The organism is Nocardiopsis baichengensis YIM 90130, assembly GCF_000341205.1.
GTDB classification, from domain to species: domain Bacteria; phylum Actinomycetota; class Actinomycetes; order Streptosporangiales; family Streptosporangiaceae; genus Nocardiopsis_A; species Nocardiopsis_A halophila.
The window spans coordinates 56,249-161,953 of record NZ_ANAS01000007.1 but is presented as its reverse complement, the minus strand read 5'-3'; the positions used below and the strand labels follow the sequence as shown (position 1 = coordinate 161,953).

The window sequence follows — 105,705 nt, the reverse complement described above, 5'->3', positions numbered from 1 at the left end:
GCCGGCCCCGCCCCGCCTCGAAGGAAACGGGCTGCTAGTCGCCGCCCTCGGCGGGCGACTCCTCCGGGGAGGCGTCCTCGCCCCCGGAACCGCCGCCGGACTCCGACAGCGCCTTCTTCTGCTTCTCCAGCTCGCCGGCGATCTCCTCGGCGGCCTTGGAGCTCAGGCCCCGGGTCGAGAGGCGGGCGCTGCCGCTGATCTCGTAGTCCTTGGGCTCGGTGCTGGGCTCGAGGGCGAAGTCCACACCGCAGGAGACGCCGACGGTGCCGCCGATCTCCAGCGTCTCGGTGGTGTCGCACTTCTTCTCGCCCAGCTCGTCGTTGGAGAAGGTCGCGTCCATCCGGACGATGACCTTGCCCTCGTCCTCGCCGTCCGAGCCGTCCTCGGCGGTGCCGGAGATCGTGCAGGCGCCGCCCTCCTGGCAGGACAGGTCCAGCTCGCTCTCCCAGCCGACCTCGGCGCGGGCGTCGCGCGAGGAGGACAGGTCGTCCTCGGCCGCCGCGATCGCGGTGTCGTAGACGCCCTCGACGTCGGCGGCCTCGGGCTCGGTGAGGTTGAACTGGACGCGCGCACCGGAGGCGCCGTCCTCGGCCGAGGCGTCCGCGGAGGCCTCGCCGTCCTCTTCACCGCCGGAGTCCCCGCCGCCGGAGTCCTCGCCGGAGCCGCCCTGGCCGGCGGCCAGGTCCTCGATCTCCATGCGCAGGAGGGTGTACGGCTCCTCCTCGCTGATCCAGACCCGGTTCTGGTCCCCGCCGCCCAGGTCGACCCGGTAGGCCGGGGTGCCGTCGAGGTCTTCCAGGCGCGCCTCGTCCGAGGCGGTGCCCAGGCCCTCCAGCGCGGCGGACAGCTCGGCAGGGGCCAGCTGCGCGCCCGGGTCCAGGCCCAGCTGGCCGTTGGAGACCCGCACCCACGACCCGCCGTACTGGTCGGAGTCGGGGTTGGCGATGGTCTGGTCGAGCCAGAACTCGTCGGGGGCGTTGAGGAACAGGCGGCCCTCGGCCTCCAGGACCTCGGCCTCGTTCTCGCCCTCCTTGTACGTTCCCTGGACCGCCCCGGACGAGGTGACCGTCAGGGCGGCGTCGTTGACCCCCTCGCCCTCGCCTCCTGAGGCGAGCTTGCCCTGGACCGCGACGGCGTCGGAGGACGCGAGCCGTTCGAGGGCGCCCTCGAGGACCGGCGCCGCCTCGACGGGTTCGGCCTGGTCCTGCGTCTCCTCGCCCCCACCGGGGCGCAGGTCGCTCAGATCCAGGTTGCAGCCGGCCGCGACGACCGCGACCGCCGCCGCCGTCGCGGCGTAGGCGAGCGGTCGCCCCGACCGCCGTCTGCTGGACTTCACCGGCGCCATCTTGCCTCCAGGCCCCTTGCGCTCGGCCCGTCCCGCGGCAGGTGCCGACGGGCGCACGCAGAGATTTCGGGCTGTCGTTCACTCGGTCACGGGAGCGCGCGGGAGCCTGTCCCGGCTCCGGGCGCACAACGGCGGGCCGCTCCACGAGATCGCAGCGCCGGCGATCGCACCGGCGGCCGGTCGTCGGACCCGTCCGTGGGTGTCAGAGTACCGAACCGCGCCGCTTCTCCTTGCAAACCGCGGCCCAGGTTTCGCCCAGAGTCACCCGCGCAGGCCGGACGCGGCCGCCGCCGCGTCCGGTTCCGGCTCCCGACACACCGCTGGGCCGGCGATGGGGCGGTCCCCGTCGTCGGCCCAGCCTTACGCGCCTCCCGGCCCCGTGCCCCCGTCCGCCCCCTCGACGCTGAGGGGGCGGGGGCGGGGGCTACCGGGAGGCGACCTCCTCGCCCGGAGGCGTCGGCGAGGAGAGCTCGGTCACCTCTTCGTCGTCCAGCTCGTCGAAGGCGTAGGCGGTCTCGGAGTGCAGCTCGTGGTCGAGCCCGTTGGTCTCCACGTGGACCGGGATCCTGAAGCCCATCACCAGGTCGATGACCTTGGCGACCACCCAGGTGACGGCGAAGGAGTAGAGCGCCACGCCGACCACGGCCACCGCCTGCACCGCCAGCAGCGCCGGGGAGCCGCCGTAGAGCAGCCCGTTCTCCCCTCCGGTCGCGGCCGAGGCGAGCAGGCCGATGGCCAGGGAGCCGATGATGCCGCCGACCATGTGCACGCCGACCACGTCGAGGGCGTCGTCGTACTTGAACTTGAACTTCCAGCTGATGGCGTAGGCGCACACGGCACCGGAGAGCACACCGACGCCGATCGCGCCGACCGGGGTGACGTCGGCGGCCGCCGGGGTGATGGCGACCAGGCCGGCGATGGCGCCGGAGGCGAAGCCCAGCGCGGTGATCTTGCCGTAGCGGATCCGCTCCACCAGCATCCAGGCGCCGGTCGCGGCGGCGGTGGCCACCTGGGTGTTGACCAGGGCCAGGGCGGCGGTGGCGTCGGCGGCGTAGGCCGAGCCCGCGTTGAACCCGAACCAGCCGAACCACAGCAGGGCCGCGCCGAGCAGGACGAAGGGCAGGTTGTGCGGCCTCATGGACTCCGAGCCGAAGCCCTTGCGGCGGCCGAGCACCATGGTCAGGGCCAGCGCGGCGGCGCCGGCGTTGATGTGCACCGCGGTACCGCCGGCGAAGTCGACCACCTCGGCGCCGCCGATGGTGATCTGGCCGACCCAGCCGCCGCCCCACACCCAGTGCGCGACCGGGAAGTAGACCAGCAGCGACCACACCGGGACGAACAGCAGCCAGGCGCCGAACTTGGCGCGGTCGGCGATGGCGCCGCTGATCAGGGCGACGGTGATGACGGCGAACATCATCTGGAAGCCGGCGTCGACCAGCAGCGGGTAGCCGCCCTCGGGGTCGACCTCCCCGATCATGGTCGACAGGCCGGCGTCGCTGAGTCCGCCGATGAACGGGGAGAGCGGGCCCGAGCCCTCTCCGTAGGCCAGGCTGTGGCCGACCAGGACCCACAGGACGCTGACGATCGCGATGCTCGCGAAGCTCATCAGCATCATGTTCAGCACGCTCTTGGCCCGGGACATGCCTCCGTAGAAGAAGGCCAGTCCGGGGGTCATGAGCATGACCAGTGCAGCGCTCACCAGCAGCCAGGCGGTCGTGCCCGTGTCGAGCCCTTCCATGGTCGCCTCCAAGCAGGGATGGGGGATGTGTACGTACTCCTCGGTGATGCGAGCACGTCGTCGGGCCCGGCGCGTTCACCTCGACGGACACGATCGTCCCGGCCTGTTTCCCGGTGGAGCCGTGTCTGTTGCGCACGCGTAAAGCATCTGGTCGGGCGGTTACATCCGCGTGTCGCGGACGGGCGGAACCGGAGCGGGGCGCGGAGGGCGCGGGGCGCTCCCCCGGTGCGGACGGCCCGTGGGCAGGGCCGTGAGGGGCCCAGACCGTGTTAAGGCCCGGTCAACGCTTCCGGCGGGGGTTTGCCGGGCCGTCTTCCGGTGCATGGGAGGGGGAGGATGCGAAAACCCTCGACCTCCGCACGCCGCGCGGCCCGCGGCGCGCGGCACGGGAAGGCGGGTCGCCATGGCCGCAGAGCAGGCGCGGGGCGGGGCCCCGCCCGCGATCGACATCAGCGGGCTGGCCAAGAGCTACGGGCGCCGCACCGCCCTCAACGGCGTCGACCTGCGGGTCCGTGAGGGCGAGGTGTTCGGGTTCCTCGGCCCCAACGGCTCGGGCAAGACCACCACGATCCGGGTGCTGCTCGACCACATCCGGCGCGACGCCGGGAGCGTGTCGGTCCTGGGGCGCGACCCGCGCACCGACGGGGTCGCCCTGCGCCGGGAGGTGGGCTACCTTCCCGGTGAGCTGACCATGGCCGGGCGGAGGTCGGCCGGGGACCTGCTGGGGTTCTACGCCCGGCTGCGCGGCGGGGTGCCCCGGGCGCGCATCGAGGAGCTGGCCGGGCGGCTCGGTCTGGACCTGCGGCGCCCGGTCCGCGGGCTCTCCAAGGGCAACAAGCAGAAGGTGGGGCTGGTGCAGGCGTTCATGCACCGGCCGCGGCTGCTCATCCTGGACGAGCCCACCAGCGGCCTCGACCCGCTGCTCCAGCAGGAGTTCCTGGCGATGGTGCGGCAGGCCCGCGAGGCGGGGGCCACCGTCTTCATGTCGTCGCACGTGCTGAGCGAGGTCCACGACGCGGCCGACCGCGCGGCGATCATCCGCGACGGCCGGATCGTGGCGACCGAGGACATGGACGCCCTGCGCGCACGGGCGGTGCACGAGTTCTCCATCCGGTTCGCCGAACCGTTGGGCGAGGCGCAGGCGCAGGAGTTCGCGGCGCTGGAGAACGTCCGCGGTGTCCGGACCGAGGGCGACCGGCTCACCTGCACGGTCGACGGCAGCCCGGACGCGCTGGTCAAGCTCGCCGCCCGCAGGACGGTGCTGCTGATGTCGGCCGTCGAGCCGGACCTGGAGGAGCTCTTCTTCACCCACTACGCCGACGGGGCCGACGGGGCCGACGGGGCCGACGGCGGGGCGGCCCGCGAGGGAGGGGGCTGACCCATGGGCGTCCAGGTGTTCGGCCGCTTCCTGCGCGAGCGCGCGCGGGGCCTGGCCGGCTGGTCCCTCGCGGTGGCGGCGGTCACGGCGATGTACGCCGCGTTCTGGCCCACGATGGCCGACACCGCCGACCTGATGCAGCAGTACGTGGAGGCCATGCCCGCGATGGGCGAGGCCATGGGGTGGAACGACATGACCTCCCCGGAGGGCTACATCGAGGCCACGGTGCTGCTGCTGGTGCCGGTCCTGATGGTGGTCGCGGCCATCGGCGTCGGGGCGCGGGCCGTCGCCGGCGACGAGGAGGAGGGCGCCCTCGAACTGGTCATGGCCTACCCGGTGGGCCGCACCTCCCTGCTGGTGCAGCGCTTCGCCGCGTCGGCGGTCCACACCGCCGTGCTCGGTGCGGTGATGTTCCTCGTCCTGCTGGGGCTCTCCCCCGTGCTGGACCTGGGCATCGGCGCCGGGCACCTGGCGGCCGCCTGCCTGTCCACCGCCCTGGTCGCGCTCTGCTATGGAACCGCGGCCTTCGCCATCGGCGCCGTGACAGGGCGGCGCTCCTTCGCCATCGCGGGCGGGGCGTTCCTGGCCGTGGTCGGCTACCTGGGCGACACCTTCGCGCTGACCGTGGACGACCTGGAGTGGATGCGGTTCACCTCGGCGTTCTACTACGGGTTCGACCCCGAGCCCCTGGTGAACGGGGTGGACCCCGGGTACACGCTCGTCATCGCCGCGGTCCCCCTCGTGCTGGCGGCGGTGGCGGCCGCCGTCTTCGCCCGGCGCGACGTGCTGGTCTGAACGGCGCCGGCACCGGCGCCGACACCGGTGTCGGCGCCCCCCGGCCGCACGACGACGGCCGCCCCTGCCCGGAGGGGATCCGGGCGGGGGCGGCCGTGTGCGCCGGCGGTTCCGCCCAGGCCTACTCCTCCAGGAGGGCGTCGACGAACTCCTCGGGGTCGAACGGCGCCAGGTCGTCGGGCCCCTCGCCCAGGCCCACCAGCTTGACCGGGACGCCGAGCTCGCGCTGGACCTGGATGATGATTCCGCCCTTGGCCGTCCCGTCCAGCTTGGTCAGCACGATCCCGGACACGTCCACGACCTCGGCGAACACCCGCGCCTGGCGCAGGCCGTTCTGCCCGGTGGTGGCGTCCAGCACCAGCAGCACGTCGTCCACCTGGGACTTCTTCTCCACCACGCGCTTGACCTTGCCGAGCTCGTCCATCAGCCCGGTCTTGGTGTGCAGGCGGCCGGCGGTGTCGACGATCACCGAGTCGGCGCCCTCCTCGACGCCGCGCGCGACGGCGTCGAAGGCGACGCTGGCCGGGTCGGCCCCCTCGTCCTTGCGGACCACCGGCGCGCCGACCCGCGAGCCCCAGGTCTCCAGCTGGTCGGCGGCGGCGGCGCGGAAGGTGTCGGCCGCCCCCAGCACCACCTTCTTGCCGTCGCCCACCAGGACGCGGGCGAGCTTGCCGGTGGTGGTGGTCTTGCCGGTCCCGTTCACGCCCACGACCATGACCACGCCGGGGCGGCCCTGGTGCGGACCGGTGTGCACGGTGCGGTCCATGTCCGCGCCGATCTGGCCGAGCAGCTCCTCGCGGAGCATCGCCCGCACCTCGTCGGGGCTTCGGGTGCCCAGCACCTTGACCTTGGTGCGCAGCCCTTCGACGATCTGCGACGCCGAGGTGACGCCGACGTCGGCGGTGATGAGGGTGTCCTCGATCTCCTCCCACGCGTCGTCGTCCAGGGTGTCGGAGGAGAGGATGTTGAGCAGGCCCTTGCCCAGGGTCGACTGCGAGCGGGCCAGGCGCGCCCGCAGCCGCACCAGGCGGCCCGCGGACGGCGGCGGGGTCTCGATGCTCGGCGCCGCGGGGGCCTCGGCGGCCTGCTCGGGGAGCACCTCGGGCTCGGCGGTGGCGGCGCCCGACCGCTCCCCCTCGTCCTCGGCCGCTTCAGGGGCGGCCGTGGTGGTGCCGCCCTCCTCGACGGGCGGGGCCTCCTCCTTGCCCGCCCCGGGACGGCGCGGCCGGATGAGCACGACGCCGCCGAAGACGAGCAGGGCGACGACGAATACGGCAACAGCGAAGATCGTGTAGTCCATCAGTCTCCTAGCGAGGTCCCCCGACCCGCGGGCGAGAGGCGGTCTCCAGGCTCGGACGACCGCCGCTCCGGCGCCGGCCGCACGGTGGTGGTCGTGATCGGCGGGGGCGCGGTCCAGTCTCCCAGATGCGGGGGCGCGATCCGATCACGTCCGCGCCCCGTTCCGGTCGCGCAGCGCACGGGGGCCCGGGTCAGGGTGCGTGTGCGGTGGGTGGCGCCCGGCCCGGCCGCGCACCGGGAAGGGCCCCGAGGGGGCGCCTCAGGTGCCCTGCGCCCGCGTCGCGCGCAGGATCATGACGAAGAACGGCGCGCCGAGGAAGGCGGTCACCACCCCCAGCGGCAGCTCGGCGGGGGCGATCAGGGTGCGCGCGACGACGTCGACGAGCACCAGGAAGGCGGCGCCGCACAGCAGCGACATGGGCAGCACCAGCCGGTACCCGGTGCCCACCAGCCGGCGCACCATGTGCGGGACGACGATGCCCACGAACCCGATCAGGCCGCTGACCGAGACCGCGGCCGCCGTGCCCAGGGAGGCCGCGGCGATCACCGCCAGCCGTACGGCCGCGGTGTTCAGGCCCAGGCTCACCGCCTTCTCCTCGCCCAGGGCCAGCAGGTCCAGCATCGGGGCGCAGGCCAGCATGCACACCACCGACAGCACCGCATAGGGCAGCACCGTGGTCACCTCGTCCCAGCCGCTGCGGACCAGGCCGCCCAGCACCCAGGAGAAGATGCGCTGCAGCTCGTCCGTGCGCAGCTGCTGGACCAGGGTCTGGGCCGCCGACAGGAACGAGGAGACCGCGACCCCGGCCAGCACCAGGGAGGCGGTGCCGCCCCGGCCGGCCGAGTGGCCCAGCGCGTAGGCGGCGGCGACGCCGAGCAGCGCGCCGGCGAAGGCGGCCACCGGGACCATCGAGCGGGGCGCGTCGAACCACTCGGCGCCGAAGGCGATGACCACGGTCGCGCCGAGCCCGGCCCCGCCGGCCGCCCCCAGCAGGTAGGGGTCGGCCAGCGGGTTGCGGAACACGCCCTGGTAGGCGGCGCCCGCCGCGGCGAGCAGCGCGCCCACCAGGGCGCCCAGCACCACGCGCGGCAGGCGCAGTTGGACGAGCACGGCCATCTGGCGGTCGTCGAGCGGGGACTCCGCCCCGGGCAGCACCCGCGCCGCGAGGGCGTGGACGATCTGCCAGGGGGTGATGGAGGCCGCGCCCGCGGCGACGCCGACCAGCGCCGCGGCGGCCAGCACCGCCGCGGCGCCGGCCAGCCAGGGCCAGGCCGTGCGACCGCGTCCCACCCGCTCAGTCCTCCTGGGCGGCGATCACCGCGTCGGAGACGCTCTGGACCAGGTCGACCACGCGCGGGCCCCAGCGGGAGGAGATGTCCTGGTCGAGCTGGACGATGTCGCCGTTCTCCACGGCGGTGACGGTGTCGAAGGCCGGGCGCGTCTCCAGGTCGTCCACCGCGTCCCCGCCGGGGTAGCCCAGGAAGACCAGGTCGGGGTCCTCCTCGACGACGAACTCGGGGGACAGCTGCGGGTAGCCGCCGGACTCGGCGGCGCCGTCGGTCCCGTCGGCGATGTTCTCCAGGCCCAGCTCGGAGTAGACCTGGCCGATGAAGGTGTCGGAGGTGGCCGAGTACAGCGAGTCGTCCACCTCGTGGTAGACGCTCAACTCGGTGTCGCCGAGCGCCTCGCGGGTCTCGGTGGTGATCTTCTCGATCTCGTCCCGGATGCGCTCGGCCTCGGCGTCGGCCTCCTCCGCGTGGCCGGTGGCCCCGCCCAGCGTCTCCAGCTGCTCGTAGGTGTCGTCGAAGGCGGTGGCGGCCTCCAGCACCAGGACGGGCACCCCGACCGACTCCAGCTGGTCCGCGGCGCCCTCGGCGTCCTGGGACATGACCACCAGGTCGGGGTCCTCCTCGGTGATGGCCTCGACGTTGGGGGTGAACCCGGACAGGCCGGTGGTGGGGGCCTCCTCCGGGTAGTCGGAGTGCTCGTCCACGGCGGCGACCTGGTCGCCGGCGCCGATGGCGAAGAGCATCTCGGTGCTCGACGGCGAGAGCGAGACGATGCGCTCGGGCTCGGCGTCGACGGTGACCTCGCCCCTGGCGTCGTTCACGGTGACCGGGTAGGCGCCCCCGGCGTCGGCGGAGCCCTCGCTCCCGCCGGAGTCGGAACCGCCGCAGGCGGACAGGACGAGCACGGCGGGCAGGGCGGCCGCCGTGGTGAAGCGTGCGATGCGCACGGCACTCCTTCTTGCTTGTGGCGTGGGGAAGCACCGAGCCCGCCGAGGCGGACTGTCCCTCCCACGAGGACAGTGGACGCCGGCACCGCAGAGGCGACCTGGCTCGTCCCGCCCCGGAGGGCGGGCGTCACAGTTGCGGGGCAGCGCCGGATCCGGGCGGCCGCAGGCCGCCCTCCCGGACTTCGCTCACGCGGTGCCGTTGACCAGCCGCTTCGCCGGAGGCGAAGGAGCAGGTCAACGTGTCCACTTTAGTCGCTCCCGTCCGATCCCCGGCGGCCCGCTCCCCTGACAGGCCCATACACGGTGGCCACCGCCCCGCCGAAGCCCCTGCCGGCGGACGCCGACGGGACCCGCTTCCACACTCCCGACGGGCCGACCGCCGGACGGCGGAGCCCCGCACCTTTCGGTAGCGCTGCCACCCGACAGGCGGGCGGCCGGTCACCAGAGAGGGCGCTGGCGGCGCAGCCGGTGCCCCGCCCACGCCTGCTTGCCGGGCGGCGGGTCGTCGGGGTGCCAGGGGGAGGGCGGCGACGACGTGGCGGGGCGGTTCCCCGGTGCCGCCGGTCGGCCGCCGGGCCCCTCGCGGTCCGGGAAGAGCGGCGACGAGGGCACAGCGGATACCCCGCTCGGTGTTGCTTGCCGGGTGGCGGGTCGTCGGGGTGCCAGGGGGAGGGGCGGCGACGAGGAGGCGGGGCGGTTCCCCGGTGTCGGCGGTCGGCCGCCGGGCCTCTGGCGGTCCGGGAAGAGCAGCGACGACGGGACGGCTGGTGCTCCGCTCACGGGCTCCGGCCGGGTGGCGGGTCGTCGGGGTGCCAGGGGAGGGCGGCGAAGAGGAGGCGGGCCCGTTCCTCAGGGGCGGCGGTCGGCTTCCGGGTCTCTCGCGGTCCCGGCAGGGGTGTGGCGGGGCCGACCGCCTCCCGCCCGCGCCCGCGGCGCCGAACCTGGCCCGCGCCGGGCCTCCCTTAACCGACGACTCCCTCCTGACCTGGGTGAACACGCACCGTCACAGGGGCGGGGAGGGCGGGGGCGCGCTGATCGACGCCTCCTGGCGGCTCCCGGGTGCGATCGCGGCCAGACCAGAACGCGGTTCGGTGCCACGGTGTCCTCATTGCCCCTGTTCGTCCGCTCGCCGAGGAGGGCGGGGGCGCCAGGAGGGGGGCGGGGCACCCGCCCGTGCCGGGCCTCGCACCGACCTCGACCCCTTTCCGCTTACTCGGGGTGACGAAGAGTGCCGCAATCGGGTCTGGTGTGCCGGTAGAAGGGGCGCAGGACACCGAATCCCGTTCTGGTCTGGCCGCCACCGCACGCCCGCCCCGCCCGCGGGGCCGCTCCGGGCGCGCGCGAGGCCCGCACCCCCTCCCGATCCGGACAAACGGGACGACCGGCGGGCCGCCCCGGCCGGACGTCGGCCCGCAAGGGCCGGTTCCCCATCGATAGTGGCGGTATCGCCACGCAAATGCGCATTCCGTGGCGATACCACCACTATCGATGCACTGCCGCCGCCTGGCGCGCCCGGTGTGCCCGGAACGCGAAGACGGGGGAGCAATCTGGGCGGCGGGCCACCCGGCCAGCCCCGGCAGGCGGGCCGAGCGCGCCCCCTGCCGTCCCCCCGCCCCTGACCATGGGAGGCCCGGCGCCCGACCGCCAGGACCGGGGAACCGCCCCGCTTTGTCGTCGCCGCCCCTCCCCCTGGCACCCCGGCGGCCCGCCACCCGGCCGGAGCCCACGAGTGGGGGACCAGCCGTCCCGTCGTCGCCGCTGTTCCTGGAGCGCAAGAAGCCCGGCGGCCGACCGCCGACACCGGGGAAGCACCCCGCTTTGTCGTCGCCGCCGTCTCCCGGCACCCCGGCGGCCCGCCACCCGGCCAGCAGGCGCGAGCGGGGCACCGCCTATCCCGTCGTCGCCGCTGTTCCTGGAGCGCAAGAAGCCCGGCAGCCGACCGGCATCACCGGCGAAGCGCCCCGCTTTGTCCTCGCCGTCCCTCCCCCCCGGCACCCCGGCGGCCCGCCACCCGGCCGGAGCCCACGAGTGGGGGACCAGCCGTCCCGTCGTCGCCGCTGTTCCTGGACCGCGAGGGGCCGGCGGCCGACCGCCGACACCGGGGAAGCGCCCCGCTTTGTCGTCGCCGTCTCCCTGGCGCCGAAGGGCCCTGTCGCCCGGCAGGCAGGCGTGAGCGGGGCACCGGCTGTCCCGTTGTTGCTGCTCATCGCTGGTACCGCCGGGACGCCTGCGCCCGGCGGCGGCGAGTGAGCGGGGGACCAGCCGTCCCGTCGTTGCTGCTCATCACCGGGACCGCGAGAGGCCGGGCGGCCGACCGGCGGCCCCGGGGAACCGCCCCGCTCCGCCGTCGCCGCCTTCCCGCTTGCACCCCGGGAACCCGGCGGCCGGCAAGCAGGCCGGAGCGGGGCACCGGCTGCGCCGTCGCCGCCCTGTCCCTTCGTCCCCTCAGGCGACGTAGGGGTTGATCTCCTCGGCGGCCTTGCGGTCGAGCTTCTGGCTGATCACCTGGGAGATGCCGTCGCCCTGCATGGTCACGCCGTAGAGGGCGTCGGCCGCCTCCATGGTGCGCTTCTGGTGAGTGATCACGATCAGCTGGGACGACTCCCGCAGCTCCTCGAAGATCACCAGGAGGCGCTGGAGGTTGGTGTCGTCCAGGGCGGCCTCGACCTCGTCCATCACGTAGAAGGGGGACGGCCGCGCCTTGAAGATCGCGGCCAGGAAGGCGACCGCGGTCAGCGACCGCTCCCCGCCCGACAGGAGGGACAGCCGCTTCACCTTCTTGCCCGGCGGGCGGGCCTCCACCTCCACCCCCGTGGAGAGCATGTCCTCCGGAGAGGTGAGGACCAGCTTGCCCTCCCCGCCCGGGAACAGGCGGCCGAAGATCTTCGCGAACTCCCGCTCGACGTCGCCGAAGGCCGCCGAGAACACCTCCTGCACCCGGTCGTCCACCTCCTTGACGACGTGGAGCAGGTCGCGCTTGGTCTTCTTCAGGTCCTCCAGCTGGGCGTTGAGGAAGGCGTGCCGCTCCTCCAGGGCCGCGTACTCCTCCAGCGCCAGCGGGTTGATCTTGCCGAGCCGGTTCAGGTTCCGCTCCGCCTCCTTGGCCCGCTTCTCCTGCACCGACCGCACATAGGGCACCGGAACCGCCGCATCGCCCTCGGCGTCGGCCGACGGCGGGACCGGCACGTCCGGCCCGTACTCGGCGAGCAGCACCGGCACCTCGACGCCCAGCTCCTCCACCGCCCGGGTGTGCATCTGCTCCAGGCGCATCCGGCGCTCCGCGCGCGCCACCTCGCTGCCGTGCACGGTGCTGACCAGCTTCTCCAGCTCCACCGACAGCTCCCGCACCCGCGCGCGCACCGTCTTGAGCTCGCCCTCCTGCTCCTGGCGGCGCCGCTCGGCCTCGGACCGGACCCGCTCGGCCTCGGCCAGCGAGTGCTCGATGCGCTCCAGGGCCAGGCGCGCCGCCTCGGCCACCGCCTCGGCCACCCGCGCCTGCTCGGCGCGGAGCCGGCGGCGGCGCTCGGCCCGCTCCCGGGCCTCCCGCTCGGCCTGGGCCTGGCGCAGCAGCCCCGCGGCCCGCCCCTCGATGGAGCGCACCCGCTCCTCGGAGGTGCGCACCGCCAGCCGCGCCTCCATCTCCGCCTGGCGGGCCTCGGAGGACTCCCGGGCCAGCGCGTCCCGGCGCTCGGTGTCGGGCTCGTCGTCCTCTGCGGGCTCCGCGTCCGCGGCGGCGAGCCGCTGCTCCAGCTCGGCCAGAGTGTCCAGCTCGGTCTGGCGCCCGGTGGCCGCCTTGGCGGCCGCGGCCGCGTACCGCTCCACCTCCGCCTCGGCCGAACGGGCCTGCCCGCCCAGCTTTCCGAGCCGCTGCGCCAGCTCGTTGCGGCGCTTGTCGCCCTCGCGGCGGCGCGCGCCCAGCTCCTCGACCCGGGCGGCGGCCCCGTCCCGGCGCTCCTGCGCCCCGGCCAGGGCCTCGCCCGCCTCCCGGCAGGAGGCGTCGGCCGCGGCGATGCGCTCGGCGGCCTCGTCGACGGCGGCCTGCACCTGCAGCAGGCTCGGCGCGCCCGCCGACCCGCCGTGCACCAGCGCCCCCGCGAACACGTCCCCGTCAGGGGTGACGCAGGTCAGCTCCGGGAGGGCGGCCAGCACCCGGCGCGCCTGCGCCGCGTCACCGACCAGCACCGCCCGCTCCAGCAGCGCGGTCACCGCGCCGGCCAGGCGCTCGGGCGCGGTCACCGCGTCCCGGGCGTACCTGCAGCCCTCGGGCGGCTCCGGCCAGTCCTCGCGCGCGAGCGCGGGGCCGGCCTGGGCCACCACCACACCGGCGCGCCCGGCCTCGTCCTGCTTGAGCAGGGCCAGCGCCGCCTCGGCGCCGTCGAGGCCCTCGACCGCCACGCCCTCGGATGCGGCGCCCATGGCGGCGGCCACCGCGTCCTCGTGTCCGGGCTCGACGTCCACCAGCTCGGCCATGGCGCCGATCGCGCCGGGCAGCGCCTCGCCCGCGGCGAGCAGGGCGGCCGCGCCGTCCTTGCGCTCCAGGCCCATCTCCAGGGCCTCCTTGCGCGCCACCAGTGCGGCGCGCTCCCGCTCGGCGGTGCGCTCGGCGTCGCGCAGCCGCGCCAGTTCGGCGTCGGCCCCCTCCAGGTCGGCGCGGGCCTGCTCCAGGGCGCCGTCCAGTTCGGCGTCGCCCTCCTCCAAGCCCTCAGAGGCCTCGGCCGCCTCCTCGTACTCCAGGCGGGCGGCCTCGGCGCGCTCGCGGGCCTCGGCGGCGGCCTCGTCGAGCCGCTGGACCTCGGCCTCGCCCGCGGCCAGCCGGCCCCGCACGGCGTCGACCTTGCCGCGCAGGCGGACCAGGCCCTCCCTGCGGTCGGCGGCTGCGCGTGCGGCGGCCGCGATCCGCTTCTCCTCGGCCTCCAGCGCCGACTCGGCCTCGGTCCGCACGCGGACCGCCTCGTCCAGCCCCTCCCGGGCCTCCTCGAGGCGGAAGCGGAGCGCCTCCTCCTGGGCGGCGGCCTCCTCGGCCTCCTGCTCCAGCTCCTCGGGGTCGGGGCCGCCGCGCTCCTCCGCGGGGGCGGCGGCGAGGTTGCGGTGGCGCTCGGCGGCCAGCCCGGCCACCGCGCCGAGGCGCTCCCGGAGCCGGGAGAGCCCGTGGTAGGCGTCCTGGGCGCGGGCCAGGGCGGGCGCGGAGCGGGCGGCGTCCTCCTCCAGAACGCTCTCCCGTTCCTGGGCCTCGCTCAGGGACCGCTCGGCGGCCTCGCGGCGGCGGCGGACCTCGGCCTCGTCGGCCTCCTCCTTCTCCAGCTCGCCGGTGAGCGTGGCGATGTCGTCGGCCAGCAGCCGGAGCCGCGCGTCGCGCAGGTCGGCCTGGATGACCTGGGCCTTGCGCGCCAGTTCCGCCTGGCGCCCCAGCGGCTTGAGGCGGCGGCGCAGCTCGGCGGTCAGATCGGTGACGCGGTCCAGGTTGCCCTGCATCGCGTCCAGCTTCCGCAGCGCCTTCTCCTTGCGCTTGCGGTGCTTGAGGATGCCGGCGGCCTCCTCGATGAGAGACCGCCGCTCCTCAGGGCCGGCGTGCAGGACCGTGTCCAGCTGTCCCTGGCCGACGATGACGTGCATCTCCCGGCCGATGCCCGAGTCGCTGAGCAGGTCCTGGATGTCCAGCAGACGGCAGGTGTCGCCGTTGATGGCGTACTCCGAGCCGCCGTTGCGGAACATCGTCCGCCGGATGGTGACCTCGGTGTAGTCGATCGGCAGGGCGCCGTCGGAGTTGTCGATCGTCAGGGAGACCTCGGCACGCCCGAGCGCCGGGCGGGAGGAGGTCCCCGCGAAGATGACGTCCTCCATCTTGCCGCCGCGCAGGCTCTTGGCCCCCTGCTCGCCCATCACCCACGCCAGGGCGTCGACCACGTTGGACTTGCCCGACCCGTTGGGCCCCACCACGCAGGTGATCCCGGGTTCGAAGCGCAGGTTGGTGGCGGAGGCGAAGGACTTGAAGCCGCGCAGCGTCAGGTTCTTCAGGTACACCCCGCGTCCCCTCCGGCCTCGGCGTCACCGGTGCTCCCGGTTCCGGTCCGGATTTCGGACCGACGGGTCCAAGGGTGCCATGAGCGGCCGCGGAAAGAGGCCGCAATCGGCCCGAGAGTCGCCCGCCACGGTGAGGATTGTGGGAAATCCCCGGGGGTACATCCCCGAATGACGATGGCGGAACTGCGGAGAGGACGGGAAGTATCCCGAGAAGTGCACCCAAGGGACGCCGGTCCTGCGGCCGCGCGAGCAGCGGCCGGGGCGTCCCTTTATGCCGAGTGCGTGATAGTGCTGCGGATATTACGCGAGCGCGGGCTCGCGGTCGGTCGCGCCGACGGCGACATCGGCGACGGACGCGGACAGCTGGTCATTGCGCGCCTGGAGTCGACCGATCTCGTCTTCGAGGTCGCGTACCCGCTTCTGCAGTCGTCGCATCTCCTGAACCATTCGAGGGTCAGGACCGCCGACGTGGCCGAGTAGAGCCTTCGCCATGATGTGGGTCCTCCACACTGAGTGACCAGATGAGGTTCACACGCATATGAGCCACGAGAAGGATCGCGCCACCCGCCTCGTGGGTGGATTCGGAGCGCGGTCTGCCTTCCAGAGTCTCACCGCGGACGTCACTGGTCAAGGTTGCACGGAACTGTCGGTAATCACGCTGTGACCTGGGCAGGACACAGCGCACGATCCGCACGGAGGCACCCCGGTCCCGCTGTTCCCGCCGTGCGGGAAACGCTGCGGGGGGCGCCCGCGAATCGCGTCACCCCACCAGGATACTCAACGCTCGACGAACCCGGTGGAGGAACCCCGGTACTGTGCCCAGCTCTCCACGACAGCGTCGACGCGCCCCGGCGTCGCACCACCCCTGAGCTGGGAGAGCAGCTCCTCACAACGGTCGCGCGGCCCCTCGGCGACGACCTCGACGCGCCCGTCGGACAGGTTGGTCGCCGCGCCGGTGAGCCCCAGCTCCAGCGCCCGCGCGCGGGTCCACCACCGGAAGCCGACGCCCTGCACCCGTCCGCGCACCCAGGCCGTCAGCCGGACGCGCCCGTCCCCGGATGCGGCGCCGTCGCCGGTCTCCCCCATGGCCGGTCCTCCCCGTTCCCTCTCGTGTCGCTCGGTCCGCACCGCGCCGCCCCGCACCGCAGCCCGGCACAGCGTCGCCCCGATCCGCCCCGCACCGCCCCGCGCGGGCCCCACCGTCATCCCGCGGGGCGGGCGCCGCGGGGCCGCGGCTGGCAGCGCGGGCAGGTGTAGGAGGAGCGGTTCATGAACGCGTCCCGGCGGATGGCCGTGCCGCACCGCTCGCAGGGCTCGCCGCCGCGCCCGTAGGCCTTCAGCCCGCGCTCGAAGTAGCCGCTCTCCCCGTTGACGTTGACGTACAGCCCGTCGAAGGAGGTCCCGCCCTCCTTCAGGGCCTCCCGGAGCACGTCCCGCACCTGCGCCACCAGCAGCGAGACCTGCGCCTTGCGCAGGCCCGAGGTGGGCCGCTCCCCGTGCAGGCGCGCCCGCCACAGCGCCTCGTCGGCGTAGATGTTGCCGATACCGCTGACCAGCGACTGGTCGAGCAGTGCACGCTTGATCCCGGTCCGCTTGCGGCGCAGCGCGGCGGCGAACGCCTCCTCGTCGAACAGCGGGTCCAGCGGGTCGGGGGCGATGTGCGCGACCACGTCGGGGACCACGCCCCCGTCGGGCGCCTCGACCAGCGGGGCGACCATCAGGTGCCCGAAGGTGCGCTGGTCCACGAAGCGCAGCTCACGGCCGTCGGCGGGCATCGGCAGCCGCACCCGCAGGTGCCGCTCGGCCGGCGCCTCCCCCGGCTGCACCAGCAGCTGGCCGCTCATCCCCAGGTGCGCCAGGAGCGCGTCCCCGGAGTCCAGCACCAGCCACAGGTACTTGCCGCGCCGGGCGGTCCCGGTGGCGGTGCGGCCGGCCAGGCGGTCGGCGAAGTCGCGGGGGCCGGCCGCGTGGCGGCGCACCGAGCGGGGGTTGAGGACCTCGACGCCCTCGAAGGCGCGGCCCACCGCCCAGCGCTCGACGCCGCCGCGGACGACCTCGACCTCGGGAAGCTCGGGCACGGTGCTACCCCTGCGCCTCGGTGGAGGCCCCCGAGCGGGCGCGGATGGCCTTCCAGGCCGACTCGGCGGCCTGCTGCTCGGCCTCCTTCTTGCTGCGGCCCTCGCCGGCGCCGTAGTCGGTGCCGGCGACGCGCACGGTGGCGCGGAAGGTCTTCTGGTGGTCGGGGCCGCTCTCGTCGACGTGGTACTCGGGCACCCCGAGCATCTCCGAGGCGGTCAGCTCCTGCAGCGAGGTCTTCCAGTCCAGCCCGGCGCCCAGGCCGGAGGCCGTGGAGATGAGCGGGTCGAAGAGCCGGTGCACCAGTTCGGAGGCGGTGTCCAGGCCGCGGTCCAGGTAGACCGCGCCGATGATGGCCTCCAGGGTGTCGGCGAGGATGGAGGACTTGTCGCGCCCGCCGGTGCCCTCCTCGCCGCGGCCCAGCCGGATGTAGCCGCCGATGCCCAGGCCGCGCGCGACGTCGGCCAGGGCCCGCATGTTCACCACCGCGGCGCGGAGCTTGGCCAGCTGCCCCTCGGGCAGGTCGGGGTGCTCGCGGAACAGGGTGTCGGTGACGATGAGCCCCAGGACCGAGTCGCCGAGGAACTCCAGGCGCTCGTTGGTGGGCAGGCCGCCCTTCTCGTAGGCGTAGGAGCGGTGCGTCAGCGCCCGCGCCAGGACCTCGCCGTCGATTTCCACGCCGATGGCCTTGTGGAACTCCTTGGCCTCGGCCGCACTGATCTGAAAGGACACCGGACGCTCACTCCCTAGATCCACGGCGGCCCGCCGCCCCGCCGGCCGGGGCACACGGCCGCTTCCGAGCCGTCCAGGGTCGCTCGAAGCCGTGGTGGCCGCCGCTGCGCGGCGGGCGCGGGGCGCCGCACCGCCATCGGCGGCCACCACGACCTCGGGATGGGCCCGAATCGGCGCGAAGTCAAGCTTATTCGAGGTTGTCGGTCTGGGGGCGGCCCAGCCCAAAAGGCGGGCCCGCTCCCGGTTCCCCAGGGACGGGCCCGCCCTGTGCGCGCGCTAGGCCGGGTTGACGGCCTGGCGGTTGTTGTAGGTGCCGCACGTCGGGCAGGCGACGTGCGGGAGCTTCGGGTCGCGGCAGCGGGGGCAGTTCACCAGCGACGGGCGCTTCGCCTTCCACTGGGAACGGCGCATACGGGTGTTGGCCCGCGACATCTTCCGCTTCGGGACGGCCACTTCAATCCTCCTGGGTCACCCCCGCGGCGCGGGAGCTCACTTACCGGTACACCCCCGCCGATCGCGGGGAAGAACTCAGCTGTCGCCCGAATCCAGGCCCAGCTTGCGCAGCGCCTCCCACCGGGGATCGACGCGCTCGCCGTGGCCGTGGTCGGCGCCGGCCTCGGCGAGTTTGACACCGCACTCGGCGCACAGTCCGGGGCAGTCGTCCCGGCAGAGCGGCGAGAGCGGCAACGCGAGCACGGTCGCGTCGCGGACGACCTGCTCGAGATCGAGCAGGTCTCCTTCAAGATAGTAGTCCTCTTCGTCGGCGTCCGCGTCCGCGCCCTCCTCGGGGCGGCCGTAGGCGTCCTCCTCCGGGTAGTGGAAGAGCTCCTGGAAGCCGGACTCGAAAGAGGCCGACACGGCGTCCAGGCAGCGCCCGCACTCGCCCTGGTACCGGGCCCGGACCGTGCCCGTGGCCAGCACCCCCTCCAGCACCGCTTCGAGCCGGAAGTCCAGCTCGACGTCGGAGCCCTCGGGAACGGAGGCCATTCCGGTCGCCAGCGACGCCGGTGCGGGCACCATGCGCGTCATGGTGCGCATGCTGCCGGGCTGCCGCCCCAGCGGCCGGGTGTCGACCGCGAACGGGGACCGGGGATCGATACGAGTCAGTGTGATCGCGCTTTCGGTACGGTCGGCCGGGGCCGACACGGGTTGTCGCCGGACGTGGCCGCGGCCCCTTCCCCGCGCGCGGCACGCGCGAACAAGGGACCGCGGTCAAACCGTCAGTCTAGCGACCGGGCAGGTCGGGCCCAAATCGCCAGCGGGCGCCGGGCCGCCGGCCGGCTCATCCGCCGCCCGTGCGGTGGGCCCCGCAGGCGCCGCTCAGCCGCTCTCGGCGAACTTGCGGCGCAGGCGCTCCTCCACATAGGGGGTGACCAGTCCCTCGACGTCGCCGCCGTACTGGGCGACCTCCTTGACCAGGCTGGAGCTGAGGAAGGAGTACTGCGGGTTGGCCGTCATGAACACCGTCTCCGCCTGCGCCAGGCGGTAGTTCATCTGCGCGATCTGCAGCTCGTAGTCGAAGTCGCTGACCGAGCGCAGGCTGCGCACGATCACCTCGATGCCGTTGTCGCGGCAGTAGTCGACGAGCAGCCCGTCGAAAGTGTCGACCGTGACGTTGTCGAAGGGCTTGACGCTCTCCTGGAGCATGTCGAGCTTCTCGTCGACACCGAACAGCCCGCGCTTGTTGACGTTGGTCAGCACGGCGGCCACGACCTCGTCGAACTGCCGGGCGGCCCGGCCGATGATGTCGATGTGTCCGTTGGTCACCGGGTCGAAGGACCCGGAGCACACGACGCGTCGGCGCACGGTGGGGTGCTCCTTCCTGCCGGGCGGGGCGGCAGGCGCCGCCTTACCCGGGATTGTGCCCCGCGGCAGGGGAATGGTCGGGACGACTCGCGGCGCGACCGTACCAAAGCGCCGCTTCGCCGTACCGGCGCACCCTGGCCCCCGCATAGCCGCGCGGCCAGTCGGGGTCGGGGCCGCGCGCGGAGCGCTCCAGCACCACCAGCGCGTCCGGGGCCAGCCACCCGTGGTCGCGCAGCGCGGCGAGCACCGCGCCGACCTCGTCCTCGCCGACCGCGTACGGCGGGTCGGCCACCACCAGGTCGTAGGGGTCGCCGCCGGGGCCGCGCTCCAGCACCCGGGCGACCCGGTCGGCGGCCAGGTGCGCCCCGGGCAGGCCGAGGGAGGAGATGTTGCGCCGGACCACCGCGGCGGCCCTGCGGTCGGCCTCGACCATGAGGGCGTGCGCGGCGCCCCGGGAGAGCGCCTCCAGCCCGATCGCCCCCGACCCGGCGTACAGGTCGAGCACCCGCAGCCCGTCCAGCGGCCCCAGGTCGGACTGCGCGGAGGCGAAGAGCGCCTCACGGGCGCGGTCACTGGTGGGGCGGGTGGTACGGCCGTCGGGGACGGCGATGCGGCGCCCTCCGGCCGAACCGGCGATGATGCGGGTCATGGGCCAAACCGTACCGGGACGGCACGGCGGGCGGGCCTCCGGAGCGCGCCGCCCCCGCCGACCAGGGCGCACGGGCCCGCCGACGGCCTCAGGCCTTCTCCAGGCGCTCAGGCCTTCTCCAGGAACTCGGCGCGGTCCTCGCCCAGGAGGTCGTCCAGCGCCCGGGCCAGCGGGGGGTGGGAGGCCAGCTCGGGGTCGCGCTCGACCAGGGCGGCGGCCTCCTCCCGGGCCTCGCCGATGAGGTCCTCGTCACGGAGCAGGGTGAGCATCTTCAGCGACGAGCGCTTGCCGGACTGGGCGCCGCCGAGCACGTCCCCCTCGCGGCGCTGCTCCAGGTCGACCCTGGACAGCTCGAACCCGTCGGTGGTGGCGGCCACCGCGTCCAGCCGCTGCCGGGAGGGCCCGCCCTCCTCGGCCTCGGTGACCAGCAGGCACAGCCCCGGCAGGCTCCCGCGCCCGACGCGGCCGCGCAGCTGGTGCAGCTGGGAGACGCCGAACCGGTCGGCGTCCATGATCGCCATGACGGTGGCGTTGGGCACGTCCACGCCCACCTCGATGACGGTGGTGGCGACCAGGACGTCGGTCTCCCCCGCGGCGAAGCGGCCCATCACGGCCTCCTTCTCGTCCGGGGAGAGCCGCCCGTGCAGCGCCTCCACCCGGAGACCGGACAGCGGCCCCTGGCTCAGCGTGCGGGCCACCTCCAGGACGGCCAGCGGAGGGCGGCGGGCCTCCTCGCCCTCCTCGGGGGCGGGCCCGGCGGCCCCCTCCTCGTCCCCGTCGTCGCCGCCGATGCGCGGACAGACGACGTAGGCCTGGCGCCCCTGGGCGGCCTCCTCGCGGATCCGCTCCCAGGCCCGGTCCAGGAAGTGCGGCTTGTCCCGGGCGGGGACCACGTGCGTGGCGATGGGCGAGCGCCCGGCGGGCAGCTGGTCCAGCGCGACCACGTCCAGGTCGCCGTAAACGGTCATGGCCACGGTGCGCGGGATCGGCGTGGCCGTCATCACCAGCACGTGCGGGCGCCCGTCGGCCGCCTTCTCGCGCAGCGCGTCGCGCTGCTCCACGCCGAAGCGGTGCTGCTCGTCGACGACGACCAGCCCCAGGTCGGCGAAGGAGACGTGCTCCTGCAGCAGGGCGTGGGTGCCCACGACGATCCCGGCCTGCCCGGAGGCCGCCTCCAGCAGCGCCTCGCGCCGCGCGGAGGCGGCCTGGGACCCGGTGAGCAGCGCCACCCGGGTGGCCCGGTCGGCGCCGCCGAGCAGCCCGGCCTCGGCCAGCGGCCCCAGCATCCGGGTGATGGAGCGGTGGTGCTGCTGGGCCAGGACCTCGGTGGGGGCGAGCAGCGCGGCCTGGCCGCCGGCGTCGACCACCTGGAGCATGGCGCGCAGCGCCACCAGCGTCTTGCCGGCGCCCACGTCGCCCTGGAGCAGCCGGTGCATGGGGTGCGCGGAGTCCAGCCCGTCGGCGACGACCCCGCCGACCTTCCGCTGGCCCTCGGTCAGTTCGAAGGGCAGCGCGGCGTCGAAGGCGTCGAGCAGGCCGTCCCGAACGCGCGGCCGGGGCTTGGCGGGGACCTGCCCGGCGGCCTTGCGCCGCTGCGCCAGGGCCAGCTGCAGCACGAAGGCCTCGTCCCACTTCAGGCGCTTGCGGGCGCGTCCGATGTCGTCGGTGTCGGCGGGCCGGTGGATCTTCTCCAGGGCCTCGTCGATGCCGACCAGGCGGTGCCGCTCGCGCAGGTCCGGCGGGAGCGGGTCGGCGAACCCGCCGCCGCCCTCGGCCTGGTCGAGCAGGGTGGCCGCGCAGCGGGCGATGGTCATCGATGCCAGGCCCTTGGTGGCGGGGTAGACCGGGATGGGCCGGTCGGCGAACTCGCGGGCGCGCTCGTCGCCGGTGCCGTCGTCGGGCAGCATCTCGTAGACCGGATGGGCCAGCTGCTTCTTGCCGCGGTAGGTGGAGACCTTCCCGGCGAACATGCCGCGCCGCCCGGGGCGCAGCTCCTTGAGGTGGTACCCGGCGTTGTGGAAGAAGGCCAGGGTGAGCCGCCCGGTGCCGTCGGTGATCACCACCTCCAGCAGGCTGCGGGGGCGCCCGCGGCCGCCGCCGCGCAGGTCGCGCTTGGTGGCGCTGAGCACCTCGGCCACCACCGTGGCCTGCTCGCCCTCGGCCAGGGCCGCCAGGTCGGTGAGCTCGCCGCGGTAGGCGTACCGGCGCGGGTAGTGCCGCAGCAGGTCGCCCGCGGTGTGCAGGTCGAGTTCGGCCGCGAACTTCTTGGCCGCGGCCGCCCCCTGCGTGGTGCGCAGCGGCTCGTCCCAACTGATCACCGGCTCTCCTCACGTCGCGCAGGTCCGCCGGACACCTACCGTAGGACCTCCCTGCGACGGGTGGGGGCGAGCGACCCGGCCGGGGCGGCCCCGGCACCGGAGCGGCCGCGCGGAACGAGGGACGGAGAGAGCGGGGCCGATAGCTCAGAGGGAGCAGGACTCACCGTTGAAGACGCAGGTGCTGGGGGCCTGCGCGGTGCCCTCGGCGGTGAAGTTGACCTCGACCGACTCCCCCGGGGCCAGTCCGTCGCCCCAGTCGGGGGCGCGGGCCACCACGCCGTCGCCGGTGGCCTCCCATTCGACGTCCCAGGCCGAGGTCACCGTGGCCCCGTCGAAGCCGAGCACCAGCTCCCAGCCGTCCAGCGTGTCCGCGCCGGTGTTGGTCAGGGTGACCCGACCGGTGAAGTTCGAGGACGAGGCGTCCACGGTGGTGTAGGACATCGCCGCCGGCTCTCCGGCGGCGCTCTCGCGCCCGGCCTCCCCGGGGCCGCCGTCGCCGGAACCGTCAGCGCCGTCGGCGCCCTCCGTGACCCCGGTGCCCTGCTCCTGCTCGGCGCGGGCCTCGCCGCCCCCGGTGCCGTCCCCGGGCGCGGCGGAGGGGCCTCCGGCCGGTCCTCCGGACGGGGAGGTCCCGTGCTCCACCGGGGGCTCGCTGAACCTGAGGTAGATCTGGGTGGTGCTGTAGCCGAAGAGCACGAGCCCCAGGGTGACGCCGGAGAGGAGCAGGACGCTCAGCAGGCGGGGCGGGCGAACCTTCTTGGGCACGGTGCTGCCGAGCACGATGCCGACGGTCTGCAGGGGGCCGGACTGCTCGGGCTCTGAGCGGTGCGCACCGCGCCGGGCTTTGCCGGACCCGTCATTGCGCCCCATAACGCCAAGCCTTCCGATCCGCTCCCCGTCCGTCGCCCCGCACATGCGGCTCGGGGCGCCAGCTTAGCGTGATTTACCCCCCAAACCCGACTCTCTCACCTTCCGCACATCCACCCCCTGCGCGACCGGGCAGCGCAGGCCCCGCGCCTTACCGGCCGAAATGGTCCCAACCGCCGCGCGCGGGCGCGCGCCCGTCCAGGGTCACCCGCGCCTCCTCGGGGCCGGACGCCTCGTGGACCGAACCGATGACCGTCCACCCCTCGGGCGGGGGGGCGCCGGGCGGGAACGCGGCGGCGAGCGCGTGGTCCTCGCCGCCGACCGCCATCAGGTCCACGGCCGCCTCCCGGGGCGACCGCCCCGCGCCGCCCGAGGGGTGGCCCGATGCGGCGAGCAGCTCCACGGCGGCGATCAGCTCCGGGGCGGGGACCAGGGCGTCGCGCCGCAGGTCGATCCGCACCCCGGAGGCCTCGGCGATGTGCCCGAGGTCCTGGGTGAGGCCGTCGCTCACGTCGAGCATGGCGGTGGCTCCGGCGAGGGCCGCATGCGGCCCCTGGGCGTAGGGGGGAGACGGGGAGCGGTGCTCGGCCACCGCCGCGCGCGCGGCGTCGGCGTCGGAGCGGCCGGACTCGAAGAGGGACAGCCCGGCGGCCGAGAGCCCCAGCGGCCCGGTGACCGCGATCCGGTCGCCCGGCCTCGCCCCGCTCCTGAGCACGGGGCGGGAGCCGTCCAAGGATCCCAGGGCGGTGACCGAGACGGTGAGGGTGGGCGAGCTGACGGTGTCGCCGCCGACGACGGTGCACCCGACCTCGGCGCACTCCTCGCGCACGCCCTCGGCGAACTCCTCCGCCCAGCGGACGGGGAGGTCGGTGGGGGCGGCCAGGCCGATCAGCAGCGCGGTGGTCCGCGCGCCCATGGCGGCGATGTCGGCGGCGTTCTGCGCCACGGCCTTGTGGCCGATGTCGCGCGCGCGGGACCAGTCGAGCCGGAAATGCCTCCCCTCGACCAGCACGTCGGTGCTGGCCACCACGCGCCGGTCCGCGGCCGAGACGATCGCGCCGTCGTCTCCGGGCCCGAGGATTACATCGTCCGTCTCGGGGAATCTGGCGGTCACGCGCGCGATCAGGCCGAATTCGCCCAGGTCCCCAATGGTGCTCGACACAGCCCTCAGGGTACGGTGACCAATCCGGCGCAGTGGTCGAGGGCGTGTTGACCCGCGCGTACCCCGTCGAAATCGGCGCGCGGCCCCATCCGGACGCCGTCGCCGTATCCGCATGTTCTCCGGATGACCTGGGAGGGTTCCACCATGGTGCAGGCCTATGTTCTCGTGCAGACCGAGGTCGGCCGGGCCGGTGATCTGGCGGAGCTCATCCGCGGGATCGACGGAGTCAGCGAGGCCGAGGACGTGACGGGCCCCTACGATGTCATCGTGCGCGCGCACGCCGACGACATCGACGCCCTCGGGCGGCTCGTGGTCGCCCGCATCCAGCGGCTCGACGGCATCGCGCGGACGCTGACCTGCCCCATCGTGCAGATCTGAGCGACCCGGGAGGGCCGATGCGCAAGGGAGCGGCGGGCGCCGCGGCCACAGGGCTGGTCCTGCTGGCCGGGTGCACCGGCGGCGGGGTGGACATGCCGGTCCCCGAGCCGGACGCCGAGACCGCGGAGCTGTGCGAGGGGCTGGCCGAGCGGCTGCCCGAGACCCTCTTCGGCCAGGAGCGCACCCAGGCCCAGGCGGACTCCCCCCTGGTGGCGGCCTGGGGCGACCCGGTGATCGCGCTGCGCTGCGGGGTTCCGCGGCCCGACGCCTACCGCCCGGACTCCGAGCTGATGGTCGTGGACGAGGTCGCCTGGCTCCCCGAGCCCCAGGACGAACCCACGATGTACACCGCGATGGCGCGCGAGGCCTACGTCGAACTGTCGGTCCCGGCCTCCTACGGGGCCCCCGCCCAGGGGCTGGTGGCGATCAGCGAGGCGATCTCGGCCGAGATCCCGGCGCTGCCCCCCGGCGAGTACTGACCCGCCCCCTCTCCTCCGCCCCGGCACCGGCGACCGGCCCGCAGTCGACGGAGGCGGACGCTGAGGCGTCCGTCACCCCCAGCGGCCCGCCCAGGGCGCCCCCCGATTCACCACGGCCGCGGGCCCGGCGCGCAACGGCACCGGAAAAGTCCGCATCGCCCCTGGTAAAGAGCGGCCCGCCGGTGCGGCGCCCGCGGCCGGGCCCGCCTATCGTCGTCCTCGGACCCACCCTGCGCCCGCAGGCGGGGGCGGCCCCTCGGTGGATCTACTACATCCCGTAGCACTACGCTGTGTCGTACTACGACTTGTCGGTCCATTGCTGGCTGGAGAGGCGCATGGAAGCACTCGACCTGGCTCGGTGGCAGTTCGGTATCACCACCGTCTACCACTTCCTGTTCGTACCGCTGACGATCGGCCTGTCGGTCATCGTGGCCTCCCTCCAGACCGCCTGGTACCGGACGGGCAGGCACGAGTACCTGCGCGCCACCAAGTTCTTCGGCAAGCTCTTCCTGATCAACTTCGCCATGGGCGTGGTCACCGGGATCGTGCAGGAGTTCCAGTTCGGCATGAACTGGAGCGAGTACTCCCGCTTCGTCGGCGACGTCTTCGGCGCACCGCTGGCCATGGAGGCGCTGCTCGCCTTCTTCCTGGAGTCCACCTTCATCGGGCTGTGGATCTTCGGGTGGGACCGGCTCCCCCGCGGCGTGCACCTCGCCTGCATCTGGCTGGCCGCGATCGGCACCAACCTGTCGGCCTACTTCATCCTGGCCGCCAACGCCTGGATGCGGCACCCGGTCGGGTTCACGGTCAACCCCGAGAACGGCCGCACCGAGCTGACCAGCATCGGGGCCGTCCTGGCCAACCCCCAGGCCTGGTCCACGTTCCTGCACGTGGTCTCGGCCGCCTTCATCACCGCCGGGCTGTTCGTCGCCGCCGTCAGCGCCTTCAAGCTCTGGCGCGCCCGCCGGCACGGCGACACCGGGGAGAAGGGCGTCGAGCCGCCCGCCGGCGACCACGAGCTGTTCCGCAAGACGCTGCGCGCCGGCATGGTCGTCACCCTGCTCGCCGGGATCGTCGTCGTCTACTCCGGTGACCACCAGGCCAAGCTCGCCGCCGAGTACGAGCCGATGAAGCTGGCCGCCGCCGAGGCCCACTGGGAGACCGAGGAGGGCGCGCCCTTCTCCACCTTCGCCGTGGGCGACACCGACAGCGGCGTGAACACCATCGACATCACCATCCCCCGCGTGCTCAGCTTCCTGGCCACCGGCACCATCGACGGCACCGTCGAGGGCATGAACGACCTCCAGGAGCAGTACGAACAGGAGTACGCCGAGTACGGGGACGTGGACTACATCCCCAACGTGTTCATCATGTACTGGTCGTTCCGCCTGATGATCGGGTTCGGCCTGTTCGGGGTGGCCGTCTCCGCGCTCGGGCTGTGGCTGACCCGCAAGCGCCGCCTGCCCCGGACCCGCTGGTTCTACTACGCGGCCGTGGCCGCGCTGCCCGCCGCGCTCGCGGCCAACATCCTCGGCTGGGTCCTCACCGAGATGGGCCGCCAGCCCTGGACGGTGCACGGGCAGCTGCTGACCGCGCACAGCGTCTCCCCCGGCGTCAGCCTGGGCCAGGTGGCCCTGTCGCTGACCGTCTTCACCCTCATCTACGGCGTGCTCGCCGTCGTCGAGGCCGGGCTGCTGTGGCGCTACGTCAAGGGCGGCCCCTCGCACGTGGTGCCCGAGCCCGAGGAGGGCGAGGACACCGGCGACGTCCCCGCCTTCGTCTACTGACCCCCCGCCCGCGCCCGCGCTAGGAGACCTCAGACATGGATCTGGCAACCGTCTGGTTCATCGCCATCGCGGTCCTGTGGACCGGCTACTTCATCCTGGAAGGGTTCGACTTCGGTGTGGGGATCCTGCTCCCCGTCCTGGGCAGGCGCGACGTCGACCGGCGGGTGATGATCAACGCGATCGGCCCGATCTGGGACGGCAACGAGGTGTGGGTGATCACCGCCGGCGGCGCCATGTTCGCCGCCTTCCCCGCCTGGTACGCCACCGCCTTCAGCGGCTTCTACCTGCCGCTGCTGCTGATCCTGCTGGCGCTGATCGTGCGCGGTGTGGCCTTCGAGTACCGCGGCAAGGGCGACACCGACCGCTGGCGCGCCTGGTGGGACCGGGCCATCTTCTGGGGCAGCGCCCTGCCCGCGTTCCTGTGGGGCCTGGTCTTCGCCAACATCGTGCGGGGGATGCCGGTCGACGGCGACGAGATCCTGCGCGCCGGGGTGATCGACCTGCTCAACCCCTACGCGCTGCTGGGCGGGCTGACCACGCTGTCGCTGTTCATCCTGCACGGGGCGCTGTTCCTGACCCTCAAGACCGGCCAGCCGGTGCGCTCCCGCGCGCGCACCGCGGCGCTGCGCACCGCCTGCGTCGCCGTGCCGGCCGGGGCGGTGTTCCTGGTCTGGACGCAGCTGGCCCACGGGAAGACCTGGACGTGGCCGATCGTGGCCGTCGCCGCGGCCGCCCTGGTCGCCGGCGTCGTCCTGGCGCTGCGCGGCTCGGAGGGGCGCTCCTTCGCCTGCACCGCGGCGACCATCGGCCTGGCCTCGGTGACGCTGTTCGGCTCGCTCTTCCCCGCCGTGCTGCCCTCCACCCTCGACCCGGCCTTCGACCTGACCGTGGCCAACGCGTCCTCGGCGCCCTACACCCTGACCGTGATGAGCTGGGTCGCGGCGGTGTTCCTCCCGGTGGTGATGGGCTACCAGGCCTGGAGCTACTGGGTCTTCCGCAAACGGGTGACCCGCGAGCACATCGAGCCGGTGCCCGCCTATGGTGGCGGAGACGGGCAGGACCAGGCTCCCGCCCCCGCCGAGTAGCACCGGCGCACCACCGAAGGGAACGGACCTGCAATGCGCCCCCTCGACCCGCGTCTGGTCCGGACGGCCTCGGCCGTCCGCGTGCACCTCGCCGTCGCCGTGGCGAGCGGACTGCTCACCACCGCCATGGTGCTCGCCCAGGCCTGGCTGCTGGCCTACACGATCGCCGGCGCCACCCGCGGGCTCGGGCTGGACGCCCTCTCCTGGGCGATCGCCGCCGTGGCCGCGGTCGCGATCGCCCGGGCGGCGCTGTCCTACGGCGCCGAGACCGCCGCCCTGCGCTCCGCCGCGCGCGCGAAGTCCCAGCTTCGCCGCCGCCTGGTCGCCCACGTGACCGGGACCGGGGCCGACCCGGGCGGTGAACCGGGGGACTCGCCTCCCCCGGACGGCGGGACGGTCCGATCGTCAGGGGGGACCGCCACCGCCGGGACGGGCACGGCCGACGCCGGAGAGGTCGCCACGCTCGCCACGCGGGGCCTCGATGCGTTGGACGACTACTTCGCCCGGTATCTCCCGCAGCTGGTGCTGGCCGTGCTCGTCCCCCTGGCCGTGCTCGCCGTGGTGGCGGGCGCGGACTGGATCTCGGCGGTGGTCATCGCCGTCACCCTGCCCCTGATCCCGGTCTTCATGGCGCTGGTGGGCTGGCACACCCAGGCGCGCACGCAGCGCCGCTGGCGCCGGCTCCACCGGCTCGGCGGCCACTTCCTGGACGTGGTCGAGGGCCTGCCCACCCTGGCGGTGTTCCGCCGGACCCGGGCCCAGGCCCGCATCATCCGGCGGATGACCGACGAGCAGCGCGAGAGCACCATGTCCACGCTGCGCATCGCGTTCCTGTCGGCGTTCGTGCTGGAGCTGCTGAGCACCCTGGCGGTGGCGCTGGTCGCGGTGGAGATCGGCATCCGGCTGATGTACGGCATGCTCGACTACCAGACGGCGCTGCTGGTGCTGATCCTGGCCCCCGAGGCCTACCTGCCGCTGCGCGAGGTCGGCTCGCGGTTCCACGCGAGCATGGAGGGCGTCGCCGCCGCCGAGCAGGTCTTCGCCGAGCTCGACAAGCGGGCCGAGGGCGCGCCCCGTCGGCCCGGCCCCGGCCGGGACCGCACCGCCGAGCTGCCCGGGCACGGCGTCGGGCTGCGCCTGGAGGGGGTGGGCCTGACCTACCCGGGGCGGGACGCACCCGCGCTCACCGGGGTCGACCTGGAGGTGCCGGCCGGGCGCCGGATCCTGCTGGCCGGCCCCAGCGGCTCGGGCAAGAGCTCCCTGCTCTCGCTGCTGCTGCGCTTCATCGAACCCACCGAGGGCCGCATCCTGGCGGTGTCCGCCGACGCCCCCGGGGGCGTGCCCCTGGACGAGGCCGACCCCGCCGCCTGGCGGAGGCGCCTGGCCTGGGTGCCGCAGCACCCCTACCTGTTCGACGACACCGTGGCCGGCAACATCCGGCTGGGCGCTCCGGAGGCCGGCGAGGAGGAGGTGCGCCGGGCCGCCGAACTGGCCGAGGCCGACGCCTTCATCCGGGAGCTGCCCGAGGGCTACGCCACCCGGCTCGGCGAGCGCGGGGCCCGGCTGTCGGCCGGGCAGCGCCAGCGGATCGCCCTGGCCCGGGCGTTCCTGCGGGACGCCCCGGTGGTGCTGCTCGACGAGCCCACCGCCCACCTGGACCCCGAGAACGCGGCGGCGGTGCGCACGGCGGTCGCCCGGCTGCTCCAGGGACGCACCGGCGTGGTGGTCGCCCACGACGCCGGGTGGGCCGCACACGTGGACGAGACGGTGCCCGTGCACGCGGGCCGCCTGGAGCAGGAGGCCCTGCGATGACCGCCGAGACCGCCGCCCGCACCGCCCCCGGGGCCGACCCGGACCCGGCCGCCGCCCCGGGGCGCGGCCGCGACCCGCTGGTGCGGATGGTCCTGCTGGCGTGGCCGCGCGGGAGCCGGTTCGCGCTGGGGGTGCTGCTGGGGTCGGTGGCCACCGGCTCGGCGGTGGCGCTGCTGGGCATCGCCGCCTGGCTGCTGGCCAAGGCCGCCGAGCACCCGCCGATCACCGCGCTGAGCGTGGCGATCGTGGCCACCCGCGCCCTGGGCGTCACCCGCGGGGTGGCCCGCTACCTGGAGCGGCTGGTCACCCACGACGCCGCCTTCCGCACCCTGGCCGACGTGCGGGTCAAGGTCTACCAGCGGCTGGCCCATTCAGAGGCCCGCCCGTCGCCCACCCCCACCCTCAATCGGGGCGCTTCGCACCACAGCGTCGGTTCCCTCCGCTCCGGCGACCTGGTCTCCCGCCTGGTCAGCGACACCGAGGCCACCCAGGACCTGCTGCTGCGCGGGCTCACCCCGCCGCTGGTGGCCGTGCTGGCCGGGGGCGTGACCACCGCGGTGTGCACGGCGCTGCTGGCGCCCGGCGGGCTGGTGCTGGCGGCCGGGCTGCTCCTGACCGGCCTGGGCGTGCCGCTGGTCGCCGCCCGGCTGGGCCGGGCACCGGGCGAACGCCAGGCGCGGGCCCGCGGGGAGCTGTCCACCTCCCTGGTCGACACCCTGCACGGCGCCCCCGACCTGGTCGCCTACGGCGCCATGGGCCGGGCGGTGCGCCGGGTGGAGGACGCTGACACCGAGCTGACCCGCCTGGCCCGCCGGGACGCCGGACTACTGGGGTTCGGCGCCGGGGCGAGTGCACTGGTCACCGGAGTGACGGTGTGGGCGTCGCTGCTGCTGGGGGTGGCCGCGGTGGACGACGGGTCGCTGCACCCGATCCCGCTGGCGGTGCTGGTGCTGACCACCCTGGCCGCGTTCGAGATCGTGCAGCCGCTGCCCGCGGTGGCCGCCCGGCTGGGGGCGCTGCGGGCCCAGGGCGCGCGGCTGTTCGACGTGCTGGACACCCCGCCCATGGTCGCGCCCCCGGACCACCCGGCCGAGCTGCCCGAGCCGCCCCCGGCCGACCTGCGGGTGCGGGGGCTGAAGGTGCGGTACGGCCCGGACGAGCCGTGGGCGCTGCGCGGCGTGGACCTGGAGGTCCCGGCCGGGGCCAAAGTCGCGGTTCTGGGGCCCAGCGGCGCGGGCAAGAGCACCCTGGCCGAAGTGCTGCTGCGCTTCCGCGACCCCGACGCGGGCACCGTCGAGCTGGGCGGCGGGGACCTGACCGGGTACGACCGCGACGACGCCCGGCGGGCGATCGGCGGCGTGCCGCAGGATCCGCACGTGTTCGCCTCCACCCTGCGCGAGAACCTGCGCCTGGCGCGCCCCGACGCCGAGGACGGGGAGCTGTGGGAGGCGCTGGCGCGGGCGCGGCTGGACGGCGAGGCGCGGGCGATGCCGCACGGCCTCGACACCGAGGTGGGGGTGCACGGCACCCGGCTCAGCGGCGGGATGCGCAGCCGACTGGCGATGACCCGCGCGGTCCTGGCGTCCCCGAGGATCCTGGTCCTGGACGAGCCGACGGCGCACCTGGACCCCGACACCCGCGACGCGGTGATGGCCGACGTGCTGGACGCGGCGGAGAGCGAGGGGTTCTCGACCCTGCTGATCACCCACGACCTGGCCGGACTGGAGCGCATGGACCGCATCTACGTCCTGAGCGAGGGGCGCGTCCTCCAGGAGGGCACCCCGCGCGAGCTGGCCGAGCAGGAGGGCTGGTACCGCGACGCGCTGCGCCTGGGCCCCTGAGCAGAGGCTCCGCGCCGTACGGCCACCGGCCCGGCGGCTCAGCCGTACATCCCGAACATCTCCTCGAAGCGGTTCTTGTAGCGGATCTTCAGGTTGCCGCCCTTGACCTCACCGGTCACCACGAAGTGCGGGTTCGGGCGCGCCGGGGCCGGCGGGACGCGGCTGTCGACACTTCCCCACCAGGAGGCGTCGACCCGGACGTCGGCGGTGGCGCCGTCCGGGAGCACCAGGCGCGCCTCGCCCCACGAGGAGGTCAGCGCGATCTCGGTGGTGCCGCTGAGCAGCGTCGCCGACCGGAAGTCCAGCACCGTGCTGCCCATCGGGTTGGTCACCTCGATGCGCCGGGGAGCGGTCCACTCGCCGCGGCGGACGATGGTGCCCGCCGAGGACTTGAGCACCAGGGGACGGGACGCCTCGGACGGCTCGGCGCCGCCGCTCGGGGCGAGCGGCTCGGTCCGCTCCTCGTCGGCGGGCAGGTCGGCGGTGAGGGGTTCGAGGTCGCCGTAGGTGCGGGCGGCGAAGGCGGCGTCGAGGCGCTCGTCGAGCTCCTCCAGGGTGATGCGCCCGGCGGCCGCGGCTTCGCGCAGGACCCCGGCGACGCGCTCCCGGTCGGCGTCGGCGCAGCGCATGTTCCCGTTCGGCTTCTGCTGGCTCACGGCTTCCGCTCCCCGTCCGATCCCGGTGTGCTCGGCCTCACGATAGCCGGAGCGGCGCCGCGGGCGGCGGGCCGGGGCGGGGAGCACAAACGGGCGGCGCGACGGGACCGGTCCGTGCGATGATCGGGCACCCGGGCGCCCGTGGGGCGGTCGGGGCCCCTGTCGGGGAAGGACGGGCCCCGGCAGGGGCACCGAGTGCCCCTCCAGCGCTCGTGGACCCGCCCCCGGAGCCGCCACACGGTTCCGGGGGCGCACATCGCCCATGGAGGCGGAGCGGGGTCCGCGGCACTGCTCACGATCAGCGTGCGAGGCGAGCCCGGCGAGAGCCCGCCGCCCCGATCGCTCAGCGGGCGCTCCGGCCGCGCCGACCGGCTCGACCGCTCCGGTCGCCCCACTCCCCTGCGGGACGCGGGGCCGCCCCACGCGAATCTCACCGGGGCGACCGGCAGTCGGACACGGCGCAGGCGGCGACGGAGCCGAAGGCCGCTCAATCGGCACTCAGGCCACCCCGGCCAGCCCGCACCTCTACAGCGCAGGGGCCAGGCAGGCGGGGCCCGCCAGGACCTCCGGCCCCGGGGCACGACGCGAACGACGGCCGCGAACGCCGACCGCCGCGCTCCGGGCCCTCAGTCGGAACCCGGGCCGCTCCGGGTGGCCCGCTTCTCTGCGGGGTCGAGGAGGCCGCGGGCGGAGGCGATGCGCTCGAAGACCACGGTGCCCAGCGGGGGGATGCTCGCCGCGAGGCCGAAGAGGCCGGTCCACAGCCCCCAGCGCAGGCGGTACCAGGCCGCCGCGGCCACGACGACGTAGATGATGAAGGCGACGCCGTGGATCGGGCCGAACACGCGCACCCCGATGTCGTCCCCGACGACGACGTACTTGAAGAACATCCCGATGAGCAGGCCGACCCAGGTGAGGGCCTCGATGGCGGCGATCCAGCGGAAGGCGGCCGGCAGCGGGCCGCCGGTTCGGCTCGGTGCGGGGGCGGTCGGGGCGGTCGGCACGGCGGGGCTCCAGATCGGGTCGGTGGACGGCGGGATCGTGGGGGCGGGTGCGGCTCGTGCGCACCGTCCCCCAGTGTCGCCGAGCCCCGGGAGTGCTCCGATCCGGCCCCGCCCCGAGGGCGCAGGGCGGAGACCGGGCATCGGCGCCGCCCTCGTCCCGACCGGTCCTCCGGAACCGCGGACCCGGCCCGCACCCGTGGGACCGAAACCCGGCGAGCGCGCCACCGCTCCTATGAGGTCCTGGCTGGGCTTCCCTTCCCTACTTCCCCAGTTTCGGTCTGTCGACAAATCGGTTTTCAGTCCCACGGGACCGCCACAGAACCGCAGGTCAGCGACGACGGCGAAGAAATTTCCCGCGACACTCGAAAACACCCTCGAAAACCCCAGTCCGACCTGCACGAACACCCGCCCGGACAGGTGTCCCCAACGGGGTTCGGCGCGTCGTTTGCCCAAATTCCGGCGGGAGCATGTTCATAAGCGAAAGGCGCCGCGCGGGACCCGGCCGGCCCGCCCTGGCACCCACCGCTCCCTCTCAGGCGACCGGAGGCAAGAAGGACGTGCCCAAGCTCGCGATCACCCCGACGTTCCTCTCCGACTTCTCCCGGCTCGATCCCGGCGTCCGCAGCGCCGCGCTGACCGTCGTGCAGGCGTTCATGGGCGGCGACGAGAGCCGTCTGGAGGCCGTCGCCGACGCCGCCGACCCCCGGACGCGCCTGCTGCGCATCGGCCCCGAGTGGGCCGGCGTGCTGGCCCCCGGCTCCGGGGGCGGCCTGTGCCTGGTGGGACTGCGCCGGCAGGACGACGCGCTGGCGATGGCCCGCGACCGCACCGCCCCCGAGGACGGCGCCGAGCTCGCACCGGCGCCGCTGTCCGCCCCGGCCGGTGCGCCCCGCGTCACCGGCCCCGACGAGCTCGCCGCCGACCTGGGCAAGTCGTTCGACGAGTGGCAGGTCACCCTGCACCCCAACCAGCACCGCATCGTCGACGCCCGCTACGCCGGGTCGGCGCAGATCAGCGGCGGTCCGGGCACCGGCAAGACGGTGCTGGCCCTGCACCGCGCCGCCCACCTGGCCTCCCGTGAGACCTCCGAGGCCACCGAGCACCGCCGCACGGTGCTGCTGACCACCTACAACCGGCTGCTTGCCCAGACCCTGTCCGGGCAGCTCGACCGCCTGCTGCCCGACCCGCGGGTGCGCGCCCGGGTGGAGGTCGTCACCATCGACAGCCTGGCCCGCAGCATCGTCCACGAGCACACCGGGCTCATCCCCGACGCGCTCGGCCGCGACGAGCTGGCCGAGCGCTGGCGGGAGGCGGCCGCCGCCGACGGGCTGCCCTACTCGGGCCGCTTCCTGGCCGACGAGTGGGAGCAGGTGGTGCTGGCGCAGAACCTGACCCGCCTGTCGGACTACGTGCGCTGCGAGCGCAGCGGCCGCATGCTGCACCTGGCCCCCGAGCACCGGCCGCAGGTGTGGGACGCCCTGCGGCGCTACACCGCGGCGATGCGGGTGGCCGGCGAGTGGTCCTACCCGCAGATCGCCCTGACCGCCGCCGAGCACCTGGGCCGGGTGGGGCCGCGCTACCGGCACGTCGTGGTGGACGAGGCCCAGGACCTGCACCCGGCCCAGTGGCGGCTGTTGCGCGCCGCCGTCCCCGAGGGCCCCGACGACCTGTTCATCGTCGGCGACCCGCACCAGCGCATCTCCGACAACCGCGTCTCCCTGGCCTCCCTGGGGATCAACGTGCGGGGGCGCGGCCACCGGCTGCGCATGAGCTACCGCGTCACCCAGGAGATCCTCGACTGGGCGGTGCCGATCCTGGGCCGCCGCACCGAGGTCGGGCTGGACGACGACGCCGACACCCTGACCGGGTACCGCTCGCTGCTGCACGGCCCCGAGCCGGTGCTGCGGGGCTGCCGCGACCGGGCCGACGAGCGGGCCGCGCTCGCCGAGTGGGTGCGGGTGTGGCTGGAGGCCGGCGTCGCTCCGGCGTCGGTGGCGGTGGCCGGGCGCAACCAGTGGGTGGTCCGGCACATGACCAAGGAGCTGCAGGCCCGCGGCATCCCCACCGCTCCGCTGGACGCGGTGGACGCCACCCCCGCGGTGCGGGTGGGCACCATGCACAAGCTCAAGGGGCAGGAGTTCCGCTGCGTGGCGGTGGTGGGGGTGAGCGAGCCGCTGCTGCCGCCCAAGGCCGCCCTGGACGCGGCCGAGGGCGACCCGGTCGCCCTGGAGCAGGTGCACCAGCAGGAGCGGAACCTGCTCTTCCTGGCCTGCACCCGCGCGCGGGACGCACTGTACGTGTCCTACGTCGGCGCACCGAGCCGCCTGGTGCCGCACGGCGTCCGCGCCGCCGACGAGGAAGAGGCCGCGGCGGTCTGACAGGGGTCTCCGGGGCCGCCTGCCCGTCCGGAAGGGCCCCGGAAGACGGAACGGCCCGGCCGGGACACCGGCCGGGCCGCCCCGCGTGGGGATAGGGGGCGCGACCGACAGGCGTCGGACGGGCAGGGCCCAGGGTCAGATCTCCTCGCGGTCGGCCATCAGGTCGAGGCCGTCGACCGACAGGTGCGCGGCGTCGGCGACCGGGCGGGAGACGTCGACGTCGGTCACCACCATGTACGGCAGCAGCAGCGGCGGCGGGAAGTCCGGGGTGAAGGTCAGCTTGATGCCGAGGATCCGCACGGTCATGCGCTGGACGTGCAGCACCACCGACGAGCCGTCCCCGCCGGCCAGGTTCATCTCCGGCAGCGACAGCGACGCCCGGTTCGAGCCGTGCATCCACCACAGCTCACCGCCGTCGACGTCGCCCTCGCGCATCACGATGCGCAGGTAGCGCTCGGGGCCGTCGGTGGCCGGGTACTCCACGACCCCGCCGAACCAGGCGCCGCGCATGGTCAGGGTGTCGGCGGTCAGGCCGGACTCGGTGTTGGAGGCGGTGAAGCGCCCATCGCCCTCCTCGACGTGCACCTCGGGGGCGCTGTCCTGCTCCTCGGCGGCCTCGCAGGCCTCGACCGCGTCCAGGAACTCCTGCTCGTCGGCGGCCACGGCGTCCTGGCCGGAGCGCAGCTCGCAGTCGGCGGGGTCGGCCCCGGAACCACCGGAGCCCTCGTCCTCCTCGGCCGCGTCCTCGTCGGCGCCGTCCTCCTCGTCCCCGGGGTCCGCTCCCCCGGGGTCCTCGGAGCCGCCGCCGTCCCCGGCACCGCCGCCGTCCGACCCGTCGGAGCCCTCGGAGCCGTCCTGGCCTCCGTCCTCCGGACCCGTGGACGGCGACGGCGAGGGCGTCTCCCCCGGCTCGGCCGGGGCGCCCTCCTCCTCGTCGTCGCCGAACCAGTCGTCCCAGGGCCAGCCCCAGCCGTCCGCCGGGGCCGCCGCGGGCAGCGCCAGCACCAGTGCGAGGGGAAGGGCCACGGCGGCGTGGGCGGCGGGGCCGCCGTCCTCATCGGACCCGCCGCCCCGGCCGCGGCCCGTGTCGCCGCCCCTGCGGCGGCCGGCCCGGCGGCGGGGCGCCCGCACGGGCGACCAGGAGAAGATCATCGCCCCGCCGGCGATGCCCAGCAGCATGCCGATCACGAACCCGCCGAAGTTGGCGGTGACGAACGAGGCCACCGACAGCAGGCTGGAGACCACGCCGTAGAAGAGCCGCTGCTGCGGCTGCACCCAGGCGAGCACGCCCAGCGCCACCAGCAGGAGCCCGATGAGGTAGACCGAGATCCCGGCGATGCCGGCGTAGATCACCAGGTTCAGCGGCATCACCAGGGTCTGCGCCGCCGGGGCGACCATCATCTCCACTCCGGCGACGATCACCAGCAGCCCGCCCCAGAAGGGGCGGGTGCGGCGCCAGTCGCGGAAGGCGTGGAGGGCGCGGACCGCTCCGCGCCCGTTACCGGTGGTCGGGGGCATGGCCTAGTAGCACTCGTGTTCGCCGGGCTTGAGGGACAGCTTCAGGCCGGAGAGCTTCAGGCTACCGGCGTTGACCGCCCAGGACGTGATCTTCGGGTCCTGCACCGAGATCGTGTCGGACTGCAGGCCGAAGCCGCCCGCGGGTCCGGCGCCGCCCTCGGCCTTGTCCAGCGTGCTGGCGTCCCGCCCGATCTCGATGTTGGAGAAGGTCGCGTTGCCCTGCAGCTGCTCGACGTCCATGACCAGGTTGCTGCCCTCCACCGGGGTCTCCGCGCCGGCGCCGATCAGCAGGGTCGCGGTGCCGATCGGCAGGTCGATCAGGGAGGACATGCACAGGTCCTTGAGTTCGGCCGTGTCGACGGTGCTCAGCCCGACGGGCCGGGCGCTGTCGTCGACCGAGGTGGCGACGTCGCCGTACTGGGTGAAGCCCTCGCCCTCCAGCGAGGCGGCGGACATCTTGAAGCTGTCGCCGGAGACCGCGAAGGAGGCGGCGAGCAGCCCCTGGGTCGTCATCATCCCCAGGATCGCGGCGGCGCCGAGGCCGGGCACGAGCGCCAGGGCGAAGCGGCGCCAGCGGGTGCCGCCGGAGGGGGCGTGCGCCGCGTCGCCGGCGGCGCCGTCGGCGGGGGTGGGCTCCTGGAGGGTGTCGTCGGTCGGGTGATCGGCCATGGGGTGACTCCTGCGTGCCGGGTCCGCAGCTCGGCGGACGGGCGGGGGGTGGGGGATCTTGCGCCGGCCACCGCCTCGCGTGTTACATGGACCACGCCTTACTCGGGGGTAGTGACGAACATTACAATAGTGAATGTCACATTTCCAAGTGCTCGATTCGCCGCACGGACGCAACGAATCCGTCACGACAGCGGTGGGTCCCCCCGACGAAGGAAAGGTGCCCCGTGGCTTCCGAAAGCGCCGACAGCACCGCGACCGCCCCTGCGCCCGCCGCCTCCGAACGCCGCTACGACGTGCTCGTCATCGGATCGGGCTTCGGCGGCGCGGTCAGCGCCCTGCGCCTCACCGAGAAGGGCTACCGCGTGGGGGTCCTGGAGGCCGGCCGCCGCTACACCTCCGAGACCCTGCCCACCGGCTCCTGGGACCTGAAGAACTTCCTCTGGGCGCCCTGGCTGGGAATGTACGGAATCCAGCGCATCCACGTGCTGCGCGACGTGATGATCCTGGCCGGCGCCGGTGTCGGCGGCGGATCGCTCAACTACGCCAACACCCTCTACGAGCCGCTCGACGACTTCTACGACGACCCGCAGTGGCGCGGCATCACCGACTGGCGCAGCGAGCTGGCCCCCTACTACGACCAGGCCAAGCGGATGCTGGGCGTGCGCACCAACCCCACCATGACCCCCTCGGACGTGCACCTGAAGGAGGTCGCCGAGGACATGGGGGTGGGCGGGAGCTTCCACCTGGCCCCCGTGGGCGTCTTCTTCGGCGACGGCCGCGACGCCGACGGCGCCGCCTGCGGCGCCCCCGGCGAGCGGGTGAAGGACCCCTACTTCGGCGGGGCGGGCCCCGAGCGCCGCGCCTGCACCGAGTGCGGCGAGTGCATGACCGGCTGCCGCCACGGCGCCAAGAACATGCTCACCGAGAACTACCTGTACTTCGCCGAGAAGGGCGGCGCCGCCATCCACCCGATGACCACCGTGGAGCGGGTGCGCGAGCTGCCCGGCGGCGGCTACGCCGTGGACACCCTCACCACCGGGGCCGGACGCAGACGCGCCAACGCCCGCACCTTCACCGCCGACCAGGTCGTGGTCGCCGCCGGCACCTGGGGCACGCAGAACCTGCTGCACCGCATGCGCGACTCCGGCCTGCTCCCCCGCCTCTCCTCCCGCCTGGGCACGCTGACCCGCACCAATTCCGAGTCCCTCGGCGGCGCCATGACCGCCGACATGGACCACCCCGAGGACTTCTCCCGGGGCGTGGCCATCACCTCCTCCATGCACCCCGACCCCCGCACCCACGTGGAGCCGGTCCGCTACGGCAAGGGCTCCAACGCCATGGGGATGCTCGCGACCATCCAGGTCCCCGGAGGGGGCCGGGTGCCCCGCTGGCTGCGGTTCCTGGGCCTGGCCGCGCGCCACCCCTACGTCTTCGCCCGCAGCCTGTCGGTGCGCCGCTTCAGCGAGCGCGCCATCATCGGCCTGGTCATGCAGTCCCTGGACAACTCCCTGACCACCTACACCCGGCGCGGCGCCTCCGGACGCACGGTGCTCAGCTCCCGCCAGGGCCACGGCGAGCCCAACCCGACCTGGATCCCGCAGGGGCAGGAGGTGCTCTCCCGGCTCGCCGAGAAGATCGACGGCTTCCCCGGCGGCACCGTCGGCGAGGTGTTCAACATCCCGCTCACCGCGCACTTCCTGGGCGGCTGCCCGATCGGCGACTCCCCCGACAGCGGCGTGGTCGACCCCTACCACCGCCTCTACGGCCACCCCGGCGTGCACGTGGTCGACGGCTCGGCGGTCTCGGCCAACCTCGGCGTGAACCCTTCCCTGACCATCACGGCCCAGGCCGAGCGGGCCATGTCCTTCTGGCCGAACAAGGGCGAGGAGGACCCCCGCCCCGCCCCCGGCCAGGGCTACCGCACCGTGGCCCCGGTGCACCCGCACTCCCCCGCCGTACCGCCGGGCGCCTTCGCCGAGCTGCGCTTCTCCCGCCCGCTTCCGATCACCCCGGTCCCTTCGGGGAAGGCCGCCGCATCCGGGGAATGATCCCCCACGCCCCGCTCCTGCCCACCGGTAGGAGGACGCGAGGAGCGGCACGTCCCCGTCCCCGGCCCTGCCCGTGCCCCGACCGCGGAAGCGGCCCGCACCCCCGAGGACCCGCATGACCCCACTGCGCCACGCGGCCGACCTGACCCGGACCCTGACCACCCCCGACGGGGCCGAGCTGCGGATGCGCATCCGCGGCCCGACCCGGGCCGCGTGCACCGTGGTGCTCACCCACGGCCTGGGCCTGACCTGCGACACCTGGGCCCCGCACGCCACCCGGCTGGCCTCGGGGAGCGGCGGGCGGCTGCGCGTGGTCCGCTGGGACCTGCGCGGCCACGGCGGCTCCGGCCGCGGCACGGCGCGGTGGGACCTGCGGCTGCTCGCCGACGACCTGGCCCGGGTGGTCGGCGCCTGCGCCGCGGACGGCCCGGTGGTGCTCGGCGGGCACTCGCTGGGCGCGATGGCCGCGGTCCGGCTGGCCGCCGACCGGCCCGAGCTGTTCGACGGGACGGACGGCGCGGACGGGGCGACCGGGGTGACCGGGACGGCAGGGACGGCAGGGCCAGAGGGGGCGGAGGGGGCGGACGGAAGGGACGGGACGGTCGCCGGCGTGCTGCTGGCCGCCGGTTCCGCGGCGGGACCGGGCACGGCGGCGCCCCGGTCCCGGCCCCGCGACCGCCTGGCCGGCGCCGCCCAGGCGGCGGGGGTGCGCCTGGCTCGGTCGGCCCCCCGGGCGGCCGACGGGCTGCGCCGCCTGCTCCCGCCCGGGCTGCCCGCCTTCCGGGCCGCCGTGCGCCGGGCGGGGTTCGGCCGCAGGGGCGGCACACCGGAGCTGGCGCCGCAGGTGGCGCTGTGCGCGCAGCAGCTGCAATCGACCCCGGCGGACGTGCTGGCCGCGGGCCGGGAGGCGATCGCCGCGCACGACGTGCGGGGCCGGCTGGCGGCCCTGGAGCGGGTGCCGGTGGTGCTGCTGTCCGGGGAGCGCGACCGGCTGGTCGGGGACCGTCACCGGCGGGCGCTCGCCCGTGAGCTGCCCGGAGCCGAGGAGGACGTCGTTCCCGGGGCCGGCCACATGGTCCCGGCCGAGGAGCCCGAGCGGGTCTGCGCCCACCTGGCGCGCCTGGCCGGAATCGGGCTGGGGCCCGAGGGGTGAGCGCCCCGCCCCGCGTTCCGGGGCGCGGCGGGCGGAGGACCGCGCATACGGCGCAGACGACGCAGGCGGAGAGGAAGTTCCGGCGACTGTCCGGAAACGGCCCCGCACGTGCGGACGGGTCAGGACAATGGAATCCCAGGCCGCCGACATGCCGGAGAAACAGGAGGCGACCGCCTTGAGGGGCGATCAGCGCGCTCTGGGCCGCGCGGGCGGGGCTCCCCGGGCGGACCGCCGCTCCGGCGGCGGTCGGGCCGCGCCACCGCCCCCGGCGCCCCCGGGCGCGCCCCCGCAGGTCCTGCGCGCACCCCCGGGACCGGGTCCCGTACCGGCCCGTCCCTGCGGGGCGCGCACGGGAGGGGAGGACGGGCGGCCGACGGGGCGCACGGCCCTGCGGTCGGCCGGGCCCCGCCCCGCCGCCGGCTCAGGCGGGCTTGGGCTCCTTGCCGCTGGAGATGTGCTCCAGCACGTCGGAGAAGTGCTCCCCGATCACCTCTTGGATGTGGCGGGCCATGGACCGGGCCAGCATGGCGTCCACGGCGGTCTCCGCCAGGGGCCGCAGGCGGCGCACCAGGTCGGCCGCCTGGGCGATGTCCTCGCCCTGCAGGAGGCCCTCGGGCGCGTGCTCGGTCAGGATGTGGTCGGCGATCTCGCGGACCAGCTCCTCGGAGGCCTCGTCGATGTGGCCGCTCAGCCGCTCGGCCACGTCGAGCACGCGCGAGACCGGCATGCCGGCCGCGGCCAGCTCGGCCCCGGCGTGCAGCAGCCGCGGGCTGGGCGCCCGGAACCGCTCCCCGTCCGGCTCCAGGAGGCCCATGGCCAGGGCGCGCTCGATGTTCTCGTCGGTGACGTCCCCCCGGAAGAGCTCGACCAGTTCGTCGAAGGTCAGGTGCGCGGGGATCTCGTCGGACCAGGGGTCCCCGACCGCCGACTCGAAGCCGAGCACGTCGTTCAGGTCCCCGCCCCGCTCCCAGACCGAGACCAGCTCGCTGATGTTGGCGAAGGTGTAGCCCCGCCGGAGCAGCTGCGCGATCAGGCGCAGGCGGGCCAGGTGGGCCTCGGTGTAGATGCCCACCCTGCCCTCTCTGCGGGGCGGGGAGAGCAGGCCCCTGTCCTGGTACACCCGCACGTTCCGCACGGTGGTGTCGGCGAGGCGCGCCAGCTCGTCGATCCGGTATTCGGCCATGCCTCCACCCTAGGGAAATTCGGCCGCCCGCACGACTACTCCCTCTTGCACTGTGACAATGCTCGTTGTAACGTTCCGGCAAGACATGTGGAGGAGATCACATATGCCCCGATCCCCCCTGGGCGCCCTGAACGGCCGGCGCGTGCTGGTCACCGGAGCCTCCGGCGCCTTCGGCTCGGCGTCCCTGCAGGTGCTGCGGCACCTGGGCGCCGAAGCGGTCGGCCTGGACCGCAAGCCCGACGACGCCGGCCGGGTGCTCGCCTGCGACGTGACCGACGAGGACGCGGTCCGCCGCGCCGTCGGCGCCGCGACCGAGCGGCTGGGCGGGCTCGACCGCCTGATCCACTTCGCCGGGGTGGGCCCGGCCGTGGACGTGGGCGCCATGCCCGACCAGTGCGTCCGCGAGGCCCTGGAGGTCAACCTGCTGGGCACCTGGCGGGTCACCGCCGCGGCGCTGCCCGCGCTGCTGGCCGACCGCGGACGGGTGGTCGTCACCGCCTCGCTGCTGGCCGGGCTCCCGCTGCCCTTCGCCGGGGCCTACACGGTCTCCAAGCGCGCCGTCACGGCCTACGCCGACGCGCTCCGCGCCGAGTACGGCACGCACATCGGGGTCACCACCGTGCACCCCGGCTACGTCGACACCCCCATCCACGACGACTCCCGCGCCGCGGGGGTGTCGCTGGACGGACTGGTGCCCGCCGAGCGCCTGCGCGACACGGTGCTCGCGGTGCTGCGCGCGGCGGCCGCGCCCCGCCCCGCGCGCGACGTCGCCTCGACCGCGCTGGGCAGCGCCGCCCTGCGCCTCACCCGGCACGCCCCCGGACTGGTCGACCGGGTGGCCGCCGTCGAGATCGCCGACCTGGTCCGCGAGGGCCGGCTGGCGGGCGGGGAGATCGCCCGCGGCCTGCACGAGCGGCACGGCGTCCCGATGCCCCCGGGCTAGAACACCCCCTGGCCGCCCGGCCTTTCGCCCGCACCCCGAAGGAGAACCGCCATGACCGTGCAGGCCGATCCGAAACCGACCGTCACCGACCGCGAGGACATCGCCAAGCGGCTGCTGCGCTCCTCGGCCAAGGCCTCCTACGACCCGCTCGTGGAGATCGACTGGGACGCGCCGGTGGACAAGGACCGCTACGCCATCGCCCCGCACCGGGTCTCGCTCTACGGCACCGAGCTGTGGGACCGCCTCTCCGAGGACCAGCGCAAGGAGCTGAGCCGGCACGAGGTCGCCAGCATCGCCTCCATCGGCCTGTGGTTCGAGACGATCCTCATGCAGATGCTGATCCGGCACGCCTACGACCGCGACCCCACCACCAACCACGTCCAGTACGCCTACACCGAGATCGCCGACGAGTGCCGCCACTCGGTCATGTTCGCCAAGATGACCCAGAAGCTGGCGGGCCGCCACTACCGGCCGGACTTCATCACCCACAACCTGGGCCGGGTGTTCAAGGCGATCTCCAACGGCCCGCTCACCTTCGCCGGTGCGCTGTTCGTCGAGGAGATCCTCGACCAGCTGCAGCGCGAGGGCATGGTGGACGAGACGCTGGACCCGCTGGTGCAGGCGGTCTCCCGGATCCACGTGGTGGAGGAGGCGCGGCACATGCGCTACGCCCGTGAGGAGCTGATCCGGGACTGGGACAGCCACGGCGCGGTCGCCAAGGCCTACAGCCGCTTCGTGCTGGGCCTGGTCGTCTACTTCTCCGCGACCCGGCTGATCAGCCCCGAGGTGTACCGGTCCGTGGGGCTCGACCCCAAGGAGGCGGCCCGCGCGGCCCGGCGCAACCCCCACCACATCGACACCAAGACCTGGGCGGCGCGCAAGGTGGTCGCCACCTTCGACAAGGCCGGCCTGCTCGCCGGGCCCGCCAAGTACGTCTGGCGCCGCGCCGGGCTGCTGGGACGCAAGGGCGCCCCCGCCGCCGTGGCGGCCTGACGCCCCTTGGAGCCGCCGGCCCGCGTGCCTTTCGCGCCTGAGCCCGCGGGCCGGCTTCCCCTCTCCCCTCCCTCCCCAGCACCCCGCAGCGCCGAAGGGATTTCTACGACGTGACCGAGAACGAGACCACGGCGTCCCATTTCCGGGTGGCCGTCATCGGCTCCGGGTTCTCCGGGATCGGTATGGCCGCCCGCCTCAAGCGCGCCGGCCTCAAGAGCCTGGTCCTGCTGGAACGCGCCCACGACGTCGGCGGGACGTGGCGGGACAACACCTTCCCCGGCGCCGCCTGCGACGTCCCCTCCCACCTGTACTCGCTGTCCTTCCGGCTCAACCCGGGCTGGTCGCGCACCTTCTCCGGGCAGGAGGAGATCCACGCCTACCTGCGGCAGGTCGCCGAGGAGGAGGACGTCTACCGCCACGTGCGCTTCGGGCACAGCGTCTCCGGCGCCTACTGGGAGCCCGAGGCCAACCGGTGGCGGATCGAGTGCGAGGGGCGGCCCACCGTCACCGCGCAGTTCGTGATCAGCGCCTGCGGGGCCCTGGCCGACCCCTCGGTCCCCGACATCCCCGGGCTGTCCGACTTCACGGGCACCGTGTTCCACTCGGCCCGCTGGGACCACTCCCAGGACCTGACGGGGCGCAACGTCGCCGTCATCGGCACCGGGGCCTCCGCGATCCAGTTCGTCCCGCAGATCCAGCCGAAGGTGGGGCGGCTGGACCTGTACCAGCGGACGCCCCCGTGGGTCATCCCCAAGCACGACCGGAACGTGACCCGCCTGGAGAAGTGGCTCTTCCACAACGTGCCGGGGGCCCAGCAGGTGTTCCGCAAGAACATCTACTGGGGGCGGGAGTCCTACGTCCTCGGGTTCGTGAAGTACCCGGCGCTCATGAAGGGCGTGGCGGCGCTGGCCAAGAGCCACCTGCGGCGCCAGGTCGCCGACCCCGAGCTGCGCGAGAAGCTCGTCCCGGACTTCGTCCCCGGGTGCAAGCGCCTGCTGCTGTCCAACGACTACTACCCCTCGCTGGACCAGCCCAACGTCGACGTCATCACCGACGGGGTCGAGAAGGTCCGCGAGAAGTCGATCGTGGCGGCCGACGGCACCGAGCGCGAGGTCGACACCATCATCTTCGGCACCGGGTTCCACGTGACCGACATGCCGGCCGCCAAGATGGTGCACGACGCCGAGGGGCTCAGTATCTGGGACCGCTGGGGGGAGGACCTCGAGGCCCTCAAGGGCACCACGGTCTCCGGCTACCCCAACCTCTTCGTGCTGGCCGGGCCCAACACCGGCCCGGGGCACACCTCGCACGTGTTCTTCCTGGAAGCGCAGATGCGGTACGTGATGTCGGCCCTGCGCTTCGCCGCGCGCAACGGCGTGGACCGGCTGGACGCCCTGCCCGAGGCGCAGAAGCGGTACGCGTCGCGGATGCAGCACAAGACCCGCAACTCGGTGTGGGTCACCGGCGGGTGCGACAGCTGGTACCTCAACTCCAAGGGCCGCAACGTCACCCTGTGGCCCGGGTTCAGCTTCGAGTACGCGCTGCAGACCCTGCGCTTCGACCCGCACAACTACCGGATCCGCAAGGAGGCCCCGCGCCGGGTGCGCGGCGGTCCGGCCGCGGGTGCGGCCGGCCCCGCTGCGGACCGGACCGCTCAGGACGCGGGCGCACCGCAGGCGCCGGGAACCCCGCGCGCGGCCGAGCCCGAGGAGGTGGGCGCATGAGCGGCATGGGCGACGACGAAGAGGAGTACAGCGGTCCGGTGACCCTGCTCTTCGACGGCCGGCCGGTCGAGGCCGAGGCCTTCATCGCCGGCCACTTCGACCCGCTCACCGGCTCCTACGCCTGGGTGGGCCGGGTGTCCCCGCACGAGGACGTCGCCGCCGAGTACGCGGCCGGCAACACCTCGGTGCTGGTGCGCACCCCGGACGGGCACGAGGGGGCGGGAAGGCTCACCGAGCGGAACGTCTGGGGAGGCCACCGCCTCCAGGGCAAGGGCACCCCGCCGTTCGCGGTCCCGGTGGTCGATCCGGCGGACGACTAGGGTCCGCCCCACGGTCACTCCCCGGTGGCGCGGGGAGGCAGCGGGCGCCGGGCGGGTGGAGTGAAACGAAGGGGACCGTTCACCCGCCCGGCCGCCCGGTACACCCGGCTCTCCGGGGCCCGGGCCGCGCCCGGAGCCGCGGCCGCGCCCCTCACCAGGGGTCCTCCTGGCGGAAGAACGCGGCGCCCGCCGTCTCGGCGCGCAGCCGCGCGAAGCCCGGCTTGATCACCCGGTCGATCAGCTCCAGCCGCTCGTCGTGCGGGATGAAGGCCGACTTCATGGCGTTGACCGTGAACCAGCGCAGGGTCTCGGTCCCGTAGCCGAACTGCTCGCTCAGCCGGGCGAACTCCTCGGTCATCGAGGTGCCGTGCAGCAGCCGGTTGTCGGTGTTGACGGTGACCCGGAACCGCAGTCGGCGCAGCACCTCCACCGGGTGCTCGGCCAGCGAGGGCACGGCGCCGGTGTTGACGTTGGCGGTCGGGCACAGCTCCAGCGGGATGCGCTTGTCCCGCACATAGGCGGCCAGCCGTCCCAGCTTGGCGGTGCCGTCCTCGGCCACCGCCGCGTCGTCGATGATGCGCACGCCCTGGCCCAGGCGGTCGGCGCCGCACCACTGGATGGCCTCCCAGATGGAGGAGAGACCGAACCCCTCGCCCGCGTGCAGGGTGAGGTTGAAGTTCTCGCGGCGGATGTGGTCGCAGGCGCCCAGGTGCCGGGTCGGCGGGTAGCCCGCCTCGGGGCCGGCGATGTCGAAGCCGACCACCCCGGCGTCCCGGTAGCGCACCGCGAGCTCGGCGATCTCCTGGGAGTCGGCGGCCTGGCGCAGCGCGGTCAGCAGCAGGCGGACCCGGATCTCCTGCCCGAACAGGCGGGCCTTGGCCTGGCCGACGCGCAGCCCCTCCAGCACCGCGTCCACCACCTGCTCGCGGGTGAGCCCGGCCCGGGTGTGCTGCTCGGGGGCGATCTTGACCTCGGCGTAGACCACGCCGTCGGCGGCCAGGTCCTGCGCGCACTCGGTCCCGGCGCGCACCAGCGCGGGGGCGGTCTGCAGCAGGTCCAGGACCGGGTCCAGGCGGGCCAGCAGCTCCTCCTGGGAGCCGTGCGCGGCCGAGAACCACTCCTGCAGGCGGTCGGGGTCGGTGGCGGGCAGGCCCGGGTGGCCGCTCTCGGCGGCCAGGTCGACCAGGGTGCCGGGGCGCAGGCCGCCGTCCAGGTGGTCGTGCAGGAGCACCTTGGGCATGCGCCGGATGGTGTCGCGTGCGAGTCGAGTCATCGTCCTCCTTGGTGAAGCGTGCGGGAAAACCTCAGGTCACGTGCTTAAATTGCCCGAGAGTCTAGACCACCCGCGGCCGCGGACCCCCCTCCGGCGGCTGTGAGACGCCTCTCCCCCGCTCTCCTACCCGCGATCGGGGCGGCACCGTGCATGCCCGGCGGATGAGAGATTTGACGGGGGAGGAACCGGGGCGGCGCGGGGCCGCCCGGCCCAGACGCGCAAGGGAGCGTCCACCGTGGCTCGCATACTCGTCGTGGCCGACGACCTCACCGGGGCCAACGCCACCGGGGCCCGCTTCGCGCGGACCGGGATGCGGGCGGCCACGGTGACCCCGGAGCAGGTGGCCGCGGTGGCCGGCGAGTACGACGTGGTCGTGGCCAACCTGGACAGCCGCCACCTGACGCCGCAGCAGGCCGCCGACCTGGTGGCCGACGTGGTGGAGGCGGTCTGGCCGGTGGACCTGGTGGTCAAGCGGGTGGACAGCACGCTGCGCGGGAACGTGGGCGCCGAGGTGGAGGCGGCCTGGCGGGCGGTGCGCGAGCGGGTTCCCGAGCGCCAGGCGGTGCGGGCCCTGGCGGTACCCGCCTTCCCCGCCACCGGCCGGGTGACCGTGGACGGGGTACAGCTGCTGGACGGGGTGCCGCTGGAGGCCAGCGAGGTCGCCGCGGACCCGTTCTGCCCGATGGACACCGGCCTGGTCGCGCGGATCCTGGCCCGCCAGACCGACCTGGCGGTGCGGCACGTCCCGGCCCGCCAGGTCACCCGGGAGCTGCTGATGGCCGAGCTCACCGCCGGGGACGAGCCGATCGTGCTGTGCGACGCCGCCGACGAGGGGCGGATCGAGGACATCGCCGAGGCGGCCGCCGAGGCGCGGCGCACCGAGGGCGTGGTGTGGGTGTCGGTCGACCCGGGGCCGGCGGGGGCGGCGCTGGGGTACGCGATGCGGCTGCGCGGCCGGGCCGGGGCCCCGGGGCCGCTGCTGGCGGTGGTCGGCAGCGCCACCGAGCTGACCCGGCGGCAGCTGGAGACGGTCGCCCGCACCGGCCCGGTGCGGTTCGTGGACGTGGACCCGCTGCGGCTGGCCGACCCCGGCGACGCCCACGCCGAGGAGTTCGCCGAAGAGCTGCAGGAGCGGCTGTCCGGGGCGGTGTTCCCGGAGTTCGTGGTGGTGCGGACGCTCGCCCCGCCGGAGGGGGCGCCGGGGGCGGGCACGGCGCTGCGGGCGCTTCCCGGCCTGCTGGCCGGGGCGGTGGCCGCGGTGGTGCGCGGGGTGGAGGCCGACTCGGGGGCGCACGCGCTGCCGACCGGGCTGTATCTGACCGGGGGCGACCTGGCGGCGAGCCTGCTGGACGAGCTGGGCGTGCGCTCGTTCGCGGTGGCCGGGGAGGTGGTGCCCCTGGCAGTGCACGGCGTTCTCGGGGGCGGCCTGCTGGACGGGGTGCCCGCGGTCACCAAGGGCGGCCTGGTGGGGGACGCGACGACGGCGGTGGAGTGCTTCGGCCGCCTGCGCCGGGCGGCCCAGGCGCGGCTGCACCAGGTCAACGCCGAGGTCCCCGAGCACGTTCTGCCCAAGGCCTGAGGCGCCCAAGGCCTGAGGCGCTCCGGACCGGGCGTCAGCCGGTTCCGTGCGCCTCACCCGGCGCCCCGCCCCGCTCCGGGGACGCGGCCTTCGGCCCGGCCCTGAGCCCGAGGCCGCTCACCAGGGCCAGAGCGCACAGCGCGACCACGTACCCCACCACCGCGCCCCACCCCCAGGTGTCGTAGACCAGGCCGCCGAGCCACCCGAAGGCGCTGGAACCCAGGTAGTAGGCCAGGGTGTACAGGGCGGCGGCCTGGGCGCGCGCGAAGCGGCGGGCGCGGTGGCCCACCCAGGCCGAGGCGGTGGTGTGGGCCGCGAAGAAGAAGAACGTGAGCACCAGCAGGCCGGCGGCGACCGCGGAGAACGCGGGCAGCCGGAGCAGGGCGGCGCCCCCTGCCATCAGCGCCACGCACACGAGCAGCACCGGGTGGCGGCCGAACCGCTCGACGGCCCGCCCCACCGCCGCCGAGCCGACCGTCCCGGCCAGGTAGGCCGCGAAGAGGAAGGCCACCAGGGTCTGGGACAGGCCGAAGGGGGCGTCCATCATGCGGAAGCCCAGGTAGTTGTAGACGGTGACGAAGGCGCCCATGAGCAGCAGGGCGTGCGCGTAGAGGGCGAGCAGGCCGGGGTCGGCGACGGCGCCGCCGAGCCGGCGCAGCAGCCCGCCGCCGTCCGGGGGCCCGCCCCTGGCGCGCGGGCGCGGGACGAACCCCCGGGCGGGCGGGACGGCGATGAGGAAGGCCGCCAGGGCGGCGAGCGCGAGCAGCGAGTCGGCGCCCACGCCCCAGCGCCAGCCGCCGAGGTCGGCGACGGCGCCGGCGACCAGGCGGCCGGACATGCCGCCCACGGTGTTGCCGGCGATGAAGATCCCGGCGGCGCGGGACAGGTGCGCGGGGGCGATCTCTTCGGCGAGGTAGGCCATGGCGACGGCGGGCACGCCGCCGAGGAAGGCGCCCTGCAGGGCGCGCAGGGCCAGCAGGGACCAGATCTCGGGGGCGAAGGGGGCGGCCAGGCCCAGCACGGTGGAGACGGCCAGGGCGGCCGACATGGTCCCGACCCGTCCGAACCGGTCGGCGACGCCGCTCCACACCAGCACGCACGCGGCGAGGCCGGCGGTGGCGAAGGAGACCGAGAGCGCGACGGTGGACGCGGCGGCGGAGAAGTCGTCGGCCATCCCGGGAAGGACCGCCTGCACGGCGTAGAGCTGCGCGAACGTGGCGATGCCCGCGGCGGTCATCGCCACCGTGACCCGCCGGTACCCGGCACTGCCCGCCCGGTGCCCCAGGGTGTCCCGCCCGGCGGCCAATGACTCGTCCACTCATCCGACGTTAGACCGCGATCCCCTCCCCGGCCCACCCCGCCGGGGTCGGCCGGGAGGTATCTCACATCCGCTCACGCGGCTTCACACACCCCGCCCGGCGGCGGCGCCCGCCGTTGACATGCAGCCGCTATCAGGAGAACGAGGATGGACGAGGTATTCGAGGCTCTGGCCGCCCCCGGCCACCGCACGCTGCTGGACGGCCTCAACACCCGCAACGGCCAGACCCTACGCGAACTCTGCTCGGAACTGGACATAGCGCGCCGGTCGGTCAGCGAGCACCTGGCCCTGCTGGAGGCGGCCGTCCTGGTCACCACCGCCCGGCGCGGCCGGGAGAAGCTGCACTACCTCCACGCCGGGCCGATCAACGCCATCGCCGAACGCTGGATCAGCCGCTATGACCGCGAGCGGGCCCACGCGCTCACCCACGGCGGCGGGAGGGCGGACGGTCCTCCCCGACGGGCCTCGCCGTCTACTCCCCCGGGCGGACGGAGCGGTGCTCGCGGGCGCTCTTGCGGGCGGCCTCGATGACCTCCAGGCCGTGGATGACCTCGTGCGGCTCGACCGGGACCGGGTCGCCCTCGCCCACGGCCTCGCGGACGCCCTCGTAGAACGCGGGGTAGCAGCCGCGCTCGGAGGGGACGCGCCGGAGGTCGTCCCCGGCGCCGACCAGGCCCCAGGCCTCCTCCGGCTCGACGCCCCAGTCCTCCGCGGTCGGCTCCTCCCCCGCCGTCAGGCGCGCCTCCTGGGAGTCCATGCCCTCGATCGTGAACCCGGCCGCGTCGCCCAGCACCCGGAACCGGGGCCCGGGCCGCGCGGCCAGGGCGCCCATCCACAGGTGGGAGCGGACCCCGCCGCCGTGGGTGAGCGCGAGGAAGGCATCGTCGTCGGCGACCACCCCGGGGCGGCGGGCGTCCAGCTCGGCGTAGACGTGCTCGACGGGGCCGAAGAGGTTCACGGCCTGGTCGATCAGGTGCGGCCCCAGGTCGAAGAGGGTCCCGGCGCCGTCGTCGGCGGCACCCCGCTCGCGCCAGGTCCCCTTGGCCTCCGGGCGCCACCGCTCGAACCGGGACTCGAACCGGTGCACCCGCCCGAGGGCGCCCTCGTCGATCAGCTTCCAGAGGGTCAGGAAGTCGGCGTCCCAGCGGCGGTTCTGGTAGACGGTCAGCACGTGGCCCAGCTCCTCGGCGAGCTCGGTGAGCCCGCGGGCGCGGGCGGCGTCGAGCGCGAAGGGCTTGTCGACCACGACCGACATGCCGGCCTTCAACGCGGCCTCGGCGAGCGGGGCGTGTGTGTCGTTCGGGGTGGTCACCACCGCGATCTCGAACTCCGCGGCCCTGTTCCACAGCTCGTCCGCCGAAGCGATGACCTCGGTCCCGGGGTAGCGCCGGTGCACGGCCTCCTGGCGCTCGGGGTTCCCGGTCACCACGGCGGCGAGCCGCAGTCCGGGGGTGGCCTCGATGAGCGGCGCGTGGAACACCTCCCCGCCCTTGCCGTATCCGAGCAGTGCCACGTGCAGTTCCGGGCCGGAATGGGCGTTCGCTGTGGTCATGGGGCCAATCTAAGGGAGAGGGAGGCCCCGCCCGTACGGACGCCCGCCCCCGGATGCGGCCGTCGACGCGCCGGGGCCGCTCCCGGGCCTCCATGCTCCGCGGGGAAGAGGACGCAGTGCTGTGAACAGGCTCCGTCCGGATTCCGCGAACGCCGGACACCCCGTGTGCCGGACCGCTAGTGTCCTGCCGTCCTTGAAGAAGCGAGACGAAGGAGAGCGATGTCCGTACTGCTCGATCCGGACGATCGCGGTTACCGTGAAGACATGGACAAGCGCATCGGGTTCGGCAGCGTCTCCCCCTCCGGCCACGCACTCACCGTGCCGTCCGAGGTGTGGGCGGCATTGGAGCTCGACAACCCCGACGCGGTCGTCGAGTACATCGAGCGCGAGGGCGAGATCGTGCTCCGGCCCCGTGTCGCGGTCCACCCGGACGACGCCTGGTTCTGGAGCCCGGAAAGCCAGGCCGCCGAACAGGAGGCCGAAGAGGACCTCGCGGCCGGCCGCTACACGACCTTCCAGAACGAGGAGGAGTTCCTCGCCCACCTCGAGAAAGTGGCGGAGCACGGCCCCGAGGAAACCGGGTGAAGTTCCGTACGTCGAGTACCTTCGAGCGCCAGTTCCTCCGCCTTCCGGAACAGCATCGGGCCCAGTTCCGCCGGGCCGTGCACGAGCACTTCCTCCCCGCCCTCAAGGCCGGCGCTCTGACGGGTGACCCGCCGTGGCCGGTCCGCCTCCGCATCCACCGACTCCGTCGGCGGGAAATCTATACGCTCACCTGGAGTTTCAGTGGGCCCGACGGCCGGGCCACCTTCCACCTCGAGAAGGACGAGGACGGGGAGCCCCTCCTCGTCTGGCGCCGCATCGGCGACCATTCGATCTACAAGGACCCCTGACGGACGCCGAGGGGCCGCCGCCCTGCGCGGGCGGCGGCCCCGTTCTCGGCGGTCCGCCCCTGCGGCGCGGTCAGGCCGCCACCGAGTGGGCCTCCTCAGCGGTCGCGGCGGGCTCCAGGGCCAGGCGCAGCACCTCGCGGACGTCGGCCACGGGGTGGACGTCGAGCTCCGCGAGGACGTCGTCGGGGACCTCGTCCAGGTCGGGCTCGTTGCGCGCCGGGATGAGCACCGTGGTGATGCCCGCCCGGTGCGCCGCCAGCAGCTTCTGCTTGACCCCGCCGATGGGCAGCACCCGCCCGGTCAGCGAGACCTCGCCGGTCATGGCCACGTCGGAGCGCGCCGGACGGCCCGACAACAGGGAGGCCAGCGCCGTGGTCATGGTCACGCCCGCGCTGGGGCCGTCCTTGGGGATGGACCCGGCCGGGACGTGGACGTGCACGCCGCGGTCCTTCAGGTCGCCCACCGGCAGCTCCAGCTCCGCGCCGCGCGAGCGCAGGTAGGACAGGGCGATCTGGGCCGACTCCTTCATCACGTCGCCGAGCTGCCCGGTCAGGGTGACCCCGCCCGCCCCGGACTCGGGGTCGGCCAGGGAGGCCTCGACGAAGAGAACGTCCCCGCCGGCGCCGGTGACGGCCAGCCCGGTGGCCACCCCCGGGACCGAGGTGCGCTCGGCCGACTCCGGGGTGTGCCGGGGCCGCCCGAGGTAGCCGGTCAGGTCCTCGGCACCGACGGCCACCGGCAGCCGCTCCCCCTCCAGGGCGTCCTGCGCGGCGATCTTGCGCAGCACGCGGGCGATGGACCGCTCCAGGCCGCGCACCCCCGCCTCGCGGGTGTACTCGGCCGCCAGCCGGCGCAGCGCCCCGTCCTCGAAGGCGACCTCGCCGCCGTCGAGCCCGGCCTTGTCCAGCTGCCGGGGCAGCAGGTGGTCCCGGGCGATGGAGACCTTCTCCCGCTCGGTGTAGCCGTCCAGCTCCACCAGTTCCATCCGGTCCAGCAGCGGCCCGGGGATGGTCTCCAGGGTGTTGGCGGTGGCCAGGAAGACCACGTCCGACAGGTCGAGGTCGACCTCCAGGTAGTGGTCGCGGAAGGTGTGGTTCTGCGCCGGGTCGAGCACCTCCAGCAGCGCGGAGGTGGGGTCGCCGCGGAAGTCGGCGCCGACCTTGTCGATCTCGTCGAGCAGCACCACGGGGTTCATCGAGCCGGACTCGCGGATCGCCCGCACGATGCGGCCGGGCATGGCGCCCACGTAGGTGCGCCGGTGGCCGCGGATCTCGGCCTCGTCGCGCACGCCGCCCAGCGCCACCCGGGTGAAGGTGCGGCCCATGGCGCGGGCCACCGACTCGCCCAGCGAGGTCTTGCCGACGCCGGGCGGGCCGACCAGGGCCAGGACGGCGCCGCTGCGCCGACCGCCGACCACGCCCATCCCGCGCTCCTCGCGGCGCTTGCGCACCGCCAGGTACTCGGTGATGCGCTCCTTGACGTCGTCGAGGCCGGTGTGGTCGTCGTCCAGGACGCCGCGCGCCCCGGCGATGTCGTAGGAGTCGTCGGTGCGCTCGTTCCACGGCATGTCGAGGACGGTGTCCAGCCAGGTGCGGATCCACCCGGACTCGGGCGAGGAGTCCCCGGCGCGCTCCAGCTTGTCGACCTCCTCGAGCGCGGCCTTGCGGACGTGGTCGGGCAGGTCGGCGGCCTCGACGCGCTCGCGGTAGTCGTCCTCCTCGCTGCCGGGCCGCCCGTCGAGCTCGTTGAGCTCCTTGCGGATGGCCTCCATCTGGCGCCGCAGCAGGAACTCGCGCTGCTGCTTGTCGACGCCCTCCTGGACGTCCTTGTCGATGGTCTCGGCCACGTCCAGCTCGGCCAGCGCCTCGCGGGTCCACTCGGTCAGCCGGCGCAGCCGCTCGGCGACGTCGTAGGTCTCCAGCAGCGCCAGCTTCTGGTCGGTGGTCAGGAAGGGGGAGTAGCCGCCGCGGTCGGCCAGCCGGGCCGGGTCGTCGGTCTGCTGGATGGTGTCGATGGCCTGCCAGGCGCCCCGCTTCTGCAGGTAGGAGGCGGCCAGGCCCTTGTACTCGCGGGCCAGCTCGGTCACCTTGCCGGGGTAGCCGCCCTCAGGCGCCTCGTCGGTGTGGACCTCGGCCGACACCCACAGCGCCGCGCCGGGGCCGGTGGTTCCGCTGCCGACGCGTGCGCGGCCGGTTCCGCGGAGCACGGCGGCGGGATCGCCCTGGGGCGTGCGGCCCACCTGCTCGACGACGGCCACCGTGCCGGTCCCGGTGTGGGTTCCGTCGATGCGCGGAACGATCAGCACCCGCGGCTTGCTCTGGGAGCGGATACCGGGGACCTGGGCGCCGTCGTCGTGTCCGGCGCGCGCGGCGTCGATGGCGGCGCGGACCTCCGAATCGGAGATGTCCACCGGCACGACCATGCCGGGGAGCACGACGTCGTCGTCGAGGGGGAGCACCGGCAGGGTGACGCCGGTCTGCGCTTCAGTCATCGGACCCTCCTTGTTGAGTCACTATCACTCAATAAACAGGAGTCCGGTTTTCTTCCCGGGTGCGTGTTCGCCGTGAGCGATCACCCGAGCGGCCGCGCGGAGACCGGCGCACACCCCGGTGAACCGGCGGCGCCTCCGCGCTCTTCCCTGAGGGGCGGCGCCATCCCCCGCCCGCGCCACGCTCGGTATGCGGTCGACCGACCACAAAAGGATCATCCGATGAGTGTGACCCGCACCACTCCCCCACACCCCGCCCGACCTGCACCGTAACTGAACCGTTGCGGACAGGAACCGGCCCCGCTCTGGACATCGGGGTCTACGGCGACTTGGATCAGGGGTCCCGGTCTATACCAGTTCCGGGCGTCCATGGAGGTGCTGCATGGCCCCGACCCCGACGACGACGTCCCCGCCCGCGCGCCGCCCGGCCCCGGCGGCCGCGCGCAGATCCGCCCGGGCGGCCGGAGCCGCCCTGCTGCCCCTGGCCCTGCTGGCCTCCGGCTGCGGCTACCTCGCCGGGGAGCAGGGCGGCGGCGCCGACCCCGGATCGGCCGCCTGCGAGCCCTACGCCCAGTGGCAGGACATCGGCGGAACCGTGGAGATGTACGGCCCCATCCGCGAGGAGGAGGGCGAGCGGCTCCGGCAGGCCTGGCAGGAGTTCAGCGACTGCACCGGGATCGAGATCGCCTACGAGGGCAGCGGCGACTTCGAGGCGCAGATCCAGGTCCGGGTGGACGGCGGCAACGCCCCCGACATCGCGATCTTCCCCCAGCCCGGCCTGCTCGCCCGGTTCGTGGACTCCGGCGACGCGCTGCCGCTGCCCGAGGGCGCCGCCGGCCTGGCGGAGGAGGGCTGGAGCGAGGACTGGCTGTCCTACGTCGAGCACGACGGCGAGCTGTACGGCACCCCGCAGGCCTCCAACGTCAAGTCGCTGGTGTGGTACTCGCCCGCGGTGTTCTCCGAGAACGGCTACGAGACCCCGCAGAGCTGGGACGGGATGACCGACCTGTCCGACGCCATGGCCGAGGACGGGATGAAGCCCTGGTGCGCCGGGATCGAGTCCGGCGAGGCCACCGGCTGGCCGGCCACCGACTGGCTGGAGAACGCGGTCCTGCGCGAGCACGGGCCCGAGGTCTACGACCAGTGGGTCGAGCACGAGATCCCCTTCGACGACGAGCGCATCGTCGACGCCCTCGAGAGGGTGGACGGCATCCTGCGCAACCCCGACTACGTCAACGGCGGCCACGGCGGCGTGAAGTCCATCGCCACCACCTCCCAGCAGGACGCCGGGCTGCCGGTGAACGACGGCGAGTGCGGCATGTACATGATGGGCTCCTTCTACGCCGCCAACTGGCCCGAGGACACCGACATCTCCGAGGACGGCGACATCTACGCCTTCAACCTGCCCGCCATCGACGAGCAGGTCGGCACCCCGATCGTCGGGGGCGGCGAGTTCGCCGCGGCCTTCGCCGACCGCCCCGAGGTGGTGGCCGTGCAGGAGTACCTGGCCACGGTGGAGTTCGCCGACAGCCGCGCCTCCCTGGGCCGCTGGTTCTCCGCGCACCGCGACGCCGACCTGGAGCTGCTGGAGAACCCCATCGACCGGCTCTCCGCCGAGCTGCTCCGCGACCCCGAGGTGGTCTTCCGCTGGGACGGCGGCGACAACATGCCCGCCGCGGTCGGCGCGGGCACCTTCTGGCGCGGCATGACCGACTGGATCAACGGCAAGGGCACCGAGGAGACGCTCACCTACATCGAGAAGTCCTGGGACGATTAGGAGAGCGGTCGGCGCGATGGGTTTCGACGTACTCTCCGAGCTGCCCAAGCTGCTCTGGCTGGTCATCGGGGTCGCGGGGTTCCTGGCCGTGTTCGGGGTCCTGCTGGTCGTGGTGGACCGCGGCCCCAAGACCCGCCGGGAGTGGTGGCAGGCGGCCTGCTTCCTCGGCCCGGCGGCCCTGCTCCTGCTGGTGGGGCTGGTCTACCCGGTGCTGCGCACCACCGTGCTGTCCTTCATGGACGGCCCCGGGCAGGCGTGGGTGGGGCTGCGCAACTACATGTGGATGTTCACCCGCCCCGAGATCCTGGTGGTGCTGCGCAACACCCTGCTCTGGGTGCTCATCGCCCCGGCGCTGGCCACCGCCACCGGACTGGTGTACGCGGTGCTGGTGGACCGCACGCGCTATGAGTCGGTGGCCAAGTCGCTGCTGTTCATGCCGATGGCGATCTCCTTCGTCGGGGCGAGCATCATCTGGAAGTTCGTCTACGCCCACCGCCCGGCCGGCTCCGACCAGATCGGGCTGCTCAACCAGCTGTGGACCCTGGCCGGGGGCGAGCCCCGGATGTGGCTGCTCGACCAGCCGCTGAACACGCTGCTGCTGATCGTCGTCCTGATCTGGATCCAGGCCGGGTTCGCGATGGTGATCCTGTCCGCGGCGATCAAGGCGATCCCGACCGACATCGTCGAGGCCGCCCGCATCGACGGGGTCACCGCCCTCCAGCTGTTCTGGCGGGTCACCCTGCCGATGATCTGGCCGACGGTGGCGGTCGTGCTCATCACCATCTCGGTGCAGACCCTGAAGGTGTTCGACATCGTCCGCACGGTCACCGGCGGGCAGTTCTCCACCTCCGTCATCGCCAACGAGATGTACAACCAGGCGTTCCGGTACGGGGAGCTGGGGCAGGGCTCGGCACTGGCGGTGTTCCTGTTCGTGCTGGTGGTCCCGCTCGTGCTGATCCAGATCCGCAGCACCCGGCGCACCAGGGAGGCACTGTGACCCCGCCCCGCACGACCTCGGCCTCCCGGGTGCGGCGCCGGCTGTCCGGCGCGGCCGGCAGCGCCGCGGCGATCGCCATCGCCGTGCTGTGGACGCTGCCCACCGCCGGGCTGCTCGTCTCCTCCTTCCGGCCCGAGGAGCAGATCAAGACCACCGGCTGGTGGACGTTCTTCGGCGACCCCGAGGTGACCCTGCGCAACTACGGCGACGTGCTCTTCGGCAGCGCCAGCGACGGACGGCTGGCCAGCCACTTCGTCAACTCCTTCGTGATCACGGTGCCCACGATGGTGTTCGTGGTGCTGCTGGCCGCGCTGGCCGCCTACGCCCTGGCCTGGATGCGCTTCCCCGGCCGCGACTGGCTGTTCATCGGGGTGTTCGCGCTGCAGATCGTGCCGCTGCAGATGTCGCTGGTGCCGCTGCTGCGGCTGTTCTCCGAGGGGGTGGCGGTCGGCGGCGCCACCCTCGTGCCGCCGCTGGACCTGCCCGGCGCCTTCCAGTTCACCAACGTGTGGATCGCCCACACCATGTTCGGCCTGCCGCTGGGCATCTTCCTGATGCACAACTTCATCTCCCGGCTGCCGTCGAGCATCATCGAGGCGGCCCGGGCCGACGGCGCCGGGCACGGCGTCGTCTTCCGGCGGATCGTGCTGCCGCTGACCGTCCCGGCCCTGGTGTCGCTGGCCATCTTCCAGTTCCTGTGGGTGTGGAACGACCTGCTGGTCGCGCTGATCTTCGCGGGCGGCAGCATCGACGTCGCCCCGCTGACGGTGCGCCTGGCCGAGCTGGCCGGGACCCGCGGGAACGAGTGGCAGCGGCTGACCGCCGGGGCGTTCGTGTCGATGGTCGTCCCGCTGCTGGTCTTCTTCTCGCTCCAGCGCTACTTCGCCCGCGGCCTGCTGGCCGGAAGCATGAAGGGCTGAGGCCGGCCGGGACCGTGCCCTTGGAGGCGGCCGCCGCGGCGAGGCCCGTGCCCCGGACGGCCGTTCCTCCGGGGCGATGGGCACCGGGGGGGGCGATGGGCACCAAGGGCCGGGACGGCCGGGAGCCGACCGGCACGGACGCCTGCGGGCACCGCGGAAGGGACCGCCGGAGCAGCGTCCGGCGGCGCCTCCCTCCTCAGCGCACCAGCCCCGACCGGTAGGCGATGACGACCAGCTGCGCCCGGTCGCGGGCGTGCAGCTTGACCATGGTCCGGCTGACGTGGGTGCGGGCGGTGGCCGGGCTGACGAACAGCCGCTCGGCGATCTCCCCGTTGCTCAAGCCCTCCCCGACCAGGGCGAGCACCTCCCGCTCCCGCTCGGTCAGGCCGCCCAGGTCGGGGCGCGGGCCGCCGCCGGCGGGGGCACTGGAGGTGAAGGCGGAGATGACCCGGCGGGTCACCGAGGGCGAGAGCAGCGACCCTCCTTCGGCCGCCAGCCGGATCGCGCGCAGCAGCTCCTCGGGCGGGCTGTCTTTGATCAGGAAGCCCGCCGCACCGGCGCGCAGCGCCTCGAACACGTACTCGTCCAGTTCGAAGGTGGTCAGCACCACCACGCGGGTGCCGGACAGCTCCGGGTCGGAGGCGATCTCCTTCAGCGCCCGGATGCCGTCCACCTCCGGCATGCGCACGTCCATCAGCAGCACGTCGGGGCGGACCCGCCGGGCCAGGTCGACCGCCTCCCGCCCGTCGGCGGCCTCCCCGGCCACCTCCAGGCCGTCCTCCTCCTCGATGAGCACCCGGAGCCCCATGCGCACCAGCGCCTGGTCGTCGGCCAGGACCACCCGCACCGGGCCGCCCGCCGCCTCCGCGCCCCCTGCCGCGCCGCTCACCGACCGCTCCGCAAGGCGCCCAGGGGGAGACGGGCCCGGACGGCGAACCCGCCCGCGCTCCGGGGGCCGGCGTGCAGATTGCCGCCGACGGCCCGCGCGCGCTCGCGCATCCCGGCGATCCCGCTGCCCTCACGGGGACCGGGACCGGCGATGCGCGGCCCGTCGTCCTCGATCTCCACCGCGACCTCCCCGCGCTCGTAGGCGATCCGTACCGACGCGGACGCCCCGGGGGCGTGCCGTGCCACGTTGGTCAGCGCCTCCTGCACGATCCGGTAGGCGGCGTGGTCCACCGCGGCCGGAGGCACCGAGGACTCCCCCACAGTGTGCACCTCCACCCGCACCCCGGCCGACTCCATCCCGGCGGCGAGCTCGCCCACCCGGTCCAGTCCGGGCAGCGGGGCCCGCTCGGAACCCTCCGCGCCCTCCGCCCCCTCCGCGGCGTCCCCGTCCCGCCCGCCGCCGGCGGGGGCGCCCTCCCGGAACACCTCCAGGGTCCCGCGCAGCTCGTCCAGGGCGTCCTTGCTGGTGCGCCGGATCGCGTCCAGCGACTCGCGGACCCGGTCGGGGCGCTTCTCCAGCACGTGCATGGCCACCCCGGCCTGCATGCTGATCACCGAGAGACTGTGCCCGACGACGTCGTGCACCTCCCGGGCGATGCGCAGCCGCTCCTCATAGGCCGAGCGGCGCAGCGCCTGCTCGTGCTCCCGGCGGCGGCTCTCCCTGCGCCCGCGCACGGTCGCCCCCAGCGCGGCGGCCGCCAGCATCATCGCCAGGTACGGGATGAAGACCAGGTAGGTCCCGGTCTGCAGGAGGCCCAGGTAGGGCTCGTCCAGGTTCAGGGCGAGCAGCACCGGCAGCCCGAACGCGGTCCAGGGCAGCCATTCCCGGAGCGCCATGCGCGAGGCCATGGTGTACAGGTTGAGCAGCGTCCCGGCCAGCACCGCGCCGTGGAACCCGGTGGCGGCGACGAAGGCCGCGGTGGCCAGGGCGGAGACGGCGAAGCCCGAGCGCGGCCAGACCCGGCGCAGCACGACGCAGGCGGCGACCACCGCCACGCACGCCAGCGGCAGGGCGGGCAGGTCGAAACCGCCCTGCCACGGGGGGTCCCACCCGGGCCCCGGGCGGGGGCCGCCCGGTTCCGGCCCGCCCGGGGTGAACCCCTGCGGCGGCTCCGGCCCGCGGCCGTGCCCCGGCGGGGGTCCGGAGGCCTTGGCGCCCAGCGCCACCGTCCCGGCGGCGCCCACCAGCAGGCCCAGCGGGGCGTCGAGGGCGAGCTTGCGGCCGGCGCCGGGGCCGAATGCGGCGCGGACGCGTTCGAGGAAGGGCATCACGCCTGCGACGTTAGCCCTCGGCGGCCCCGCCGGGCATCGGCCGCAGAGCGTAGAGCGCGTCGTTCCCGGTGCGTACCCGCGATGACGCGCCGCGGGCGACGAGCGCGACGCGCGCGCAGGCGCACCGTGGGGCCATGAACACGACCGCATTCACCGCGACCGCCGCGGCGGCGCACGGCCCGCCCTGGGCCGGCCCGCCGCCGTCCGCACCGTTCCTGGGAGCCGCCGTGCTGTGCCTGCTTCTCCTGCTGATCGCCCTCGGGGCCTTCCTGACGATGCGCGCCAAGGGCCACCGCCCGCCGTGGGCCGGCCACGCCCCCGAACCGCCCGAGACCGCCGCCCGCCGGGTGCTGGCCGAGCGGTTCGCCAAGGGCGACATCACGGTCGAGGAGTTCATGGAGCGCGCGAGCGCGCTCAACTGGGACCCCGGCCAGTCCCCGAAGGGACGGAGGTGACCGCCGGGACGGCCCCGGTCCGGCCGTCGGACGCCCTGCGCGCCCGGCGGCTGCCGCCGGGGTGGCGCAAGGCGGCGCTCAGCGTGCACGTGGTCGCCTCGGTGGGCTGGCTCGGGGTGCACGGGAGCATGCTCGCGCTCGCGTGGGCAGCGGCCGCCGACCCGGGGGGGGGAGGCGAGGCGGCGCAAAGTCCGGCGGCGCCAACGAGTACCGCATCCTTCACAAGCCCGGCGGAATCATCATTCCGCTCACTCCCGAGACGTTCGGCCCTTTTGAGCGCAGCATGGCGTCCCGCGGCCGGCGGCCGCTCTCGGTGCGTGCAGGGAAGCCGACCGCGGTACCGCGTGCCGTCGGCCGTCCTCGGGCAGGGCCCTGCACCGCTCCGGTGCCTCCGCCCCGGCTCAGCCCTTCAGGGCCGCGCGGGCCGCCTCCATGGTGGTCGTGCGGTAGGCCGCGCCGAACAGGCTGACGTGCACCAGCAGCGGGTACAGCTGGTGGAGCGGGATCCGGCCGCGCCAGCCGGCCGCCATGGGCGCCGCCTCGTTGTAGGCGTCCCGCACCCGGTCCAGGTGGGGCAGGCCGAACAGCGCCAGCATCGCCAGGTCGCCCTCGCGGTGCCCGCCGTGCGCCGAGGGGTCCACCACCGCGGCCCCGTCGTCCTGCCAGATGACGTTGCCGCTCCACAGGTCGCCGTGCACCCGGGCGGGCGGCTCGGGCTCCCCCGCCAGGTCCTCCACCTGGTCGATGACCTTCTCCACGGTGCGCACGTCGGCCGGGGTGAGCGCCCCGCGGTCGGCGGCGCGGCGCAGGAACGGCTCCAGGCGGCGGCGGGCGTAGAACTCCGGCCAGGTGGCGTCGCGGGTGTTGTCCAGCGGAAGCGGGCCGATGTAGCCGTCCCGGTCGGCGCCGAACCCCTCGGCCCCGGCCAGGTGCATGGAGGCGAGCTGGTGGCCGAACCGCTCGGCGGCCTCCGGCGACGCCGGGCGCTCGTCGATCCAGCGCAGGGCCAGGGTGCGCGCGTCCCAGCCCTCGACCTGGCCGGCGGGCGAGCCGAAGGCCCGCCCCAGCCAGGCGAGCCCCAGCGCCTCGGACTCCAGCAGCCCGGGGAAGTCCCCGGCCTCCTGCTCCGAGAGGGCCTTGACGAAGAGCCGGGTGCCGTCGGCGGCCTCGACCCGGTAGATCTCCCAGGCGTGCGAACGGCCCAGCGGCACGGCGCGGACGGTCTCGCGGCCGGTCAGGTCCCGCACGCGGGCGGTGAGCGTGTCCACGCCGCCCCCTAGCGCGGCCCGGCGTCGCCCAGCAGGGCCGCCAGCTCGCCGGTGAGCCCCTTGGCCGCGGACTCGACCATGGTCAGGACCGCGGTGAAGCCGTCCTCTCCGCCGTAGTAGGGGTCGGGCACCTCCGGGTGGGGGCCGGTCCCCGGCGCGAAGGAGCGGAACAGCGCCAGCCGGGAGCGGGCCTGCTCGTCGGGGGCCGCCCGGTGCAGATCGTCCAGGTTGTCGGTGTCCATGGCCAGCACCAGGTCGAACTCGTCGAACCGGCGCGGGTCGAAGCGCCGGGCGACGTGGTCGGTGGGGTAGCCGTGCACCCGCAGCGTGGCGGCGGCGCGCTCGTCCATCCCCGACCCGATGTGCCAGCTTCCGGTGCCCGCGCTCTCCACGTCGACCTTCCCGGCGATGCCTGCGCGGTCCAGGTCGGCGGTGAGCACCTTCTCGGCCATCGGAGAGCGGCAGATGTTGCCGAGGCACACCACGCTGATGCGGTAGGGCCCGGCGCTGCGGCGCGGTTCGGGCAAGCTCATGGCACCACCGTATTGCAGATCAGCCCTTGGGCAGCCGCACCACGGTGACGAAGAAGTCATCGATCTGCCGGACCACCTGGATGAACTGTTCGAAGTCCACCGGTTTGGCCACATAGGCGTTGGCGTGCAGGCGGTAGCTGCGCAGGATGTCCTCCTCGGCCTCGGAGGTGGTCAGCACGACGATCGGGATGTGCGCGAGCGACTCGTCGCCCTTGACCTCCTCCAGCACCTCGCGGCCGTCCTTGCGGGGCAGGTTGAGGTCGAGCAGGATCAGGTGCGGGCGGGGAGCGTCGGCGTACTCGCCCTCGCGGCGCAGGAAGCGCAGCGCCTCGACACCGTCGGAGACGACGTGCAGGCGGTTGCCGACCTTGTGCTCCTCGAACGCCTCCTTGGTCATGAGGACGTCGCCGGGGTCGTCTTCGACCAGCAGCACCTCTATGGGTTGCACCAAAGTGACCTCGCTCATCGTCTTCAGACCTCGTCCCCGTCGCGGCGGTCCCCTGCCGGAGAGGGCGCGCCCTCCGCGGCCGGTCCGCCACCGTCACCGTCCTCGGATCCGCCGCCGCGGGACGGCGGGCCGTCGGGCCCGTCGCCGGCGGGCGGCTCCCCGCCGCCCGCCCGGATGCGGGAGGCACGCCCGTCGGGGCGGTCCTCCTCCTCGGAGGCCTGCGTCCCGGGATCCTCCGGGGCGGCCTCCGCCTCCGCGGCCTGCGCGGGGTCCTCCGCGTCCTGCGGGTCCCCGTCTTGCCCGGCGCCGGCCGCGGGCCCGTCCTGGGCCCGGCTCTGCTCCGGCACCGCGGGCAGGGACCAGCATATGCGGGTGCCCGGCTCCTCGTCGCCGGTGGCCAGCCAGATCCGGCCGCCGTGGAACTCGATGATCTTCTTGCACATCGCCAGGCCGATCCCGGTGCCCCCGTACTTGTCACGGGTGTGCAGCCGCTGGAAGATCACGAAGATCCGCTCGGCGTACTGCGGGTCGATCCCGATGCCGTTGTCGGCGCAGCAGAAGACCCACTCGTCGCCCTCGCGGCGGACGCTGACGTCCACCCGGGCGTCGTTCTCGCCGCGGAACTTCACCGCGTTGCCCACCAGGTTGAAGAAGACCTGGGTGAGCAGGGTGCGGTCGCCCTCCACGGTGGGCAGGTCCTGGCCGGTGACCACCGCTCCGGCCTCGTCCAGCCGGGTCTCCAGGCTGTTGAGGGCGTCCTCCAGGGCCTGGTTCAGGTCGACCGGCGCGAAGTTCTTGGTGCGGCCCACCCGGGAGAAGGCCAGCAGGTCGTTGATGAGGGTCTGCATCCGCTTGGCGCCCTCGACCGCGAAGTCGATGTAGGAGTCGGCCCGCTCGTCCAGCTGCCCCTTGTAGCGGCGCTGCAGCAGCTGGCAGAAACTGGCCACCTTGCGCAGCGGCTCCTGCAGGTCGTGGGAGGCGACGTAGGCGAACTGCTCCAGCTCCATGTTGGACCGGCGCAGCTCATCGGCCTGGTGCTCCAGCAGCTCGGACTGCTCCTGCAGCTTGCGCCGGGCGGCGCCCACCTCGTGCAGGTCGCTGACGATGCGCTCGCGCATGGCGTCGACGTCCCGCCCCACCCTGGTGATCTCGGGCGGGCCGTGCAGCTCGATGCGGTGCGCGTAGTACCCCTCGGAGACCTGTTGCAGGTGTCCGGCCAGCTCGTCGAGCGGGCGCAGCACCCAGTGCTGCAGCATCACCCACAGGAACACCGCGAGCATGACCACGACGAAGCCGACCAGCACCAGCAGCGCCACCACCTGCTGGGTGGCGTAGCTCAGCCCGGTGCGGGCCTGGGAGATCTCGTCGTCGATGCGCTCCTCGGCGGTCTCGGCGGCCTCCCGCAGCTGGCCGAACCGCTCGCGCCCCAGGCTGAAGGCCTCGGTGTCGACCTCCTCCCCGGCGCGCACCTTGGCCAGGGTGGGCTCGGCGAAGTCGCGGTCCCAGGCCTCACCGGCCGCCAGGACGTCGTTGACCGCGGCCTGGATCTCCTCGTTGTCCCCGGCCACGGACTCCAGGGTGGCCTCGTTCTCGCGGACCGTGTTGCGCCCCTGCTGGTACGGGCTCAGGAAGTCCTCGTTCCCGGTGAGCGCGTAGCCGCGCAGCCCGTTGTCCATGTTCAGGTAGGCCGACATCACCTGCTGCACCGCGGCCTGGGCCGGGGACAGCTCGTCCACCTGCCGGTCCAGCGAGTCGCGGGCGGTGAACGCGGCGAAGGTGATGAACGACACGGCCGCGACGAGGAGCGCGGCGACGAAGGCGAGGAGGACGGTGACCCGCCTCCTCAGTGTCCAGGGTCTCAACGGGTGCTCCCATGGGTGACCAGCAGCATGGCCACGTCGTCCTGCAGCGGCCCGCCGTTGTGCCGCTCGGCCTCGTCGACGACCCGCTCGGGCACGTCGACCACGGAGGTCCCGGCCTCCAGGACACCGGAGAGGATGCGGCGCAGGCCCGCCACCTCCAAGCGGCCGGGAGGACCGCCGTCGTAGGCGTCGACCAGGCCGTCGGTGTAGAGCATCAGCGTGGCGCCGCGCGGGAGCGCGAACTGCTCGACCTCGGTCTCGGACTCGGGGAAGACCCCCAGCGGCGGGTGCGGGGAGGCCTCGACCTCGGCGACCTTGCCGTCGGTGATGACCAGCGGCGGCGGGTGGCCGAACAGCCGGATGCGGGCGCTCTCGTCCCCGGTGTCCAGGCTGACCTGGCACAGGGTGGCGTACATCTCCTCCTGGGTGCGCTCGCTGATGAGGATCTGCTCCAGCGAGGGCAGCAGGCGGTCCTCGTCGACCCCGCCCATGACCAGGGCGCGCCAGGCGATGCGCAGCTGCACGCCCAGCGCGGCCTCGTCGGGGCCGTGGCCGCTGACGTCGCCGACGATGACGTGCGTGGTCCCGTCCTTCTCCACGGCGTCGTAGAAGTCGCCGCCGACCAGCGCGCGCTTGCGGCCGGGCCGGTAGAAGGTGCGGTGCGACAGGGGCGAGGCGTCCAGCAGCACCTGGGGGAGCAGGCCCCGCTCCAGGCGCATGTTCTCGCGGGCGTAGAGCTCGGCCTCGCGGAGCTGGCGGGCGTTCTCGTCGGCGCGCTGGCGCTCGACCGAGTAGCGCAGGCTGCGCGCCAGCAGGGAGCCGTCGACCTGGCCCTTGACCAGGTAGTCCTGGGCGCCGGCGGCGACCGCGGCCACGCCCTCGTGCTCGTCGTCCAGGCCGGTGAGCACCACTACGGCGGCCGAGCGGGCGGTGTCCAGCACCGTGCGCAGCAGCGGCATGCCGTCGGCGTCGGGCAGGTTGAGGTCGAGCAGCACGCACCCGCGGAAGCGGGGCAGCTCGCGGCGCGCCTCGGCGTAGGTGCGCACCCAGGTGATGCGGCAGTCCAGGTCGGTTTCGGCGAGGAGCTCCTCGACGAGGAAGGCGTCCTGGGCGTCGTCCTCGACCAGCAGGACGTCGACCGAGGCGACCGGGGACGCCGAGGCGGAGGCGTCGGCGTCGGCCGGCCTCGCGGGTTCGGATCGCGTCACGGTCACTGCCCCAAGTCCTGATTCACTGGCATTCTCAGCCGCCCCTCGTCGCGGCAGACAAACGATAGTGTCCCCGCCTCGCAGGCCGCCACTGCACGTGCTAACGCACGGTCTGCCGCGTCTCGTTCCCCTCTTCCGCGGCCGACTCTTCCGGTTCCTCCCGTTTCGCCAGGTCTGCTCCCCCGTCCCGGGCAAGGATACCGGCCACCGCCCCGCCGCCGCCCCGCTCCGGCCGCACCCGCCGACCGGGGCCCCTGAGAATCCGCCGAGAGTTATACGACAGTGCGTCATAACGGTCTTGACACCCGTCGTCATCGTGCTGACATGATGTCAGAAAGCCGGGCGGATCCACCGCCCGCGACCGGCGCCGGGCGGCGCCGGGAGGGAGGGGGACCAGTGGAGGACGGGCGCTTCTCCGAGCGGCTCAAGGCCGCCACCTGGCAGGCGCACGGCGAGGCCGAGCAGCACGGGTTCACCCGCGCCCTGCTCGACGGCGCGCTTCCGGTGGACGGCTACGCCGCGATGACCGCCCAGCACTACTTCGCCTACACCGCCCTGGAGGAGGTCGGCCGCGCGCTGGCCGACGACCCGGTGGCCGGGCCGTTCGTCGACCCCGCCCTGTTCCGGGTGGAGGCCCTGGAACGCGACCTCGCCCTGCTCTACGGCCCCGGCTGGGCCCAGGAGATCGCGCCCACCCCGCCCACCGCCACCTACACGGCCCGCATCCGGCAGATGGCCGACCACCCGGCCGGCTATGTGGCGCACCACTACACCCGCTACATGGGCGACGTCTCCGGCGGCCAGTTCATCCGCAAGGTCGCGGCGACGGCCTACGGCCTGGCGGACGGCGCCGGGACCGCGTTCTACGACTTCTCCGCTCTGGGCAGCCTGCCGAGGTTCAAGGACGCCTACCGCGCCCGGCTCGACGCCCTGGACCTGGACGAGACCGCGCGCCGGTCGGTGATCCGCGAAACGGGCCTGGCCTACCAGCTCAACACCGAGGTCCTCGCCGATCTCGGCCGCCGCCACGCGGCCGGCCTGGCGGCCTGAGCGCCCCGCGCGAAGGCGCCCGCGGTGGCGGCCCCCGCCCCGGCACCCCGGGGTGGCGACGGTGAGGACGGCTCCGCCGCCACCCCGGTCCTCCGGTGCACCCCCGGAGCCGCCGGGAGCCGCCACGGGCCCCGGCCCTGCGGACGCCCCGCCGGCCGCAGCCCGGACCTCTCCGCGCACCGCCGTTCGGCGTACCCGCCGTCGTGCCCGGTCCGGGACGGGACCGGGCGGGAACGGCCCCTCCCGCACCGTCGGCGCCGTCGGCCCCGCCCACGCTCCGCGGGCGCCGTGCCCTCCCGTCCCGCTCCTCTTCACCGACTCCCCCGCGCCGGGGCGTGCGACCATGGGGGCATGCCCAAGATCTCCGCGCCGACCATCGCCGCACACCGGGCCCAGACGCGCGGGCGCATCCTGGACGCGGTCGCCGAGCTGACCCGGACCGAGGGCATCGACGACATCTCCATGACCGAGGTCGCGGCGCGGGCGGGCATCACCCGGACGGCCCTGTACAACTACTTCCCGGACAAGGCGGCCCTGCTCCTGGCCTTCGCCGAAGAGGCCACCGCCGGCTTCCTGGAGCGGTACCGGTCCGAGCTGCACAGCGTCCCGGCGCCCACCGACCGGCTCTCGGTGTTCGTCCGCTTCCAGCTGGAGGCGATCGCCGAGCACCCCCACCCGCCGGCCGCCGAGCTCGGCGCCAGCCTCGGCCCGGACGCCTACCAGCGCCTCGCCGACCACGTCGAGCCCATGCAGCAGCTGCTGGAGGAGGTCCTGCGACACGGGACCGCCGAAGGGGCCTTCGCCGAGCAGCCGGTGACCGCGACGGCCCGGCTGGTCCTGGCCATGATCGGGGCCCAGCGGGTGCCCATCCTGCGCGGGGAGACCTCGGTGGAGGAGGCGCACGCCCTGGTGACCTCCTTCACCCTGCGCGCGCTCGGCGCCCCCGCCGGAGCGGCCGCGCACGGAGCGGCCGCGGGGCGGAACGGAGCGGTTCGGGACCGGCCATAACCGGCCGCATCCCCTCTGCCCCCTCCCGCAGAGCCCTTCCCGTGGGGAACAATCGGGCGCGCACCCCCTCAGCCCCTCCCCTCAGTCGTAGAAGGCCTGACCCGACGTGTCCCTCGCCCTCCTCTTCGTCGGCGCCGTGCTGATCGCCGTCGCCGTCAGCAACCGAGTCGTCCGCTTCTTCCCGGCCGTGGCCGTGCTCCCCGCACGCCTCACCGAGGCCGGCCGCGCCACCCTGACCACGGTGGGCGGAAGCGCGCTGATCATCGCCTTCTTCCTGGCGCTCTCGGGGATCTGACCCCGCACGGGTCCGATGGGCCGTGTCCGCCGGAGTGGTGTCTTCCGTTCTCCCGGAATCTGCCGGAACGGAAGGGGATCCGCGTCCGTCCGGGACGACAGGCACGCCGCGCCGAGGGAGGAGCCCCTCCGGCCGCCGGGCGCACCCGAGGACCCGCCCGGTGCCCCGTGGCGCGGCACCACCGGGGCCTCCAGAGTCGGAAGGAAACCCCTTCACCTGCGACGACGGCGCGGCGGCGCGCCCGTCGTCCGACCCGCTGCGCCGTCGCCCCGCGGGGGCCGGCGCCGGCCGTCCCGCCCTCCGCGCGGACCCCGGCCCGCCGTTCAGCGCAGGGCGCGCATGAGGGTGCGGGCCGCGCCGGCGGCCGCGGCCGCGCCGGCCAGTGCCGCGGCGCCCGCGATGGCCTCGCGGCGCAGGCCGCGCTCACGGGCGGCCTTCAGAGCGGCCTCCCGGTCGGAACCGGTGAACGCCCCGCCGCACAGCTCCGTCGGCAGCTCCTGAGGGCGCCACCTCCGGGGCCACACCGTGGCCATGGGGAGCGGCCCCTTCGCCGGGGTGCGGCTCTTGAGGCGGACCGGCCCGCCGTTGGTCCGGGACTCGACTTCCAGCTCCCGCGGCGCGGGGCCGGTGTAGTACAGCTCTCCGGGCGCCGTGGCCAGCATCTCGGCCAGGATGCGGGCGCACGCGCGCGCGTCGCCCAGGGCGGTGTGCTGCCCCGAGGGCCAGTGCCCGTTCAGCGCCAGGCTCGCCCGCGGCAGCGAGTAGCGGTCCAAATCGAGCTGGGAGCGAAGCGCACGCAGGGTGCACAGCCCCGGAACGCCTTCGGGCAAGCCCTCCGGGACCAGCTCACCGGTGAGGAAGGCCGCCTCGAAGTCCAGGTTGTGCCCGACCACCACGGCGTCCGAGAACAGCCCCGCCAGCTCCCGGGCCAGTGCGCCCGCCCGAGGCGCCCCCGCCACGTCGCCGTCGGCGATGCCGTGGAACTCGCGCCCCGCGATCGGGGCGCCCGGGTCGACCAGGGTGCTGAACTCGCGCAGCACGGTGCCGTCGCCGCGCATCCGCACCACCGCGACCTCGCACACCCGCGCCCCCTGCGCCGGGTCCAGCCCGGTGGTCTCCACGTCGAGGACGGCGTACTCCAGGCCGCGCGCCGGCAGGGCGGCCCCGCCCCGCACACGGGTCAGGGCCCCGTGCGCGATCGCCCCGCGCGTGTGCGGGCGCCCGCCCCTCAACCACTCCAGCACTGCCACTGCGGCACGTCCTCCCCCGTACGACCGGTTCCGGCGCGGGCCCCGGTCGGCCGGGCCGCGCCGTTGCCCGACCTTACGGCACGCCTGCGACGGGTGCGGGAAGAGAGCCGCGCCGCATAACGTTGAGCCGTCTGTCCAGCTTTGTCGTGAATGGAGGCCCGGTGTCCCACCCGTCGTCCCCGCTGCCCGAATACGTGCCGCTCGCCGAGGTCGTGCGCTCCGGCTTCCGCGAAGGCGTGCACTACGGCGCCGTCGTCGGCATCGCCCCGGACGGCGGGACCGGGTACGCGCGCGGACCGGTGGGCGCGCCGATGTTCCCGCGCTCGGCCGCCAAGCCCTTCCAGGCGCTGGCCGTGCTGCGCGCCGGGGCCGACCTGTCCGGGGCGGAGCTGGCCGTGGCCGCCGGCAGCCACAGCGGCCAGGACATCCACGCCGACATCGTCCGCAAGATGCTGGCCGACGCCGGGCTCACCCCCGACGACCTGCGCTGCCCGGTCGACTGGCCGATGGGGCGGCGTTTCCGCGACGCCCTGCTGCGCTCCGGCGGCGAGCCGAGCCGCCTGCTGATGAACTGCTCGGGCAAGCACGCCGCGATGCTCACCGCGTGCACCGTGCGGGGCTGGAGCACCGCCGACTACCTCGACCCCGTCCACCCACTCCAGGTCCTGGTCCGCGAGACCATCGAGGACATGTGCGGCGAGCCGGTCGCGCACACCGCCGTCGACGGCTGCGGCGCCCCGCAGATGGCCGTCTCGCTGGAGGGCCTGGCGCGCGGGGTGCGGGCCATGGCGCTGGCCCCGGAGGGCACCCCCGAGGCGGCCGTGGTCGCCGCCATGCGCGCCCACCCCGAGTACGTGGCCGGCGAGGGCCGGGCCGACACCCGCCTCATGCGCGGCCTGCCCGGCCTGGTCTCCAAGATCGGCGCCGAAGGCGTCATCGTGCTGGCCGACCGGGAGGGGCGCGCGGTCGCCGTCAAGGTGTCCGACGGCGACGCCGAGACCCGCGCCCGCACCATGGTCGCGCTCACCGCGCTGCGCGAGCTGGGCGCCGACGTCTCCCCCGTTTCGGACATGCTCAGTTCCGACATCCTCGGCGGCGGCGAGCCGGTCGGTGCGATCCGCCCCCTGTAGCCGCGGCCCGTCCGGGCCCCAGGCCTCCGGGGCGCCGGGGCACCGGGGCGCCGGGGCACCGGGGCGCCGGGGCGCCGGGGCACCGGGGCGCCGGGGCGCCGGGGCGCCGGAGGGCCGGCTCCGGCGGGTGCGTGCCCCTAGCCTGGACGGGGATCCCCACCACCCCCTGATCCGAGAGCGGAGCCATGGACAACGTCGTCATCGCAGGCGCGGGGATGGCCGGCCTGCACGCCGCCGAATCCCTGCGCGAGGCCGGCTTCGAGGGCCGCGTCACGCTGATCGGGGCCGAGGAGCACCGGCCCTACTCGCGGCCGCCCCTGTCCAAGGAGGTGCTGACCGGCACCTCCTCGCCCAAGGGGATCGCCCTGCGCGACGATGCGGCGTTCGACGCCCTCCGGCTCGACCTGCGCCTGGGCCGCGGCGCCGCCCGGCTGCTGCCCGGTGAGCGGGCGGTGGAGCTGGACGACGGGTCGCGGGTGCGCGCCGACGGCGTGGTGGTCGCGACCGGCGCGCGGGCGCGCCGCCCCGGCACCGGCCTGGCCGGCGTGCACGTGCTGCGCACCCGGGAGGACGCCGAGGAGGTCCGGGCCGACCTGGAGCGGCACGACCGCGTCGCCGTGGTCGGGGCCGGGTTCGTCGGGGCCGAGGTCGCGGCGAGCGCCCGGGCGCTCGGCCGGGAGGTGGTGCTGGTCGAGGCCGCGCCCACCCCGCTCACCCGGGCCGTCGACCCGCGCGTCGGGCGGGTCCTGACCGACCTGCACCGCGACAACGGCGTGGACCTGCGCTTGGGCGTCGGGGTGAGCGGGTTCGAGGGCGAGGGCGGGCGCGTGCGCCGGATCCGCCTGGCCGACGGCTCGGCGGTGGAGGCCCCGGTCGTGGTCTGTGGCCTGGGGGTCGACCTCAACACCGAGTGGCTGGAGGGGTCCGGGGTCGCCCTCGCCGACGGCGCCGGGGGCGTGCTGTGCGATGCGCGCGGGCGCACCTCACTGCCGAACGTGTACGCCGCCGGGGACCTGGCGAACTTCCCGCACCCGCGCTACGGAGGCCGGATGCGGCTGGAGCACTGGACCAACGCCGGGGAGCAGGCCGCGGTGGCCGCGCGCAACCTGCTGGCCGGAGCGGGGGCCGCGGAGGAGTACACGCCGGTCCCCTACTTCTGGTCGGACCAGTACAAGCGGAAGATCCAGCTGCTGGGGCAGGCCGCCCCGGCGGACCGTGTGGAGTTCGTGCACGGGTCGCCCGAGGAGCGCAAGTTCGTGGCGTTCTTCGGGCGCGAGGGCATGCTCATCGGAGTGCTGGGGCTGAAGTCCACGCCCAAGACGATGCGCTACCGCCCCCTGCTGGCCGAGCCGACCTCCTGGGAGGACGCGCTGGCCGCCGCGGGCGTCGGCCGGTAGGGCGCCGCCCGTCCCCGCACCGCTCGTCCCGCTCCGGTCGCGGCCCCCGGGCGCCGCGACCGGACGGCGGCCGTCGGTGCCCTAGTCCTCCAGGCTCAGCGCCTGCTTAGGGCACATCCGGACGGCCTCCTCCAGCTCGGGCCGGAGCTCTTCGGGCGGCTCCTCCTGCAGGATGTAGAGGTTGTCGTCGTCGCGGACCTCGAACACCTCGGGCAGGATCCCCATGCAGACGGCGTTGCTCTCGCAGAGGTCGTAGTCGACCTTGACCTTCATCGTGAGCCTCCTTGCGCGGATTGTGGCCCCGAGCCTAGTCCGCGCCCCCGGGGCCGCGCCGCCGCGGCCCCGGGACCGGCGTCACGACGCGGCGAAGCGGTCGGTCGCCTCGATCAGCCGGTGCAGGATGCCCGGCTCGCTGAAGGCGTGGCCCGCGTCGTCGACGACGTGGAAGTCCGCTTCCGGCCATGCCCGGTGCAGGTCGAAGGCGGTCCGCGCCGGGGTGCACACGTCGTAGCGCCCCTGCACGATCACGCCGGGGATGCCGCGCAGCCGGTCGGCGCGCTCGATGAGCTGTCCCGGGGTGAAGAACCCCTTGTTGGTGAAGTAGTGGTTCTCGATGCGGGCGAACGCCAGGGCGTAGTCCTCCTCGGCGTGCTGGGCCCGCACCGCCTCGTCGGGCAGCAGCGTGACCGTGGACCCCTCCCACACGCTCCAGGCGCGCGCGGCCTCCACGCGCACCTTGCGGTCCGGGTGGTTGAGCCTCCTGGCGTAGGCGGCGATCAGGTCGCCGCGCTCCTCCTCGGGGATGGGGGCCAGGTAGTTCTCCCACACGTCGGGGAAGAGGTGGCTCGCGCCGTTCTGGTAGAACCACTGCAGCTCGTCGTCGCGCAGCGTGAAGATACCGCGCAGGACCAGCTCGCTGACGTGCTCGGGGTGCTCCTCGGCGTAGGCCAGGGCCAGCGCGCTGCCCCAGGACCCGCCGAAGACCAGCCAGCTGTCCACGCCGGCCATCTCGCGCAGCCGCTCGATGTCGGCCACCAGGTTCCACGTGGTGTTGGCCGACAGGTCCACGTCCATGCCGGAGGCGTGCGGGGTGCTGCGGCCGCAGTTGCGCTGGTCGAACAGGAGCACCCGGTAGCGCTCGGGGTCGAACAGGCGCCGGTGGTCGGGGCCGGTGCCGCCGCCGGGGCCGCCGTGCAGGAAGACCGCCGGCTTGCCGTCGGGGTTGCCGGACAGCTCCCAGTAGAGGCTGTCGCCGCCGCCCACGTCGAGCATCCCGCTGTCGTAGGGGGTGATCGGGGGGTACAGGGTCCGCAGGGTCATCGGCGACCGCCTTTCGTTCGTGGTCGAGCGCTACAGGCGCCCCAGCAGCTCGGCCTTCTTCGCGGCGAACTCCTCCTCGGTGACGAGGCCGTCGTCGCGCAGGCGGGCGAGCTCGCGGATGCGCCGGGAGATCTCCTCGGGGTCGGGGCGCGGCGCGCCGTGCGGCGCGGGCGCCTCCGACGCACCGGGGGTCCCCACCTCTCTACCACCGGCTCCCCGGGCGGCGCCCGCCGCGCCCGGCAGGTGGGCGTTGACCACGGCGGCCAGTAGCCGAAGCCGGGCCTGCTCGCCGCCGTCCAGGGTGCACATCCCTGCGGGGTCCTTGCGGATCCCGCCCCCGGAGGCGTCCTCACCTGCGACGGCGAACCGCACCCCCGCCCACCCCGAGGGCTCGGGCGGCACCCATTCGGCGCGGACCAGCCCGTCGAGCGGCAGGACCCGCCCGCCGAGGCGCCGCTTCTCCTTGCCGCGGGGGCGCTGCCAGCGCAGGCGGACCTCGCCGCCGTCGACGACCGCCTCGCCCTCCGTGCAGACGGCCTTGAAGGGCGGGGCCGGGACCAGGGACCGCGCCACCTCGGCGGGGTCGGGGCGAGGCCCGGCCACCCGCGCGCCCTCGGCCAGGACCCGCAGCTGGTCGGCCTGGTACTCGGCGGTGAGCACGGAGTCGGCCGGGCCGGTGAGCCGGAAGGGGGCGCCGCGGTCCTGCTCGCCCAGGGCGCTCTCGGCGAAGGGGTCGGCCCCCTCCTCCAGGCGCAGGGACAGGCTCCACCGCCTGCGCCCCGCGTCGGGCCGGAACTCCACCCCGGCGATGGCCGCATAGGGCACGGCGCACCGGCGGAGCAGCCGCAGCATGCGGTGCACCCGCCAGCGGTCCGCGTAGTCGATGCGGACCGCGTCCGCGCCGAAGGTCCACGTTCCCTGGTGGCCGCTCAGGTCGCTCACCGCACCGATCGTAGTGGCCGCCCCTACGGCCCGGCGCTCCGGGACATCAGGGACCCGCAGCGGTTAGAGTGACAGCGCTCACACCCCGGATGCGGAGGTCCATCCATGTCGAACCCCGCCACCGCCGAGTTCCGCGCGGCGCGCGACCTGCTGCTGGAGTTCCGGGAGGACCGCGCCCAGGCGCACGCGCGCTTCTCCTGGCCCCGGCCCGACCACTTCAACTGGGCACAGGACCACTTCGACCCGGCCGCCGAGGAGCACCCGGACCGGCTCGCCCTGTGGATCGTCGACGAGGACGGCACCGAGACGCGGCTGACCTACCGCGAGATGGCCGAACGCAGCCGCCAGACCGCCAACTGGCTGCACAACCAGGGCGTGCACCGGGGCGACCGGGTGCTGGTGATGCTGGGCAACCAGGTCGAGCTGTGGGAGACCACGCTGGCCGCGATCCGCCTGGGGGCGGTGCTCATCCCCGCCACGCCGCTGCTGACCTCCGCCGACCTGGCCGACCGGATCGAGCGCGGCGGGGTGCGCCACGTGATCGCCAACGCGGCCGACACCCCCAAGTTCGAGGGGCTCGGCGGCCACTGGACGCGGATCAGCGTCGGCCACATGGAGGGCTGGATGCCCTACACCGACTGCCGCCACGCCGCCGTCGACTTCGCCCCGGACCACCGGACCCTGGCCGACGACCCGCTGCTGCTGTACTTCACCTCCGGCACCACCTCGGCGCCCAAGCTCGTGCAGCACACCCAGCTCTCCTACCCGGTCGGGCACCTGTCCACGATGTACTGGGTGGGGATCCGCCCGGGCGACGTGCACCTGAACATCTCCTCCCCCGGGTGGGCCAAGCACGCCTACAGCAGCGTGTTCGCCCCGTGGAACGCCCAGGCCACGGTGCTCTCGGTGAACCAGTCCCGGTTCGACGCCGCCGGCCTGCTGGAGGCGGTGCGCCGGTGCGGTGTGGACACCTTCTGCGCCCCGCCGACCGTGTGGCGCATGCTCATCCAGGCCGACCTGGGCGGGGGCGGTGCGCCGGTGCGCGAGGCGGTCTCGGCGGGCGAGCCGCTCAACCCCGAGGTGATCGATCAGGTGCGCGCGGCCTGGGGCGTGACCGTGCGGGACGGGTACGGCCAGACCGAGACCACGGTGACCGTGGGCAACTCCCCCGGCCAGGAGGTGCGCCCGGGGTCGATGGGGCTGCCGATGCCCGGGTACCGCGTGGTGGTGGCCGACCCGGTCACCGGCGCGGAGAGCGCCCAGGGCGAGGTGTGCCTGGAGCTGGGGGACTCCCCGGTGGGGGTGATGGCCGGCTACACCGACAGCGAGGAGCGCACCGCCGAGGTGATGCGCGACGGGCTCTACCACACCGGCGACGTCGCCTCCCGGGACGCCGACGGCCACATCACCTTCATCGGCCGCCGGGACGACGTGTTCAAGGCCTCCGACTACCGCATCTCCCCCTTCGAGCTGGAGAGCGTGCTCATCGAGCACGAGCTGGTCGCCGAGGCGGCGGTGGTGCCCTCGCCCGACCCGGTGCGGCTGGCGGTGCCCAAGGCGTTCGTCACCCTGGTGGCGGGGGCGCGGCCGGACGCCGAGACCGCCCGGTCCGTCCTGGAGTTCTGCCGGGAGCGGCTGGCGCCCTACAAGCGGGTGCGGCGGGTGGAGTTCGCCGAGCTGCCCAAGACGGTCTCGGGCAAGATCCGGCGGGTGGAGCTGCGCACCGCCGAGCACGAGCGGGGCGCCCCGGAGAAGGGGCGCAACGCGCAGGAGTTCTGGGAGGAGGACTTCCCCGACCTGAAGGGGTGAGTCTCACGGGCTGAGAAACCCCGTGATGACCCGCACCACACTCCCGCACACCCCCTCGGACCTGCGGCCCCGTTGGCGCTAAGGTTCCTGGAGGGCCGATCGGGGACGACGGGTACGAGGAGCATCCGAGCCATGACGAGCAGCACCAACGACACGCGCATCGTCAGCTACCGGCCACTGGTCGCACCGCGCGACCTGCTGGCCGAGCTGCCGATGGGCCCAGAGCGCACCGCGCTGGTGGAGGACGCCCGGGCCGAGGTGACGCGGGTGCTGAACGGGCAGGACGACCGCCTGCTCGTCATCGTGGGGCCGTGCTCGGTGCACGACACGGAGGCGGCGCTGGAATACGCGCGCCGCCTCAAGGAGCTCACCCCCTCGGTCAGCGCCGACCTGTGCGTGGTGATGCGCGTCTACTTCGAGAAGCCGCGCACCACCCTGGGGTGGAAGGGCCTGATCAACGACCCGGACCTGAACGAGAGCTACGACGTGCACCGCGGCCTGCGCACCGCGCGCCGGCTCCTGCTGGACATCGGCGCGCTGGGGGTCCCGGCGGGCACCGAGTTCCTCGACCCGATCACCCCGCAGTACATCGCCGACGCCGTCGCCTGGGGGGCGATCGGCGCGCGCACCACCGAGAGCCAGGTGCACCGCCAGCTCGGCAGCGGCCTGAGCATGCCGGTCGGGTTCAAGAACGGCACCGACGGCGACGTGCAGGTGGCGGTGGACGCCTGCGGGGCGGCCGCCGCGCCGCACACCTTCTTCGGTGTGGACCCCTCCGGCGCCGGGTCGGTGGTGAGCACCGGCGGCAACCCGGACTGCCACCTCATCCTGCGCGGCGGGCGCACCGGCCCCAACTACGGGGCCGAGGACGTGCGGGGCGCGCTGGACGTGGTCGAGGGCGCCGGCCTGCGCCGCCGGGTCATGATCGACGCCTCGCACGCCAACAGCGGCAAGGACCACGCGCGCCAGCCGCTGGTGGCCCAGGACATCGCCGCTCAGGTGGCCGAGGGGCAGCAGGGCATCATCGGCGTGATGCTGGAGAGCTTCATCGAGGAGGGCGCCCAGAAGCTGGGCGACGACCCGGCCGACCTGGTGTACGGCAAGTCGATCACCGACAAGTGCATGGGCTGGGACACCACCGTCGAGGTCTTGGAGGGCCTGGCCGAGGCGGTGCGCCGCCGCCGCAAGGCCTGACCCGCGGGCACGTGGGCCCGGCACGGACTGGTCGTCCGTGCCGGGCCCACGTGCATGCGGCCGGAACCGCCGGGTCCGAGGGAACCGGGAGGAACCACGGTCCCGGCGGCTCCGCCCCCTCCTCCGGCCTCAGTCGACGCCCGCGGCCGCCAGGTCCTCCGGGGCGGGCGCCTCGGTGGCCAGGCTGGCCGCCACGAGCGCCGCCAGCGCCGCCGGCAGGGCCACGACCACGCCGTTGACGTCGCCCGGGGTGCCCGCCAGCTGCCAGCCCACCGTGGTCGCGGCGCCGACGACCAGGGCCGCGACCGCCCCGGCCGTGGTGGCCCGCTTCCAGAACAGCACCGCGAAGACCGCGGGGGTGATGGCCGCGCCGTAGACGGTGTAGGAGTACATCTGCAGCTCGAGCACGGTCGGGAAGTACAGGCCCAGGCCGAAGGCGACGAGCGCGATGGCCAGCACCGACCCCCGCTGCACGGCCAGGGTGCGGCGCGCGGAGGCCTCCCGGCGGGAGAAGCGCGCGTACAGGTCGTAGGTCAGGTTGGAGGCGGCCGAGAGCATGAACGACGAGCCGGTGGTGATGACGAAGGCGACCGCGCCGGCGAGGATCAGGCCGCCGAGCACCGCGGGCAGGTGCCCCTCGGAGGCCAGGCTCAGGATCGCCATGTCGCCGTTGATGCCGGGCATGAGCACCGCGGCCGCCGAGGCCAGCAGGACCACCGGGATGAAGATGAAGAAGCTGGAGACGAGCATGCCCAGGGTGGAGGTGCGGGCGGTGCGCTCGTCCTGGGCGGCGGTCAGGCGCTGGTAGATGTTCTGGTCGGCCAGCAGGAGCAGGAACAGCGGCAGGAAGTAGCCCAGCAGCTGCAGGGCGGTGAGCCCGCCGGTGGGGGCGGTGGCGTTGTCGGGCAGCCCCTCCCAGTAGGCGGTGGGGCCGCCGACGGCGGTGAAGACCAGCGGCAGGGACACGAACAGGCCGAGCACGATGAGGATCGCCGACATGAAGTCGGTGTAGGCCACCGAGAACAGGCCGCCGGTGACGGTGAGCAGGGTGACGACCACCGCCACCAGGACCGTGCCCTGGGTGGAGGTGAGCGGGGTGATCAGGCTGACGACGTACCCGCCGCCGATGAACTGGGAGGCGACCAGGCCGATGTAGGCCAGGGCGGTGACGGCGGCGGCGACGGTGCGCACCCCGGTGCCGAAGCGGACCTCCAGCAGCTCGGGGACGGTGTGCCGGGAGGCGCGCCGGATGCGCCGGGCGGCGAGCAGCAGCACCAGGATGCCCAGCGGGGTGCCGGCGAAGAAGACGAGGCCGGCGACGGGGCCGTAGGTGTAGGCGAAGTTGGCGCCGCCGATGATCGTCCCCGAACCGACCCAGGTCACCAGCATCGTGGCGACCATGACGGGCCGGGGCAGGCTGCGCCCGGCGAACAGGAAGTCGTCGCCGCCGCCGAGCCGGCCCGAGCGGAGGAAGTACAGGGCGACGCCCACCATGGCCAGCAGGTACACGGCGAGGATCGCGAGATGGACGGTCTGCATGGGACACCTTCGCGGACGGGGGAGGCCGGGGACGGCCCCGTGAAGTGAGGCCGGGGGACGGATCCGATGGGGGCGATGTAAGCAGCACCACCCTGTGTCCTGCAACACTTATTGCAGTCGATGTGACTCAGGTCACTGCGATTCCCGCTGCGTGTTCACCGAGGTCACAGCACTCGACCACACAGCGTCCCACCCGGGGCCCATCGAAGGCGGCGACGCCGGGCAACCGCCCCGGCCCCTCCTCGCCGCCCCTACCGGTGGGGGCGCCCTCAGAAGAGTTCGGCCTCTTCCCACAGGTGCTCGGTGCGGCGGACGGCCTGGAGCGCCCGGTCGCCGCCGATGCGGGTCAGTTCGGCGAGCACCCCGTGCACGACGGCCATCGCCGCCGTCAGGGACGGGAACATGCCCACGCCCTCGCTCGGGACCACGATCACGTGCTCGGCACCCTCGACCAGCGGCGAGTCGCGCCGGTCGGTGATCACCGCTGTGGACACGGAGCGCTCCGCCGCGATGCGGGCCGCGGCGCGGATCGCGCGGGGCACCCGCCACAGGTCGCACACCACCACCAGGTCGCCCGCGTCCATCCTGGCCAGGGCGCTGACCAGCGCGGTCCCGCCGACGTCGCGCATCTCCACGTCGTAGCCCATGATCCCGGCGGCGTGCGAGAGCTGCAGGCCCGGCGCCGCGAACGTGCCCGAGCCCAGCACCAGCGTGCGCCGCGCGCCGTGCACCGCGCCCGCCAGCGCGCGGACCCGCTCCGGCTCCAGTGTGCGGTCCAGGGTGCGCAGCGCCTCCCGGTCCGAGCGCACGGCCTCGCGCACCGGGTCGGCGGTGCCCGCGTGCTCGGCCAGCACCTCGCCCGCGCTGAGCGAGGCCAGGTAGCGCGAGCGCAGCTCCACCCGGAGCGCGGGCCACCCGGAGAACCCCAGCTGCTGGGCGGCGCGCACCACGGTCGCCACGTTCACCTCGGCGCGCCCGGCCAGCTCGGCGGTGCTCGCGTAGGAGGCGAACCTCGGGTCGTCGCGCAGCACCCGGACCACCCGCTCGGCGGCGCGTCCCAGGCGGCCGCCGGCCAGCGCCTCCTCGATCCAGTCCGGCATCTCGCTCCTCGCCTCCGCTCTCGCGCGCCCCTCGCCCCGAACGGGCCGACCCCCATTCTCCGGCCCCCGCGCGCGGCCCCGGGACCCGCGAGCGGCGCCGGCACCCGGCGGAGGTAGCCGGGGCCCGCCGAGGGCACCCCGCTCTTCCCCGCACCCTCGTTGCAACATATATTGCGGATGAGGCGCGCGTCACCCCGCGCGCCGCAGGCACCGCAAGCACCGCAGGCATCCGCGACCGGAGGAATCCATGGCCGACCGCCCCCGCACCACCCTGTTCACCGGCGCCGCCCTCCTCGACCCCGAGGCCGGGACCCGCACCCCCGGCTCCTGGCTGCGCGTCGAGGACGGCCGCATCGCCGCGACCGGACAGGGCCCGGCCCCCGACCCCGGCGCGGAGGCGCGCACGGTCGACCTGGCGGGGGCCACGCTCATGCCGGGCCTGATCGACGCCCACGTGCACCCCACCGCCTTCAGCGCCGACCTGGGCGCGGCCATGGACCACTCCCCCTCCTACGCCACCGCCTTCGCCGCCCGCTCCCTCAACGACATGCTGCACCGCGGCTTCACCACCGTGCGCGACGTCGCCGGCGGCGACTGGGGCCTGGCCCAGGCCGTGGCCGAGGGCCTGATCGACGGCCCGCGCCTGATGTTCGGCGGCAAGGCGCTCTCCCAGACCGGCGGGCACGGCGACTTCCGGGGGCCGGGGCGCCAGGACACCGGTGACCACGGCTGCTGCCCCAGTACCGGCCTGGTGTGCGACGGGGCCACCGCGTTCCGCCGCGCCGCCCGCGAACAGCTGCGCACCGGCGCCCACCACATCAAGATCATGCTCTCCGGCGGGGTCGCCTCGCCCACCGACCGCATCGACTCCACCCAGTCCGCCGAGGAGGAGATCCGCGCGGTGGTGGAGGAGGCCGAGGCCGCCAACCGGTACGTCACCGGGCACGCCTACACCGCCCGCGCGGTCAACCGCGGCCTGCGGCTGGGCGTGCGCTGCATCGAGCACGGCAACCTCATCGACGAGACCAGCCTGGAGCTCTTCCTGGAGCGCGGCGCCTACCTCGTGCCGACCCTGGTGACCTACCGGGAACTGGCCCGCCAGGGCGCCCGCAACGGCCTGCCCCCGGAGAGCCAGGCCAAGGTGTCCACCGTGCTCGACCGCGGGCTGGAGGCGCTGCGCATGGCGCACGAGGCGGGGGTGAACCTGGTCTTCGGCACGGACCTGCTCGGGGGCATGCAGGCCCACCAGAGCGAGGAGTTCGCGATCCGCGCCCGGGTGCAGCCCGCCGCCGACGTCCTGCGCGCGGCCACCACGACCGCCGCCCGGCTGCTGGAGCTGGAGGGCCGCGTGGGGACGGTGCGCCCGGGCGCCGACGCCGACCTGATCGTGGTCGAGGGCGACCCGCTGGAGGACGTCGCGATCCTCGCCGAACCGGAGAAGCACGTGCGCGCGGTGGTGCGCGGCGGCGACGTCCGCGTCGACCGCGGGCTCGGGTCCCCGGCGCGCGGCTGAACGCGCGCCTGAAGCGCTCTCTCCCCTCCCGCTCCCTCCCTTCCCAGGTCAGGGGCGGCCCCTGAGGGCCGCCCCTGTGCCCGGACAAAGCACGCTGCTACTCTGAAACCGGTCGACGAACCCGAACGGGAGAGCGTCCGCGCAGCCGGCGCGGACCGCCGAAGGAGCAAACCCTCCCCAGAGAACCTCTCAGGCGCGACGGACCGTCCGGGCGAGACCACTCTGGAAAGCAGGGGCAGCGGCGCCCCTCGCCGAAGGTGCAAGCCGCGCCGAGCGCGCGGTGAAGCTCTCAGGCACCGATGACAGAGGGGGAGGATGGCTACGCCTTTGGATCCACAACGACGACCATCCTCTCGGGAGCGACGATGACATCCGCCGGCGGCGATTCCGCGAACCTCCGCGAAACCGCACTCCGCTCTGCGCACGAGGCGCTGGGCGCCACCCTGGTCGACTTCGCGGGCTGGCTGATGCCCCTGCGGTACTCCGGAGAGAAGGCCGAGCACACGGCCGTCCGGGAGAAGGCGGGCCTGTTCGACCTCTCCCACATGGGCGAGGTCCGCATCACCGGCCCCCAGGCCGCCGACCTCCTCGACTACTCCATGGTCGGGCACCTGTCCAAGGTCAGCGTCGGCCGCGCGCGCTACACGATGATCACCGACGCCGACGGCGGCGTCCTCGACGACCTGATCGTGTACCGCCTGGCCGAGGACGACTACCTGGTCGTCCCCAACGCCGCCAACGTCGGCACCGTCCTGGCGGCGCTCCAGGAGCGCGCCGGGGGCTTCGACGCCGTGGTGGACGACCGCTCCGGCGACACCGCGCTGATCGCGCTCCAGGGTCCCGCCGCGGTGGAGATCCTGGCCCCGCTCACCGACGCCGACCTGTCGGAGATCAAGTACTACGCCGGCTACCGCCACACCGTGGCCGGGCAGCCGGTGCTGCTCGCCCGCACCGGCTACACCGGCGAGGACGGCTTCGAGATCTTCATCGAGCCCGCCGCCGGCGCCCCCGCCGTGTGGGAGGCCCTGCTCAAGGCCGGCGAGCCGCACGGCCTGGTGCCGGCCGGGCTCTCGGCCCGCGACACCCTGCGCCTGGAGGCCGGGATGCCGCTGTACGGCCAGGAGCTCTCCCGGGACCTCACCCCCTTCGACGCCGGCCTGGGCCGCGTCGTCAAGTTCGAGAAGGAGGGGGACTTCGTCGGCCGCGCGGCGCTGGAGCGGGCCGCCGAGCGCAGCGCCGACCGCAGCGGCGGGCGCCGCCTCATCGGCCTGGCCGCACGCGGCCGCCGCCCGATCCGCACCGGCATGCCGCTGCTGCGCGACGGCGAGCAGGTGGGCACCCTCAGCAGCGGCGCCCCCTCCCCCACCCTGGGCCGCCCCATCGCCATGGCCTACGTCGACGCCGGCCTGGACGCCTCCACCGGTGAGTTCGCCGTGGACGTGCGCGGCCGCACCGAGCCGGTGGACGTCGTCGAGCTCCCCTTCTACAAGCGGGAACGCTGAGTTCCGGCGGCGCCCACGCGCCGCCGGAAGGTCGCGAGCCGCGTGTGCGGGCAGTCGGCCCACCAGGCAGAATTACCGGCGGGTGGGTGCGATCCGCACGAAGCGCCCGCGGTCCCTCGGCCGCTCGCGGCGGCCGGACCCGGTAACCGGACACCACTGACGAATCCTCCTGGAGAGAAATTGAGCGTTCCCGCGGAGCTGAGCTACACCGAAGAGCACGAGTGGGTCTCCATCAGCGACGGCGTCGCCACGGTCGGCATCACCACCTACGCCGCGGAGGCGCTCGGTGAGATCGTGTTCGTCGAGCCGCCGGAGGCGGGCGCCACCGTGGCCGCGGGGGACACCTGCGGCGAGATCGAGTCGACCAAGTCCGTGAGCGACGTCTACGCCCCTGTCAGCGGCGAGGTGGTCGACGTCAACAGCGCCGCCGTCGAGGACCCTGAGATCATCGGAACCGACCCCTACGGGCAGGGCTGGCTGTTCAAGGTCGAGCTGTCCGAGGAGCCGAAGGACCTTCTCTCCCCGGAGAAGTACACCCAGCTGACCGAAGGCGAAGGCTGATTCCATGACCGATCGCACCCTTCTCGACCAGACCCTCCAGGAGTTCGATCCCGAGGTCGCCGCGGCCGTCGGCCAGGAGCTGTCCCGGCAGCGGGACACCCTGGAGATGATCGCCTCGGAGAACTTCGCTCCGCGCGCCGTCCTGGAGGCCCAGGGCACGGTGCTGACCAACAAGTACGCCGAGGGCTACCCCGGCCGGCGCTACTACGGCGGCTGCGAGCACGTCGACGTCGTCGAGCGGCTCGCGATCGACCGCGCCAAGGCCCTGTTCGGCGCCGAGCACGCCAACGTGCAGCCGCACTCGGGCGCCCAGGCCAACACCGCGGTCTACTTCGCCCTGCTCAAGCCGGGCGACACCATCCTCGGGCTGGACCTGGCGCACGGCGGCCACCTCACCCACGGGATGAAGCTCAACTACTCGGGCAAGATCCTCAACCCCGTGCCCTACCACGTGCGCGACGACGACGGCCTGGTCGACTACGACGAGGTCGAGCGCCTGGCCAAGGAGCACCGCCCGGCGATGATCGTCGCCGGCTGGTCGGCCTACCCGCGCCACCTCGACTTCGCGCGGTTCCGCCGGATCGCCGACGAGGTCGGTGCCTACTTCATGGTGGACATGGCCCACTTCGCGGGTCTGGTCGCCGCCGGCCTGCACCCCAACCCGGTGCCGCACGCCGACGTGGTCACCACCACCACGCACAAGACCCTGGGCGGCCCCCGCGCCGGGCTCATCCTGTGCAAGGAGGAGCTGGCCAAGAAGATCAACTCCGCGGTCTTCCCCGGCATGCAGGGCGGTCCGCTGGAGCACGTCATCGCCGGCAAGGCAGTCGCCCTCAAGGCGGCGGCCTCCGACGACTTCCGCGACCGCCAGGAGCGCACCGTGGCCGGGGCGCGCATCCTCGCCGAGCGGCTGACCCGCCCCGACGCGGCCGAGGCCGGGGTGAAGGTGCTCAGCGGCGGCACGGACGTGCACCTGGTGCTGGTGGACCTGGTCGACTCCGCCCTCAACGGGCAGGAGGCCGAGGACCGCCTGGACGAGATCGGCATCACCGTCAACCGCAACGCGGTCCCCAACGACCCGCGTCCGCCGATGGTGACCTCGGGGCTGCGCGTCGGCACCCCGGCACTGGCCACCCGCGGGTTCGGCGAGGAGGACTTCACCGAGGTCGCCGACGTCATCGCCGAGGCGCTCAAGCCCGGCTACGACGCCGAGGCCCTGCGCGGCCGGGTCCAGGCCCTGGTCCGCAAGCACCCGCTCTACCCCGACCTGTAGGGCCGGGCCCGGCCGCCGTGCCGGGACGTGCGAGGACAGCCGGGCCGGGCGCGGCCCCCGAAGTGCAGCGAGGCCGCGCGCGACCCGGCTATTTTCGTATCCGGACCCTGTTCCCGTATCCGCACCCCGTTGCCCAATCCGCATCCCCTGTGCTCGACGAGGAGGGCAGGACAGATGGCCATCAGCGTCTTCGACCTGTTCAAGATCGGTATCGGACCGTCCAGTTCGCACACCGTCGGTCCGATGAAGGCGGCCGCGACGTTCGTCGACGGCCTGACCGCCTCCGGGGCCGCGGAGCGGGCCGCGTCACTGCGCTGCGACCTGTACGGCTCGCTGGCGCTCACCGGGAAGGGGCACGGAAGCGACACCGCGGTGATCCTGGGGCTGCTCGGGCAGACCCCGGAGGGCGTCGACCCGGACGCGGTGCCCGACCTGCTGGCCGCGGTGGGCGAGAGCGGGCGGCTCCGGCTGGGCGGCACCGGCCCGCGGGTCGCCTTCGACCCGGCGCACGACGTGGAGTTCCGCCGCAAGGAGACCCTGCCGGGGCACCCGAACGGGATGCGGTTCACCGCCTACGACGCCGACGGGGCCGAGCTGCGCTCGCGGGTGTACTACTCGGTCGGCGGGGGCTTCGTGGTGGACGAGGACGCCACGGGGTCGGACCGCATCATCCCCGACACCACCCCGGTGCCCCACCCCTTCACCACCGCACAGGAGCTGCTGGAGGTGTGCCGGGAGACGGGCATGTCGATCAGCGCGGTGATGCTCGCCAACGAGCGGGCCTTCGGCCGCTCCCCCGAGCAGGTGCGCACCGAGCTGCTGGAGATCTGGCGGGTGATGCGGGCGTGCGTGCGCCGGGGGGTGACCACCGAGGGAACGCTGCCGGGCGGGCTGCGGGTGCCGCGGCGGGCGCACCGCCTCTACCGGCAGCTGGGCGGCCGGTGCGACGCCTCGGGCCTGGTGGCGCCGGACAGCCCTGACCTGTCGGACCCGCTGCACGGCAGCGACTGGATCACCCTGTACGCGCTGGCGGTGAACGAGGAGAACGCGGCCGGCGGGCGGGTGGTGACCGCCCCGACCAACGGCGCGGCCGGGATCGTCCCGGCGGTGCTGCACTACTACACCCACTTCTGCCGCGGGGCGAGCGAGGAGGGGGTGGTGCGGTTCCTGCTCACGGCGGGGGCGATCGGCATCCTGTTCAAGGAGAACGCCTCGATCTCCGGCGCCGAGGTGGGCTGCCAGGGCGAGGTGGGGTCGGCGTCGTCGATGGCCGCCGGCGGCCTGGCCGAGGCCCTGGGCGCGACCCCGTCCCAGGTGGAGAACGCCGCGGAGATCGCCATGGAGCACAACCTCGGGCTGACCTGCGACCCGATCGGAGGCCTGGTCCAGGTCCCGTGCATCGAGCGCAACGCGGTCGCCTCGGTCAAAGCGGTGACCGCCACCCGCATGGCGATGCGCGGCGACGGCAGCCACTTCGTTTCCCTGGACAAAGTGATCAGGACGATGCGGGACACCGGCCGGGACATGATGGACAAGTACAAGGAGACCAGCCGGGGCGGACTGGCCGTCAACGTCATCGAGTGCTGAGGCGGCACAGCCGTCAAGGCGCACTGCCACTTACCGCCACTCATCGAGCCAAGCGCTCATTGACCCCGGCAGAATCCTCTAAGACTCGCTTCGCTGCCTTACGCACCGCTCCGTGGACGCCGTCGTCGGCGGGAGCGTCCCTCGGCGCCTTCGTGTCGTCGATCGCATCGTCGGTCAGAGGTACCTCCCCGGCTTCCTCGGTAGACATGGTGATGGCTCCTCTCCCTCATCAGCTCCCAGTACCCAACTGCCCCTGCTGCACGCTCCACCTCCTGAACGGTACATGGGGTAGCATTGGTACATGTCCATGAAGAGAACGAACGTCTACGCCGACCCCGACGACCTCGCACTCATCAAGGAGGCCGCTCAGCGCCGCGGCGTATCGGAGGCGGAGATCATCCGCGAAGGCATCCATCTGGCCGCCATGGCGAACCGCGTATGGGACGAACCTCTTGATTGGCCCATGTTCGACGGCAGCGGCGAAGTGGCCACCACCCCCGAGGTAACGGCCACGGTCGCCGAAGGGGCTGCCGAAACGTGATCGTCATCGCCGACACATCCGGCATCCTCGCCGCCTCAGATCGCAATTCAACGGAGGCAAGCGACTGCCAGGGCATATTGAATGAGGCCGGCACGGTCGTCCTCTCCCCCTTGGTGCTGACCGAGGTCGACCACATGGCGAAGGCCCGCTTCGGCCCTGCCGCCCGAACCAAGATCATCGCTTTCCTCGTGGCACAAGCTCAAAAACTGCGCTTCCAGATCCCCGATGTCAATACCGATCTCCTTCAAACCGCTCAAGCTGTACAACGACGGTATCGCAGCCTCGACTTGGATCTGGCGGACGCCGTCAATGTGGCCTTAGCCGCCGAATACCGAACCAACGCGATCCTGACACTCGACCGTCGCGATTTCCGCGCAGTACTTCCTTTGACGGCGCACAAGGCGTTCAGCCTGCTTCCCGACGACCTCGACCGCTAGGACAGGACCCCCCGGTGGTGCCGGCTCCCCCAGTGAACCGGGGGCCATATTCATGTACGTACGTCCAACCTGGACCGTAGCGTCGTCGGCATGTCCACAGCACCATCGGCACCATCGACGACGCCCCCGCCCGCTGAAGCGCGGCGCATCCTCGACGTCGACGCTCTGAGGTCCTTCGCGCTCTTCGGGATCCTCGTCGTCAACATCGGCTACTTCGCCTCGGGATACCCCTTCCACCAGGTCCACGACCCCGCGTTCTCCTCCGCGGTGGACGGGGCCGCGCGCTGGACCACGGCCGTGTTCTTCGAGATGAAGTTGTACCTGCTCTTCTCGTTCCTCTTCGGGTACAGCTTCACCCTGCAGGTCGACTCCGCCCGGCGCCACGGGTCGGACTTCCGGCCGCGGTTCCTCCGGCGCCTGGCGGCCCTCCTGGTCATCGGCCTCCTGCACGCGGTGCTGCTGTTCCAGGGCGACATCCTGAGCACCTACGCCCTGCTCGGCCTCCTACTGCTCGCCGTACACCGCATCAGGCCGCGCACCGCGCTCGTCGCCGCCGGGGTGATCACCGCCCTGGTCGCGGTCCAGTTCCTGGCCATGGCCGTCACCGGCGCCGCCGAGGCCGCCGGGGCGCGCACGGCCGACGCGCTCGCGGGCGGCCCGCTCGACCTCGTCGCCGAGCACGTCCGCTCGCTGCCGCACATGGCGATCGCGCTGGTCGGCATGCAGGGGCCGGTGGCCTTCGCCGCGTTCCTGGCCGGCTTGGCCGCCGGGCGGCACCGGGTGCTGGCCGACCCCGGTGCGCACCAGCGCGCGCTGCGCCTGCTCCCGTGGGTCGGGTTCCCGGTCGGACTGGCGGGGTCGGTGTTCTTCGCCGGAGTGGGCGGCACGGCGAGTGCGGCCGGCGTGGCCGTGGCGGTCCTGACCGCGCCGCTGCTGGCCGGCGCCTACGCCGCGGCCCTGCTCCGCTTCTTCCGGACCGGTGCGGGCGGCCGCGTCGCCGCCGCGGTGGCCCCCGCCGGACGGACGGCGCTCACCAACTACCTGCTCCAATCGCTGGTGTGCGTCCTGCTGTTCACCGGTGTCGGGCTCGGCCTGGTCGGCAGCGTTCCTCCCGCCGCGACGCTGCTCATCGCCGCGGGGATCTACCTGCTCCAGGTCGGGGCCAGTGCGTGGTGGACGGCCCGCCACCCCTACGGCCCCGTCGAATGGGTCCTCAGGGCCGTGACGAACGCGGAGGTCCCCCGGTGGAGCAGGTCGGGGGCCCACCGCCGCTGACCGCGCCGCCCCGACGGCACGGCTCCGGCACCCCGGTAACGGCGGCCCGGCTCCGGCAGGCGCGGGCGCCGCGGCCGGGCCGCTAGCCGACCTGGCTCATGTCCATGTACATGAGCTCCCACAGGTGGCCGTCGGGGTCGAGGAAGGCGCTGCCGTACATCGGGCCGTCGGCGGTGGGCTCCCGGGTGACGGTGCCGCCGGCGGCGCGGGCGCGCTCGGTCAGGGTGTCGACCTCGGCGGCGCTCTCGGCGGACAGGGCCACGATCACCTCGCGGCTGCGGGAGGTGTCCGTGGCGGGCTCCTTGGTGAACTGCCCGAAGTACTCCGGCAGCAGGACCATCACGTAGATCTCGTCGCTGACCACCACACAGGCGGCGTTGTCGTCGCTGAACTGCGGGTTGACCGCGAAGCCCAGGTCGGTGAAGAAGGTCGTGGACCGGTCGAGGTCGGCCACGGGCAGGTTCACGAAGACTTTCCTGTTCTCGCTCATGCCCTGAAGCTAGCCCCGGCCACCGACATTGTGGAGGCCGTGTGGCGGACCGAGGGGGAATCTTGCGCCGCGCATGTCCGCGCTTGGGACGCCCCCGGGCCGGGTCAGCCGCCCGCGGGCTGGAACCCCAGGTCTTTGGCGACCAGGCGGTCCGGACGGATCCGCACCCACTGGCTCCCCGCCTCCCCCGGCCCCTCAGGCCCGGGCCGACTCGGGTTCGAAGCGCTCGCGCAGCAGGCGCTCCCGCTCGTCGTCGCCCTTGAGGGGGCAGCCGGCGCAGGTGGAGTCCCCGAACCGGTAGTAGAAGCAGCACCCGCCCTTCACCAGGAACGTGCGCTCCGGCCGGTGGGCGGGGCGGCCCGCCAGCGCGACCGTGAACGGGCGCTGGCGCGGCGCCACACGGTCCCGGTCCCGGTTGAGCAGGTCCACGATGCGCGCGGCCCGGTCCCACGCGGCCGCCTGGTCGGCGCCGACCTCCTCGGCCGCCGCGAGCAGTGCGGCGTGCGGGGCGTCGGCGATGACCCCCCACTGGGCACGGGCCCCGAACCGGGTGGCGGCGCGGACGGCGTCCACGACCGGGTCGAGTACCGCGGCCGCCCCGGCGGTGAACCACTCGTCGAGCGCGCGGTCGCCGGGAAGCCCGACCACCCCGGGGCGGCGGGCCATCGGGTCGCCGGGCAGGACACCCACGGTGCCCTGGCGGACCGCCGCCTCGACGACGCGGCCGTTCTCGTCGGGGCGCACCCACAGGCGCTCGGCTGCGAGCTCGGGGGCGCGCCCGGTCAGGTAGGCGCTGGCCGAGGCGAAGCAGAGGACCTGCCGCCCGACGTCGGTGGCCAGGAACGCCGCCGCCGCGGTCCGGTGCCCTTCGCAGGACCGCCGCATGAGCAGGTCGATGAGGCCGGGCACCTGCTCGGGCAGGCGGTCGGCGCGGATCCACCCCTCGCCGTCCGGCCCCGGGGCTCCGGGGGCGACCAGCCGCACGCTGAAGTAGAGGGTGCGCTCGTTGATCCAGCGCACGACCCCGGCCAGCGGATGGCAGCTCTTCATGGACACCTCTTGGGCACGCACGGGGGCACACGGCCGTCACGGGGAGAACCACGCGACAGAAAGCTCCGCGCGGTCATAGGTAAGCCTAGCCTCACCATCGCGTGAGGGGAACCCTGCCGCCTCAGCGGCACTGACCGGCGGCACTGACCGGCAGAGGACGATCAGGGGCCGCCGTGCCCGGAACCGCCCCGGCGCCGCGCGCCCTTGGCGGCACGGCGCCACGGGCCCGCGGGCGCTCCGCCAGCATCGATAGTGGTGACTTCGCCACCCGATGTGCGATCGGGTGGCGAAGTCACCACTATCGATGTCCTCCCCCGGACCGTGGGCCCCCTGTGTCGACTCGTGGGCCCTCGGCCTACGCGGGCGCATCCGCCCGGTGGGGCTATGCCACGCGCGGACGGTTGCGCTTCGGGGCCGCCATGGACAGGCGCACCACCGTCGGCAGGCGGTCCTCCTCCAGCGACCCCCTCAGGTCGGTCAGGGCCTCCCCCCGCACCCTGGACCACACATCGACCACGTCCGCGTCCTCGTCCAGGGTCACGTCAAGGCGCAGCCTCGGCGACCGGTCCGACCCCTGCATCCGCGCCCGGGCCCTGCGCACCCCCGGGTATCCGCCGACGGCGTCCTCGACCGCCCCCTGGGCCGCACCCGAGACCAGCTCCGAACGGCCGCTCCCCTCCTCGGGCTCCAGCATCACGCGGCGCACCCGGTCGCCCCGCAGCTGCACCAGCAGCCACCGCAGCGCCAGCAGGGCCACGACGACCGCCACCGCCGCCACCGCGTACGGCAGCCAGTCCGGTACCGGCAGCCCGGCGGCCCCGGGCGCCTCGCCCACGGCGGTCCCGGCCCATCCGGCACCGAACAGCCCTTGGCCGGCGGCCAGCGCGGCGCCGCCGCCGACGGCGAGCACCACGCCCACCACGGCCAGTCCCCAACGGTTCCCGCGCGCCGTCCGGCGCGTCCTGCCCACCCAGCTCATCGCAGCCTCACGCCTTCGCCGTCCGTACCCGGACGCGCACCTTGGGCCGCCGCAGCGGCGCGAGCTCGTCCACTCGGTCCTCCACGGCCGCCCGGACCTCGTCCCTCAGGTCGGGGGCCTCGCGCAGGTCGGTGTCGACCCGCACCCGCACCGCGCGGCGCCGCACCGAGGCGTGCACCCCGCGAACGCCCGGCACGCCCCGTGCGGCCGCCGCGACGGCCCGGCGCAGCGCCGGCCGGGACAGCCCGACCACCAGGTCCGCGTCGTCGGTGCGCAGCGCCGTCCACCGGGCCCGGCCCGGCAGCAGCGCCAAGGCCAGCAGCACCAGCCCGACCAGGACCGCGGCCCCGGCCACGGCCTGAACCGCCAGGTGCCCCCAGTTCAGCTGCGCGACGCGTTCCGCGGCCTCGGCGACCGCGGGCACCCGCACCGGCGAGCCCGCGGCGACCGACACCGCGACGACGGCGGCCAGGACCGCGGCCGCCAGCAGCAGTACGGCGGCGAGCACGGCCGGCCAGGAGCGGCGCGGACGGAACGTCCTGCGCGCGGCCCGACGCGCGCGGCGCACGTCGGCCGTGCCGGTGCGCCCCACCGCGTCCTCAACGGTCGTCATCGTCGCCTCCCCTTGTAGGAACGGATGCGTTCGTGCACGGCGATGCCCCGCGGGCCGTGGCCCGAAGGACGGTCCCCCCGCTCGACTCCTGTGGCCTCGACGCTCTGAGCAGCCGTCCGGCCACACCGGTCACGCCGTACGGTGGCCCCGAAGGGACCGGCCGCTGCGGCGGACACCCGGCGGCGCGGCGCAGTCTGGAGCGGCCCGGAGCGGATCGCCGGGTCCGGCTCCGCTTCGACGAGCCGAGAGCCCGGGCTTGTGCGGGCCGCGCCGCTTCCGGACGCGCGCCCTGGCCGCACGGTCGAACGCGGAGCGCGAGTGCGCTCATGCCGGAACGCCCATCGTCCCGGGCAGCGGAGCACGGCAACCGGGGCGAACCTCGCCCCTGCCGCCGAGGCCACCGGCAGGAGCTCATCCCGACGCCGACCTGGTCGACACGGTGACGGGAGCAGACCCCCGCGCCGAGCGTCCGGCCCCTCGCCGGCCGACAGTCCCGGCCTCACCGCGCTCCCTTGGTGCGCTTCAGTTCGTTGACCTCGATGTCCACCTGGGGCACCGCCAGCCCGGTCAGGGCCGCGACCCGGGCGGTGACGCGTTCGCGCACCGCCGCGCAGGTGCGGCGCAGCGGCGTCGGATAGACCGCCGCGATGCCGAGCCTGAGCACCGCCGTCCCGTCCCGCACCCGGGCCTGGGCCCGTGCCGAGCAGGCGCCCGGGACCTCCCGCGCGACCCGGGCCGCGATCTTCTCGACCACGTGCGCCGGGATGTGCGTGCGCCCGCGCCCCTCCGCGTCGCCCGGGGCCGCGTGGCGCCCCCGGGCGGCCGGGCGCTGCCCCGGGACCGCCGGCGCCGGAGGCGCGGCCTGCCCGGGATCCGTCGTCCCCGCTTCCATCGTCGGCCCGCTCATGTGCGCCGAGTGAACAGTTCGGCCAGGTCGAGCTCGCCCTCATAGGCCCGTCCGGCCATGAAGCCCGCCGCACCCAGCACCAACACCAGCAGGAACGCCCCGAGCCCGCCGAACGCTCCGGCGAGTGCGAGAACGGTCCCGAAGGACAGTCCCACGATCGCCCACATCCCGATCCCCTCCTCTACGGCTCTGCGCGGCCCCGCCACCGCTCCCCCGCGGTCCGGCCGGCCGCCGCCCGCCCCCCGGGACGGACGGCGCTGCCGCGCCTGCACACCGCCCCGCTCCGAGGGACGGCGACGTCGGCCGGGACCGCCGGTCGGCGCCGACGGGCACCGCGCCCGCCGCCCCGTCGCGGAGCCGGCCTCCCGGCGCCCGGGGCGGCGTCCGCCCCGGCCCGGTCAGGTCGCTCCGGCGACCACGTCCTCGACCTCGACGTGCACCACGCGGCCGGGGACCTCGGCGCGGACCGCCTCGCGGACCTCGGACGCGATCTCGGGGACCGGGCGGCCGTACCGGACCACCACGCCCACCCGGACCTCGTCCCGCTGCACCGAGACCCCCTTCACGCGCACCCCCGCCCCGAGGGTCGCCGTGGTGCCGTAGGACCCGGCGGACAGCTCCACCACGTCCGGCACCCCCAGCGCCCGCTCGGCCACGCGCCGCGCGGCCGCGATCGTCTCGTCGCCCCTGGGCGGCTGCACGGTCATTGCACCCTCGGCGCCTCGTCGTCGGAGTCGGAGGCCTTGTCGTCGTCGGGCAGGTGGATGTCGTCCACGCTGACGTTCACCTCGGTGACCTCCAGCCCGGTCATCCGCTCCACCGCGCCGACGACGTTGCGCCGCACCGCCGCGGCCAGGTCGGGGATGGACGCCCCGTACTCGACCACCAGGTCGATGTCGACGGCCGCCTGGCGCTCGCCCACCTCGACCGAGACCCCGCGCGAGGCCGACCCCGCGTCGCTGTCGCCGCCCGTGCTGGAGGCGATCCGGTCGCGCACCGCGCCGAAGGCGCGGGCGGCGCCGCCGCCCATCGCGAACACGCCGCGCACCTCGCGGGCGGCCATTCCGGCGATCTTGGCGACCACGTGGTCGGCGATCTCGGTCCGCCCCTGCTCGGTCACCAGGTCACGCCCCTGTCCACGCGTCCGTTCCGGCGCGCGCTGGTCGCCGCGCGCCTCCGGGACCTTGGAGTCGGTCCCCTCGCGATTGTGCACCTCGGTCACTGCGATCCCCCCTGCTCCACGGCCGATGCCCTGCCGCGCGATCAGCGCTTGAAGACGTCCTTGATCTTGTCGGCGGCCTCGCCGGCCTTCTCCTTGACCTCGTCGGCGGCGTTCTCGGCCGCCTCCTTGAAGCCCGCCTTGGCCTGGTCGGCCTTGCCCTCGGCCTCGGTCCCCTCGTCACCGGTGACCTTGCCGATGCCCTCCTTGGCCTTGCCGACGGCGTCGTCCCACTTCTCTTCGGCACCCATGGATGCTCCCCCGTTCCCTCGGCGCGCGTCCGGCTCCCCCTGAGACCGGACCCCGGAACGCGCCACTACGGGACACGAATCGCACACTACTGCTACGGAGAGTCGCATTGAATTATCGAAAAGTAATAAATGGCAAAACGACGGAAAGCGGGCGGCCCGGTCTCGGTCGTCGATCGTGCGCGCGCCCCGGACGAGGCCACGGCTCTCGGAGAGACTCAGGAGGCACGACAGGTGCCGGCAGGAAGCCGCCCCACGCTCCGATCGCGTTCTGCCGCACCGCCCGGAGGCGATGCCCGGGTCGACCCCTCGCTCCGCGTGACGCCTCGCCCGGTTCAGGGAACGACCGACCGCTCGTCACGTGGCGGGGTGCCGGTGAGTTCGGAGCACACGACGGTGTCCACCGGCGTGGTGGACCCTTCGCCGGCCGACGCCCTGCCGGCCGGCCCCACGGATGGGCCGGTGGCGCACCGGCACGCATCGATAGCGGCGGGATCACCACTATCGATCACGATGGATCACCGACCCGCCCGGTCACGTCCACTCGGTCAGGCCGGGGCGGCCTCGATGGCCGTCTAGCGGAACACCACGGTCTTCGACCCGTTGAGCAGCACCCGCCGCTGGGCGTGCCAGTTGACCGCGCGGGCCAGGGCCACCGACTCCAGGTCGCGCCCGAGCGCCGTCAGCTGCTCAGGGCTGTGCGTGTGGTCGACCCGCGCGACCTCCTGCTCGATGATCGGCCCCTCGTCCAGGTCGGCCGTCACGTAGTGCGCCGTCGCGCCGACCAGCTTCACCCCGCGCGCGTGCGCCTGGTGGTAGGGCCGCGCCCCCTTGAAGCTCGGCAGGAACGAGTGGTGGATGTTGATGATCCGCCCCGACATCTTGGTGCACAGCTCCTCGGAGAGGACCTGCATGTACCGCGCCAGCACCACCAGGTCGACGTCGTAGGTGTCGACCAGCTCCAGCACCCTGCGCTCCTGCTCCTCCTTGGTCTCGGGCGCCACGGGCAGGTGGTGGAAGTCCACCCCGTAGGAGTCGGCGAGGAAGCCCAGGTCCGGGTGGTTGGAGACCACGGCCGCGATGTCGGCCTCCAGCAGCCCGCTGCGCCCCCGGTAGAGCAGGTCGTTCAGGCAGTGCCCGAACTTGGAGACCATCACCAGCATCCGCGGCCTGCGGGTGCGCTTCCACAGCCGCCACTCCACGGTGGGGTCGGCGTCCCCCGCCGGAGACGGGAGCCCGGCGGCCATCCGGGCGAAGGCCTCGCGCAGCCGGTCCTCCCCGGTGGGCCCCGCCCCGTCGTGCTCCTCGGCCTCGAACTGGGTGCGCAGGAAGAAGCGGCCGGTGTAGGGGTCGCCGAACTGCTGGCTCTCGGTGATGGTGCACCCGTGACCGGAGAGCAGGTTCGCCACGGCGGCGACGATGCCGCGGCCGTCGGGGCAGGACAGCGTGAGCACGAATTCACGGTCGTTCATGGTCTGCGGCGCGCTCCATCGGGGACGAGGACCTGCTGGTCAGCAGCGATCCTCCAGGGTAGCCGGGACCGGCGCCCGCGGGGGCCGCTCCGTCCGCATCAGGCCGCACGCCACACCCGCGACGCACCCGGGCGCACCCGGAGGGGGCAGACGTGAACACTTTTCATGAAATATGGCATGCTCCGGTCATGAGAAGCGCTCGCGAAACCTACGACGCGGCCACCGCGGGCCTGACGCCCCCCTTCGCCGCCGTCGACCTGGACGCCTTCCGCGCCAACGCCGCCGACCTGGCCCGCCGCGCCGCGGGCACCCCGATCCGCCTGGCCAGCAAGTCCGTGCGGTCCCGCGCCCTGCTGCGCGAGGCCCTGGCGCTGCCCGGCTTCTCCGGGATCATGGCCTTCACCCTGGCCGAGGCCCTGTGGCTGGTGTCCGGGCCGGACGGGCCCGTCGACGACGACGTCCTGGTCGCCTACCCCACCGCCGACCGCGCCGGGATCGCCGCGCTGGCCGCCGACCCCGGCGCCGCCGAGCGCATCACCCTGATGGTCGACTCCACCGCCCACCTCGACCTGATCACCGCGGCCGCCCCCGACCCCGTCCGCCCGGTCAAGGTCTGCATCGACGTCGACACCAGCTGGCAGCCGCTCGGCCCGCGCCTGCGGGTGGGCGCGCACCGCTCCCCGCTGCGCTCCCCCGCGCACGCCGCCGCGCTGGCCCGCGCCGTGCTGCGCCGCCCCGGACTGCGCCTGGAGGGCATCATGGCCTACGAGGCGCAGATCGCCGGGGTGGGCGACGCCCCGCCCGGCCGCCCGCTCTACGGACGCACTCTGCGCTGGGCACAGGCGCTGTCCCGGCGCGAGCTGGCCGCCCGCCGGGCCGCCATCGCCGAGGCGGTGCGCGCCGTGGCCCCCGTGCGCTTCGTCAACGGCGGCGGCACCGGAAGCCTGTCCACCACCTCCCGGGAGGACGCCGTGACCGAGGTGGCGGCCGGGTCCGGGCTCTACCAGCCGCGCCTGTTCGACCACTACAGCGGGGTGGACCGGCGCCCGGCGGCGCTGTTCGCGCTGCCGGTGGTGCGCCGCCCCGCCCCGGGGGTGGCCACCGCCCTGGGCGGCGGCTACCTGGCCTCGGGCACCGGCGACCGGGACCGTCTGCCCCAGCCCTACCTTCCCGAGGGGCTCTCCTACAGCCCCACGGAGGGCGCCGGGGAGGTGCAGACGCCCCTGCTCGGCCCCGCCGCCGACGGTCTGGAGGTCGGCGACCGGGTCTGGATGCGCCACGCCAAGGCCGGGGAGATGTGCGAGCGCTTCGACGAGCTCCACCTGATCGAGGGCCTGGACGGCCCCGAGCCGCATGTCGTGCGCACTGTGCCCACCTACCGGGGCGAGGGCCGCACGTTCCTGTGAGCCGTGGGGAAGGCTCCCCGCCGGTAGACCTGTCCCGGGCAGCGCGGGCGGTGGCACTCGACGGAGCCCGCACCCGGCCGCCTGCAAAGGCCGCCGCCTCCGTGCTCCGCACCGCGCCGACCTCCTGGACACCCCGGCACTGAGGTCGCCGCCGGTTCGGTCGGGTGGCCGCAGCCCTGCGATCGGTCCGCCGGTGAGCTGGCCACCGTGCGGGGCGTCCTCACGGTGTCCGCAGGAGTCGGGCGCCTCTGAGCGTTGCGGAGGCTCTGAGGGGACGAGAGGAACGGTCCCGGAGCGCCGAGCAGCCGGGGCCCGCGCAAGACGGGTTTCGGCGGCCTCGGTGAGCGGCTCAGGGGACGTCGTGCGGGTGTCCGAGCCGCCTTCAGAGGAGTGCAGGCAGAGGACTGCGGACACACGACGCGGCGGGGAGGTGCCTCCCCGCCGCGTCGTCGCGTTCAGATGGGCGGACCGCTCAGCGGCCGCGGCGCCTGCGGCGCGCCAGCGCCACCACGCCGACCACGACCACCGCGCCGAGGCCGACCCCCAGGATCATCGCCTCCGGGGGCAGCTGGCCGCGCGTGGTGTAGGTGGAGACCACCTCGTCCTCGCCCTTGAGCCGGACGCTGCCCTCGGGGGGCTCCTCGGTCCGGCTGTCCAGGCGCACCGTTCCTCCGGACACCAGGGCCCGGGCCTCGTCGGCCAGGCGCCCTCCGGCGTCCCGCAGCCGGTCGGCGCTCCGCCGCGCCACATTGGCGGGCTTGGCCCGGTCGGCGATCTCGTCCATCGCTTCGGCGAGCCGGCGCTGCACCTGTTCGATCTCGGCCTGCACCCCGGCCGGGTCCCGGCGCGCCCCCGCGGGGTCGCGTGCCTCCATACAGTGCTTCCTTCCGCTACCGCAGGGCTGTCTTCCGCTACCGCGGGGTCGACTGGGACGACTCCGCGACCGGCTCGGGAGCCGATCCCTGCCCCGGCTGCCGCGTGAATCCCAGCGCGCCTTCGATGCCGTCCACGACACGGAAGTAGTCCCGCGTGGACAACCACAGTTTATAGATGATGGCGATCTCGAACGCGAGGAGCAAAACGCCCGCGACCACCGTGATCCCGACGATCGAGGCGGGCGCCAGGGCCCCCGCCAGCGGTGCCAGCACGAACACCGCGATCTGGAACTCGATCCCGCTCACCAGGTGCGTGCGCACCCGGCGGGCCTTCAGAGCGTCCCAGATCCGCTGGTACCAGGGGAACCGCGAACGGAACTCGTGGTGCAGGTCGACCGGCGGCAGCGGGCGGATCACGTGCACGTCCGGCTGCTTGCCGGCGACCCGGTCCTGGCGGGTCTCCTTCTCGGTGTGCGTGTGCAGCAGCTGCTCCAGCACCGAGATGCCGTGCCGCAGCACGGCCTGCTCGCCCTGGTCGCTCATCGGCGCCCGGCCGCCGCCGACTCCGCCGTCCGCGCCCCCGTCGTCGAGCATGGACAGCTCGGCGCGGGCCCGCTCCAGCACCCCGGCGATGCGCGAGCGCATCTCCCGCCGCATCTTGTACACCTGCAGCGCGTTCAGATAGCGCAGCATGTCGGTGAAGACCACCGCCAGCGCCATCCAGACGAACACCACCCCGCCGCCGGCCACGTACTGGCCGCCCATCAGCGCGATCGCGCAGACCAGCACCCGGAACCGGTCGAAGACGTAGTCCATCCAGGACCCGAACAGGGTCTCGGAGTCGGTCAGCCGCGCCAGCTTGCCGTCCATGCAGTCCAGCAGGAAGCACAGGTAGTACAGCACCGCCCCGGCGACCAGCAGCGGCGCGGAGCCGATCGCGAAGCACGCGGCGGCGCCCAGCCCCAGGAACAGCGCGCCCACGGTGAGCTGGTCGGGGGTCACCCCGGTGCGGTTGGCGAGCGTCCGCACCAGGCGCACCGCCAGCGGATCGACGAACGCCACCGTCCACCACGAGTCCCGCGTGCGGCAGGTGCGCTCGCGCACATCGTCCAAGGTGTATTCGGCCATCGTCGGTGAGCTCCCGAACGGTTGGGTGGTCGGCGGAGGGGTGCGTGTGACGGACGAGTCTACGCATGCCGCGCCCCGCCACAAGATGGGGACCGGACTGGGATCCGTCCGACCCTACGCGATGCGCGGCGCCGGACCGTACCGGGCCCTACCGGCCGGTACCCGCGGGCGCCCGGCGGAACCCCCTCCCCGGGCCCCTCTACCCTGGGAGGAGTCCCACACGAGCGAGAAGGATTCCGAGGACCGCCGTGACCGACGCGAACACCCGCCTGCAGCCGGGCGACGCCGCCCCCGACTTCGCCCTGCCCGACGCCGACGGCAAGGAGGTGCGGCTGAGCGAGGTGCTGGCCTCCACCGGCAAGCGGGTGGTGCTGTACTTCTACCCCGCCGCGATGACCCCCGGCTGCACCACCGAGGCCTGCGACTTCCGCGACAACCTGCGCGACTTCGACGGCGCCGGGCTGACCGTCCTGGGCATCTCCCCCGACGCCCCCGAGAAGCTGGCGGCCTTCCGCGACAAGGAGGGCCTGACCTTCCCCCTGCTCGGCGACCCCGACAAGGGCGTCCTCAAGGCCTACGGGGCCTTCGGTGAGAAGAAGAACTACGGCCGGGTCGTCCAGGGCGTCATCCGCTCGACCTTCGTCATCGGCACCGACGGGGCCGTGGAGAAGGCCTTCTCCAACGTGAAGGCCACCGGCCACGTGGACCGGGTCAAGCGCGAACTGGGGCTGTGAGCGCCCCTGCCGGTGAACTTGCGGCGGGTCGGCGGGTGGTGCCATTCTCGGACGTACGCTTCTGAGACGCACCGCCCTCCCACCGCCCCACCAGGGACGCGGGGGCGGGTGCGCGCAGGGCCCGGGGCCGTAGCCCAATCGGCTAGGAGGCAATGCGTTTAGGTCGCATACAGTGCGGGTTCGAATCCCGCCGGCCCTACCGCGGACGTGAGACGGGGGCGCAGGCCGGTGCCTGCGCCCCCGTTCGGTGTCTCCGGTGCGCCTGGGCCCCTGCCCGGGGGCCGGGGTGCCCGGCGGCACGGCTCAGCGGAACAGCAGCGCCCAGAGCACCACCGCGAGCAGCGCCAGCACGCCCGCGGCCACCGCCACCGCCTTGGGCAGCCGGCTGCCGCCGCGGTGCTTGCCCGAGCTGGTCAGCCCCAGGGTGTCGGTGGACTCGCGGATCGAGGTCAGCAGGTACCCGACCGACTCGGGGCGGTGCCGCTGCAGCCGCTCGTGCAGGTGGGAGACGGACTCGGAGACCGACTCCTGAAGCGAGCTGCGCAGGACGTGCGCGCCCTGCCGGAAGTGCTCTCGGGCCGACTCCGAGGCGTCGTCCTCAGCGTCCCCGCCGTCCTCTCCGTCCCCGCCCTCCAGGGCCTCGTCGTCGGACGCCCGGGCCTGCCGGGGCGCGCGCCCCTGGCCGCCGCTGTCACCGGGCGCCTCGCCCTGGTGCGGCACCACCGGCTCGGCGCCGGTCTGGCCGGACTGGGCCGCCGACCGGGCCGCGGTCTCCGGGCTGGTCTCCGGCGCCCAGGGCGCCAGCGCCGCGATGCGCAGCATCTTGGTGGCGCTCTCGGCGGTGAGCCGGTCGGCCGGCTGCACCCGCAGCAGCCCGGCCAGCACCGGGGCCAGCGGCCCGGCGTGCTCGGCCTCCGGCGGCTCCTCCAGCTCCACGCCCTTGAGGATGCGGATGTAGCCCTTGCGGTCGTAGGGCGGATGGCCCTCGACGGCGGTGTGCAGCGTGGCGCCCAGCGACCACAGGTCGGACTCGGGCCCGACCGGCCCGTCCTTGGCCCGCTCGGGCGGGATGTAGGAGGGCGAGCCGACGATCCGCCCGGAGGTGGTCAGCGCGGACTCCCCGGACCAGGCGGCCAGGCCGAAGTCGGTGAGCACCACCCGGCCGCCCTCGCTGATCATCACGTTGTCCGGCTTGACGTCCCGGTGCACGATGCCCTCGTCGTGGGCGGCCTTGAGGGCGTCGATGAGCTGCAGCCCGATCTCGGCCACCCGCTGGTAGGGCAGCGGCCCCGCCATCCGGATGATCTCGGAGAGGGTGGAGGCGACGACCAGCTCCATGACGATCCAGGGGCGGTCGTCCTCGTCCACCACGTCCAGCACCGTGACCACGCCGGGGTGGCTCAGCCGGGCCGCCACCCGCGCCTCGCGGGTGGTGCGGCGCAGCAGCGACTCGCGCTCCTCGTCAGTGAGGTCGGTGGCCAGCCGCAGCTCTTTGACGGCGACCTCGCGGTCGAGCACCTCGTCGGTGGCGCGCCAGACCGTGCCCACCCCGCCCCGGGCGATCTCCTCGTGCAGCCGGTAGCGCCCCTTGAGCACGCGCTCCTCGGGAGGCGCCTGAAGGGTTCCCGAGCGCGACGACTCGCGCGGCCGCTCCGGCCGCTCTGCTTCTGGGTTCTCGATGGAGGACACGGTCACTCAGCGGGTCTGGTCGAGGGCCATGGCGGCCTCCTGCGGGCACGTGCGGTCGCGGTCGCGGCGATTCCTGCTCGGATCACTCGTTATATCAGCTCATGGGCGCATCCGAACGAGCGGATACCGGATCACGGCCACTTGGGTTCGCTTCTGTTATGTCCCGCCGACCGCGTCCCATGCGGGCGCATACCGTGACATGGGTCATCCGCCACGGCCGCCCGCCCGGGCCCGGCGGCGCGGGTGCGCCGCCGGGCCGGGGCCGGTCCGGCGAGGGTCCTTGCGAGGGGTGGGACGCACCGCGGCGCCGTTCGGTTCCCCTCTGTTCACTTCAGTTCCACAGGTTCTCCGGATCGCGCACGTCGACCTCGCCGAACCCGGCCTCGCCGAGCGGGTCCTTGAGCCGGGCGGCGTCGCCGACCACGATCAGCGCCATCGCCGCGGGGTCCAGGTACTCGCGCGCGGCGGAGTCCAGGTCGGCGGCGGTGAGCGCGTCGAACCCGGCGCGCAGCCGGTCCACGTGGTCCTCGGGCAGGTCGTGCACGACCATCTCGACCAGCGCGTGCGCCATGCTGCGGGCGTTGGAGTAGGTGACCGGCAGGCCCACGGTGTTGGACTGGCGCACCGCCTCCAGCTCCTCGGCCCGCACGCCGCCCTCCTGCAGCAGCCGGATCTGCTCCAGCGCGGCGGTGACCGACGGCGCGGTGGTGGGGGTGTCCACCTGGGTGCTGATCAGGAACACCCCGCTGTCCCGGCGCAGGTCGAAGCGGCTGCCCACGCCGTAGGTGTAGCCCAGGCGCTCGCGCAGCTCCAGGTTGAGGCGGGAGGTGAACATGCCGCCCAGGACCTCGCTCATGCCGTCGGCGCGCGGCAGGTCGATCTGCGCGCGCGAGGGCGCGCGCTGGGCCAGCACGACCGCCGACTGCACCGAGTCGGGCCGGTCCACCAGCAGCACCCGCGGCAGTTCGTGCGCGGCGGGGGCGGGGGCGCTCTCGGCGGGCCGCCGCGCCGCCTCGGCGCCGCCGAAGACGGTGCGGCCCATCTCCTCCAGGTCCACCCCGTCCAGGTCGCCCACGACCACCAGGGTGCCGGCCGAGGCGGCGACGGTGGAGGCGTGGAAGTCGCGCACCATGTCGGGGGTGACGTCCTGCAGGGCGACCGGGGCGCCGCTGAGCGGGGTGGCGTAGCGGCCGCCGAACAGCTGGCCGCCGATGGCGCGCATGGCCAGGCGGGAGGGGCGGGAGGCCTCCAGCCAGAAGCCCTCCAGCACCTGCTCGCGGCGGCGCAGCACGTCCTCGTCGCGCAGGGCGGGGGTGCGCACCGCCTCGGCGAACAGCCGGGTGGCGTCGCCGATGCGGGTGGTGGGGGCGTCGACCCCGGCCACGAAGCTGTCCCAGGTGGCGTAGCAGACCCAGTCGGCCCCGTGCTGCTCCAGCTCGGGGGCGAGCGAGTTGTCACCGTGGACGCCGTCCTCCAGCGCCTCGCCGGTCAGCAGGGTGACGCCGCGGCGCTCGGCGGGCTCGTAGGCGCCGCCGTTGGGCAGGACGAGGCGGATCGAGGCGTACTTCTGGCCGGGCACGTTCAGGGCGACGATCTCGCCGCCGCCGACGCGCAGCCGGGTGTGGCGCGGAAAGGTGTAGGGGCGGGGGTCACCGAGGACCGGGCGGGGCTGCAGCTGGCTCACGATGTCTCTCTATCTTCGGCTGGTCGGTTCGTCGGCGCTGTTCGGCGGCGGTCAGGCGGGCGCCGGGGAGGCCTCGGGCGCCTCCTCGGGGTCGAACCGGACGGTGAGCCGGTTCTCGGCGGTCAGCAGCCGGGCGGCGGCGTCGGCCACCTCCCGCGGGCCGATGCCGGACCAGCGCTCGGGCCAGGTGAAGGCCAGCTCGGGGTCGCCGAAGAGCTGCGTGCAGCTGCCCAGCTCGTCGGCGAGGCCGGACGGGGTGGACACGGCCTGCAGGTGGTCGCGCTCCAGGATGGCGCGGGCGCGGTCGAGCTCGGCCTCGTCGACGCCCGCGGCCAGCTTCTCGACCTCCTCCAGCATGGCGGCCTCGAGGGTGTCGCCGTCCACGCCCTCGCGGGCGATCATGTTGACCAGCATCAGGCTGGGCGTGTAGCGGAACGGGAGCAGGTCGGCGGCGTCGCCGGGGGCGGCCAGCTCGCGCTCGATGACCAGCCGGCGGTAGAGCCGGCTGCCCTGCCCCTGGCCGAGCACGGCCGAGGCGAGGTGCATGGCGTCGAACTCGCGGTCGCCGTAGGGGGCGACCCGGTAGCCCAGGAACACCCCGGCCGCGGGGACGGCCTCGGTGACGGTGTCGCGCACCGGTCCGCCGATGGGCCCGGACAGCGCCGCGTCGGGGGCCTGCGGCACCTGCTCGCGCACGGGGATGGAGCCGAAGTAGCGCTCGGCCCGCTCGCGCACGTCCTCGGGGTCCAGGTCGCTGACGACGGTCAGGACCAGGTTGTCCGGGCCGTAGTGGAGCCGGTGGAAGGAGAGCACGTACTCCAGGTCGGCGGCGTCCAGGTCGGCCATGGAGCCGATGGTGGGGTGGTGGTAGGGGTGGCCCTCGGGGTAGCCCAGGCGCAGGATGCGCTCCAGGGCGGTGCCGTAGGGGGCGTTGTCGTAGCGCTGGCGGCGCTCGTTCTTGACCACGTCGCGCTGGTTGTCCAGCACCTCCTGGCTCATCCCCTCGCGCAGGGTGGCCAGCCGGTCCGCCTCCAGCCACAGCGCCAGGTCCAGCGCGTGCTCGGGCACGGTCTCGAAGTAGTTGGTGCGGTCGGTGGAGGTGGAGGCGTTCATCTCGCCCCCCAGCCGCTCGACGGCGTCGAAGTGCTCGCCCTTGGCGACGTTGCGGCTGCCCTGGAACATCAGGTGCTCGAACAGGTGGGCGAAGCCGGTCTTGCCGGGCACCTCGTGGCGCGAGCCCACCCCGTACCAGAGGTTGACCGCGGCCACCTGCCCGGTCGCCGCGGGGGCGGTGACCAGCCGT

At 74.2% G+C, this 105,705-nt stretch carries 94 protein-coding genes, 1 tRNA gene and 1 riboswitch (1 of these 96 running past the window's edge); of the genes, 41 read left to right on the top strand and 54 right to left on the bottom strand.

Translation table 11 applies throughout. The features are described 5' to 3' along the window. Positions 1-34 precede the first annotated feature (34 nt). Both C892_RS0108395 and C892_RS0108390 read right to left on the bottom strand, forming a co-directional pair. Positions 35-1,345: a hypothetical protein gene (locus C892_RS0108395; RefSeq protein ID WP_017556828.1), complete on the bottom strand. Its 1,311-nt coding sequence runs from the start codon at positions 1,343-1,345 to the stop codon at positions 35-37. A 424-nt stretch (positions 1,346-1,769) separates the two neighbouring features. After that, the gene (locus C892_RS0108390) at positions 1,770-3,083 is read right to left on the bottom strand and encodes an ammonium transporter (protein WP_017556827.1); all 1,314 of its coding nucleotides are present in this window, start codon (positions 3,081-3,083) and stop codon (positions 1,770-1,772) included. Between the two features lie 403 nt (positions 3,084-3,486). On the opposite strand from C892_RS0108390, the gene C892_RS0108385 reads away from it, so the two are divergent. Together C892_RS0108385 and C892_RS0108380 are read left to right on the top strand one after the other, a co-directional pair. Further along, positions 3,487-4,461, top strand: coding sequence for an ABC transporter ATP-binding protein (locus tag C892_RS0108385; RefSeq protein WP_017556826.1), 975 nt, complete (start codon positions 3,487-3,489; stop codon positions 4,459-4,461). Positions 4,462-4,464: 3 nt separating this feature from the next. Then, positions 4,465-5,256, top strand: coding sequence for an ABC transporter permease (locus tag C892_RS0108380; protein ID WP_017556825.1), 792 nt, complete (start codon positions 4,465-4,467; stop codon positions 5,254-5,256). A 121-nt stretch (positions 5,257-5,377) separates the two neighbouring features. Here the strand turns inward: C892_RS0108380 and ftsY are convergent, their stop codons facing one another. The 15 genes from ftsY to C892_RS0108305 all read right to left on the bottom strand — a co-directional run bounded on the left by ftsY (position 5,378) and on the right by C892_RS0108305 (position 24,423). Beyond that, the gene (gene ftsY / locus C892_RS0108375) at positions 5,378-6,556 is read right to left on the bottom strand and encodes a signal recognition particle-docking protein FtsY (protein WP_017556824.1); all 1,179 of its coding nucleotides are present in this window, start codon (positions 6,554-6,556) and stop codon (positions 5,378-5,380) included. Positions 6,557-6,814: 258 nt separating this feature from the next. After that, positions 6,815-7,846, bottom strand: a complete 1,032-nt coding sequence (locus tag C892_RS0108370; RefSeq protein ID WP_017556823.1) for a FecCD family ABC transporter permease — start codon at positions 7,844-7,846, stop codon at positions 6,815-6,817. A gap of 4 nt (positions 7,847-7,850) precedes the next feature. Next, positions 7,851-8,792: an ABC transporter substrate-binding protein gene (locus tag C892_RS0108365; RefSeq protein WP_017556822.1), complete on the bottom strand. Its 942-nt coding sequence runs from the start codon at positions 8,790-8,792 to the stop codon at positions 7,851-7,853. A 2,445-nt stretch (positions 8,793-11,237) separates the two neighbouring features. After that, positions 11,238-14,813 (bottom strand): chromosome segregation protein SMC, encoded by a 3,576-nt coding sequence (gene smc, locus C892_RS0108360; protein WP_017556821.1) that lies wholly within the window; start codon positions 14,811-14,813, stop codon positions 11,238-11,240. A gap of 300 nt (positions 14,814-15,113) precedes the next feature. Then, positions 15,114-15,305, bottom strand: a complete 192-nt coding sequence (locus C892_RS30425; RefSeq protein WP_083932690.1) for a hypothetical protein — start codon at positions 15,303-15,305, stop codon at positions 15,114-15,116. A gap of 285 nt (positions 15,306-15,590) precedes the next feature. Continuing rightward, entirely contained in the window at positions 15,591-15,899 is a 309-nt protein-coding gene (locus tag C892_RS0108350) for an acylphosphatase (RefSeq protein WP_017556820.1), read from the bottom strand. Positions 15,900-16,015: 116 nt separating this feature from the next. Further along, the gene (gene mutM / locus C892_RS0108345) at positions 16,016-16,891 is read right to left on the bottom strand and encodes a bifunctional DNA-formamidopyrimidine glycosylase/DNA-(apurinic or apyrimidinic site) lyase (RefSeq protein WP_017556819.1); all 876 of its coding nucleotides are present in this window, start codon (positions 16,889-16,891) and stop codon (positions 16,016-16,018) included. Between the two features lie 4 nt (positions 16,892-16,895). Beyond that, the gene (rnc, locus tag C892_RS0108340; RefSeq protein ID WP_017540051.1) at positions 16,896-17,621 is read right to left on the bottom strand and encodes a ribonuclease III; all 726 of its coding nucleotides are present in this window, start codon (positions 17,619-17,621) and stop codon (positions 16,896-16,898) included. Between the two features lie 276 nt (positions 17,622-17,897). Then, a complete protein-coding gene (gene rpmF / locus C892_RS0108335; protein ID WP_017540050.1) occupies positions 17,898-18,074 on the bottom strand; it encodes a 50S ribosomal protein L32 in 177 nt (58 codons plus the stop codon). 75 nt (positions 18,075-18,149) lie between these two features. Further along, the gene (locus tag C892_RS0108330; RefSeq protein ID WP_017556818.1) at positions 18,150-18,767 is read right to left on the bottom strand and encodes a YceD family protein; all 618 of its coding nucleotides are present in this window, start codon (positions 18,765-18,767) and stop codon (positions 18,150-18,152) included. Between the two features lie 174 nt (positions 18,768-18,941). Continuing rightward, positions 18,942-19,412, bottom strand: coding sequence for a pantetheine-phosphate adenylyltransferase (gene coaD, locus C892_RS0108325; RefSeq protein WP_017556817.1), 471 nt, complete (start codon positions 19,410-19,412; stop codon positions 18,942-18,944). A 58-nt stretch (positions 19,413-19,470) separates the two neighbouring features. After that, positions 19,471-20,076: a 16S rRNA (guanine(966)-N(2))-methyltransferase RsmD gene (gene rsmD / locus C892_RS0108320; RefSeq protein WP_017540047.1), complete on the bottom strand. Its 606-nt coding sequence runs from the start codon at positions 20,074-20,076 to the stop codon at positions 19,471-19,473. 107 nt (positions 20,077-20,183) lie between these two features. Continuing rightward, positions 20,184-22,394: an ATP-dependent DNA helicase RecG gene (recG, locus tag C892_RS0108315; RefSeq protein WP_017556816.1), complete on the bottom strand. Its 2,211-nt coding sequence runs from the start codon at positions 22,392-22,394 to the stop codon at positions 20,184-20,186. A gap of 144 nt (positions 22,395-22,538) precedes the next feature. Continuing rightward, positions 22,539-23,264, bottom strand: a complete 726-nt coding sequence (locus C892_RS0108310; protein ID WP_026124227.1) for a cellulose binding domain-containing protein — start codon at positions 23,262-23,264, stop codon at positions 22,539-22,541. A 148-nt stretch (positions 23,265-23,412) separates the two neighbouring features. Continuing rightward, entirely contained in the window at positions 23,413-24,423 is a 1,011-nt protein-coding gene (locus C892_RS0108305; protein WP_017556815.1) for a thiamine-phosphate kinase, read from the bottom strand. Positions 24,424-24,567: 144 nt separating this feature from the next. On the opposite strand from C892_RS0108305, the gene C892_RS0108300 reads away from it, so the two are divergent. The 6 genes from C892_RS0108300 (at position 24,568) to cydC (ending at position 31,805) form a co-directional block, all read left to right on the top strand. After that, positions 24,568-24,801: an Lrp/AsnC family transcriptional regulator gene (locus tag C892_RS0108300; RefSeq protein ID WP_026124226.1), complete on the top strand. Its 234-nt coding sequence runs from the start codon at positions 24,568-24,570 to the stop codon at positions 24,799-24,801. A 17-nt stretch (positions 24,802-24,818) separates the two neighbouring features. Then, positions 24,819-25,280 (top strand): DUF3515 domain-containing protein, encoded by a 462-nt coding sequence (locus C892_RS0108295; RefSeq protein ID WP_017556814.1) that lies wholly within the window; start codon positions 24,819-24,821, stop codon positions 25,278-25,280. Positions 25,281-25,615: 335 nt separating this feature from the next. Next, the gene (locus tag C892_RS0108290) at positions 25,616-27,067 is read left to right on the top strand and encodes a cytochrome ubiquinol oxidase subunit I (protein ID WP_017556813.1); all 1,452 of its coding nucleotides are present in this window, start codon (positions 25,616-25,618) and stop codon (positions 27,065-27,067) included. 35 nt (positions 27,068-27,102) lie between these two features. Continuing rightward, positions 27,103-28,152: a cytochrome d ubiquinol oxidase subunit II gene (gene cydB / locus C892_RS0108285; RefSeq protein ID WP_017556812.1), complete on the top strand. Its 1,050-nt coding sequence runs from the start codon at positions 27,103-27,105 to the stop codon at positions 28,150-28,152. Between the two features lie 33 nt (positions 28,153-28,185). Further along, the gene (cydD, locus tag C892_RS0108280) at positions 28,186-29,964 is read left to right on the top strand and encodes a thiol reductant ABC exporter subunit CydD (protein ID WP_017556811.1); all 1,779 of its coding nucleotides are present in this window, start codon (positions 28,186-28,188) and stop codon (positions 29,962-29,964) included. Then, a complete protein-coding gene (gene cydC, locus C892_RS0108275; RefSeq protein ID WP_017556810.1) occupies positions 29,961-31,805 on the top strand; it encodes a thiol reductant ABC exporter subunit CydC in 1,845 nt (614 codons plus the stop codon). Before cydD ends, cydC begins: the two co-directional genes overlap by 4 nt. A gap of 38 nt (positions 31,806-31,843) precedes the next feature. Here the strand turns inward: cydC and C892_RS0108270 are convergent, their stop codons facing one another. Next, positions 31,844-32,461: a DUF1707 SHOCT-like domain-containing protein gene (locus C892_RS0108270; protein WP_017540038.1), complete on the bottom strand. Its 618-nt coding sequence runs from the start codon at positions 32,459-32,461 to the stop codon at positions 31,844-31,846. Between the two features lie 626 nt (positions 32,462-33,087). Then, positions 33,088-33,465, bottom strand: a complete 378-nt coding sequence (locus C892_RS0108265) for a DUF3817 domain-containing protein (protein WP_017556809.1) — start codon at positions 33,463-33,465, stop codon at positions 33,088-33,090. Positions 33,466-34,022: 557 nt separating this feature from the next. On the opposite strand from C892_RS0108265, the gene C892_RS0108260 reads away from it, so the two are divergent. After that, on the top strand, positions 34,023-35,843 hold the full coding sequence (locus C892_RS0108260; protein WP_017556808.1) for a UvrD-helicase domain-containing protein: 1,821 nt from the start codon (positions 34,023-34,025) through the stop codon (positions 35,841-35,843). Between the two features lie 135 nt (positions 35,844-35,978). On the opposite strand, the gene C892_RS0108255 is transcribed toward C892_RS0108260, so the two are convergent. Beyond that, the gene (locus C892_RS0108255; protein ID WP_017556807.1) at positions 35,979-37,361 is read right to left on the bottom strand and encodes a DUF6114 domain-containing protein; all 1,383 of its coding nucleotides are present in this window, start codon (positions 37,359-37,361) and stop codon (positions 35,979-35,981) included. A gap of 3 nt (positions 37,362-37,364) precedes the next feature. Further along, positions 37,365-38,030 carry a DUF6230 family protein gene (locus C892_RS0108250; protein WP_017556806.1) on the bottom strand — a complete coding sequence of 222 codons (666 nt, stop codon included), beginning with the start codon at positions 38,028-38,030 and terminating at the stop codon, positions 37,365-37,367. A 224-nt stretch (positions 38,031-38,254) separates the two neighbouring features. On the opposite strand from C892_RS0108250, the gene C892_RS0108245 reads away from it, so the two are divergent. Both C892_RS0108245 and C892_RS0108240 read left to right on the top strand, forming a co-directional pair. After that, positions 38,255-40,078: a GMC oxidoreductase gene (locus C892_RS0108245; RefSeq protein ID WP_017556805.1), complete on the top strand. Its 1,824-nt coding sequence runs from the start codon at positions 38,255-38,257 to the stop codon at positions 40,076-40,078. A gap of 115 nt (positions 40,079-40,193) precedes the next feature. Continuing rightward, positions 40,194-41,231 carry an alpha/beta fold hydrolase gene (locus C892_RS0108240; RefSeq protein ID WP_017556804.1) on the top strand — a complete coding sequence of 346 codons (1,038 nt, stop codon included), beginning with the start codon at positions 40,194-40,196 and terminating at the stop codon, positions 41,229-41,231. 421 nt (positions 41,232-41,652) lie between these two features. Here the strand turns inward: C892_RS0108240 and C892_RS0108235 are convergent, their stop codons facing one another. Further along, positions 41,653-42,414 (bottom strand): MerR family transcriptional regulator, encoded by a 762-nt coding sequence (locus C892_RS0108235; protein ID WP_017540031.1) that lies wholly within the window; start codon positions 42,412-42,414, stop codon positions 41,653-41,655. Positions 42,415-42,517: 103 nt separating this feature from the next. On the opposite strand from C892_RS0108235, the gene C892_RS0108230 reads away from it, so the two are divergent. From C892_RS0108230 to C892_RS0108215, 4 genes are all read left to right on the top strand, one after another. After that, the gene (locus C892_RS0108230; protein ID WP_017556803.1) at positions 42,518-43,357 is read left to right on the top strand and encodes an SDR family NAD(P)-dependent oxidoreductase; all 840 of its coding nucleotides are present in this window, start codon (positions 42,518-42,520) and stop codon (positions 43,355-43,357) included. 51 nt (positions 43,358-43,408) lie between these two features. Further along, a complete protein-coding gene (locus C892_RS0108225; protein WP_017540029.1) occupies positions 43,409-44,350 on the top strand; it encodes an AurF N-oxygenase family protein in 942 nt (313 codons plus the stop codon). A gap of 110 nt (positions 44,351-44,460) precedes the next feature. Continuing rightward, positions 44,461-46,074, top strand: a complete 1,614-nt coding sequence (locus C892_RS0108220) for a flavin-containing monooxygenase (protein WP_017556802.1) — start codon at positions 44,461-44,463, stop codon at positions 46,072-46,074. After that, on the top strand, positions 46,071-46,394 hold the full coding sequence (locus C892_RS0108215) for a DUF4873 domain-containing protein (RefSeq protein ID WP_017540027.1): 324 nt from the start codon (positions 46,071-46,073) through the stop codon (positions 46,392-46,394). Before C892_RS0108220 ends, C892_RS0108215 begins: the two co-directional genes overlap by 4 nt. Before the next feature lie 151 nt (positions 46,395-46,545). Here C892_RS0108215 and C892_RS0108210 read toward each other — a convergent pair whose 3' ends face one another. After that, on the bottom strand, positions 46,546-47,667 hold the full coding sequence (locus tag C892_RS0108210) for an adenosine deaminase (RefSeq protein ID WP_026124224.1): 1,122 nt from the start codon (positions 47,665-47,667) through the stop codon (positions 46,546-46,548). A gap of 235 nt (positions 47,668-47,902) precedes the next feature. Between C892_RS0108210 and C892_RS0108205 the strand changes: the two genes are divergently transcribed. Next, on the top strand, positions 47,903-49,246 hold the full coding sequence (locus C892_RS0108205; protein WP_026124223.1) for a four-carbon acid sugar kinase family protein: 1,344 nt from the start codon (positions 47,903-47,905) through the stop codon (positions 49,244-49,246). A 34-nt stretch (positions 49,247-49,280) separates the two neighbouring features. Here C892_RS0108205 and C892_RS0108200 read toward each other — a convergent pair whose 3' ends face one another. Then, positions 49,281-50,552, bottom strand: a complete 1,272-nt coding sequence (locus C892_RS0108200) for an MFS transporter (protein ID WP_017556800.1) — start codon at positions 50,550-50,552, stop codon at positions 49,281-49,283. A 159-nt stretch (positions 50,553-50,711) separates the two neighbouring features. On the opposite strand from C892_RS0108200, the gene C892_RS28680 reads away from it, so the two are divergent. Continuing rightward, positions 50,712-51,095 (top strand): ArsR/SmtB family transcription factor, encoded by a 384-nt coding sequence (locus C892_RS28680; RefSeq protein ID WP_026124222.1) that lies wholly within the window; start codon positions 50,712-50,714, stop codon positions 51,093-51,095. On the opposite strand, the gene C892_RS0108190 is transcribed toward C892_RS28680, so the two are convergent. Further along, positions 51,037-52,116, bottom strand: a complete 1,080-nt coding sequence (locus C892_RS0108190) for a Gfo/Idh/MocA family oxidoreductase (protein WP_026124221.1) — start codon at positions 52,114-52,116, stop codon at positions 51,037-51,039. The genes C892_RS28680 and C892_RS0108190 overlap by 59 nt on opposite strands. A gap of 264 nt (positions 52,117-52,380) precedes the next feature. Here C892_RS0108190 and C892_RS0108185 point away from each other — a divergent pair, with 264 nt between their 5' ends. Both C892_RS0108185 and C892_RS0108180 read left to right on the top strand, forming a co-directional pair. Beyond that, positions 52,381-52,701 (top strand): hypothetical protein, encoded by a 321-nt coding sequence (locus C892_RS0108185; RefSeq protein WP_239647308.1) that lies wholly within the window; start codon positions 52,381-52,383, stop codon positions 52,699-52,701. Further along, the gene (locus tag C892_RS0108180; protein WP_017556799.1) at positions 52,698-53,009 is read left to right on the top strand and encodes a hypothetical protein; all 312 of its coding nucleotides are present in this window, start codon (positions 52,698-52,700) and stop codon (positions 53,007-53,009) included. Before C892_RS0108185 ends, C892_RS0108180 begins: the two co-directional genes overlap by 4 nt. 70 nt (positions 53,010-53,079) lie before the next feature. Here the strand turns inward: C892_RS0108180 and lon are convergent, their stop codons facing one another. After that, positions 53,080-55,500 (bottom strand): endopeptidase La, encoded by a 2,421-nt coding sequence (gene lon / locus C892_RS0108175; protein WP_017556798.1) that lies wholly within the window; start codon positions 55,498-55,500, stop codon positions 53,080-53,082. A 379-nt stretch (positions 55,501-55,879) separates the two neighbouring features. Between lon and C892_RS0108170 the strand changes: the two genes are divergently transcribed. The 3 genes from C892_RS0108170 to C892_RS0108160 are packed head-to-tail and all read left to right on the top strand — an operon-like array spanning position 55,880 to position 59,191. After that, entirely contained in the window at positions 55,880-57,274 is a 1,395-nt protein-coding gene (locus tag C892_RS0108170; RefSeq protein WP_017556797.1) for an ABC transporter substrate-binding protein, read from the top strand. 16 nt (positions 57,275-57,290) lie between these two features. After that, entirely contained in the window at positions 57,291-58,271 is a 981-nt protein-coding gene (locus C892_RS0108165) for a carbohydrate ABC transporter permease (protein ID WP_017556796.1), read from the top strand. Further along, positions 58,268-59,191, top strand: a complete 924-nt coding sequence (locus tag C892_RS0108160) for a carbohydrate ABC transporter permease (protein ID WP_017540015.1) — start codon at positions 58,268-58,270, stop codon at positions 59,189-59,191. The genes C892_RS0108165 and C892_RS0108160 overlap by 4 nt, the downstream gene beginning before the upstream one ends. Positions 59,192-59,387: 196 nt before the next feature. Here the strand turns inward: C892_RS0108160 and C892_RS0108155 are convergent, their stop codons facing one another. Both C892_RS0108155 and C892_RS0108150 read right to left on the bottom strand, forming a co-directional pair. Continuing rightward, complete coding sequence (locus tag C892_RS0108155) at positions 59,388-60,080, bottom strand: response regulator transcription factor (RefSeq protein ID WP_017556795.1); 693 nt, start codon at positions 60,078-60,080, stop codon at positions 59,388-59,390. Further along, positions 60,077-61,408: a sensor histidine kinase gene (locus tag C892_RS0108150; protein ID WP_017556794.1), complete on the bottom strand. Its 1,332-nt coding sequence runs from the start codon at positions 61,406-61,408 to the stop codon at positions 60,077-60,079. Before C892_RS0108150 ends, C892_RS0108155 begins: the two co-directional genes overlap by 4 nt. Before the next feature lie 137 nt (positions 61,409-61,545). Here C892_RS0108150 and C892_RS0108145 point away from each other — a divergent pair, with 137 nt between their 5' ends. Next, positions 61,546-61,866 (top strand): SHOCT domain-containing protein, encoded by a 321-nt coding sequence (locus C892_RS0108145; RefSeq protein ID WP_017556793.1) that lies wholly within the window; start codon positions 61,546-61,548, stop codon positions 61,864-61,866. Between the two features lie 401 nt (positions 61,867-62,267). Here the strand turns inward: C892_RS0108145 and C892_RS0108140 are convergent, their stop codons facing one another. From C892_RS0108140 to C892_RS0108120, 5 genes are read right to left on the bottom strand one after another with little or no spacing between them, the layout of a single operon-like run. Next, positions 62,268-63,134 (bottom strand): fructosamine kinase family protein, encoded by an 867-nt coding sequence (locus tag C892_RS0108140; protein ID WP_017539997.1) that lies wholly within the window; start codon positions 63,132-63,134, stop codon positions 62,268-62,270. A gap of 8 nt (positions 63,135-63,142) precedes the next feature. Then, positions 63,143-63,667 (bottom strand): low molecular weight protein-tyrosine-phosphatase, encoded by a 525-nt coding sequence (locus C892_RS0108135; RefSeq protein WP_017539996.1) that lies wholly within the window; start codon positions 63,665-63,667, stop codon positions 63,143-63,145. Positions 63,668-63,686: 19 nt separating this feature from the next. Continuing rightward, positions 63,687-64,133 carry a response regulator gene (locus tag C892_RS0108130; protein ID WP_026124219.1) on the bottom strand — a complete coding sequence of 149 codons (447 nt, stop codon included), beginning with the start codon at positions 64,131-64,133 and terminating at the stop codon, positions 63,687-63,689. A gap of 5 nt (positions 64,134-64,138) precedes the next feature. After that, complete coding sequence (locus C892_RS0108125; RefSeq protein WP_017539994.1) at positions 64,139-65,977, bottom strand: sensor histidine kinase; 1,839 nt, start codon at positions 65,975-65,977, stop codon at positions 64,139-64,141. Continuing rightward, positions 65,974-67,185 (bottom strand): PP2C family protein-serine/threonine phosphatase, encoded by a 1,212-nt coding sequence (locus C892_RS0108120; protein WP_394296669.1) that lies wholly within the window; start codon positions 67,183-67,185, stop codon positions 65,974-65,976. The genes C892_RS0108125 and C892_RS0108120 overlap by 4 nt, the downstream gene beginning before the upstream one ends. Before the next feature lie 396 nt (positions 67,186-67,581). Here C892_RS0108120 and C892_RS0108115 point away from each other — a divergent pair, with 396 nt between their 5' ends. The 3 genes from C892_RS0108115 to C892_RS0108105 all read left to right on the top strand — a co-directional run bounded on the left by C892_RS0108115 (position 67,582) and on the right by C892_RS0108105 (position 69,538). Then, a complete protein-coding gene (locus C892_RS0108115) occupies positions 67,582-68,235 on the top strand; it encodes a biliverdin-producing heme oxygenase (RefSeq protein ID WP_017556792.1) in 654 nt (217 codons plus the stop codon). A 351-nt stretch (positions 68,236-68,586) separates the two neighbouring features. Next, entirely contained in the window at positions 68,587-69,243 is a 657-nt protein-coding gene (locus C892_RS0108110) for a TetR/AcrR family transcriptional regulator (protein ID WP_017556791.1), read from the top strand. Positions 69,244-69,349: 106 nt separating this feature from the next. Continuing rightward, positions 69,350-69,538 (top strand): hypothetical protein, encoded by a 189-nt coding sequence (locus tag C892_RS0108105; RefSeq protein WP_017539990.1) that lies wholly within the window; start codon positions 69,350-69,352, stop codon positions 69,536-69,538. A gap of 323 nt (positions 69,539-69,861) precedes the next feature. Here the strand turns inward: C892_RS0108105 and C892_RS0108100 are convergent, their stop codons facing one another. Then, a complete protein-coding gene (locus C892_RS0108100) occupies positions 69,862-70,782 on the bottom strand; it encodes a 3'-5' exonuclease (RefSeq protein ID WP_017556790.1) in 921 nt (306 codons plus the stop codon). Positions 70,783-70,949: 167 nt separating this feature from the next. Here C892_RS0108100 and C892_RS0108095 point away from each other — a divergent pair, with 167 nt between their 5' ends. Both C892_RS0108095 and C892_RS0108090 read left to right on the top strand, forming a co-directional pair. Then, a complete protein-coding gene (locus tag C892_RS0108095; protein ID WP_017556789.1) occupies positions 70,950-71,918 on the top strand; it encodes an asparaginase in 969 nt (322 codons plus the stop codon). 185 nt (positions 71,919-72,103) lie between these two features. After that, on the top strand, positions 72,104-73,315 hold the full coding sequence (locus C892_RS0108090) for an NAD(P)/FAD-dependent oxidoreductase (protein ID WP_017556788.1): 1,212 nt from the start codon (positions 72,104-72,106) through the stop codon (positions 73,313-73,315). A gap of 81 nt (positions 73,316-73,396) precedes the next feature. On the opposite strand, the gene C892_RS0108085 is transcribed toward C892_RS0108090, so the two are convergent. From C892_RS0108085 to C892_RS0108075, 3 genes are all read right to left on the bottom strand, one after another. Next, entirely contained in the window at positions 73,397-73,588 is a 192-nt protein-coding gene (locus C892_RS0108085) for a ferredoxin (RefSeq protein ID WP_017539986.1), read from the bottom strand. 81 nt (positions 73,589-73,669) lie between these two features. Then, positions 73,670-74,629, bottom strand: coding sequence for a prolyl aminopeptidase (gene pip / locus C892_RS0108080; protein WP_026124217.1), 960 nt, complete (start codon positions 74,627-74,629; stop codon positions 73,670-73,672). A gap of 36 nt (positions 74,630-74,665) precedes the next feature. Continuing rightward, positions 74,666-75,577, bottom strand: a complete 912-nt coding sequence (locus C892_RS0108075; RefSeq protein ID WP_017556786.1) for a DUF4429 domain-containing protein — start codon at positions 75,575-75,577, stop codon at positions 74,666-74,668. Positions 75,578-75,682: 105 nt separating this feature from the next. Here C892_RS0108075 and C892_RS0108070 point away from each other — a divergent pair, with 105 nt between their 5' ends. Then, a complete protein-coding gene (locus tag C892_RS0108070; protein WP_017556785.1) occupies positions 75,683-77,386 on the top strand; it encodes an AMP-binding protein in 1,704 nt (567 codons plus the stop codon). 132 nt (positions 77,387-77,518) lie between these two features. Next, on the top strand, positions 77,519-78,580 hold the full coding sequence (locus tag C892_RS0108065; RefSeq protein ID WP_017556784.1) for a 3-deoxy-7-phosphoheptulonate synthase: 1,062 nt from the start codon (positions 77,519-77,521) through the stop codon (positions 78,578-78,580). Between the two features lie 129 nt (positions 78,581-78,709). Here C892_RS0108065 and C892_RS0108060 read toward each other — a convergent pair whose 3' ends face one another. After that, complete coding sequence (locus tag C892_RS0108060; RefSeq protein ID WP_017556783.1) at positions 78,710-80,119, bottom strand: sodium:solute symporter family protein; 1,410 nt, start codon at positions 80,117-80,119, stop codon at positions 78,710-78,712. A 269-nt stretch (positions 80,120-80,388) separates the two neighbouring features. Further along, positions 80,389-81,219, bottom strand: a complete 831-nt coding sequence (locus C892_RS0108055; protein WP_017556782.1) for a MurR/RpiR family transcriptional regulator — start codon at positions 81,217-81,219, stop codon at positions 80,389-80,391. A 247-nt stretch (positions 81,220-81,466) separates the two neighbouring features. Between C892_RS0108055 and C892_RS0108050 the strand changes: the two genes are divergently transcribed. From C892_RS0108050 to C892_RS0108015, 8 genes are all read left to right on the top strand, one after another. Then, the gene (locus tag C892_RS0108050) at positions 81,467-82,732 is read left to right on the top strand and encodes a metal-dependent hydrolase family protein (protein WP_017539975.1); all 1,266 of its coding nucleotides are present in this window, start codon (positions 81,467-81,469) and stop codon (positions 82,730-82,732) included. A 212-nt stretch (positions 82,733-82,944) separates the two neighbouring features. Next, a riboswitch (glycine riboswitch) is annotated at positions 82,945-83,048 on the top strand. Positions 83,049-83,097: 49 nt separating this feature from the next. Next, the gene (gcvT, locus tag C892_RS0108045) at positions 83,098-84,234 is read left to right on the top strand and encodes a glycine cleavage system aminomethyltransferase GcvT (protein ID WP_017556781.1); all 1,137 of its coding nucleotides are present in this window, start codon (positions 83,098-83,100) and stop codon (positions 84,232-84,234) included. 180 nt (positions 84,235-84,414) lie between these two features. After that, positions 84,415-84,795: a glycine cleavage system protein GcvH gene (gene gcvH / locus C892_RS0108040; RefSeq protein WP_017539973.1), complete on the top strand. Its 381-nt coding sequence runs from the start codon at positions 84,415-84,417 to the stop codon at positions 84,793-84,795. A gap of 4 nt (positions 84,796-84,799) precedes the next feature. Beyond that, the gene (locus tag C892_RS0108035; RefSeq protein ID WP_017539972.1) at positions 84,800-86,068 is read left to right on the top strand and encodes a serine hydroxymethyltransferase; all 1,269 of its coding nucleotides are present in this window, start codon (positions 84,800-84,802) and stop codon (positions 86,066-86,068) included. Between the two features lie 174 nt (positions 86,069-86,242). Continuing rightward, entirely contained in the window at positions 86,243-87,655 is a 1,413-nt protein-coding gene (locus C892_RS0108030) for an L-serine ammonia-lyase (RefSeq protein WP_017539971.1), read from the top strand. Positions 87,656-87,956: 301 nt separating this feature from the next. Beyond that, positions 87,957-88,196 (top strand): ribbon-helix-helix domain-containing protein, encoded by a 240-nt coding sequence (locus C892_RS0108025; RefSeq protein ID WP_017539969.1) that lies wholly within the window; start codon positions 87,957-87,959, stop codon positions 88,194-88,196. Continuing rightward, on the top strand, positions 88,193-88,633 hold the full coding sequence (locus C892_RS0108020) for a type II toxin-antitoxin system VapC family toxin (protein ID WP_017556780.1): 441 nt from the start codon (positions 88,193-88,195) through the stop codon (positions 88,631-88,633). The genes C892_RS0108025 and C892_RS0108020 overlap by 4 nt, the downstream gene beginning before the upstream one ends. A 90-nt stretch (positions 88,634-88,723) precedes the next feature. After that, on the top strand, positions 88,724-89,908 hold the full coding sequence (locus C892_RS0108015; protein WP_017556779.1) for a DUF418 domain-containing protein: 1,185 nt from the start codon (positions 88,724-88,726) through the stop codon (positions 89,906-89,908). A gap of 82 nt (positions 89,909-89,990) precedes the next feature. On the opposite strand, the gene C892_RS0108010 is transcribed toward C892_RS0108015, so the two are convergent. The 10 genes from C892_RS0108010 to purU all read right to left on the bottom strand — a co-directional run bounded on the left by C892_RS0108010 (position 89,991) and on the right by purU (position 96,886). Continuing rightward, complete coding sequence (locus C892_RS0108010; RefSeq protein WP_239647307.1) at positions 89,991-90,398, bottom strand: VOC family protein; 408 nt, start codon at positions 90,396-90,398, stop codon at positions 89,991-89,993. A 195-nt stretch (positions 90,399-90,593) separates the two neighbouring features. Further along, the gene (locus tag C892_RS0108005; protein ID WP_017556777.1) at positions 90,594-91,448 is read right to left on the bottom strand and encodes a hypothetical protein; all 855 of its coding nucleotides are present in this window, start codon (positions 91,446-91,448) and stop codon (positions 90,594-90,596) included. Between the two features lie 382 nt (positions 91,449-91,830). Further along, positions 91,831-92,427 (bottom strand): hypothetical protein, encoded by a 597-nt coding sequence (locus C892_RS0108000; protein ID WP_026124216.1) that lies wholly within the window; start codon positions 92,425-92,427, stop codon positions 91,831-91,833. A gap of 7 nt (positions 92,428-92,434) precedes the next feature. Next, positions 92,435-93,040, bottom strand: a complete 606-nt coding sequence (locus C892_RS0107995) for a DUF6286 domain-containing protein (RefSeq protein WP_017556775.1) — start codon at positions 93,038-93,040, stop codon at positions 92,435-92,437. Between the two features lie 499 nt (positions 93,041-93,539). Continuing rightward, positions 93,540-93,947, bottom strand: coding sequence for an Asp23/Gls24 family envelope stress response protein (locus tag C892_RS0107990; RefSeq protein WP_239647306.1), 408 nt, complete (start codon positions 93,945-93,947; stop codon positions 93,540-93,542). Next, complete coding sequence (locus C892_RS31750) at positions 93,944-94,114, bottom strand: hypothetical protein (protein ID WP_017539960.1); 171 nt, start codon at positions 94,112-94,114, stop codon at positions 93,944-93,946. Before C892_RS31750 ends, C892_RS0107990 begins: the two co-directional genes overlap by 4 nt. Before the next feature lie 231 nt (positions 94,115-94,345). Continuing rightward, positions 94,346-94,654 (bottom strand): Asp23/Gls24 family envelope stress response protein, encoded by a 309-nt coding sequence (locus C892_RS0107980; RefSeq protein WP_017539959.1) that lies wholly within the window; start codon positions 94,652-94,654, stop codon positions 94,346-94,348. Next, entirely contained in the window at positions 94,651-95,169 is a 519-nt protein-coding gene (locus C892_RS0107975; protein WP_017539958.1) for an Asp23/Gls24 family envelope stress response protein, read from the bottom strand. The genes C892_RS0107980 and C892_RS0107975 overlap by 4 nt, the downstream gene beginning before the upstream one ends. 41 nt (positions 95,170-95,210) lie before the next feature. Continuing rightward, positions 95,211-95,417 carry a CsbD family protein gene (locus C892_RS0107970; RefSeq protein WP_017539957.1) on the bottom strand — a complete coding sequence of 69 codons (207 nt, stop codon included), beginning with the start codon at positions 95,415-95,417 and terminating at the stop codon, positions 95,211-95,213. Positions 95,418-95,989: 572 nt separating this feature from the next. Next, the gene (gene purU, locus C892_RS0107965; RefSeq protein WP_017556773.1) at positions 95,990-96,886 is read right to left on the bottom strand and encodes a formyltetrahydrofolate deformylase; all 897 of its coding nucleotides are present in this window, start codon (positions 96,884-96,886) and stop codon (positions 95,990-95,992) included. 188 nt (positions 96,887-97,074) lie between these two features. Between purU and C892_RS0107960 the strand changes: the two genes are divergently transcribed. Beyond that, complete coding sequence (locus C892_RS0107960; RefSeq protein ID WP_017556772.1) at positions 97,075-98,292, top strand: alanine racemase; 1,218 nt, start codon at positions 97,075-97,077, stop codon at positions 98,290-98,292. Between the two features lie 472 nt (positions 98,293-98,764). On the opposite strand, the gene C892_RS0107955 is transcribed toward C892_RS0107960, so the two are convergent. Together C892_RS0107955 and C892_RS0107950 are read right to left on the bottom strand one after the other, a co-directional pair. Beyond that, positions 98,765-99,166, bottom strand: a complete 402-nt coding sequence (locus tag C892_RS0107955; RefSeq protein ID WP_017539954.1) for a DUF3618 domain-containing protein — start codon at positions 99,164-99,166, stop codon at positions 98,765-98,767. 37 nt (positions 99,167-99,203) lie between these two features. Beyond that, positions 99,204-100,295, bottom strand: a complete 1,092-nt coding sequence (locus C892_RS0107950; protein ID WP_017539953.1) for a CDP-alcohol phosphatidyltransferase family protein — start codon at positions 100,293-100,295, stop codon at positions 99,204-99,206. A gap of 248 nt (positions 100,296-100,543) precedes the next feature. Here C892_RS0107950 and bcp point away from each other — a divergent pair, with 248 nt between their 5' ends. Together bcp and C892_RS0107940 are read left to right on the top strand one after the other, a co-directional pair. Continuing rightward, positions 100,544-101,029: a thioredoxin-dependent thiol peroxidase gene (gene bcp, locus C892_RS0107945; RefSeq protein ID WP_017556771.1), complete on the top strand. Its 486-nt coding sequence runs from the start codon at positions 100,544-100,546 to the stop codon at positions 101,027-101,029. Between the two features lie 123 nt (positions 101,030-101,152). After that, a tRNA-Leu gene (locus tag C892_RS0107940) sits at positions 101,153-101,228 on the top strand. A gap of 104 nt (positions 101,229-101,332) precedes the next feature. Here C892_RS0107940 and C892_RS0107935 read toward each other — a convergent pair. The 3 genes from C892_RS0107935 to C892_RS0107925 form a co-directional block, all read right to left on the bottom strand. Next, positions 101,333-102,724, bottom strand: coding sequence for a serine/threonine-protein kinase (locus C892_RS0107935; RefSeq protein ID WP_193374754.1), 1,392 nt, complete (start codon positions 102,722-102,724; stop codon positions 101,333-101,335). A 325-nt stretch (positions 102,725-103,049) separates the two neighbouring features. Continuing rightward, positions 103,050-104,402 (bottom strand): M16 family metallopeptidase, encoded by a 1,353-nt coding sequence (locus tag C892_RS0107930; RefSeq protein WP_017539951.1) that lies wholly within the window; start codon positions 104,400-104,402, stop codon positions 103,050-103,052. 51 nt (positions 104,403-104,453) lie between these two features. Then, positions 104,454-105,705, bottom strand: the 3' portion of a protein-coding gene (locus C892_RS0107925; protein WP_017556770.1) for a M16 family metallopeptidase. Its footprint extends 53 nt past the window's final position; the window shows 1,252 of its 1,305 coding nt (coding positions 54-1,305); its start codon lies beyond the right edge, outside the window — the gene reads right to left on this strand; it ends in the stop codon at positions 104,454-104,456.

What these genes read in the sequence shown, in the direction of transcription:
- C892_RS0108395 (WP_017556828.1), bottom strand. Translation starts at nt 1,345, where the DNA reads ATGGCGCCGGTGAAGTCCAGCAGACGGCGGTCGGGGCGACCGCTCGCC.
- C892_RS0108390 (WP_017556827.1), bottom strand. Translation starts at nt 3,083, where the DNA reads ATGGAAGGGCTCGACACGGGCACGACCGCCTGGCTGCTGGTGAGCGCT.
- C892_RS0108385 (WP_017556826.1), top strand. Translation starts at nt 3,487, where the DNA reads ATGGCCGCAGAGCAGGCGCGGGGCGGGGCCCCGCCCGCGATCGACATC.
- C892_RS0108380 (WP_017556825.1), top strand. Translation starts at nt 4,465, where the DNA reads ATGGGCGTCCAGGTGTTCGGCCGCTTCCTGCGCGAGCGCGCGCGGGGC.
- ftsY (WP_017556824.1), bottom strand. Translation starts at nt 6,556, where the DNA reads ATGGACTACACGATCTTCGCTGTTGCCGTATTCGTCGTCGCCCTGCTC.
- C892_RS30425 (WP_083932690.1), bottom strand. Translation starts at nt 15,305, where the DNA reads ATGGCGAAGGCTCTACTCGGCCACGTCGGCGGTCCTGACCCTCGAATG.
- C892_RS0108350 (WP_017556820.1), bottom strand. Translation starts at nt 15,899, where the DNA reads ATGGGGGAGACCGGCGACGGCGCCGCATCCGGGGACGGGCGCGTCCGG.
- rsmD (WP_017540047.1), bottom strand. Translation starts at nt 20,076, where the DNA reads ATGACCCGCATCATCGCCGGTTCGGCCGGAGGGCGCCGCATCGCCGTC.
- C892_RS0108310 (WP_026124227.1), bottom strand. Translation starts at nt 23,264, where the DNA reads ATGGGGCGCAATGACGGGTCCGGCAAAGCCCGGCGCGGTGCGCACCGC.
- C892_RS0108300 (WP_026124226.1), top strand. Translation starts at nt 24,568, where the DNA reads ATGGTGCAGGCCTATGTTCTCGTGCAGACCGAGGTCGGCCGGGCCGGT.
- C892_RS0108295 (WP_017556814.1), top strand. Translation starts at nt 24,819, where the DNA reads ATGCGCAAGGGAGCGGCGGGCGCCGCGGCCACAGGGCTGGTCCTGCTG.
- C892_RS0108290 (WP_017556813.1), top strand. Translation starts at nt 25,616, where the DNA reads ATGGAAGCACTCGACCTGGCTCGGTGGCAGTTCGGTATCACCACCGTC.
- cydB (WP_017556812.1), top strand. Translation starts at nt 27,103, where the DNA reads ATGGATCTGGCAACCGTCTGGTTCATCGCCATCGCGGTCCTGTGGACC.
- cydD (WP_017556811.1), top strand. Translation starts at nt 28,186, where the DNA reads ATGCGCCCCCTCGACCCGCGTCTGGTCCGGACGGCCTCGGCCGTCCGC.
- cydC (WP_017556810.1), top strand. Translation starts at nt 29,961, where the DNA reads ATGACCGCCGAGACCGCCGCCCGCACCGCCCCCGGGGCCGACCCGGAC.
- C892_RS0108255 (WP_017556807.1), bottom strand. Translation starts at nt 37,361, where the DNA reads ATGCCCCCGACCACCGGTAACGGGCGCGGAGCGGTCCGCGCCCTCCAC.
- C892_RS0108250 (WP_017556806.1), bottom strand. Translation starts at nt 38,030, where the DNA reads ATGGCCGATCACCCGACCGACGACACCCTCCAGGAGCCCACCCCCGCC.
- C892_RS0108240 (WP_017556804.1), top strand. Translation starts at nt 40,194, where the DNA reads ATGACCCCACTGCGCCACGCGGCCGACCTGACCCGGACCCTGACCACC.
- C892_RS0108235 (WP_017540031.1), bottom strand. Translation starts at nt 42,414, where the DNA reads ATGGCCGAATACCGGATCGACGAGCTGGCGCGCCTCGCCGACACCACC.
- C892_RS0108230 (WP_017556803.1), top strand. Translation starts at nt 42,518, where the DNA reads ATGCCCCGATCCCCCCTGGGCGCCCTGAACGGCCGGCGCGTGCTGGTC.
- C892_RS0108225 (WP_017540029.1), top strand. Translation starts at nt 43,409, where the DNA reads ATGACCGTGCAGGCCGATCCGAAACCGACCGTCACCGACCGCGAGGAC.
- C892_RS0108215 (WP_017540027.1), top strand. Translation starts at nt 46,071, where the DNA reads ATGAGCGGCATGGGCGACGACGAAGAGGAGTACAGCGGTCCGGTGACC.
- C892_RS0108210 (WP_026124224.1), bottom strand. Translation starts at nt 47,667, where the DNA reads ATGACTCGACTCGCACGCGACACCATCCGGCGCATGCCCAAGGTGCTC.
- C892_RS28680 (WP_026124222.1), top strand. Translation starts at nt 50,712, where the DNA reads ATGGACGAGGTATTCGAGGCTCTGGCCGCCCCCGGCCACCGCACGCTG.
- C892_RS0108190 (WP_026124221.1), bottom strand. Translation starts at nt 52,116, where the DNA reads ATGACCACAGCGAACGCCCATTCCGGCCCGGAACTGCACGTGGCACTG.
- C892_RS0108185 (WP_239647308.1), top strand. Translation starts at nt 52,381, where the DNA reads ATGGACAAGCGCATCGGGTTCGGCAGCGTCTCCCCCTCCGGCCACGCA.
- lon (WP_017556798.1), bottom strand. Translation starts at nt 55,500, where the DNA reads ATGACTGAAGCGCAGACCGGCGTCACCCTGCCGGTGCTCCCCCTCGAC.
- C892_RS0108170 (WP_017556797.1), top strand. Translation starts at nt 55,880, where the DNA reads ATGGCCCCGACCCCGACGACGACGTCCCCGCCCGCGCGCCGCCCGGCC.
- C892_RS0108165 (WP_017556796.1), top strand. Translation starts at nt 57,291, where the DNA reads ATGGGTTTCGACGTACTCTCCGAGCTGCCCAAGCTGCTCTGGCTGGTC.
- C892_RS0108150 (WP_017556794.1), bottom strand. Translation starts at nt 61,408, where the DNA reads ATGCCCTTCCTCGAACGCGTCCGCGCCGCATTCGGCCCCGGCGCCGGC.
- C892_RS0108145 (WP_017556793.1), top strand. Translation starts at nt 61,546, where the DNA reads ATGAACACGACCGCATTCACCGCGACCGCCGCGGCGGCGCACGGCCCG.
- C892_RS0108135 (WP_017539996.1), bottom strand. Translation starts at nt 63,667, where the DNA reads ATGAGCTTGCCCGAACCGCGCCGCAGCGCCGGGCCCTACCGCATCAGC.
- C892_RS0108130 (WP_026124219.1), bottom strand. Translation starts at nt 64,133, where the DNA reads ATGAGCGAGGTCACTTTGGTGCAACCCATAGAGGTGCTGCTGGTCGAA.
- C892_RS0108110 (WP_017556791.1), top strand. Translation starts at nt 68,587, where the DNA reads ATGCCCAAGATCTCCGCGCCGACCATCGCCGCACACCGGGCCCAGACG.
- C892_RS0108090 (WP_017556788.1), top strand. Translation starts at nt 72,104, where the DNA reads ATGGACAACGTCGTCATCGCAGGCGCGGGGATGGCCGGCCTGCACGCC.
- C892_RS0108085 (WP_017539986.1), bottom strand. Translation starts at nt 73,588, where the DNA reads ATGAAGGTCAAGGTCGACTACGACCTCTGCGAGAGCAACGCCGTCTGC.
- C892_RS0108070 (WP_017556785.1), top strand. Translation starts at nt 75,683, where the DNA reads ATGTCGAACCCCGCCACCGCCGAGTTCCGCGCGGCGCGCGACCTGCTG.
- C892_RS0108065 (WP_017556784.1), top strand. Translation starts at nt 77,519, where the DNA reads ATGACGAGCAGCACCAACGACACGCGCATCGTCAGCTACCGGCCACTG.
- C892_RS0108060 (WP_017556783.1), bottom strand. Translation starts at nt 80,119, where the DNA reads ATGCAGACCGTCCATCTCGCGATCCTCGCCGTGTACCTGCTGGCCATG.
- C892_RS0108055 (WP_017556782.1), bottom strand. Translation starts at nt 81,219, where the DNA reads ATGCCGGACTGGATCGAGGAGGCGCTGGCCGGCGGCCGCCTGGGACGC.
- C892_RS0108050 (WP_017539975.1), top strand. Translation starts at nt 81,467, where the DNA reads ATGGCCGACCGCCCCCGCACCACCCTGTTCACCGGCGCCGCCCTCCTC.
- gcvT (WP_017556781.1), top strand. Translation starts at nt 83,098, where the DNA reads ATGACATCCGCCGGCGGCGATTCCGCGAACCTCCGCGAAACCGCACTC.
- C892_RS0108035 (WP_017539972.1), top strand. Translation starts at nt 84,800, where the DNA reads ATGACCGATCGCACCCTTCTCGACCAGACCCTCCAGGAGTTCGATCCC.
- C892_RS0108030 (WP_017539971.1), top strand. Translation starts at nt 86,243, where the DNA reads ATGGCCATCAGCGTCTTCGACCTGTTCAAGATCGGTATCGGACCGTCC.
- C892_RS0108025 (WP_017539969.1), top strand. Translation starts at nt 87,957, where the DNA reads ATGTCCATGAAGAGAACGAACGTCTACGCCGACCCCGACGACCTCGCA.
- C892_RS0108015 (WP_017556779.1), top strand. Translation starts at nt 88,724, where the DNA reads ATGTCCACAGCACCATCGGCACCATCGACGACGCCCCCGCCCGCTGAA.
- C892_RS0108010 (WP_239647307.1), bottom strand. Translation starts at nt 90,398, where the DNA reads ATGAGCGAGAACAGGAAAGTCTTCGTGAACCTGCCCGTGGCCGACCTC.
- C892_RS0108005 (WP_017556777.1), bottom strand. Translation starts at nt 91,448, where the DNA reads ATGAAGAGCTGCCATCCGCTGGCCGGGGTCGTGCGCTGGATCAACGAG.
- C892_RS0108000 (WP_026124216.1), bottom strand. Translation starts at nt 92,427, where the DNA reads ATGAGCTGGGTGGGCAGGACGCGCCGGACGGCGCGCGGGAACCGTTGG.
- C892_RS0107995 (WP_017556775.1), bottom strand. Translation starts at nt 93,040, where the DNA reads ATGACGACCGTTGAGGACGCGGTGGGGCGCACCGGCACGGCCGACGTG.
- C892_RS0107990 (WP_239647306.1), bottom strand. Translation starts at nt 93,947, where the DNA reads ATGAGCGGGCCGACGATGGAAGCGGGGACGACGGATCCCGGGCAGGCC.
- C892_RS31750 (WP_017539960.1), bottom strand. Translation starts at nt 94,114, where the DNA reads ATGTGGGCGATCGTGGGACTGTCCTTCGGGACCGTTCTCGCACTCGCC.
- C892_RS0107980 (WP_017539959.1), bottom strand. Translation starts at nt 94,654, where the DNA reads ATGACCGTGCAGCCGCCCAGGGGCGACGAGACGATCGCGGCCGCGCGG.
- C892_RS0107970 (WP_017539957.1), bottom strand. Translation starts at nt 95,417, where the DNA reads ATGGGTGCCGAAGAGAAGTGGGACGACGCCGTCGGCAAGGCCAAGGAG.
- purU (WP_017556773.1), bottom strand. Translation starts at nt 96,886, where the DNA reads ATGAACGACCGTGAATTCGTGCTCACGCTGTCCTGCCCCGACGGCCGC.
- C892_RS0107960 (WP_017556772.1), top strand. Translation starts at nt 97,075, where the DNA reads ATGAGAAGCGCTCGCGAAACCTACGACGCGGCCACCGCGGGCCTGACG.
- C892_RS0107955 (WP_017539954.1), bottom strand. Translation starts at nt 99,166, where the DNA reads ATGGAGGCACGCGACCCCGCGGGGGCGCGCCGGGACCCGGCCGGGGTG.
- C892_RS0107950 (WP_017539953.1), bottom strand. Translation starts at nt 100,295, where the DNA reads ATGGCCGAATACACCTTGGACGATGTGCGCGAGCGCACCTGCCGCACG.